Annotated in this window: 98 protein-coding genes and 1 riboswitch (1 of these 99 running past the window's edge); of the genes, 52 read left to right on the top strand and 46 right to left on the bottom strand. The window is 72.3% G+C overall.

All coding sequences use genetic code 11. The features are described from left to right. Window positions 1-150: 150 nt before the first annotated feature. Genes QC385_RS32390 through QC385_RS32380 form a run of 3 tightly spaced genes read right to left on the bottom strand, consistent with a single transcriptional unit; the run spans window position 151 to window position 3,756 of the window. Window positions 151-942: a hypothetical protein gene (locus QC385_RS32390; RefSeq protein WP_279544913.1), complete on the bottom strand. Its 792-nt coding sequence runs from the start codon at window positions 940-942 to the stop codon at window positions 151-153. Continuing rightward, window positions 942-2,216: a VWA domain-containing protein gene (locus QC385_RS32385; RefSeq protein ID WP_279544912.1), complete on the bottom strand. Its 1,275-nt coding sequence runs from the start codon at window positions 2,214-2,216 to the stop codon at window positions 942-944. The genes QC385_RS32390 and QC385_RS32385 overlap by 1 nt, the downstream gene beginning before the upstream one ends. 16 nt (window positions 2,217-2,232) lie before the next feature. Continuing rightward, window positions 2,233-3,756 carry an IucA/IucC family siderophore biosynthesis protein gene (locus QC385_RS32380; RefSeq protein WP_279544911.1) on the bottom strand — a complete coding sequence of 508 codons (1,524 nt, stop codon included), beginning with the start codon at window positions 3,754-3,756 and terminating at the stop codon, window positions 2,233-2,235. A gap of 110 nt (window positions 3,757-3,866) precedes the next feature. Here QC385_RS32380 and QC385_RS32375 point away from each other — a divergent pair, with 110 nt between their 5' ends. Continuing rightward, a complete protein-coding gene (locus QC385_RS32375) occupies window positions 3,867-5,450 on the top strand; it encodes an IucA/IucC family protein (protein ID WP_279544910.1) in 1,584 nt (527 codons plus the stop codon). A gap of 7 nt (window positions 5,451-5,457) precedes the next feature. On the opposite strand, the gene QC385_RS32370 is transcribed toward QC385_RS32375, so the two are convergent. Further along, a complete protein-coding gene (locus QC385_RS32370; RefSeq protein ID WP_279544909.1) occupies window positions 5,458-6,186 on the bottom strand; it encodes a hypothetical protein in 729 nt (242 codons plus the stop codon). 166 nt (window positions 6,187-6,352) lie between these two features. Between QC385_RS32370 and QC385_RS32365 the strand changes: the two genes are divergently transcribed. The 3 genes from QC385_RS32365 (at window position 6,353) to cobM (ending at window position 8,907) form a co-directional block, all read left to right on the top strand. Beyond that, window positions 6,353-6,739: a (2Fe-2S) ferredoxin domain-containing protein gene (locus QC385_RS32365; RefSeq protein WP_279544908.1), complete on the top strand. Its 387-nt coding sequence runs from the start codon at window positions 6,353-6,355 to the stop codon at window positions 6,737-6,739. Between the two features lie 159 nt (window positions 6,740-6,898). Further along, window positions 6,899-8,161, top strand: coding sequence for a precorrin-6y C5,15-methyltransferase (decarboxylating) subunit CbiE (cbiE, locus tag QC385_RS32360; RefSeq protein WP_279544907.1), 1,263 nt, complete (start codon window positions 6,899-6,901; stop codon window positions 8,159-8,161). Further along, entirely contained in the window at window positions 8,158-8,907 is a 750-nt protein-coding gene (gene cobM, locus QC385_RS32355; RefSeq protein WP_086604977.1) for a precorrin-4 C(11)-methyltransferase, read from the top strand. Before cbiE ends, cobM begins: the two co-directional genes overlap by 4 nt. Before the next feature lie 28 nt (window positions 8,908-8,935). Here the strand turns inward: cobM and QC385_RS32350 are convergent, their stop codons facing one another. Further along, a complete protein-coding gene (locus QC385_RS32350; RefSeq protein ID WP_279544906.1) occupies window positions 8,936-10,054 on the bottom strand; it encodes a cobalt-precorrin-5B (C(1))-methyltransferase in 1,119 nt (372 codons plus the stop codon). 18 nt (window positions 10,055-10,072) lie between these two features. Here QC385_RS32350 and QC385_RS32345 point away from each other — a divergent pair, with 18 nt between their 5' ends. Continuing rightward, the gene (locus QC385_RS32345) at window positions 10,073-10,837 is read left to right on the top strand and encodes a cobalt-precorrin-6A reductase (RefSeq protein ID WP_279544905.1); all 765 of its coding nucleotides are present in this window, start codon (window positions 10,073-10,075) and stop codon (window positions 10,835-10,837) included. A gap of 316 nt (window positions 10,838-11,153) precedes the next feature. Here the strand turns inward: QC385_RS32345 and QC385_RS32340 are convergent, their stop codons facing one another. The 3 genes from QC385_RS32340 to cobG are packed head-to-tail and all read right to left on the bottom strand — an operon-like array spanning window position 11,154 to window position 14,613. Next, on the bottom strand, window positions 11,154-12,662 hold the full coding sequence (locus QC385_RS32340) for a precorrin-2 C(20)-methyltransferase (protein WP_279544904.1): 1,509 nt from the start codon (window positions 12,660-12,662) through the stop codon (window positions 11,154-11,156). Continuing rightward, window positions 12,659-13,330 (bottom strand): precorrin-8X methylmutase, encoded by a 672-nt coding sequence (locus tag QC385_RS32335; protein ID WP_279544903.1) that lies wholly within the window; start codon window positions 13,328-13,330, stop codon window positions 12,659-12,661. The genes QC385_RS32340 and QC385_RS32335 overlap by 4 nt, the downstream gene beginning before the upstream one ends. Then, window positions 13,327-14,613 (bottom strand): precorrin-3B synthase, encoded by a 1,287-nt coding sequence (gene cobG, locus QC385_RS32330; RefSeq protein WP_279544902.1) that lies wholly within the window; start codon window positions 14,611-14,613, stop codon window positions 13,327-13,329. Before cobG ends, QC385_RS32335 begins: the two co-directional genes overlap by 4 nt. Window positions 14,614-14,715: 102 nt before the next feature. Next, window positions 14,716-14,790, top strand: a riboswitch (cobalamin riboswitch). Window positions 14,791-14,847: 57 nt separating this feature from the next. On the opposite strand from cobG, the gene cobN reads away from it, so the two are divergent. After that, a complete protein-coding gene (gene cobN / locus QC385_RS32325) occupies window positions 14,848-18,474 on the top strand; it encodes a cobaltochelatase subunit CobN (protein WP_279544901.1) in 3,627 nt (1,208 codons plus the stop codon). Between the two features lie 13 nt (window positions 18,475-18,487). On the opposite strand, the gene QC385_RS32320 is transcribed toward cobN, so the two are convergent. The 3 genes from QC385_RS32320 to QC385_RS32310 are packed head-to-tail and all read right to left on the bottom strand — an operon-like array spanning window position 18,488 to window position 21,568. Further along, window positions 18,488-19,189, bottom strand: a complete 702-nt coding sequence (locus QC385_RS32320; RefSeq protein ID WP_279544900.1) for a 2-phosphosulfolactate phosphatase — start codon at window positions 19,187-19,189, stop codon at window positions 18,488-18,490. A 22-nt stretch (window positions 19,190-19,211) separates the two neighbouring features. Next, window positions 19,212-20,336 carry a tetratricopeptide repeat protein gene (locus QC385_RS32315; protein ID WP_279544899.1) on the bottom strand — a complete coding sequence of 375 codons (1,125 nt, stop codon included), beginning with the start codon at window positions 20,334-20,336 and terminating at the stop codon, window positions 19,212-19,214. After that, window positions 20,333-21,568, bottom strand: a complete 1,236-nt coding sequence (locus QC385_RS32310; RefSeq protein WP_279544898.1) for an ATP-binding protein — start codon at window positions 21,566-21,568, stop codon at window positions 20,333-20,335. The genes QC385_RS32315 and QC385_RS32310 overlap by 4 nt, the downstream gene beginning before the upstream one ends. Window positions 21,569-21,733: 165 nt before the next feature. Between QC385_RS32310 and QC385_RS32305 the strand changes: the two genes are divergently transcribed. After that, window positions 21,734-22,648, top strand: a complete 915-nt coding sequence (locus QC385_RS32305; RefSeq protein WP_279544897.1) for a HipA family kinase — start codon at window positions 21,734-21,736, stop codon at window positions 22,646-22,648. Then, window positions 22,645-22,938, top strand: coding sequence for a SelT/SelW/SelH family protein (locus tag QC385_RS32300; RefSeq protein ID WP_150483888.1), 294 nt, complete (start codon window positions 22,645-22,647; stop codon window positions 22,936-22,938). Before QC385_RS32305 ends, QC385_RS32300 begins: the two co-directional genes overlap by 4 nt. 1 nt (window position 22,939) lies before the next feature. On the opposite strand, the gene aceB is transcribed toward QC385_RS32300, so the two are convergent. Further along, window positions 22,940-24,565, bottom strand: coding sequence for a malate synthase A (gene aceB / locus QC385_RS32295; protein WP_279544896.1), 1,626 nt, complete (start codon window positions 24,563-24,565; stop codon window positions 22,940-22,942). Window positions 24,566-24,772: 207 nt separating this feature from the next. After that, window positions 24,773-25,387 carry a nucleotidyltransferase family protein gene (locus QC385_RS32290; RefSeq protein WP_279544895.1) on the bottom strand — a complete coding sequence of 205 codons (615 nt, stop codon included), beginning with the start codon at window positions 25,385-25,387 and terminating at the stop codon, window positions 24,773-24,775. 219 nt (window positions 25,388-25,606) lie between these two features. On the opposite strand from QC385_RS32290, the gene QC385_RS32285 reads away from it, so the two are divergent. After that, a complete protein-coding gene (locus tag QC385_RS32285; protein ID WP_279544894.1) occupies window positions 25,607-25,900 on the top strand; it encodes a DUF5955 family protein in 294 nt (97 codons plus the stop codon). 40 nt (window positions 25,901-25,940) lie between these two features. On the opposite strand, the gene QC385_RS32280 is transcribed toward QC385_RS32285, so the two are convergent. Beyond that, entirely contained in the window at window positions 25,941-27,098 is a 1,158-nt protein-coding gene (locus tag QC385_RS32280; protein WP_279544893.1) for a nuclear transport factor 2 family protein, read from the bottom strand. 95 nt (window positions 27,099-27,193) lie between these two features. On the opposite strand from QC385_RS32280, the gene QC385_RS32275 reads away from it, so the two are divergent. Beyond that, window positions 27,194-28,096 carry a LysR family transcriptional regulator gene (locus QC385_RS32275; RefSeq protein ID WP_279544892.1) on the top strand — a complete coding sequence of 301 codons (903 nt, stop codon included), beginning with the start codon at window positions 27,194-27,196 and terminating at the stop codon, window positions 28,094-28,096. 19 nt (window positions 28,097-28,115) lie between these two features. Here QC385_RS32275 and QC385_RS32270 read toward each other — a convergent pair whose 3' ends face one another. Continuing rightward, complete coding sequence (locus tag QC385_RS32270) at window positions 28,116-28,913, bottom strand: IclR family transcriptional regulator (RefSeq protein ID WP_279544891.1); 798 nt, start codon at window positions 28,911-28,913, stop codon at window positions 28,116-28,118. 164 nt (window positions 28,914-29,077) lie between these two features. Between QC385_RS32270 and allB the strand changes: the two genes are divergently transcribed. Both allB and alc read left to right on the top strand, forming a co-directional pair. After that, entirely contained in the window at window positions 29,078-30,418 is a 1,341-nt protein-coding gene (allB, locus tag QC385_RS32265) for an allantoinase AllB (protein ID WP_279544890.1), read from the top strand. A gap of 34 nt (window positions 30,419-30,452) precedes the next feature. Continuing rightward, a complete protein-coding gene (alc, locus tag QC385_RS32260; protein ID WP_279544889.1) occupies window positions 30,453-31,568 on the top strand; it encodes an allantoicase in 1,116 nt (371 codons plus the stop codon). A 78-nt stretch (window positions 31,569-31,646) separates the two neighbouring features. Here alc and QC385_RS32255 read toward each other — a convergent pair whose 3' ends face one another. Further along, window positions 31,647-32,408 carry an SDR family oxidoreductase gene (locus QC385_RS32255; RefSeq protein WP_279544888.1) on the bottom strand — a complete coding sequence of 254 codons (762 nt, stop codon included), beginning with the start codon at window positions 32,406-32,408 and terminating at the stop codon, window positions 31,647-31,649. A gap of 350 nt (window positions 32,409-32,758) precedes the next feature. On the opposite strand from QC385_RS32255, the gene QC385_RS32250 reads away from it, so the two are divergent. Continuing rightward, entirely contained in the window at window positions 32,759-33,385 is a 627-nt protein-coding gene (locus tag QC385_RS32250) for a dihydrofolate reductase family protein (RefSeq protein WP_279544887.1), read from the top strand. A 152-nt stretch (window positions 33,386-33,537) separates the two neighbouring features. After that, window positions 33,538-33,933, top strand: a complete 396-nt coding sequence (locus tag QC385_RS32245) for a ribonuclease domain-containing protein (protein ID WP_279544886.1) — start codon at window positions 33,538-33,540, stop codon at window positions 33,931-33,933. A gap of 47 nt (window positions 33,934-33,980) precedes the next feature. On the opposite strand, the gene QC385_RS32240 is transcribed toward QC385_RS32245, so the two are convergent. Further along, on the bottom strand, window positions 33,981-34,181 hold the full coding sequence (locus QC385_RS32240; RefSeq protein ID WP_279544885.1) for a hypothetical protein: 201 nt from the start codon (window positions 34,179-34,181) through the stop codon (window positions 33,981-33,983). A gap of 180 nt (window positions 34,182-34,361) precedes the next feature. Between QC385_RS32240 and QC385_RS32235 the strand changes: the two genes are divergently transcribed. From QC385_RS32235 to QC385_RS32225, 3 genes are all read left to right on the top strand, one after another. Further along, complete coding sequence (locus QC385_RS32235) at window positions 34,362-35,639, top strand: sensor histidine kinase (RefSeq protein WP_443033050.1); 1,278 nt, start codon at window positions 34,362-34,364, stop codon at window positions 35,637-35,639. A 131-nt stretch (window positions 35,640-35,770) separates the two neighbouring features. Next, on the top strand, window positions 35,771-36,925 hold the full coding sequence (locus QC385_RS32230) for a hypothetical protein (protein ID WP_279544884.1): 1,155 nt from the start codon (window positions 35,771-35,773) through the stop codon (window positions 36,923-36,925). A gap of 99 nt (window positions 36,926-37,024) precedes the next feature. Continuing rightward, window positions 37,025-37,702, top strand: coding sequence for a response regulator transcription factor (locus tag QC385_RS32225; RefSeq protein ID WP_279544883.1), 678 nt, complete (start codon window positions 37,025-37,027; stop codon window positions 37,700-37,702). Between the two features lie 19 nt (window positions 37,703-37,721). Here the strand turns inward: QC385_RS32225 and QC385_RS32220 are convergent, their stop codons facing one another. Further along, a complete protein-coding gene (locus tag QC385_RS32220) occupies window positions 37,722-38,744 on the bottom strand; it encodes a Gfo/Idh/MocA family protein (protein ID WP_279544882.1) in 1,023 nt (340 codons plus the stop codon). A 128-nt stretch (window positions 38,745-38,872) separates the two neighbouring features. Here QC385_RS32220 and QC385_RS32215 point away from each other — a divergent pair, with 128 nt between their 5' ends. From QC385_RS32215 to QC385_RS32195, 5 genes are all read left to right on the top strand, one after another. Next, complete coding sequence (locus QC385_RS32215) at window positions 38,873-39,610, top strand: GntR family transcriptional regulator (RefSeq protein ID WP_184993911.1); 738 nt, start codon at window positions 38,873-38,875, stop codon at window positions 39,608-39,610. Between the two features lie 145 nt (window positions 39,611-39,755). Next, the gene (locus QC385_RS32210; RefSeq protein ID WP_279544881.1) at window positions 39,756-40,904 is read left to right on the top strand and encodes an ROK family glucokinase; all 1,149 of its coding nucleotides are present in this window, start codon (window positions 39,756-39,758) and stop codon (window positions 40,902-40,904) included. After that, entirely contained in the window at window positions 40,901-41,482 is a 582-nt protein-coding gene (locus QC385_RS32205; RefSeq protein WP_279544880.1) for a sugar kinase, read from the top strand. The genes QC385_RS32210 and QC385_RS32205 overlap by 4 nt, the downstream gene beginning before the upstream one ends. A 106-nt stretch (window positions 41,483-41,588) precedes the next feature. Further along, window positions 41,589-44,435 carry a DEAD/DEAH box helicase gene (locus QC385_RS32200; protein WP_279544879.1) on the top strand — a complete coding sequence of 949 codons (2,847 nt, stop codon included), beginning with the start codon at window positions 41,589-41,591 and terminating at the stop codon, window positions 44,433-44,435. Then, entirely contained in the window at window positions 44,432-46,549 is a 2,118-nt protein-coding gene (locus tag QC385_RS32195) for an SWIM zinc finger family protein (protein WP_279544878.1), read from the top strand. The genes QC385_RS32200 and QC385_RS32195 overlap by 4 nt, the downstream gene beginning before the upstream one ends. 22 nt (window positions 46,550-46,571) lie before the next feature. Here the strand turns inward: QC385_RS32195 and QC385_RS32190 are convergent, their stop codons facing one another. Both QC385_RS32190 and QC385_RS32185 read right to left on the bottom strand, forming a co-directional pair. Then, the gene (locus QC385_RS32190) at window positions 46,572-47,297 is read right to left on the bottom strand and encodes an SDR family NAD(P)-dependent oxidoreductase (protein WP_279544877.1); all 726 of its coding nucleotides are present in this window, start codon (window positions 47,295-47,297) and stop codon (window positions 46,572-46,574) included. 50 nt (window positions 47,298-47,347) lie between these two features. Then, the gene (locus tag QC385_RS32185) at window positions 47,348-47,527 is read right to left on the bottom strand and encodes a carboxymuconolactone decarboxylase family protein (protein WP_443033048.1); all 180 of its coding nucleotides are present in this window, start codon (window positions 47,525-47,527) and stop codon (window positions 47,348-47,350) included. A gap of 47 nt (window positions 47,528-47,574) precedes the next feature. Between QC385_RS32185 and QC385_RS32180 the strand changes: the two genes are divergently transcribed. Further along, complete coding sequence (locus QC385_RS32180; protein ID WP_443033047.1) at window positions 47,575-47,736, top strand: hypothetical protein; 162 nt, start codon at window positions 47,575-47,577, stop codon at window positions 47,734-47,736. 12 nt (window positions 47,737-47,748) lie between these two features. Here the strand turns inward: QC385_RS32180 and QC385_RS32175 are convergent, their stop codons facing one another. Then, window positions 47,749-49,695, bottom strand: coding sequence for an SMI1/KNR4 family protein (locus QC385_RS32175; protein WP_279544876.1), 1,947 nt, complete (start codon window positions 49,693-49,695; stop codon window positions 47,749-47,751). 280 nt (window positions 49,696-49,975) lie between these two features. Here QC385_RS32175 and QC385_RS32170 point away from each other — a divergent pair, with 280 nt between their 5' ends. Then, window positions 49,976-51,160: a type III polyketide synthase gene (locus QC385_RS32170; RefSeq protein WP_279544875.1), complete on the top strand. Its 1,185-nt coding sequence runs from the start codon at window positions 49,976-49,978 to the stop codon at window positions 51,158-51,160. 276 nt (window positions 51,161-51,436) lie between these two features. Here the strand turns inward: QC385_RS32170 and QC385_RS32165 are convergent, their stop codons facing one another. Continuing rightward, complete coding sequence (locus QC385_RS32165; protein ID WP_279544874.1) at window positions 51,437-53,599, bottom strand: ATP-binding SpoIIE family protein phosphatase; 2,163 nt, start codon at window positions 53,597-53,599, stop codon at window positions 51,437-51,439. Between the two features lie 355 nt (window positions 53,600-53,954). On the opposite strand from QC385_RS32165, the gene pcaDC reads away from it, so the two are divergent. From pcaDC to QC385_RS32150, 3 genes are read left to right on the top strand one after another with little or no spacing between them, the layout of a single operon-like run. Beyond that, complete coding sequence (pcaDC, locus tag QC385_RS32160) at window positions 53,955-55,259, top strand: bifunctional 3-oxoadipate enol-lactonase/4-carboxymuconolactone decarboxylase PcaDC (protein ID WP_279544873.1); 1,305 nt, start codon at window positions 53,955-53,957, stop codon at window positions 55,257-55,259. 33 nt (window positions 55,260-55,292) lie between these two features. Then, complete coding sequence (locus QC385_RS32155) at window positions 55,293-55,928, top strand: MBL fold metallo-hydrolase (protein ID WP_279544872.1); 636 nt, start codon at window positions 55,293-55,295, stop codon at window positions 55,926-55,928. A 52-nt stretch (window positions 55,929-55,980) separates the two neighbouring features. After that, on the top strand, window positions 55,981-56,760 hold the full coding sequence (locus QC385_RS32150; RefSeq protein WP_279544871.1) for an exodeoxyribonuclease III: 780 nt from the start codon (window positions 55,981-55,983) through the stop codon (window positions 56,758-56,760). A 30-nt stretch (window positions 56,761-56,790) separates the two neighbouring features. Here QC385_RS32150 and QC385_RS32145 read toward each other — a convergent pair whose 3' ends face one another. Beyond that, window positions 56,791-58,551: an SGNH/GDSL hydrolase family protein gene (locus QC385_RS32145; protein ID WP_279544870.1), complete on the bottom strand. Its 1,761-nt coding sequence runs from the start codon at window positions 58,549-58,551 to the stop codon at window positions 56,791-56,793. A 220-nt stretch (window positions 58,552-58,771) separates the two neighbouring features. On the opposite strand from QC385_RS32145, the gene QC385_RS32140 reads away from it, so the two are divergent. Beyond that, on the top strand, window positions 58,772-59,179 hold the full coding sequence (locus tag QC385_RS32140) for a DUF6278 family protein (protein WP_279544869.1): 408 nt from the start codon (window positions 58,772-58,774) through the stop codon (window positions 59,177-59,179). Between the two features lie 190 nt (window positions 59,180-59,369). Then, window positions 59,370-60,113: an amino acid ABC transporter ATP-binding protein gene (locus QC385_RS32135; RefSeq protein WP_279544868.1), complete on the top strand. Its 744-nt coding sequence runs from the start codon at window positions 59,370-59,372 to the stop codon at window positions 60,111-60,113. Between the two features lie 223 nt (window positions 60,114-60,336). On the opposite strand, the gene QC385_RS32130 is transcribed toward QC385_RS32135, so the two are convergent. Both QC385_RS32130 and QC385_RS32125 read right to left on the bottom strand, forming a co-directional pair. Beyond that, on the bottom strand, window positions 60,337-61,905 hold the full coding sequence (locus QC385_RS32130) for a CocE/NonD family hydrolase (RefSeq protein WP_279544867.1): 1,569 nt from the start codon (window positions 61,903-61,905) through the stop codon (window positions 60,337-60,339). 116 nt (window positions 61,906-62,021) lie between these two features. Next, window positions 62,022-62,786, bottom strand: a complete 765-nt coding sequence (locus tag QC385_RS32125; protein ID WP_279544866.1) for a hypothetical protein — start codon at window positions 62,784-62,786, stop codon at window positions 62,022-62,024. A gap of 104 nt (window positions 62,787-62,890) precedes the next feature. Between QC385_RS32125 and ggt the strand changes: the two genes are divergently transcribed. Next, window positions 62,891-64,690: a gamma-glutamyltransferase gene (ggt, locus tag QC385_RS32120; protein WP_279544865.1), complete on the top strand. Its 1,800-nt coding sequence runs from the start codon at window positions 62,891-62,893 to the stop codon at window positions 64,688-64,690. A gap of 76 nt (window positions 64,691-64,766) precedes the next feature. Here ggt and QC385_RS32115 read toward each other — a convergent pair whose 3' ends face one another. Together QC385_RS32115 and map are read right to left on the bottom strand one after the other, a co-directional pair. Continuing rightward, the gene (locus tag QC385_RS32115; protein ID WP_279544864.1) at window positions 64,767-67,298 is read right to left on the bottom strand and encodes an ATP-dependent Clp protease ATP-binding subunit; all 2,532 of its coding nucleotides are present in this window, start codon (window positions 67,296-67,298) and stop codon (window positions 64,767-64,769) included. A gap of 198 nt (window positions 67,299-67,496) precedes the next feature. Next, window positions 67,497-68,264 carry a type I methionyl aminopeptidase gene (gene map / locus QC385_RS32110; protein WP_279544863.1) on the bottom strand — a complete coding sequence of 256 codons (768 nt, stop codon included), beginning with the start codon at window positions 68,262-68,264 and terminating at the stop codon, window positions 67,497-67,499. Between the two features lie 32 nt (window positions 68,265-68,296). Here map and QC385_RS32105 point away from each other — a divergent pair, with 32 nt between their 5' ends. The 9 genes from QC385_RS32105 (at window position 68,297) to QC385_RS32065 (ending at window position 80,028) form a co-directional block, all read left to right on the top strand. After that, entirely contained in the window at window positions 68,297-68,548 is a 252-nt protein-coding gene (locus QC385_RS32105) for a helix-turn-helix domain-containing protein (protein ID WP_279544862.1), read from the top strand. 112 nt (window positions 68,549-68,660) lie between these two features. Beyond that, entirely contained in the window at window positions 68,661-70,943 is a 2,283-nt protein-coding gene (locus QC385_RS32100; RefSeq protein ID WP_279544861.1) for a hypothetical protein, read from the top strand. Window positions 70,944-71,113: 170 nt separating this feature from the next. Continuing rightward, window positions 71,114-71,956 carry a nitrilase-related carbon-nitrogen hydrolase gene (locus QC385_RS32095; RefSeq protein ID WP_150483930.1) on the top strand — a complete coding sequence of 281 codons (843 nt, stop codon included), beginning with the start codon at window positions 71,114-71,116 and terminating at the stop codon, window positions 71,954-71,956. Beyond that, window positions 71,953-73,239: an aspartate aminotransferase family protein gene (locus tag QC385_RS32090; protein WP_279544860.1), complete on the top strand. Its 1,287-nt coding sequence runs from the start codon at window positions 71,953-71,955 to the stop codon at window positions 73,237-73,239. Before QC385_RS32095 ends, QC385_RS32090 begins: the two co-directional genes overlap by 4 nt. A 28-nt stretch (window positions 73,240-73,267) precedes the next feature. After that, window positions 73,268-74,842, top strand: a complete 1,575-nt coding sequence (locus QC385_RS32085; protein WP_279544859.1) for a PucR family transcriptional regulator — start codon at window positions 73,268-73,270, stop codon at window positions 74,840-74,842. A gap of 156 nt (window positions 74,843-74,998) precedes the next feature. Beyond that, window positions 74,999-75,841, top strand: a complete 843-nt coding sequence (locus tag QC385_RS32080; protein ID WP_279544858.1) for a nitrilase-related carbon-nitrogen hydrolase — start codon at window positions 74,999-75,001, stop codon at window positions 75,839-75,841. A 91-nt stretch (window positions 75,842-75,932) separates the two neighbouring features. Further along, window positions 75,933-77,333 (top strand): dihydropyrimidinase, encoded by a 1,401-nt coding sequence (gene hydA / locus QC385_RS32075; RefSeq protein WP_279544857.1) that lies wholly within the window; start codon window positions 75,933-75,935, stop codon window positions 77,331-77,333. A gap of 11 nt (window positions 77,334-77,344) precedes the next feature. Then, on the top strand, window positions 77,345-78,367 hold the full coding sequence (locus QC385_RS32070) for a TIGR03842 family LLM class F420-dependent oxidoreductase (protein WP_279544856.1): 1,023 nt from the start codon (window positions 77,345-77,347) through the stop codon (window positions 78,365-78,367). A gap of 134 nt (window positions 78,368-78,501) precedes the next feature. Next, window positions 78,502-80,028 (top strand): NCS1 family nucleobase:cation symporter-1, encoded by a 1,527-nt coding sequence (locus QC385_RS32065; RefSeq protein WP_279544855.1) that lies wholly within the window; start codon window positions 78,502-78,504, stop codon window positions 80,026-80,028. Between the two features lie 26 nt (window positions 80,029-80,054). On the opposite strand, the gene QC385_RS32060 is transcribed toward QC385_RS32065, so the two are convergent. Then, window positions 80,055-80,723: a hypothetical protein gene (locus tag QC385_RS32060; RefSeq protein WP_279544854.1), complete on the bottom strand. Its 669-nt coding sequence runs from the start codon at window positions 80,721-80,723 to the stop codon at window positions 80,055-80,057. Window positions 80,724-80,947: 224 nt separating this feature from the next. On the opposite strand from QC385_RS32060, the gene QC385_RS32055 reads away from it, so the two are divergent. Beyond that, complete coding sequence (locus QC385_RS32055; RefSeq protein WP_279544853.1) at window positions 80,948-81,457, top strand: DinB family protein; 510 nt, start codon at window positions 80,948-80,950, stop codon at window positions 81,455-81,457. 10 nt (window positions 81,458-81,467) lie between these two features. Here QC385_RS32055 and QC385_RS32050 read toward each other — a convergent pair whose 3' ends face one another. Continuing rightward, complete coding sequence (locus tag QC385_RS32050) at window positions 81,468-82,160, bottom strand: CPBP family intramembrane glutamic endopeptidase (protein WP_279544852.1); 693 nt, start codon at window positions 82,158-82,160, stop codon at window positions 81,468-81,470. An 88-nt stretch (window positions 82,161-82,248) separates the two neighbouring features. Between QC385_RS32050 and QC385_RS32045 the strand changes: the two genes are divergently transcribed. From QC385_RS32045 to QC385_RS32030, 4 genes are all read left to right on the top strand, one after another. Continuing rightward, window positions 82,249-84,075: a gamma-glutamyltransferase family protein gene (locus QC385_RS32045; RefSeq protein ID WP_279544851.1), complete on the top strand. Its 1,827-nt coding sequence runs from the start codon at window positions 82,249-82,251 to the stop codon at window positions 84,073-84,075. Between the two features lie 135 nt (window positions 84,076-84,210). After that, window positions 84,211-85,056 (top strand): inositol monophosphatase family protein, encoded by an 846-nt coding sequence (locus tag QC385_RS32040; protein WP_279544850.1) that lies wholly within the window; start codon window positions 84,211-84,213, stop codon window positions 85,054-85,056. Between the two features lie 150 nt (window positions 85,057-85,206). After that, window positions 85,207-86,616, top strand: coding sequence for a phytoene desaturase family protein (locus QC385_RS32035; protein WP_279544849.1), 1,410 nt, complete (start codon window positions 85,207-85,209; stop codon window positions 86,614-86,616). Continuing rightward, window positions 86,613-87,122, top strand: a complete 510-nt coding sequence (locus QC385_RS32030) for an O-acetyl-ADP-ribose deacetylase (protein WP_279544848.1) — start codon at window positions 86,613-86,615, stop codon at window positions 87,120-87,122. Before QC385_RS32035 ends, QC385_RS32030 begins: the two co-directional genes overlap by 4 nt. A gap of 11 nt (window positions 87,123-87,133) precedes the next feature. Here QC385_RS32030 and QC385_RS32025 read toward each other — a convergent pair whose 3' ends face one another. The 4 genes from QC385_RS32025 to QC385_RS32010 form a co-directional block, all read right to left on the bottom strand. Next, window positions 87,134-88,156, bottom strand: coding sequence for a LacI family DNA-binding transcriptional regulator (locus tag QC385_RS32025; protein ID WP_279544847.1), 1,023 nt, complete (start codon window positions 88,154-88,156; stop codon window positions 87,134-87,136). Between the two features lie 77 nt (window positions 88,157-88,233). Further along, complete coding sequence (locus QC385_RS32020) at window positions 88,234-89,067, bottom strand: ATP-binding cassette domain-containing protein (RefSeq protein ID WP_279544846.1); 834 nt, start codon at window positions 89,065-89,067, stop codon at window positions 88,234-88,236. Beyond that, entirely contained in the window at window positions 89,064-90,089 is a 1,026-nt protein-coding gene (locus tag QC385_RS32015; RefSeq protein WP_193503441.1) for an ABC transporter permease, read from the bottom strand. Before QC385_RS32015 ends, QC385_RS32020 begins: the two co-directional genes overlap by 4 nt. 157 nt (window positions 90,090-90,246) lie before the next feature. Next, on the bottom strand, window positions 90,247-91,263 hold the full coding sequence (locus QC385_RS32010) for a sugar ABC transporter substrate-binding protein (protein WP_279544845.1): 1,017 nt from the start codon (window positions 91,261-91,263) through the stop codon (window positions 90,247-90,249). 135 nt (window positions 91,264-91,398) lie between these two features. Here QC385_RS32010 and QC385_RS32005 point away from each other — a divergent pair, with 135 nt between their 5' ends. Further along, window positions 91,399-91,578, top strand: coding sequence for a hypothetical protein (locus QC385_RS32005; protein ID WP_279544844.1), 180 nt, complete (start codon window positions 91,399-91,401; stop codon window positions 91,576-91,578). Between the two features lie 14 nt (window positions 91,579-91,592). Then, a complete protein-coding gene (locus QC385_RS32000; protein ID WP_279544843.1) occupies window positions 91,593-91,901 on the top strand; it encodes a putative quinol monooxygenase in 309 nt (102 codons plus the stop codon). Between the two features lie 214 nt (window positions 91,902-92,115). On the opposite strand, the gene QC385_RS31995 is transcribed toward QC385_RS32000, so the two are convergent. Then, window positions 92,116-94,161, bottom strand: coding sequence for a SpoIIE family protein phosphatase (locus tag QC385_RS31995; protein WP_279544842.1), 2,046 nt, complete (start codon window positions 94,159-94,161; stop codon window positions 92,116-92,118). A gap of 152 nt (window positions 94,162-94,313) precedes the next feature. Here QC385_RS31995 and QC385_RS31990 point away from each other — a divergent pair, with 152 nt between their 5' ends. After that, window positions 94,314-95,144: an alpha/beta fold hydrolase gene (locus QC385_RS31990; protein ID WP_279544841.1), complete on the top strand. Its 831-nt coding sequence runs from the start codon at window positions 94,314-94,316 to the stop codon at window positions 95,142-95,144. A gap of 237 nt (window positions 95,145-95,381) precedes the next feature. Next, entirely contained in the window at window positions 95,382-99,272 is a 3,891-nt protein-coding gene (locus tag QC385_RS31985; protein ID WP_279544840.1) for a glycoside hydrolase family 2 TIM barrel-domain containing protein, read from the top strand. Between the two features lie 25 nt (window positions 99,273-99,297). Here the strand turns inward: QC385_RS31985 and QC385_RS31980 are convergent, their stop codons facing one another. Beyond that, complete coding sequence (locus QC385_RS31980) at window positions 99,298-99,660, bottom strand: ArsR/SmtB family transcription factor (protein WP_086851380.1); 363 nt, start codon at window positions 99,658-99,660, stop codon at window positions 99,298-99,300. A 155-nt stretch (window positions 99,661-99,815) separates the two neighbouring features. Between QC385_RS31980 and QC385_RS31975 the strand changes: the two genes are divergently transcribed. From QC385_RS31975 to QC385_RS31965, 3 genes are read left to right on the top strand one after another with little or no spacing between them, the layout of a single operon-like run. Then, the gene (locus tag QC385_RS31975) at window positions 99,816-101,285 is read left to right on the top strand and encodes an AlkA N-terminal domain-containing protein (RefSeq protein ID WP_279544941.1); all 1,470 of its coding nucleotides are present in this window, start codon (window positions 99,816-99,818) and stop codon (window positions 101,283-101,285) included. A gap of 9 nt (window positions 101,286-101,294) precedes the next feature. Further along, complete coding sequence (locus QC385_RS31970) at window positions 101,295-101,777, top strand: methylated-DNA--[protein]-cysteine S-methyltransferase (RefSeq protein WP_279544839.1); 483 nt, start codon at window positions 101,295-101,297, stop codon at window positions 101,775-101,777. Between the two features lie 35 nt (window positions 101,778-101,812). Beyond that, window positions 101,813-102,526: a bleomycin resistance protein gene (locus tag QC385_RS31965; protein ID WP_279544838.1), complete on the top strand. Its 714-nt coding sequence runs from the start codon at window positions 101,813-101,815 to the stop codon at window positions 102,524-102,526. Here the strand turns inward: QC385_RS31965 and QC385_RS31960 are convergent. The 3 genes from QC385_RS31960 to QC385_RS31950 all read right to left on the bottom strand — a co-directional run bounded on the left by QC385_RS31960 (window position 102,486) and on the right by QC385_RS31950 (window position 104,947). Further along, window positions 102,486-103,241: an SIR2 family NAD-dependent protein deacylase gene (locus QC385_RS31960; protein ID WP_279544837.1), complete on the bottom strand. Its 756-nt coding sequence runs from the start codon at window positions 103,239-103,241 to the stop codon at window positions 102,486-102,488. The two genes, QC385_RS31965 and QC385_RS31960, sit on opposite strands and share 41 nt — an antisense overlap. A gap of 81 nt (window positions 103,242-103,322) precedes the next feature. Beyond that, window positions 103,323-103,817 carry an NUDIX hydrolase gene (locus QC385_RS31955; protein WP_279544836.1) on the bottom strand — a complete coding sequence of 165 codons (495 nt, stop codon included), beginning with the start codon at window positions 103,815-103,817 and terminating at the stop codon, window positions 103,323-103,325. A 56-nt stretch (window positions 103,818-103,873) separates the two neighbouring features. Continuing rightward, window positions 103,874-104,947 (bottom strand): ADP-ribosylglycohydrolase family protein, encoded by a 1,074-nt coding sequence (locus tag QC385_RS31950; protein WP_279544835.1) that lies wholly within the window; start codon window positions 104,945-104,947, stop codon window positions 103,874-103,876. Between the two features lie 296 nt (window positions 104,948-105,243). Between QC385_RS31950 and QC385_RS31945 the strand changes: the two genes are divergently transcribed. Then, entirely contained in the window at window positions 105,244-106,362 is a 1,119-nt protein-coding gene (locus QC385_RS31945; RefSeq protein WP_279544940.1) for a glycerate kinase family protein, read from the top strand. 4 nt (window positions 106,363-106,366) lie between these two features. Here QC385_RS31945 and QC385_RS31940 read toward each other — a convergent pair whose 3' ends face one another. From QC385_RS31940 to ccrA, 8 genes are all read right to left on the bottom strand, one after another. Then, on the bottom strand, window positions 106,367-107,569 hold the full coding sequence (locus tag QC385_RS31940) for an alpha/beta fold hydrolase (RefSeq protein WP_279544834.1): 1,203 nt from the start codon (window positions 107,567-107,569) through the stop codon (window positions 106,367-106,369). A 210-nt stretch (window positions 107,570-107,779) separates the two neighbouring features. After that, complete coding sequence (gene pssA / locus QC385_RS31935; protein ID WP_279544833.1) at window positions 107,780-108,631, bottom strand: CDP-diacylglycerol--serine O-phosphatidyltransferase; 852 nt, start codon at window positions 108,629-108,631, stop codon at window positions 107,780-107,782. Then, window positions 108,618-109,274 (bottom strand): phosphatidylserine decarboxylase, encoded by a 657-nt coding sequence (locus tag QC385_RS31930; protein ID WP_279544939.1) that lies wholly within the window; start codon window positions 109,272-109,274, stop codon window positions 108,618-108,620. The genes pssA and QC385_RS31930 overlap by 14 nt, the downstream gene beginning before the upstream one ends. A 170-nt stretch (window positions 109,275-109,444) precedes the next feature. Next, complete coding sequence (locus QC385_RS31925; RefSeq protein ID WP_279544832.1) at window positions 109,445-110,650, bottom strand: acyl-CoA dehydrogenase family protein; 1,206 nt, start codon at window positions 110,648-110,650, stop codon at window positions 109,445-109,447. 2 nt (window positions 110,651-110,652) lie between these two features. After that, a complete protein-coding gene (locus tag QC385_RS31920; protein ID WP_279544831.1) occupies window positions 110,653-111,165 on the bottom strand; it encodes a MaoC family dehydratase in 513 nt (170 codons plus the stop codon). Window positions 111,166-111,170: 5 nt separating this feature from the next. Continuing rightward, window positions 111,171-112,133 carry an HpcH/HpaI aldolase/citrate lyase family protein gene (locus tag QC385_RS31915; protein ID WP_010038783.1) on the bottom strand — a complete coding sequence of 321 codons (963 nt, stop codon included), beginning with the start codon at window positions 112,131-112,133 and terminating at the stop codon, window positions 111,171-111,173. Continuing rightward, on the bottom strand, window positions 112,130-114,157 hold the full coding sequence (locus QC385_RS31910; protein WP_279544830.1) for a protein meaA: 2,028 nt from the start codon (window positions 114,155-114,157) through the stop codon (window positions 112,130-112,132). Before QC385_RS31910 ends, QC385_RS31915 begins: the two co-directional genes overlap by 4 nt. 10 nt (window positions 114,158-114,167) lie before the next feature. Then, window positions 114,168-114,381, bottom strand: the final stretch of a protein-coding gene (gene ccrA / locus QC385_RS31905; protein ID WP_279544829.1) for a crotonyl-CoA carboxylase/reductase. Its footprint extends 1,130 nt past the window's final position; the window shows 214 of its 1,344 coding nt (coding positions 1,131-1,344); the start codon falls outside the window, past its right edge; it ends in the stop codon at window positions 114,168-114,170.

The following is a 114,381-nucleotide window of genomic DNA, read 5'->3' as shown; positions in this document are numbered from 1 at the left end:
CGCGGAGGCACTCCGCGAGGCGTGACGTCGTCGAGGCACTCCGCGAAGCATGAGCTCGCGAAGGCACTCCGCGAGGCGTGATCTCGCCGAGGCGCTCCGTGAAGCCGGGCATGAAGAAGGCCCGTGCGACACGGGCCTTCTGACTGCTTGTCAGGTGCTCGGTGGCACCCGCGCGGGCCGTCCCGCGCCGCGCGTCAGCGCGTACCCGGCGATCCCCGCCAGCGCGGCCAGCACACCACCCGCCGCCGTCCACACCCACCGGTCCGACCACCAGCCGGACGCCCAGCCGTCCTGGGGCTGGAGTCCGGCCAGTACCGCCGCGTCCTCCCGCTGATCCTCGGACTTCGTCGCGATGCCCGGCACCAGCGGCTCGGCCAGTGAGCCGTCCACCGCCGCCGAGCCGCCGATGTCCTTGGAGCCGGCCCGTACTTCGGCGTCGACCGGAAGGCCGAGGTCGGAGGTGGGCACGCCGGTCGCCGTCAGCCGGATGTAATAGGTGCCGGGCAGCGGGTCGTTCGCCCACGGCTCCGACCAGGCACGGACCGTGCGCAGCACACAGGCCAGCTCCACGGAGGACGCGTCCTTCGCCGCGGTGCGCGTCTGCGCCCCGTACTGGCAGGCCTGGCGGCGGCGCAGGCCGTCGTACACGTCGATCTGCCAGGTCTGCGCGGCGTGGGTGTCCGGCAGCCTCACCGTCGCCCTGACCGTGGGGCGCTGTCCGGTGTCGGCGGGGAACGACCAGTACAGATAGTCGCCCGTGGAGCCGCTCGCCCTGGCCCGCTGCCCCTGCTCGATCTCCGTGGCCGTACGGAAGGACGTGCCCGCCTGCCTGGCCGCCGCCCCGCCGTCCCGCGACGCGCTCGGCCACGGGTCGGCCGCCGCCGGGGCGGCCGCCAGTCCGAGGGTCAGCAGCGTGGCGCTCAACATGCGTACCGTTCGCATCAGTTGGTCCTCCAGACCGCGACCCGCCAGCGCGACAGCCAGCCCCAGACGAGACCGGCGAGGAAGCCGGCGAGAATCAGCGCGCCGAGCAGCCACCAGCCGCGCCCGAGGCCGAAGGAGGCCACGTCGCCCGCCCGGCTCGGGCCGTCCACGACGTCGACCGTCAGCTCCAGCGGCAGACCGGGCGTGGCCTTCACCCCGGAGGCCGCCGAGAAGGAGTGGGTGACCGCCAGGCACACGGTCTCCGCGGCTGGCTTGCCGCCGTCGGCGTCGTCACGCTCGGGCTCGGGGTACCTCAGCCCCGTCGAGATCACATCCGTACGGCCGTCGCCCGCCGCCTCGCCGCGCACGATCTCCCGGCCGTGCGCCGTGACCGCCCGCAGCAGCACCCCGTAGGCGGGGTTCACGGCCCGGTCGGCCGCCACGCTCACCGAGGCCCGCAGCTCCTGGCCCGGCAGCACGTCCACCCGGTACCAGCGCTGCTGCCCGAACTCCTCCCGGTCCGTGAACAGCCCGGACTTCAGCACCGGCGCCCCGGCGCACTCGGCGGCGCCCTCCACCGGCACCGGCGTCACCACCGGATCGGCCGCCCGGTCCACCAACTGATTGACACGGTCGGTGAGTTCGTCCTGGTGCTGCACCGAGGTGTACGAACCGCCGGTGGCCTCGGCGATGCAGCTCAGCTGCCTGCTCAGCTTGGCCGTCGGCACCAGGCCCAGCGTGTCGATGGTCAGGCCGATGCCCTTGGCGGCGATCTCGCGGGCCACCTCGCACGGGTCGAGCGGGGCGCAGGTGTCCTCGCCGTCACTGATGAGCACGATGCGCTTGGCGCCGTCGCCGCCGTCCAGGTCGTCGGCCGCCTTCAGCAGGGCCGGGCCGATCGGCGTCCAGCCGGTCGGGGCGAGCGTGGCGACGGCCGCCTTGGCCTCGGTGCGGTCCAGCGGGCCGACCGGGTAGAGCTGTGCGGTGTCCTTGCAGCCCGTCTTGCGGTCGTCTCCGGGATAGTCGGCGCCCAGGGTGCGGATGCCGAGTTCGACCTCCTCGGGTGTCGCGTCGAGCACCTCGTTGAACGCCTGCTTCGCGGCGGCCATCCGCGACTGTCCGTCGATGTCCCGCGCCCGCATCGAACCGCTCACATCGAGGACGAGGTCGACCTTGGGGGCGTCTCGGCCCGTGGGTTCCCCGGCGGCCGCTCCGGCCGGGAAGGCGAGCCCGGCCGTCAACGCGGCGAGCAGGGCGCACACCGCTGCCACCGGCCGTTTTCTTGTGATCATCGGCGGATCTTATTGATCACCGGTGCGGTGTTCCAAAACGGGCTCGGGAAAGGGGGTTGGGAAGTTCCGCCCACTGGTCCCCGGCCGTCTGCGGCGAGAGCCGCATCAGCGTCAGCGCCTTGGTGGGCAGCGGGTCCCCGCGCAGCGCCGCCAGGTCCGGGGTGCGGGGCAGCTCCCGTACGGCCGTCTCCAGCGCCTCCGTGAGCGCCGCCCCCGACCCCGCCGCGCCGGCCAGCGCTCCCGCCACCAGCGAGCCGAACAGCTTGCGCCGGAGCGTGCGTTCGTCGTCCGTGACCATACGGGCGGGCAGGTCGGGCACCGCGATGCCGTGCCGGGCGAGACGGGCCGGGCTGACACGGATGTCGGCCAGGTCGCGGTAGACCAGCCGCAGCGGATCACCCGCCGGCGAAAGGACCACCAGGAGGTTCTGGCCGTGCGCCTCCAAGGCCACGCCCAGCTCCAGCAGCCGCAGACCCACGGTGAGGGCGAGGCGCGCGAAGCCGGCCAGCCAGGCGGGGGAGCGGGGGAGGTCGGTGGTGGCGAGCGCCGCCACCGGCAGGACCCGTTCGCCGCCCCGCGCGTAGGCCTCCGGCGGCTCCCGCAGAACGGCCGCGAAGTCGGGGGAGCCGGCCGCAGCCGCGCCCAGGGTGCGGGTCACGTGCAGCAGTCCGTCGGTGTGCGCCGCCGGCGTCTCCGCGAACTCGGACAGCACCGCGGACGCCGCGACCGAGGGCAGCGAGATGTCCCGCACCGACGAGGTCAGCCGGGCACTGAGCGAGGTCTTGACATGCGGTCCGCCGGGCAGCGCCAGCGTCCGCAGCGCCATCAGGGGATGCCCGGCGCGCCACTCCTCGCACACCCGCTTCAACACGTGCGCCGCCTGCCACGGGTGTACCGGCAGCACCACCCGCTCCCCGTCCCGGAGATCCCGCGGCCACTCGCCCGTCACCAGGCACTCCTCCGCCCGCACCGGCACCAGCCCCAGCTCCACCAGCGGACGGTGCTCGGGCCCGTAGGCGAGCTGCTCGGCCACCGAGAAGCCGGGCCGGGACCGGCAGGTGGGATGGAACGGATGCCCGTCGACGATCCGCTGCTCCCACTCCCAGTCACGTTCCGGCCACCCGTCCGTGGCGCGCCCCTCCTGTCCCGCTCTCGACAGTGCCAACGAGGCGACGCTGTGCGCGAGTTCGCCGGCGAAGGACGCGGAGTGCGGTACGCCGAGGTCCGTCACCAGCCGGGCCGGATCGTCGTACTCCGCCTCGTCGAGCCGCAGGACGGTGACGTACGCGCCGGTCGCGTACGGATCCGGCCGCGGGCCGTGCAGCCGGCGGCCGTCGGACAGGTACAGGGCCAGCCCGTCCCCGCCCTGCTCACGGCGGGTGACCCAGGGCAGCGGATCGTGGGCGAGACCGCGCCACAGACGGGACAGTACGGCCGCCCGGGCACCGGGCAGTTCGGCCTCGTACCGCGGCAGCAGACCGGGGCGTACGACGGCCAGTTCGTCGGCGACCTCGGCCTCGGCGGTGGGGGTACGGTGCACGGGCGGGCTCCTCGGGTACGAATAGGGCGTCACGGCGGGATGACGACGGCACGCATACTGATCATCTCCGCCCGGAAGTCCGGAAATCCTTCAAGGACCGCAGGGAACGAGTGGAACGCGTGGACCTCATGCCCCCGCCCGACGGCGACGACTCCGCCCCCGGAGCATCCGCCTCCGGCGACTTCGCCTTGGACGACCCGGTCGCCGGAGGTTCCGTCGCCGACGGGTTCGCCGAACGGGCCGACGCGTACGCCGCCGTGCCGCTGCTGAACTGCCTGCTGCGAGAGGTGGCGCGGCCGGTGAGCGAGACGGGCGAGCACCGCGTCCACCACCTGCCCGGTGGGGACCGTCTGCTGCGTGTGCGCGGCACGCGGCGGCCCGCCGAGCCGGAGGTCCGCGTGGCGGGTGGCTGGCACCGGGTCGGCCACACGGAACTGGTCAAACTCGTCGCCGAGGAACTGCGCCGGCACACGGGGCTGTCCAACCACGAACTGCCCGCCGAGATGATCGACAGCCGGGACGCCGTGGCCGCGCTGCTGGCCGCCCGCGCCCGGGCCGCCCCGCCCGACGACCCCTATCTGCGCTCCGAGCAGTGCCTCCTCACCGGCCACACCCACCACCCGGCCCCCAAGGCGCGCGGCGGAGGCCCCGCCGCCGGCTGGCTGCCGTACGCGCCCGAGGCGTACGCCCGTTTCCCGCTGACCCTGCTCGGACTGCGCGAGGACACCGTCGTCGAGGAGGGCGACACCTCGGCCCTCGACGCCCTCGGCACGGCCCCGCCCGGCTACCGGCTGCTGCCCGCCCACCCCTGGCAGCTCGACCTGGCCGGTCCGGAGCTCGCCGACGCCTTCGCGGACGGCAGACTCGTCCGGCTCGGCACGACCGCCTTCGACACCTGGCCGACGGCCGCCATCCGCACGCTCTACGCGCCCGGGCCCGACCTCTTCCTGAAGTTCAGCCTGGACGTGCGCATCACCAACGACATCCGCCGACTGTGGCGTCACGACCTGCTCGCCCTGTGCCGGACCGACGCGGCCGTGCGCGCCGCCCTCGAGACGTTCGAAGGCCCCCCGGCCTGGCTCGGCGACCGCGGGTACCGCACCGCCGACTTCGCCTTCGAGGCCCTGGCCGTCCTCGTCCGCGACGGCTTCGCAGGCCGTCTCCTGCCCGGCGCGACCCCGCTGCTCGCCGCCGGTCTCGTCGAGGGCTTCGACGGCAGCCCGCTCGACCGGGCCGCCGACCCCGAGGCGTGGTGGGCCGCGTACCTGGCGCAGGTGGTGCCCCCGGCCCTGACGGCCTTCGCCCGGCACGGTGTCGTCATCGAGGCGCACCTCCAGAACACCCTGGTCGCCGTGGACGCCGAAGGCACACCCGTGCAGGCGCTGTACCGGGACGCCGAGGGCGTGAAACTGCTGCCGGACGTGGAGCGGGAAGCCGGCTGGGAGCGGCTCGTGTACTGCCTGGTCGTCAACCACCTCGCCGAGATCGCCGGCGCTCTCGCGGAACGCCACCCCGGCCTCGACCCCTGGCCCGCCGCCCGCCGCGAACTCGCCCGCCACGACGTACCCGAGATCCCCGCCCTGCTCGCCTCACCCACCCTGCCCGGCAAGACGAACCTGCTGCTGCGCTGGACGGGTGCGGACGGCGCGGACGCGCGCTACCTGCCGCTGCCCAACCCGCTGCGCGGCGCCTGAGGGCAGTTCACCCCGTCACTGCCGGGTCCGGCTCATGCGCGGACGGGGCCTCGTCGTCCATGTCCCCGCGCAGGGCGGCGATGACGAAGGCCGTCATGGAGGCCAGGCCGAGCAGCGCGAGCGGTCCCCAGATCGCCGGGACCACCCAGAACGGCCAGCCGTTGGCGGACTGCGCCCACAGCGTGAAGAGGGCCGCGACGCCCATGCAGACGCCGTGCCACCGCACCACGCGTCCCGCCGCCGCGTGCCGCCGGTCGCCCCGGGCGAACAGCGGCCACGCGCCGCCGACCAAGGCGGGCAGACCGAACGCGAAACAGGCGAGCGCACCGCCGAGGCGGTCCTCGGACCAGCCCACGGGGCCGTGGGACGTCTGCTGCCGCCGCCCGTCGGCGTCCCGTACCTCGACGACCTGCCCGTGCCAGACCAGACCGACGACCTTCTCGCCCGGCGCCAGTTCCGACACGACCGGATCGGTCTGCCGGAACGTCACGTGCCAGGGCTTGCCGGAGGGCAGCAGCAGCTCCGCCTCCGGCGAGCCGTTCCGCCTGCCGCGGTTCAGGTCGGCCTTCCGGACGGTGAACTCCTGCTCCCACCTGCACCCCGACGCCTTCACCGGGACGGAGGCACAGGCCGGCGCGGCACGGAACTCCCGCTCCCGGTCCAGCGCCCCGCGGACCTGAAGCGTCATGGCCACTCCGACGATGAGCGTCGCGACACCCATGAGCAGCCACGTCACGTTCCCCGGCCCTTGCCATCCGTCCGACCCCATCGTGCCTCCCCACGTCAACGCCGGATCCGCCCGAACGGTATCCGAACCCGTCGGGGCCGAGCCTCTGGCGCCTGACGGCCTCATGGAATGATGACCGGCGGCAATGTGAGGGCGGAACGACGAGGAAGCCGGTGTGACCGACGATCCCCTGGACGCAGCGGCGACCGGTCCGGTGCCCTGTCGCGTCGTCGTGTGCCGGGACTGCTGCTGTGGCAGTGGCAAGGTGACCGGGGTCGATCACGCGGCCCAGACCGAGCGGCTGCGTGCGGCGGGGCCGGTGCGGATCTCCGATTGCCTCGACGTCTGCGACCAGGCCAACGTCATCGTCGTCCAGCCGTCCGCCGAAGGCCGGGCCGCCGGGGCCCGGCCGGTGTGGCTCGGGCTGGTCAACGACCCGGCCGCGACCGAGGACGTCGTCTCCTGGGTGCGGGAGGGCGGCCCGGGCGTCGCCCCCCTGCCCGAGATCCTCGGCCTGTACGTGTTCAGCCCCCTCGGGAGGCGGCGCCCGGACGGGTCATGACCGGTCCGGCACACGAGCACGGGGAGCCGGGGTGTTCATGCCGCGGGAGCCGAGCGGGCAGCCGGGGACCGGGCGCGATGGCGTACCCGAGCACAGGCCTGCTGGTCAGCGCCCAGTAGAGTGCGCCTCTGTTGCCCCCGAACCCCGAGGTACCGCGCAGTGACCCCCGCACCTGACGCACCGACCGCCGCCGTGACCGTCGTCGGGCTCGGGGCCGACGGCTGGGCCGGACTGCCCGACGCCTCCCGCACCGCGCTGCGAGACGCCGAAGTCGTCATCGGCGGGCCCCGGCAGCTGGATCTGCTGCCCCCGGAGTGCACCGGGCAGCGCGTCGCCTGGCCCTCGCCGCTGCGCCCCGCCGTCGCTGGCCTGCTCGCCGCGCACGCCGGACGCCGGATCGCCGTACTGGCCAGCGGGGACCCCATGTTCTACGGCATCGGCCGCGCCCTCGCCGAGGAGACCGGCACCCTGCGCGTCCTGCCGCACCCCTCCTCCGTCTCCTACGCCGCCGCCCGGCTCGGCTGGCCGCTGGAGGACGTGGAGGTCGTCACGCTCGTCGGCCGGCCCGCCGCCCGGCTGGCCGCCGCCCTGCACGACGGCCGGCGGCTCCTCGTCCTCAGCGCGGACGCCACCACCCCCGGCGAGGTCGCCGCCCTCCTGCGCGACCGGGGCTTCGGGCCCAGCCGGATGCGCGTCCTCGAACAGCTCGGCGGCGACAGGGAACGCACGACCGGCGAGGCCACCGCCGACGACTGGCCCGCTGAGCGGCCGCCCGGCGATCCGCTCAACATCGTCGCCGTGGAGTGCCGCCGCGCCCCGGACGCCCTGCGGCTCGGCGCCGTGCCCGGCCTCCCGGACGAGGCCTATGAGCACGACGGGCAGCTCACCAAGCGGCACATCCGCGCCGCCACGCTCGGCGTGCTCGCCCCCGCACCCGGCGAACTGCTGTGGGACATCGGCGGCGGCTCCGGCTCGATCGCCGTCGAGTGGATGCGCACCCACCCCTCGTGCCGCGCGGTCACCGTGGAGCGGGACCCGGCGCGCGCCGAACGGATCAGCCGCAACGCCGACCGGCTCGGCGTGCCCGGACTGCGGGTCGTCACCGGCGCCGCGCCCGCCGTCCTCGCCGAACTCCCGCCCCCCGACGCCGTGTTCGTCGGCGGCGGTCTCACCGCGCCCGGCCTCCTCGACGCCTGCTGGGAGGCGCTGCCCGGCGGCGGGCGGCTGGTCGCCAACACCGTGACGCTGGAGTCCGAGGCGCTGCTCGCCGACGCCCACCGGCGCCACGGCGGCGAACTGGTGCGGCTCGCCGTGGCACACGCCGTGCCGGTGGGAGGGTTCACCGGATGGCGGCAGGCGATGCCGGTGACCCAGTGGGCCGTACGGAAAACGCCCGACACCTCTTCAGGAGCAGACAGATGACCGTGTACTTCATCGGTGCCGGCCCCGGCGCCGCCGACCTGATCACGGTGCGCGGCGCCCGCACGCTCGCCGCCTGCCGGGTCTGTCTGTACGCGGGCAGTCTGGTCCCGCGCGAACTGCTCGCCGAATGCCCGCCGGACGCCCGGCTGGTGGACACCGCGCAGCTCGACCTGGACCAGATCACCGCCGAGTTGCTGCGCGCCCACGAGGAGGGGCACGACGTGGCCCGGCTGCACTCCGGGGACCCCGCCGTGTTCAGCGCGGTCGCCGAGCAGATGCGGCGGCTGGACGCGGCCGGGGTGCCCTACGAGGTCGTCCCGGGCGTTCCCGCCTTCGCCGCCGCGGCCGCTGCCCTGAAGCGGGAGCTGACCGTACCGACCGTCGGCCAGACCGTGATCCTCACCCGCGTCGCCAACCGGGCCACCGCCATGCCCGAGGGAGAGGACCTGGCCACCCTCGGCCGCAGCGGCGCGCTGATCGTGCTGCACCTGGCCGCCAAGTACGTGGACCGCGTGGTCGGCGAACTCCTCCCGCACTACGGCGCCGACTGCCCCGCCGCGGTCGTCGCCTACGCCTCCCGCCCGGACGAGCTGATCATCCGCGGCACCCTCGACGAGATCGCGGGGAAGACGAAGGAGGCCGGTGTGCTGCGCACGGCCGTGATCATGGTGGGGCGGACGCTCGGGGCGGAACAGTTCCGGGACAGCCACCTGTACTCGCCGGAGCGGGAACGCCACGTGTGCTGACAGCGGTGAACGTCCACGGCGCCCGCCGTCAGGCCGGCGCGCTGCGCCCGACCACCGTCCCCGCCCGGTCGATGCAGATCACGTCGACCACGACCGGCGCCCCGCGCAGCACGGCCAGGGCCTCGTCGCGGGCGGTCGTGGCGACCAGGTCGCCGAGCGGCACCCCGGCGGCCAGGCACGACTGGAGCGCGGCGAGCCCGGTGTTGGCGTCCGCCACCTGTGCGGCCAGCGCCTCGTCCGCGCCGCCGCGCCGGGCCAGCTCGGCGAGGAAGCCCTTGTCGACCTGGGAACGGGCCGAGTGCAGGTCGAGGTGCCCGGCGGCGAGCTTGGAGAGCTTGGCGAAGCCGCCGCAGATCGTCAGGCGGTCGACGGGGTGGCGGCGGATGTACTTCAGCACGGCGCCCGCGAAGTCGCCCATGTCGAGCAGGGCGTCCTCGGGCAGCCCGTACTCGGCCACGACCGTCTTCTCCGACGTCGACCCGGTGCACCCGGCGACATGCGTACGCCCCGCCGCCCGCGCGACGTCCACGCCCCGCCGGATCGAGTCGATCCACGCCGAGCAGGAGTACGGGACGACGATGCCCGTCGTGCCCAGGATGGACAGGCCGCCCAGGATGCCGAGCCGGGGGTTCCAGGTGGAGCGGGCGATCTCCTCGCCGTGGTCGACGGAGACGGTGATCTCGACGTCGCCCGAGCCGCCGTGCCGGGCGGCGACCTCGGCGACGTGGTCGCGCATCATCTGCCGGGGGACCGGGTTGACGGCCGGTTCGCCGACGGGCAGGGGCAGGCCGGGGCGGGTGACGGTGCCGACCCCCGGGCCCGCCTTGAACACGACCCCGGACCCGGCGGGCAGCCGCCGTACCGTGACCCGGACCAGCGCGCCGTGCGTGACGTCCGGGTCGTCTCCGGCGTCCTTCACGACCCCCGCCGTCGCGTGCCCGTCGCCCAGCTCCTCGACGGCCAGCGCGAACGACGGCGTCTGCCCCTTGGGCAGGGTGATCGTCACGGGGTCGGGAAACTCGCCGGTCAGCAGGGCGGTGTACGCCGCTGTCGTGGCCGCCGTCGCACAGGCGCCGGTGGTCCAGCCGGGCCGCAGGCCGGTGTGCTCCAGCTGGGCCCTGCGGCCGCCCTTCACTTCGCTGCTCATGAACGGACCTGGACTTCCATGCACGTACTGATTCTCGGCGGCACCACGGAAGCCCGCCGTCTCGCCGAACTGCTCCACGAAACGCCCGGCCTGACCCTGACCAGTTCCCTCGCCGGGCGGGTGGCCAGCCCCCGCCTGCCGCCGGGCGAGGTCCGGATCGGCGGCTTCGGCGGGGCGGAGGGGCTGGCCGCATGGCTGCGCGAGCACCGGGTGGACGTGCTCATCGACGCCACCCACCCTTTCGCCGGGACGATCAGTTTCCACGCGGCGCGGGCCGCCGCCACCGCCCATGTTCCCCTGCTCGCCCTGCGACGCCCCGGCTGGGTCCCCGTCGCGGGCGACGACTGGCACGACGCCGGCTCCCTGGAGGAGGCCGCGAGGCTGCTGCCGGCGCTCGGCCGGCGCGTGTTCCTCACGACCGGACGCATGGGCCTGGCCGCGTTCGCCGGTCTGGACGACCTGTGGTTCCTGGTCCGTTCCGTCGACGCGCCCGAGGCCCCGCACCCCGCCCGCATGGAGGTGCTGCTCGACCGCGGCCCCTTCACCCTCGACGGGGAGCGTGAACTGCTGCGCCGGCACCGTATCGACGTCGTGGTGACCAAGGACAGCGGGGGAGCGGCCACCGCACCGAAACTCACGGCAGCGCGTGAGGCCGGCCTCCCGGTCCTCGTGATCCGCCGCCCCCCGGTCCCCGAGAGCGTCCCGGTAGTGCCCGGGCCGGAGGAGGCGGCCCGGTGGCTCGGGGAGTGGTCCCACGGACGCGGGGTGCCGGCGACCGACTGAATCCGGCCTGACCGGAAGCCGATCCGGCGGGGAGGCGCCCCGGCCCGACCGAGGCCGCCCGGTGCGCGGCCCCGCCTCGTGTCCGGGCGGGCCTGTTCTCCGGGCGCCCGGGCAGTCGGACGCCTGCCCGGGAGCGGTTCCGCGAGCGCAGGTCCCGGCCACGTATTGGGAACCGGCCTGGCCCCGGGGCGCCCCGGCCCGGCCGCGGTTGCCCGGTGCGCGGCCTCGCCGCCGTCCGTGTCCGCGGCTGCTCCCCGGTCTCCGGGCGGGCGGCGAGGGAACTCCCGGCACGGCGCGAGCCCGGCCCCGTGCCCCCTCACGCCTCCGGATACCGGCGCGGCGTCCACACGATCTCCTCGCCGTCCCCGCGCCGTACGGCCCGGGTCTGGGAGGAGCCGACCAGCAGGATCGTGCGCATGTCGACCTCGGCCGGATCGAGGTCGGCGAGCCGGACGATCCGGACGCGTTCGCCGGTGCCGCCCACGTCCCGCGCCACCACGACCGGGGTGTCCGGCGCCCGGTGCTCCAGCAGCAGCTCGCGTGCCTTGCCCACCTGCCAGGTGCGGCTGCGCGAGCCGGGGTTGTACAGGGCGAGGACCAGGTCCGCCGAGGCCGCCGCGTGCAGCCGTTCGGCGATGACCTCCCAGGGCTTGAGCCGGTCGGAGAGCGAGATGGTGGCGTAGTCGTGGCCGAGCGGGGCGCCCGCGCGGGCCGCTGCCGCGTTGGCGGCGGTCACGCCCGGCAGCACCCGCACCGGGACGTCCGCGTACGCCTCGTGGGACGCGGCCTCCAGGACGGCCGTCGCCATGGCGAAGACGCCCGGGTCGCCGCCGGAGACGACCGCGACCCGCCGCCCTCGCCGGGCCAGGTCGAGGGCGAACTCGGCGCGCTCCGACTCGACCCGGTTGTCCGAGCCGTGCCGGACCTGCCCGGGCCGCCGCGGCACCCGGTCGAGGTAGGTCGTGTAACCGACCAGGTCGTCGGCGGCGGCCAGCGCACCCCGGGTCTCGGGCGTCAGCCACAGCGGACCGGCCGGCCCGGTGCCGACCACGACGACCTCGCCCCGCTCCCGGGCCTCGGGCCGCTCGGTGTCCACCTGGCTCGGCAGCACGGCCACCGAGAAGTACGGCACCGACTCCGCGTCCACGTCGGCCAGTTCGGCGAGCCGCTCCCCGGCCATGGTGGCCCGCTCGACGTACCGGGCGTCGCCCAGCCGCCCCGAGGCCTCCAGCGCACCGCGCACCTTGGTGAAGGTCCGCCCCAGCTTCATCACCACGGCCGCGTCGGTCGAGGCGAGCCGTGCGGTCAGCTCCTCCTCGGGCAGGGTGCCCGGCAGGATCGTCAGCACCTCCTCGCCCTCGGCGAGCGGCGTGCCCAGCCGCGCGGCGGCGGCGGACACCGACGTGACGCCGGGGATCACCTCGGTGTCGTAGCGGTCGGCGAGCCGCTTGTGCATGTGCATGTAGGAGCCGTAGAAGAGCGGATCTCCCTCGGCGAGGACCGCGACCGTCCGCCCCGCGTCCAGGTGCGCGGCGAGCCGGGCCGACGCCTCGGCGTAGAACTCCTCCATGGCGCCCTTGTAGCCGCCCGGATGGTCGGTGGTCTCGGTCGTGACCGGGTAGACCAGCCGCTCCTCGATGTGGTCGGCGCGGATGTGCTTCGCCGCGATCGAGCGGGCGATGGAACGGCCGTGCCGGGCGCTGTGGTACGCGATCACGTCCGCCTCGGCGATGACCTCCACGGCCCGTACGGTCATCAGGGACGGGTCACCGGGGCCGAGCCCGACCCCGTACAGCCGCCCCGCTGTGGACTGCTCGCCGCTCACTCTTCCTCACTCGCGATCGCGTTGAGCGCGGCGGCGGCGATGGCGCTGCCCCCGCGACGGCCGCGCACGACCAGGTGCTCCAGACCGGACGGATGCGCGGCCAGGGCGTCCTTGGACTCGGCGGCCCCGACGAAGCCGACCGGCACGCCGATCACGGCGGCCGGACGCGGAGCCCCCTCCTCGATCATCTCCAGCAGCCGGAACAGCGCGGTCGGCGCGTTGCCGACGGCGACCACCGAGCCCTCCAGCCGGTCCCGCCACAGCTCCATCGCGGCGGCGCTGCGCGTGGTGCCCAGCTTCGCGGCCAGCTCCGGCACGGACGGGTCGGAGAGCGTGCAGAGCACGTCGTTGCCGGCGGGCAGCCGCTTGCGCGTCACCCCGCTGGCCACCATCTGCACGTCGGTGAAGATCGGCGCGCCCGCGCGCAGGGCCGCACGGGCCCGGGCGACCACGGCCGGCGTGTAGGCCAGGTCCCGTACGAGGTCGACCATCCCGCAGGCGTGGATCATCCGGACCGCGACCTGGCTGACGTCGGCGGGCAGGGCCGCGAGGTCCGCCTCCGCGCGGATGGTGGCGAAGGACTGGCGGTAGATGGCCGCGCCGTCCTTCTCGTAGTCGTACGTGGTCACGGTGGTCTTCTCGCTGCTCTCGGTCGTCGTACGGGTCATGAGGTGATCTCCGCCAGGGCGGCGGCGAGTCGGGCGGGGTCGTGCATCGAGGTGGTCCGGGGTTCCTCGCCGCGTACGGCGGTGGAGAGCCGGTAGCCGCCTCCCGGTTCGGCGACCACGTCCACACGGTCGCCCCGGGGGTGCCCGCAGCGGCGTTCGCAGCCGGACCAGTACAGGGGCAGGCCGTGCGGGGCGATCGCGCCGAGGGTTCCGGCCGCGTCGGTCCGTACGTCTGCCTGCGACTTGGCGCATCCGGGCCTGCCGACGCAGGCGCCGACGCGCAGCCAGGGGGAGTGGGGGTCGGTGACGAGGCCGGTGGCGGCGAGGCGGGCGAGGGACTCGTCGGCGCGGGGCCCCGGTGTGGGAAGAACCACACCGCGCCACGGCGTCAGACGCAGCTCACCGGCGGCGGCGCGCGTCAGCTCCCGCCATTGGCGCACCGAGAGCCGGCCCAGCGGCACGTGCACGGAGAGGCCGTCACCGACGATGCCCGGGGGCGGTCCGTCCGTGCGGCCGGTCTCCCGGCCCCGTCGCTCGTGGCGGATGCCCTCGGCGGTCAGACGCCGGCCGGCCGCAGCGAGCAACTCGCCCTCGGGAAGGGTGAGTTCCTCCACGCGCCAGACCTGTGCCCCGCTCGTCCGGGCCGCCTCCAGGAAGGTCTCCGCGGCCAGCAGCGCGGCCCGCGCCGCCTCCTCGGCGGGGACAGCCAGCGCCTCTCCGGCCGCTCCGATGGCGAGGTGCGCACCGCCGTCCGCCGTCGCCCGTACCGTCACATCGGCACCGAGACCGGCCACGTCTCCGCGCCCGTCGTCGAGGGCGAACAGGAAACGCCCCGACAGGGCCTGTGCCGCCTCGCTCGCGCACAGCGCCGCGTCGAGGGCCGTCAGCCAGGGCCGTACGTCCAGCGCGCCCCGCCCGTCGAGACCGGACAGCGGCGACGCCACGATGTTGCGCACCCGCTCGTGCCCGTGCGAGGGCAGCAGCCCGGCGGCGTCCAGCAGCCCGGCCAATTCCCCGCCGCAGCCGTCGTCCAGGCCCCGCAGCTGCACGTTGCCGCGCGAGGTCAGATGCAGATCCCCGTCGCCCAGCCGCTCCGCCGCGTCGGCGAGCGCATCCGCCTGACGCACGCTCAGGACCCCGCCGGGGACCCGGACACGGGCCAGCGCGCCGTCGTCCGCCGCGTGCAGCCGCAGCGTCCCCGGGCAGGCGTCACCGCGGTCCCGGGAGACCGCTGTGGCCTGGGGCGATGAACGGAGGGCAGGCGTGGACATGGCGGCGAGCATACCTACCATCACACCCGGTGTATGCCCCGCCCTTTTCCCCCGCCCCTTACTATGCTCCTCGGTGGATCATCCGGTCCGCCGACGCCACGACGGCGACAGGGGAGGAAGCCCGGTGCGAGTCCGGCGCGGTCCCGCCACTGTGAGCCCGGCCCCCACGGGCCGGGCGAGCCAGGAACTCCCGCCGTCCCACCACCCGCCCGGGGCGCGGACACCCCGAGGAAGGCCAGCCGCCGCATGCTGCACTCAGCCGGGGAACGACTCCCGAACCCCCGCATCCTGCTCCTGTCGACCTCCGACACCGACCTGCTCAGCGCCCGCGCGGCCGCCGGCCCGGTCCCGTACCGCTTCGCCAACCCCTCCCGCCTCGCCCTCGACGACCTCCCCGCCCTCCTCGACGGTGTCGGCCTGGTCGTCGTCCGCCTCCTCGGCGGCATCCGGGCCTGGCAGGACGGACTCGACCTGCTCCTCGCCGACGGCCGCCCGGTCGTCGTCCTCACCGGCGAACAGGCCCCCGACGCCCAGCTGATGGCGTCCTCCACGGTCCCCATCGGCATCGCCGCCGAGGCCCACGCCTACCTCGCCCACGGCGGCCCGGCCAACCTGGAGCAGCTCGCCCGCTTCCTCTCCGACACGGTCCTGCTCACCGGCCACGGCTTCGAGGCACCGGCGGCCGCCCCCACCTGGGGCCCGCTGCCCCGGGAGGGCCGGGACACCGACGGCCCGACCGTCGCCGTGCTCTACTACCGGGCCCACCACATGAGCGGCAACACCGCCTTCGTCGCCGCCCTGTGCGACGCGATCGAGGACGTCGGCGGCCGGTCCCTGCCCCTGTACGTCGCCTCCCTGCGCGCCCCCGAGCCCGAGCTGATCGAGGAACTGCGCGCCGCCGACGCCATCGTCACCACCGTCCTCGCCGCCGGCGGCACCAGGCCCGCCGAGGCATCGGCCGGCGGCGACGACGAGTCCTGGGACGCGGGCGCGCTCACCGCCCTCGACGTGCCGATCCTCCAGGCCCTGTGCCTCACCGGCTCACGGACCGACTGGGCGGACAACGACGAGGGCGTCTCCCCGCTCGACGCGGCCAGCCAGATCGCCGTCCCCGAGTTCGACGGCCGCCTCATCACCGTCCCGTTCTCCTTCAAGGAGATCGACGCCGACGGCCTCCCGGCCTACGTCGCCGACCCCGAGCGCGCCGCCCGCGTCGCCGGAATCGCCGTACGCCACGCCCGGCTGAGCCACATCCGGCCCGCCGACAAGCGCCTCGCGCTGGTCCTCTCCGCCTACCCGACCAAGCACTCCCGCATCGGCAACGCGGTCGGCCTGGACACCCCCGCCAGCGCCGTCGCCCTGCTGCGCCGGCTCCGCGACGAGGGCTACGACTTCGGCACGGACGCGGAGGTACCGGGCCTGGCCTCCGGTGACGGGGACGAGCTGATCCGCGCGCTGATCGAGGCGGGCGGGCACGACCAGGACTGGCTCACCGAGGAGCAGCTGGCCCGCAACCCGGTGCGGATCCCGGCGGCCGACTACCGCCGCTGGTTCGCCACGCTCCCCGGGGAACTGCGCACGGCGGTGGAGGAGCACTGGGGCCCGGCCCCCGGCGAGATGTTCGTCGACCGCAGCCGCAACCCCGAGGGCGACATCGTCCTCGCGGCCCTGCGCTTCGGCAACCTGCTGATCCTCATCCAGCCCCCGCGCGGCTTCGGCGAGAACCCGATCGCGATCTACCACGACCCGGACCTGCCGCCCTCCCACCACTACCTGGCCGCCTACCGCTGGATCGCGGCCCGGGCCGAGGACGGCGGGTTCGGCGCCGACGCGATGATCCACCTGGGCAAGCACGGCAACCTGGAGTGGCTGCCCGGCAAGAACGCCGGCCTGTCCGCCGCCTGCGGCCCCGACGCCGCCCTCGGCGACCTCCCGCTGATCTACCCGTTCCTGGTCAACGACCCCGGAGAGGGCACCCAGGCCAAGCGCCGCGTCCACGCCACGCTCGTCGACCACCTCGTCCCGCCCATGGCCCGCGCCGACTCCTACGGCGACATCGCGCGTCTGGAGCAACTCCTCGACGAGTACGCCCAGATCTCCTCCATGGACCCCGCCAAGCTCCCGGCGATCCGCGCCCAGATCTGGACCCTCATCCAGGCCGCCCGGCTCGACCACGACCTCGGCCTGGAGGATCGCCCGGACGACGACGGCTTCGACGACTTCCTCCTGCACGTCGACGGCTGGCTCTGCGAGGTCAAGGACGCCCAGATCCGCGACGGCCTGCACGTCCTCGGCAACCCGCCGCAGGGCGCGGACCGCGTCAACCTCGTCCTCGCCATCCTCCGGGCCCGCCAGATCTGGGGCGGCGCTACGGCCCTGCCCGGCCTGCGCGAGGCCCTCGGCCTGGACGAGTCCGCCGCGACCCGCACGACCGCCGACGAGGCCGAGGAGAAGGCCCGCGCCCTGGTCCAGGCCATGGAGGACGCGGGCTGGGACCCGGCCGCGGTCCCCGCCGAACACGGCGAACAGGTCGCCGCCATCCTTCGGTTCGCGGCCCGAGAGGTCGTGCCGCGCCTCGCCGCGACCACCGCCGAGGTCGACCACACCGTGCACGCGCTGGCGGGCGGCTTCGTCCCGGCGGGCCCCTCCGGATCACCCCTGCGGGGCCTGGTCAACGTCCTCCCGACGGGCCGCAACTTCTACTCCGTCGACCCCAAGGCGGTCCCCTCCCGCCTCGCCTGGGAGACCGGCCAGGCCCTCGCCGACTCCCTCCTGGAGCGCTACCGCACCGACAACGGCGACTGGCCCACCTCCGTCGGCCTCTCCCTGTGGGGCACCAGCGCGATGCGCACCGCCGGCGACGACGTGGCGGAAGCCCTCGCCCTGCTCGGCATCCGCCCCGTCTGGGACGACGCCTCCCGCCGGGTGACGGGCCTGGAGCCCGTGCCCTACGAGGAGCTGGGCCGCCCCCGTATCGACGTCACCCTCCGCATCTCGGGCTTCTTCCGGGACGCCTTCCCGCACACCATCGGCCTGCTGGACGACGCCGTACGCCTGGCCGCCTCGCTGGACGAGCCGGCCGAGGCCAACCACGTACGGGCCCACGTCCAGGCGGACGTGGCGTCCCACGGCGACGAACGCCGCGCCACCACCCGCATCTTCGGCTCCCGCCCCGGCACGTACGGCGCGGGCCTGCTCCAGCTCATCGACTCCCGCGACTGGCGCACCGACGCCGACCTCGCCGAGGTCTACACCGTCTGGGGCGGTTACGCCTACGGCCGCGAACTCGACGGCCGCCCGGCCCGCGAGGAGATGGAGACCGCCTACAAGCGCATCGAGGTCGCCGCGAAGAACACGGACACGCGCGAGCACGACATCGCCGACTCGGACGACTACTTCCAGTACCACGGCGGCATGGTGGCGACGGTCCGGGCGCTGCGCGGCACGGCTCCCGAGGCGTACATCGGCGACTCCACCCGCCCCGAGACGGTCCGCACCCGCACCCTCGTCGAGGAGACCTCCCGGGTGTTCCGCGCCCGCGTGGTCAACCCCAAGTGGATCGAGGCGATGCGCCGCCACGGCTACAAGGGCGCCTTCGAACTCGCCGCCACCGTCGACTACCTCTTCGGCTACGACGCCACCACCGGCGTGATCGCCGACTGGATGTACGACAAGCTCACCGAGACCTACGTCCTGGACCCGGTGAACCGCGAGTTCCTCCAGGAGGCCAATCCCTGGGCCCTGCACGGCATCGCCGAACGCCTGCTGGAGGCGGAGTCCCGCGGCATGTGGGAGAAGCCCGATCCGGCCGTGCTGGAGGGTCTGCGGCAGGTGTACCTGGAGACGGAGGGAGACCTCGAGGGCGACGGGTGATCGTCCGGCGACTTCACCCGGCGGGGTGGGCGGGCAGGCCGGGCACCACGTGCGGACGCAGGACCATGAGGGAGTCCTCCAAGGTCGCCACCATGGCGAAGGGGAACCGGTCGACCTCGAGACAGAGTGCGATGTCATCGGCATGGACTCCTCGGCGCACCCCCTTCGCCAACTCGGCGGCGGCACGCGACCGGGCAGCGCGGCGGACGAACCCGGCAGCGTCCGTCTCGGCCTCCGTGGCCCTGCGGGCGATGTACTGGGCACACGCCAGATCTTCGTCGGCCCGCCCGTCCTCACCCGTGACCACGAAGGTGACGCCGTCGCTCTCGCGCGTCCGCAGGAACCGGGCCGTCGCCTCCGCCACGACGAAGCCGGCGCACAGCACCAGCGACGCCCTCTTGACCGCGAGGGCGCCGACCGTCCCTGCCGTGGTCTTCTGCACGACGGTCCGTCCGCCGAGGTCGGCAGACCGCAGCAGGCCCGGCGAGTTGACCATGTCGAACCCGGGCGCGGGCGGGCCGTCCTTGAGCGCCATCCAGTCCGGGTGGCGAGCCTTGAGCGCCAGGGCTTCGTCGAGCGACTCAGCGAGGACGATCTTCTCCGCTCCCTGGCCGAAGGCCCAGGCAGCCACGGTGTAGGCGCGCATCACGTCGACCACGACCGCCACCGAAGGGACGTCGACGAGCTCTGGTATGCCGAGGAAACGAGTGTCCATACATCCCCCTCCGGATGCCCGTTCAGCCTTCCTTGCCCCGGTCGAACCACATCGTCGCCACCGTCGGCAGCAGACCGGCCCAGAACAGCATCTGCGGGACCGTGCGTTCCGTCCACGGGATCTGGGTGATCAGCAGGGCACAGACCATGGCCCACGCCGCCTGGGCCAGGGCGACACGGGGCCAGGTGCGACGGCGGAGCAGCGAGCGCAGATTGACCCGGACGCCGGCGCGCAGCCTCCGGTACCTCAGCAGGGCGCCCAGGGCCCAGACCACGGCCATGGGGACGAGGTCCCAGAGCCGCTGGCCCAGCGGCAGCGGCAGCGCCCGCTGGGTCTCGCCCTCGGTCGCGAACAGGTCGATGCCCACACCGGCGAGAGCCAGGCAGAGCAGGGCCGGCCAGCGGACGCCGCGCAGCAGACGGTAGGAGGCGTCGTCCAGGCCGCTGCGCATCGGGGCGGAGTCCGGGGCGGTGGCCAGCGCGTCGGCGTACAGGGTGGCGGCCTCCGCCGCCTTGACGCCGGGAGCGGTCGCCGCCTTCTTCGTCCGCCGGGCCAGGGCCTGCTCGTGCTGCGGATCGACCCGCAGGATGGCCTCGTCGAGCTGACCGGCGACGGTCCGGTTGCCCGCCATGTCGGCGATCAGCCACGCCACCTCGTAGGCGAACACCTCCTCCGGCCCCAGCCGGATGGCCTCCTGGGCGAGTTCGCCCGCCTCCCGCAGGGCGGCGTCCTGGTCCTCGCGCCTGACCTGGCCGCCGTTGGCCCGCCCGGAGCGGATCGCCCTGATGCGCCAGAGCCAGTTGGCGAGCAGCGCGTAGCCGTACCAGTTCTCGGGGGCGAGGCGGATCACCTCGCGCAGCACGCCCTCGGTCTCCAGGAAGCGGCCAGCGGCGCGCAGGGCGTGCGCGTGCATGACGAGCGCCCCGATGTCCTCGGAGTCCAGCGCCAGCGCCCGCTCCGTCGCCTCCAGGGCCTTCGGCCCGTCCTCCTCGTCCATGAGATGACTGCGGGCGAGCTTGACCCAGGCCCGGACGTCGTCGGGGTCCTCCGCGAGCCGCCGCGCCAGCAGCTCGCGGGCCTCCTCGTACCGCTTGAGGTCGATGAGCAGATCGGCCCGCTCCACGGCCGGGTGCACCGTCGCGGTCACAGCTTGCGCCTCTTCTTCAGGTAGGCCACCAGGTCGTCGTACATCCCGCCCTCGTTGGCGAACATCGCCACGTTCCGCGCGGAGGCGAACCACGGCTCGGCCGACGGGACGACTTCCTTCGCGGCGGCCAGCAAGTCCTTCATGCCGATCATCCGGACCGTCCCGGTGCGCGCCGAGTCCAGCAGCGCCCGCTCGGCCGCCGCCTCGCAGACATGGGCCAGGTCCGCGCCCGACAGGCCGTCCGTGGCCTTGACCAGCTTGCCCAGGTCGACGTTCTCGATGGGCCTCTCCCGCAGGTGGTAGCGGAGGATCGCCTCCCGGGCCGGACCGTCGGGCGGCAGGACCAGGATCGTCCGGTCCAGCCGGCCGGGACGGCGCAGGGCGTTGTCCACGTCCCAGGGCACGTTGGTGGCGGCCAGCACGAACACGCCCTCGTTGGCCGCCGAGTCGATGCCGTCCAGCTCGGTGAGCAGCTGGTTCACCGTGTTGCGCATACCGCTGTGCGCGGTGCGGCTGCGCTTGGCGCCGAGCGCGTCCAGCTCGTCCAGGAAGACCACGCAGGGCGCCTGGCGGCGGGCGGTCTCGAAGACCTCGTGCATGTTGCGCTCGGAGTTGCCGATCCACATGTCGAGCACGTCGTTGACCGACACCGACAGGAACGCGGCGCCGAGTTCCCCGGCGACCGCGCGGGCGATGAACGTCTTCCCGCAGCCGGGCGGCCCGTACAGCAACAGCCCGCCGCGCAGGCTCTTGCCGTACAGCTTGCGCAGCTCGGGGTTGCGCAGCGGCGCCAGGAACGCCGCCTCCAGGCGGTCCTTGACGTCCTGCATGCCGCCGACGTCGGCCAGCCGCACCCCGCCGGGCGTCTCCACGTCCCACGCCTCGGCACCGCCGGGATCGTCCTGTCCGTCCGCGCGGACCGGCGCCTCGACGAACCGCGGCGGCACCACGTCCCCGACCTGCTCCTCGGCGGCCCGCCAGTCGAACCCCGGCCGCCGGTCCGGGGGTTGCGCCGGCGCCGGGGCCGGCGCGCCCATCGCCCGGACCATCAGGTCACGGGCCTGGGCGTCGCCCGGCGCGTGCTGAAGGGCCACGGCCGCCTCGGCGACGGCGGCCTCCGAACGGCCCGCCTCCAGCAGGAGCTGGGCCAGGTGCAACCGCAGGGGTACGTCCGCGGGAGCGGCGGCGACGGCGGTGCGCAGACTCTGTATGAGAGGGGAGTCGTCCGGCATGATCCACAGCCTAACGCCCGCCCGGCGGCACCTCGGGAGGCGCCCGGCGTCCAGCCGCGCACCGGCGATTACCCTCGCTTACTATGCTCGCTTCATGCCGGCGGAGGCCGGCGGCAAGGAGCGGACGGCCATGGACGGACTGCCGGGGAGGCAAGGCCCGAGGACATGCTGAGAGAGGTCACCGCGACCCGCTACGTCGCACCCCTGACGTCCGGCGGCTCCGTACCGGGCGTCGTCGAGGCCGACGACCTGGGCACTTACGTCGTGAAGTTCACCGGCTCCGCGCAGGGCCGCAAGGCACTCGTCGCCGAAGTGATCGTGGGGGAGCTGGCCCGCGCCCTCGGACTGCGCTTCCCCGAGCTGGTGCTGGTGCACTTCGACCCGGTGATCGCGCGGGAGGAGCCGCACCAGGAGGTGCGGGGCCTGCACGCGGCCAGCGCGGGAGTGAACCTCGGCATGGACTACCTGCCGGGCGCCCGGGACTTCACGCCGGAGATCGCGCGGGTCTTCCCCGTCGATCCCCTGGAGGCGGGGCGGATCGTCTGGCTCGACGCCCTGACCGTGAACGTCGACCGCACGGTCCACAGCTCCAACCTGATGGTCTGGCCCACGCTGGGCGTCGCACCCCCGCGGCTGTGGCTGATCGACCACGGTGCCGCGCTCGTCTTCCACCACCGCTGGGACGGCAGCGACCCCGCCAAGGCCTACGACTTCCGGCACCACGCCCTCGGCCACTACGGCCCCGACGTCCGGGCCGCCGACGCCGAGCTCGCTCCCAGGGTGACCGAGGACCTGCTGCGCGGGATCCTCGCGGAGGTCCCGGACGCCTGGCTCGCGGACGAGCCGGGCTTCGCCACCGCGCGGGAGGCACGCGAGGCGTACGTGTCGTACCTCCACGCGCGCGTGCGGGCCTCAGAGGCCTGGCTGCCCACCGACTTCCCCGGCCGGGAGGAGCTCGCCGCCGAGGAGGCCCGCCGGGCGGCGCGCAGCCGGCAAGGACGCCCCGCGTGGCTCCGGCAGGTCCCCGACCTGCACGGCAAGCCCGCGGCCGAACAGGATTGGTCGGTGCACCTCGGATGAGTGGCCGTGTCGAGATCGAGTACTGCACCCAGTGCCGCTGGCTGCCCCGCGCGGCCTGGCTGGCGCAGGAACTGCTCACGACCTTCGAGTCCGAGCTGACGGAACTGGCGCTGAAGCCCGGCAAGGGCGGTGTGTTCGTCGTCCGCGTCGGCGACGAGGTCGTCTGGGACCGGCGCGAGCAGGGCTTCCCCGAGCCGACGGCCGTCAAGCGGGCGGTACGCGACCGAGTGGCCCCGGGGAAGCCCCTGGGCCACTCGGACAAGCCGTCCGCCGAGCCGTCCGCGGACTGAGTCAGCCCTTGAGCTGCTCGTACGCCGGCAGCGTCAGGAAGTCGGCGTAGTCCTCGTCGAGGGAGACCGTCAGCAGCAGGTCGTGCGCCTGCTGCCAGTTGCCGGCCGCGAAGGCCTCCTCGCCGATCTCGGCCCTGATGTTCGCGAGTTCCCCGGCGGCGACCTTGCGGGCCAGGCCGGCGGTGACCTGCTCGCCGTTGTCGAGGACGACCCCGGCGTTGATCCACTGCCAGATCTGGGAGCGGGAGATCTCGGCGGTGGCGGCGTCCTCCATCAGGTTGAAGATCGCGACCGCGCCGAGGCCGCGCAGCCAGGCCTCGATGTAGCGGATGCCGACCTGCACGGCGTTCACCAGACCGGCATACGTCGGCTTGGCGTCCAGCGAGTCGATCGCGATCAGGTCGGCCGCCTTGACGTCGACGTCCTCGCGCAGCCGGTCCTTCTGGTTCGGCTTGTCGCCGAGGACCTTGTCGAAGGACTCCATGGCGATCGGCACCAGGTCGGGGTGGGCGACCCAGGAGCCGTCGAAACCGTCGTTCGCCTCGCGGTCCTTGTCGGCGCGGACCTTCTCGAAGGCGACCTTGTTGACCTCCGCGTCCCGGCGGGAGGGGATGAACGCCGCCATGCCGCCGATCGCGTGCGCACCGCGCTTGTGGCAGGTACGGACGAGGAGTTCGGTGTACGCGCGCATGAACGGGGCCGTCATCGTCACCGCGTTGCGGTCCGGCAGGACGAACCTGGCGCCGCCGTCCCGGAAGTTCTTGACGATGGAGAACAGGTAGTCCCAGCGGCCCGCGTTCAGCCCGGAGGCGTGGTCGCGCAGCTCGTAGAGGATCTCCTCCATCTCGTACGCGGCCGTGATCGTCTCGATCAGCACGGTCGCGCGCACGGTGCCCTGCGGGATGCCGAGGTAGTCCTGCGCGAAGACGAAGACCTCGTTCCAGAGGCGTGCCTCCAGGTGCGACTCCGTCTTGGGCAGGTAGAAGTACGGGCCCTTGCCCAGACCCAGCAGGCGCTTGGCGTTGTGGAAGAAGTACAGGCCGAAGTCGACGAGCGCGCCGGGCACGGGGGTGCCGTCCGCGTCGACGAGATGACGCTCGTTCAGGTGCCAGCCGCGCGGGCGCATGACGACCGTGGCGAGTTCCTCGTTCGCCTTCAGGGCGTACGACTTGCCCGACTTCGGGTCCGTGAAGTCGATGTTCCGGGTGTAGGCGTCGATCATGTTGAGCTGGCCGAGGACCACGTTCTCCCAGGTCGGCGCGGAGGCGTCCTCGAAGTCCGCGAGCCACACCTTCGCGCCCGAGTTCAGGGCGTTGATGGTCATCTTGCGGTCGGTGGGGCCGGTGATCTCGACCCGCCGGTCGTTCAGGGCGTCAGGGGCCGGGGCGACCTTCCAGGAGTCGTCGGCGCGGATCGCGGCGGTCTCCGGGAGGAAGTCGAGGGTGCAGGTGCGGGCGATCTCGGCGCGGCGCTCGGCGCGGCGGACGAGGAGTTCGTCACGGCGGGGAGTGAACCGCCGGTGCAGCTCGGCCACGAAGGCGAGCGCCGCTTCGGTCAGGACCTCCTCCTGCCGCGGCAGGGGCTCGGCGTCGACGACGGCCAGCGGGGACGGCGCTGGTGCGGACATGAACTGTCACTTCCTTCAGCGAGCTACGAAGACGAACCGGCGGTTCGGCACCGGGTGCCAGTCTTCCCGGATACGGCGTTCGGCGCCCGCGGGTACCTCGGGCGCTTCTGAACAGTGGATACTAGTTTCCTCATGGTGGAAGTTCAATCATCTGTTGATGTCGAGATTCTCCGAGTCGAGGCAAGGTGGCTCTCCGTGCCACTGCCTTCACTCAAGGTGGGCCAGATCGGCCTCCGTGTCGATGTCGAAGGGCCGGGCCACGTCCCCGCATTCGACGAGCCTGATCCCCCGCTCGTGCTCCTTCAGGTAGGCGCGTGCCCCACGGTCCCCGGTCGCAGTCGCGGCGATGCCCGCCCAGTGAGCCGCACCGAACAGGACCGGGTGGCCGCGCACTCCGTCGTACGCGGCCGACACCAGCGACTCCTCGTCCCCGTACGCCCCGAGGACCCGGGCCACCGCCTCCGGGCCGATACCGGGCTGGTCGACGAGCGAGACCAGGGCGGCCGCCGCGCCCGTACCGGCGAGCGAGTCCAGTCCGGCCCGCAGGGACGTGCCCATGCCCTCTTCCCAGTCGGGGTTGCCGACCAGGACGCACCCCGGCAGCGCGGCTCGTGCCCGGACCTCGTCCGCCCGCGCGCCCAGCACCACATGGACCCGCTCGCAGCCGCCCTCGCGCAACACCCGCACCGCGTGCTCCACGAGCGGCCGTCCCCGGTGGGTGAGCAGTGCCTTGGGGCGCCCGCCGAGCCGCCGCCCGCCCCCGGCGGCGAGCAGTACCCCCGCAACCGCAGGCGTCCTTTTCGTCGTCTTACGTGTCGTCATGGATCCTGCATACCGCACGACCCCGGACCGGAAAGTCACGCAGCGGAGCAAGTCGATGACGCAATGGACTGGCGCCTGGTGGCCCGCGTCGTTTACTGTCGCCCGCACCGACCGGCCGGCGCCCGGTGTGGGGGACTTCGCGTCGGAAGGGCACGCGCACGACGGAGTGCGAGGGGGAGGACTGCGTTGCGGAGCGTTGAGCAGAGGCGGCAGGGGCCTGTGACCGGCGGCGACGATGATCCGCGCGTGACGGAGCTGCGCTCCGCCGTCGCCCGGATGCGCCGTCGGCTCGCCGCCCATCCCGGCGAGTTCGCCGACCGGACCATCGCCGATGAGGAACTCGCCGCCCTGGACGCCATGGCGGCCGACGGCACCCCCGAGATCCCACGGCTGCGCCGCTCCCTGCTGCTGATCGCGGGTGCGATCGGTTCGGTGAGCGCGCTGGCCCCGGACTTGGCGGAGGTCCGCCGGGCCGTGGACCTCTTCGGCGGGCCGGTGCGCGGGCAGGGCTGAGGCTCTCTTCGGATCAGGCGGAAGGGTACGCCGGAGCCGGTCAACCATGCCGGTGGTAGGCCTTGTTGGCGATCCGCCACCTGTCGCCGACGCGGACCAGCAGGAAGACGTCGGTGAAGGTGTCCGCTCCGTGCAGGAGCGTCATGGTCGCGGTCGCGACGGTGCCGTGGACGTCGACGGTGTCGATGCGGCGGGAGCGGGCCGGCTCGTCCGTGGCCGGCCGGCCCTTGAAGAGAGCGCAGTACTCCTCCAGGGGCCACGAGACGAACGCGCCGTCCCGGATCCCCTCGACGTGGGCGGTGGGCAGGAACGCGTCACGGAAGTGCGCGGAGTCGCCGGTGGCGTGCCCGCGGATGTAGGCGCGCAGCGGTTCGAGCACCGCGTCATCGACGGCGGGGACGGTGGCGGCAGTCGCGATGTCGGCCTCGGGGTCGGCGGGCATGTCCGCCAGGCCGGCGGCGCTGCGCAACGGCGTGTTCGACGCGGCGGCCAGCAGGGCCATGTCCTTGGCCAGCGCACCGATCGTGAACTCGGCGGCCGCGGTGACGGGCTCGCCGGTGAGAAAAGCCCGTTTGTGCGCCACGAGCCCGCCGAGCCGCCCGAGTTCGAGCACGTCCAGCACCTGGGCGCGGGGCAGGCCGAGGGCGTCGCCCTGCCGCAGTGAGTCGCGCAGCGCGAGGACCGCGCCGGCGAGGCCGTTGTTGGCGATCAGCTTGAGCGCGGCGGCGGTCGAGGCATCACCGACGGTCAGCACGGAGCCCAGCGTTTCCAGCACCGGCCGGGCCCGGTCCAGGGCGTCTCCCTCGGCGGCGGCGAGAATGCGCAGGGCGCCGGCGGAGGCGGCCGGAACCGAGCCGAGCACGGGCGCGTGGACGTAGGACGGGCCCAGCCGCCGGGACAGTTCCGACGCTTCGGCGGGGGAGATGGTGCTGGTGTTCACCACGATCGTGTCCGCTCGCAGCGCGCCACGGACGTCGTCGAGGACCTGCCGGCAGGCCGGACCGTCGAACAGCGCCAGGAGTACCAGGCCGGCCTGTGCCACGGCGTCGCGCGGGTCGCCGGTCGTCCTGACGGCGCCCGACGCGCGTCCGGAACGGGTCCAGCCGATGACGGTGCGGCCCTGAGCGGCCAGTCGGGTCGCGATCGCGTCGCCCATGCGCCCCAGGCCGAGGACGGCGATCGTGTGCGGTGTGGTCATGGGCGTCAGATTGGTGCAACGCGGCGGCTGCGAGAAGCGCAGATTTCGCAAGCCGGCCCTGCGGCACGCGCATACCGCTTGGTCATACTGGGGTCATGGATCTGACGGTGTGGCGAACCTTCGTGACGGTCTGCCGGCTCGGGTCGCTGTCCGCCGCGGCCGCCGAGCTCCACCACACACAGTCGGCGGTCTCCCGGCAGATCGCCGGGCTGGAGCACCGGCTCGGCGTGTCCCTGATCGAGCGGCATGCGCGCGGTGTGCGTCCGACAGCGGCCGGCGAGGTCTTCCGGCGCCACGCCCTGGCCACCCTCAACGAGGCCGACCGCGCCGTCCGCGCCGTGCGCGACGCCCGTGACGGGGCGGTCAGCCGGCCCCTGGCCGTCGGTGCGACACCCTCACTGGCCGCGGGGATCGTGCCCGAGGCGATCCGGGCCCTGCTGGAGCGCGCCGCGGCGGTCCGCTGGAGCCTGCTCCCAGCTCTGAGTCCCGACTTGCACCAGCGCGTGATCGCCGGCGGCCTCGACCTCGCCGTCGTCACGGACGCACCGCCGGGACTGCCCCACGACCCGAGGGTCGAGCGCCGCTTCCTCGGGCTGGACGAGATGGTCGTCGCGCTGCCCCTCGGCCATCCGCAGGCCGGGCGCGGCCCGGTGCACCTGCGGGCACTGGCCGAACAGACCTGGGTCGAGGACAACGACGGCTCGGCGGCCCTCCTGCGCCAGCACGCCGCCCGCGCCGGAGTCAGCGCCCGCATCGACCTCGCCGCGGCCGATCTGCTCGGCAAGCTGGCCCTGGTCGCGACCGGTCACGCCATCGCGCTGATACCCGGCGTCCTGACGTGCGCACTGCGCACCGACGTCACCACGGTGAGCCTGCTGGATCCCCCGACCCGGGGCGTCTACGCGATCACGCCTCGCCGCGACCCGCATCCCGCCGCGGCACTCCTGCTCGACCGGCTCGCCACGGCCTTCACCCCGGCCCGTTCCACCGACTCGTGACCGGGTCGTCGTGAATCCGTCAGGCGGGGTTCTGGGTCGCCAGGGCCTCGGACAGTTCACCGGCGACCTGCTGGAGGACCGGCACGATCTTCTCCGTCGCCGCCTCCGTGACCCGGCCCGCCGGGCCGGAGATGGAGATGGCCGCGGCGGTGGGGGAGTCGGGCACCGAGACCGCCAGGCAGCGGACGCCGATCTCCTGCTCGTTGTCGTCGATCGCGTAACCCTGGCGGCGCACGTCCTCCAGCGCCGCGAGGAACCCGTCGGGCGTCGTGATGGTCTTCTCCGTCGCCGCGGGCATGCCCGTACGGTTCAGCAGGGCGCGCACCTCCTCCGGCGGGAAACCGGCGAGCAGGGCCTTGCCCACGCCCGTGGAGTGCGGCAGCACGCGCCGGCCGACCTCCGTGAACATGCGCATCGAGTGCTTCGACGGCACCTGCGCCACGTAGACGATCTCGTCCCCGTCCAGCAGCGCCATATTCGCCGTCTCGCCGGTCTCCTCGACCAGCCGGGCGAGATACGGCCGCGCCCAGGTGCCCAGCAGCCGGGAGGCGGACTCGCCGAGGCGGATCAGGCGCGGGCCGAGTGCGTACCGGCGGTTGGGCTGCTGCCGTACGTATCCGCAGGCCACCAGCGTGCGCATCAGGCGGTGGATGGTCGGCAGGGGCAGCCCGCTGCTCGCGGACAGCTCGCTCAGACCGACCTCGCCGCCCGCGTCCGCCATCCGTTCGAGCAGGTCGAAGGCGCGCTCCAGGGACTGGACCCCGCCGTTGGAGGAGGACCGGGCTGAGTCGGTGGTGCTGGCGCTGGACGTCGGCACGGCGCGTTCCTTTCGGGTAGCATTTCGCTTCCCGGGATGTTAATTCCGCTTCGTGGAAAAGTCCAGGGGAGGGGGTGCTGGTGTGTCCTGTAGCAGTGTGCCCTTGACGGGGCCGGAACGGGAGTGAAGACTCCTTCAACAGAACGTTGAAGAAAGGGGTTCGGGTGTCCGACGCTGAACTGGTGCTTCGCTCGACGCGTGTCATCACTCCCGAGGGGACGCGCGCCGCATCGGTCGCGGTCGCCGCCGGCAAGATCACCGCCGTCCTCCCGTACGACGCACCCGTACCGGAGTCCTCCCGCCTGGAGGACCTGGGCGACCACGTCCTGCTGCCCGGCCTGGTCGACACCCACGTGCACGTCAACGACCCCGGCCGCACCGAGTGGGAGGGCTTCTGGACCGCCACCCGCGCCGCCGCGGCCGGCGGCATCACGACCCTCGTCGACATGCCCCTCAACTCCCTCCCGCCGACCACGACCGTCGCGCACCTGCGGACCAAGCGGCAGGTCGCCGCCGACAAGGCGCACATCGACGTCGGCTTCTGGGGCGGCGCCCTGCCCGACAACGTCAAGGACCTGCGCCCGCTGCACGAGGCCGGCGTCTTCGGCTTCAAGGCGTTCCTGTCGCCGTCCGGCGTCGAGGAGTTCCCGCACCTCGAACGGGACCCGCTCGCCCGCACCATGGCCGAGATCGCCGCCTTCGACGGCCTGCTCATCGTGCACGCCGAGGACCCCCACCTCCTCGCCTCCGCCCCGCAGCGGCCCGGCCCCAGGTACGCCGACTTCCTCGCCTCCCGCCCCCGGGACGCCGAGGACACCGCCATCGCCCAGCTCATCCGCGAGGCGAAGGCCCTCAACGCGCGCGTGCACGTGCTCCACCTGTCCTCCAGCGACGCTCTGCCGATGATCGCCGAGGCGCGGGCGGAGGGCGTCCGCGTCACCGTGGAGACCTGCCCCCACTACCTGACCCTCACCGCCGAGGAAGTCCCCGACGGCGCCAGCGAGTTCAAGTGCTGCCCGCCGATCCGCGAGGCCGCCAACCAGGACCTGCTCTGGCAGGCGCTGGCCGACGGCACCATCGACTGCGTCGTCACCGACCACTCCCCGTCCACCGCCGACCTGAAGACCGACGACTTCGCGACGGCCTGGGGCGGCATCTCCGGGCTCCAGCTGAGCCTGGCGGCGGTGTGGACCGAGGCCCGCAGGCGCGGGCACGGCCTGGAGGACGTGGTCCGCTGGATGTCCGCGCGGACGTCCGAACTCGTCGGGCTCGACGACCGCAAGGGCGCCATCGCGGCGGGCCGCGACGCCGACTTCGCCGTCCTCGCCCCCGACGAGACCTTCACCGTCGACCCCGTGGCCCTCCAGCACCGCAACCACGTCACGGCCTACGCGGGCAGGACCCTGTACGGCGTCGTGAAGTCCACCTGGCTGCGCGGGCAGCGCATCGTCGCGGACGGCGAGTTCACCGAACCGAAGGGGCGACTCCTCACCCGAACCGACTGATCCCCATACCGGACGAGAAAGGCACCTGATCACCGTGACGGCGATTCCCAGCTTCACCGGCGACGCGAACCCCTACGGAGGCGGCGACCCCTACGCGGACTACCGCACCGCCGACTTCCCCTTCACCCAGTACGCCGACCTCGCCGACCGGCGCCTCGGCGCCGGTGTCATCGCCGCCAACGACGAGTTCTTCGCCCAGCGCGAGAACCTGCTGGTGCCCGGGCGCGCCGAGTTCGACCCCGAGCACTTCGGGCACAAGGGCAAGATCATGGACGGCTGGGAGACGCGCCGCCGCCGGAGCGCCTCCGCCGAGCACCCCTGGCCGACCGCGGAGGACCACGACTGGGCGCTGGTCCGCCTCGGCGCCCCGGGCGTGATCCGGGGGATCGTCGTCGACACGGCGCACTTCCGCGGCAACTACCCGCAGGCCGTGTCCGTCGAAGGCACCTGCGTGCCGGGCTCCCCGTCGCCGGAGGAACTCCTCGCGGGTGACGTGAAGTGGACGACCCTCGTTCCGCGCACCCCGGTCGGCGGCCACGCGGCCAACGGCTTCCCCGTCGCGGTCGAGCAGCGCTTCACCCACCTGCGGGTCAACCAGCACCCCGACGGCGGCATCGCCCGCCTGCGCGTGCACGGCGAGGTCGTCCCGGACCCCGCCTGGCTGGAGGCGCTGGGCACCTTCGACGTCGTAGCCCTGGAGAACGGCGGCCAGGTCGAGGACGCCTCCGACCTCTTCTACTCGCCCGCCACCAACACCATCCAGCCGGGGCGCTCCCGCAAGATGGACGACGGCTGGGAGACCCGGCGCCGCCGCGACCGGGGCCACGACTGGATCCGCTACCGGCTGGCCGCCCAGTCCCGGATCCGCGCCCTGGAGATCGACACCGCGTACCTCAAGGGCAACAGCGCCGGCTGGGCCTCGGTGTCCGTGCGCGACGGCGAGGACGGCCAGTGGCGGGAGGTCCTGCCCCGCACGCGCCTTCAGCCCGACACCGCCCACCGCTTCGTACTCCCGGTCCCGGCCGTCGGCACGCACGCGCGCGTGGACATCTTCCCGGACGGCGGCATCTCCCGGCTGCGACTGTTCGGCTCCCTGACGGAGGACGGTGCGCGGCGCCTCGCGGCGCGTCACCAGGAACTGGGCGGCTGAGCCGGCCCCACGCCAGGGGGTGCACCGGCCCGACAGCACCGGTGCACCCCCTGCCTCAGTACCGGTACGCCCCCTGCCTCACGCCGCGTGCCCGCCGTCCACGGCGAACTCCGCACCGGTGACGTACGCCGCCCCGGCCAGATACGCCACCATCGACGCCACCTCGTCCGCCGTCCCGAACCGCCCCAGCGCCGTCATCGCCGCCTGGCCGGCCGCGTACGGCCCGTCCGCCGGATTCATGTCGGTGTCGATCGGCCCCGGGTGGACGAGGTTCGCCGTGATCCCGCGCCCGCCCAGCTCCCTGGCCAGGGCCTTGGTCATACCCGCCAGGGCCGCCTTGCTCGTGGCGTAGAGCGTGCCGCCGGGCCCCGGAACGCGCTGGGCCATGCAACTGCCGATCGTGATGATCCGCCCGCCCTCGGGCATGCGCGCGGCGGCGGCCTGGGAGGTCAGGAAGACGCCGCGCACGTTGACGGCGAGGACGCGGTCCACGTCGGCGAGCGACAGGGTCTCCAGCGGCCCGAGCACCCCCACGCCCGCGTTGTTCACCAGGATGTCCAGGCCGCCCAGCGCCTCGACCGCGGCGGTCACCGCACCGGCCGCCTCGGCGGCGTCCGCCGCGTCCGCACGCACCGCCACCGCCCGGCGCCCCAGCGCCTCCACCGCCCGTACGACGTCCTCGGCCGCCTCCTTGCCGTTCACGTAGCCGACCGCCACGTCCGCGCCCTCCCGGGCCAGCCGCAGGGCCGTCGCCGCGCCGATGCCACGGCTCGCGCCGGTCACGAGCGCCGCCTTGCCGTTGAGAGTTCCGAGATTTCCGAGAGTTCCTTGAGAAGTCATGGGTCCATCCCACCGGCCGGCCGGCAGCGGTGCTGGCGGTGAACGGACGTCGAGGTGGGCCCCTAGGGCGTGTCCGCAAAGTCTCGCCTGCCCCGCGACGCCCGGCACGCACTCTCGCCGCACCGTGCGAACACCCGCGTACAACCAGTACGCGGGCGTCCGCCCGGCACGCCGAGAGCACGCACCGGACGCCGCGAGGCCCGCCCTCCGGGCGGACGACGGGACTTTGCGGACACCCCCTAGGTTCCCGCACCGCGGGAGCCGTACGGCCCAGCGATGAGTTGCGGGCGCCCACGGGGTCTGAACCGATGACAGCAGACCCGACCGTTCCGAGAAGAAGGGCACCCGCCATGGGCAAGCTCGTCTCCACCCTCTTCGTCACCCTCGACGGCGTCTACCAGGCCCCCGGCGGCCCTCACGAGGACACCCGCGGCGGCTTCACCCACGGCGGCTGGAGCTTCCCGTACGCCGACGAGGACTTCGGCCGCTTCATCGACGAGGTCTTCGCACGGCCCCACGCCTTCCTGCTCGGGCGCCGGACGTACGACATCTTCAGCACGTTCTGGCCGAAGGTGACCGACCCCGCCGATCCGGTCGCCTCGAAACTCAACGCACTGCCGAAGTACGTCCCGTCCTCCACCCTCAAGGACCCCGGGTGGGCGGGCACCACCGTGCTCACCGGCGATCTCGCCAAGGAGGTCACGGCCCTGAAGGAGCGCACCGACGGCGAGATCCAGGTGCACGGCAGCGGCGCCCTCGTCCGGTCCCTGCTGGCGCACGGCCTCGTCGACTCACTGCATCTGCTGACCTTCCCGGTCGTTCTCGGCGCCGGGTTCCGGCTGTTCCCGGAGGGCGCCGTACCGACCGCCTTCCGGCACGCCGGAGGGAGCGTCACCAGCACGGGCGTCTCGATCCAGACGTACGAGGTGGCGGGCAGCCCGCAGTACGGCGAGTACACGCTGCCGGAGAACGCGTAGACGGCCCGCCCCGACGCCCTCACCGGCCCGGTGGAACAGGCGTGTGAGGGCGCCGGGGGAAGGTTAACTTCCCGCTAACTCATCGGACTTGACGGGAAAATCTCCGGGCTTGTCATTGACATGCCACTGTCTACGCGCGTCATCATGTGCGCATGAATTTCCCCCCACGCGCCTCGCGGCTCGGCGCAGCAGCCGCCCTCCTGTCCGCCCTCCTCGTCGGCGGTACCGTCTCCGCCACCACGGCCACCGCGGCCCCCACCGCCGTCGGCACCATCTGCTACGGCGACCTGCCGTCCCAGGCCCACGACACGCTCGACCTGATCGAGCGGGGCGGCCCCTTCCCGTTCGAGCAGGACGGCACCGTCTTCCAGAACCGGGAGGGCATCCTGCCGAGCCAGTCGTCCGGCTACTACCACGAGTACACGGTCATCACCCCCGGCTCCTCCACGCGCGGTGCGCGGCGCATCGTCACCGGTGAGGAAAACCGGGAGGACTACTACACGGCCGACCACTACGAGTCGTTCGACCTGGTCGACTACGGCTGCTGAGCGGGCGGCCACCTCCGTGAACGCCGGCCGGAAGTCCGCCCGCGCACTCAGACGGACTTCCGGCTCCCGGCCGCCGCGAACAGGGCGACGCCCAGCACGAGCAGGGTGACGCTCGCGTAGATCTCGTAGCCGTCGAGGAACCCCAGTCGTTGCACGACGCCCCAGTTCCAGGCGGTGAACTCGTGTACCAGGCCCGCCACGCCCTGTATGAGGGCGAGGAAGCCGAGAATCTCCAGCACCTGCTTCATGGCACGAGCCTCGCCCCGCGGACCCCCCACGCACATCGGCCGCGGGGCGAGCGTCCGTTGGACGGAAGTCCCTGTCCGGACGCAGTCGGCCGCGCCGAAAGTCTGCGACGCGGTGACTTTGGTCGACGATTCCGGCCAGAGTGCGGTGAACGGGCCCGGACCTGCGTAGATTTGCCGACCGTGAGTGGTGACAACGCGGGGCAGGCCTCCCCGGTGCTGACGGGCGAGACACCTGCGCTGTTCACCGGGCGCAGATGGTTCGTCCCGTCCGCCCTGCTGCACGAGCTCGACCCCGACGCCGCACGGACCGGGCGACGGCCACGGCGCACCGCCCGCGACTGGGTCGTCGACTTCTCCTGCTTCCTGCTGGCCGTGCTGGTGGGCGCGGCCGCCATCGAGGCGCTCAACGACAACCCCCATGTCCCGGAATGGCTGGCCGTCGTCGACCAGCTGACCGGGGCGCTGGCCTGCGCGGCCGTCTGGCTGCGCCGCCGCTGGCCGCTGGGGCTGGCCGTGGCGATGGTTCCCATCACCTTCATCTCGGAGACGGCGGGCGGGTCGGGGCTGATCGCCCTGTTCACCCTCGCCGTGCACCGCCCCTTCCGGTACGTCGCCTGGGTGGGCGGCATCAACGCGGCCCTGGCCCCGCTGTACTACTGGGCGCGCCCCGACGCGGACGTCCCCTACCTGGTGAGCGTGCCCTTCGCCATGGTGCTCACCGTGGCGATCGTCGGCTGGGGCATGTTCGTACGGTCCAAGCGGCAGCTCATGGTGAGCCTCAGGGACCGGGCCCGGCGGGCCGAGACGGAGGCGCGGCTGCGGGCCGAGCAGGCGCAGCGGCTCGCCCGTGAGGCCATCGCGCGGGAGATGCACGACGTGCTCGCCCACCGGCTGACCCTGCTCAGCGTGCACGCGGGCGCCCTGGAGTTCCGGCCCGACGCACCCCCGGCGGAGACGGCGCGGGCGGCAGGGGTGATCCGGGAGAGCGCGCACGAGGCCCTCCAGGACCTGCGCGAGATCATCGGCGTCCTGCGGGCGGGGGAGCCCGACGACACGGGCCGGCCCCAGCCGACGCTCGCGGGGCTGGACACGCTCGTCGCCGAGTCGCGTGAGGCCGGCATGAAGGTGACCCTCGACCACCGCGTCGACGACACCGGCACCGTCCCGTCCTCCGTCGGCCGCACCGCGTACCGGATCGTCCAGGAGGGCCTGACCAACGCCCGCAAGCACGCCCCCGGCACGGAGGTCACGGTGTCCGTCACCGGGGCACCGGGCGACGGCCTCACCGTCTCCGTCCACAACCCGCCCCCCGAGGGCGAGGTGCCGCCCGTCCCCGGCTCGGGCCAGGGACTGATCGGCCTGACGGAACGAGCGACCCTCGCGGGCGGCCGCCTGGAGCACGGCCACACCCCGCGGGGCGGGTTCGAGGTACGGGCGTGGCTGCCGTGGGGCTGCTGACTCCTCGGCAGTTCGGGGTCGCGTGCGTGCCGACCCCATGACCTTTAGCTCCAAAGCGAGTTGACTTGGCTGGGGCGGTGGCTGATTGTTGTGCCGCCTTCAGCGCCGTGAGTAACGGAAGGGACTTGCACGTGAGTTTCGGGGGACCCGCCAATCCGTACCAGCCGCCCGGGCCGCCGAACGGCGGACCGTATCCGCCGCCACCGCCCAACGGCCCCTACGTGCCGCCGCATTACGGACCGCCGCAGCCGGGCCCGGCACCGTACGGCTACCCGCACCCCCAGCCGGGCCCGGCACCGTACGGCTACCCGCACCCCCAGCCGTACCCCCCGCACCCGCACCCGCATCCCCAGCCGTACCCGCAGCCGCAGCCGTACCCGTACGTCCCCCAGCCGCGGCCGGGTACCTGGGGCCCGGCCCGGGGCGGTCTGCGCGGTGGCGAATGGCCGTCCGTTCGCCAGCTGTTGCGGCAGGGGCAGCCGCGGGTCTCCGGCTGCATGTGGCTGGTCCTGCTCGCTCCGTGCACCTGGTTCGCGTTCCTGCCGCTCGTGCTGAGCTACTCGTTCGCGCGCTCGGCCCGCAACCTCGCCCACCGGCTGTTCCCGCACACGCACCGGGCCGTCGACGACCGGCACGTGACGCGAGTGCAGAAGGTGCGGGCCTGGACCGCGGCCGCCATGTCCCTGCTGCTGCTCGCCGTGTACGGCAAGCCGGAGGACGTCGCCGAGGTCCAGGAGCAGTACATGATGCGGCTGGCGGTCACCCCGCCCCTGCTGCTGCTGAGCGCGCCCGTCGTGATCGCGGTGCTGTTCCGGTGGGCGTCGGCGGAGACCAGGTCGGCCATGCGGGTGCGGGTGCGGGCCGCCCTGCGGTCGGCCGGCTGGTACATCGGCGCGGTGACGGCAGTCCCGCTGCTCGGCGGGGCGATCATCCTGCTCGACCGGAACGAGACGCCCTCCTCCGGTTCGGAGGGCGCCGCCCCCTGGCTGACCCTCGCGGCCGCCCTGCCCCTGGCTTGGCTGCTGTTCTTCGTGGGGTTCGCCACCGGTCCGGCCATCCGCACCGGCTTCAACACCGCGGCCGTGCACGCCGCGCTTCCCGCCCTGCTGACCGGCACGCTGGTCTGGGAGTTCGCCGCCATCAGCCTGCTCGCGGGCGGCCTGCCGCCCGGACCGCCGATGATCCAGGCCCTCGCCGTCATCGGCGGTCCCGCCTCGGTGACGGCCGTGGTCTGGTGGGAGATCAGCCGCCTGCGCGCCCTGTTCGGGGTGACACTGCGGGCCTGAGCACGCGGCCGGTCAACACCGCGCCCCGGACGAGGCGTTGGCGCGGCCCGGCGCCCGTCCGGGCCCCGCGTCCGCCCCGGCCGTGATTACGTATGGCCCATGACTGCGATCAGACTCCTCCTCGTCGACGACGATCCGCTGGTGCGGGCCGGACTGTCCTTCATGATGGGCGGAGCCGACGACATCGAGATCGTCGGCGAGGCGGCCGACGGCGGCGAGGTGGAGGCGCTCGTCGACCGCACCCGCCCGGACGTCGTGCTCATGGACATCCGGATGCCGACCGTGGACGGTCTCACCGCCACCGAGCGGCTGCGCTCCCGCAAGGACGCCCCGCAGGTGGTGGTCCTCACCACCTTCCACGCCGACGAACAGGTCCTGCGGGCCCTGCGCGCGGGCGCCGCCGGATTCGTCCTCAAGGACACCCCGCCCACCGAGATCCTCGCGGCGGTACGCCGGGTCGCGGCCGGCGACCCGGTCCTGTCGCCCACCGTCACCCGCCAGCTGATGCGGCACGCGGTGGGCACCGCCGCCGACACCCGCCGCACTCGCGCGCGTGCGCGCATGGCCGCCCTCAACGACCGCGAGCGCGAGGTAGCCGTCGCGGTCGGCCGGGGCCTGTCCAACGCCGAGATCGCCACCGGCCTGTTCATGAGTGTCGCCACGGTCAAGACGCACGTCTCCCGCATCCTGGCCAAGCTCGACCTCAACAACCGGGTGCAGATCGCGCTGCTGGCGTACGACGCGGGACTGCTGGAGGAGGAGCAGGAGGGCCACTGACCGACTCGCGGGCCCGTCGTCACACGAAGGGGGAGGCGGCCCCGCCGGGGATCTCCGCGAGGTGCACCGGCCTGCGCTCCCGGCGCGACAGCTCGCACGCCTCGGCGACGCGCAGCGCCTGAAGGGCCTCGCGGCCGTCGCAGGGGTTGGCCCGCTCGCCCCGCACGACCTCGACGAACGCGTTCAGCTCCGCCTCGTAGGCGGGGCCGAAGCGCTCCAGGAAGCCCGTCCACGGCTTGTCCGCGGCCGGTGGCCCGGTCGGCTCCGTGGAGGCGATCGGCGTACGGTCGTCCAGGCCGACCACGACCTGGTCGAGCTCCCCGGCCAGCTCCATGCGCACGTCGTAGCCGGCCCCGTTCAGACGGGCGCCGGTGACCGTGGCGAGCGTGCCGTCGTCGAGGGTGAGGAGCGCGGCACCGGTGTCGACGTCGCCCGCCGCGCGGAACATCGCGGGCCCGGCGTCGGACCCGGCCGCGTACACGTCCGCCACCTCCCGGCCCGTCACCCAGCGCAGCACGTCGAAGTCGTGGATCAGCGTGTCCCGGTACAGCCCGCCGGACAGCGGCAGCCACGCCGCGGGCGGCGGCGTCTGGTCACTGGTCAGCGCCCGCACGGTGTGCAGCCGCCCCAGCCTGCCGGAGCGCACCGCCTCGCGGGCGCCCCGGTATCCGGCGTCGAAGCGGCGCTGGAAGCCCATCTGGAGCACCGTCCCGGCCGTCTCGACCTCGGTGATCGCGCTCAGGGTCCCCGGCAGATCCAGCGCGATGGGCTTCTCGCAGAACACCGGCAGGCCCGAGCGTGCTGCCCGACCGATCAGTTCGGCGTGCGCCGACGTCGCCGTCGTGATCACCACGGCGTCGACCCCCCACCGGAAGATCTCCTCGACGCCGGGCGCGGCCGTCTCACCCAGCCGGTGTGCCAGGTCCTGGGCCCGCGAGGCGTCCGCGTCCGTGAGGATCAGGGAGCCGACGTCGCGGTGCCGGCTGAGGGTGTTCGCGTGGATTGTGCCGATACGGCCCGTTCCGATGACGCCGATGCGCATGGAAACAAAGTGCGTGCCCAGCCCGCCCCTGTCAATCTGAATGTCCGGACAATCTGACTACACAACTTCCCGTCAACAACGCACGGAGCTACGCTCGGCCCGTGCCGAAACCAGAAGTGGACCCGACCGTGCAGCTCGAGCTGAGCGTGGACCGCAGCTCTCCCGTGCCGTTGTACTTCCAGCTGTCCCAGCAGCTGGAGGCCGCGATCGAGCACGGCACGCTGACCCCCGGCAGCCTGCTGGGCAACGAGATCGAGCTCGCCGCCCGGCTCGGCCTGTCCCGGCCGACCGTCCGCCAGGCCATCCAGTCGCTCGTCGACAAGGGCCTCCTCGTACGCCGCCGCGGTGTGGGCACCCAGGTCGTGCACAGCCAGGTCAAGCGCCCGCTGGAGCTCAGCAGCCTCTACGACGACCTGGAGGCGGCGGGCCAGCGCCCGGCCACCAAGGTCCTCGTCAACACGCTCGTACCCGCCTCCGCCGAGGTCGCCGCAGCACTCGGCGTCGCCGAGGACAGCGACGTCCACCGCGTGGAACGCCTCCGCCTCGCCCACGGCGAGCCCATGGCCTACCTCTGCAACTTCCTGCCCCCCGGCCTCATCGACCTCGACACCGGCCAACTGGAGACCACGGGCCTGTACCGCCTGATGCGGGCGGCCGGCATCACCCTGCACAGCGCCCGCCAGTCGATCGGCGCCCGCGCGGCGACGACGGTGGAGGCGGAACGGCTGGCGGAGGAGACGGGGGCCCCGCTGCTCACCATGCAACGCGTCACGTTCGACGACACGGGCCGCGCAGTGGAATACGGCACACACACCTACCGGCCGACGCGCTATTCCTTCGAGTTCCAGCTGCTTGTGAGGACTTGAGGGGGCGGGTTTCCCGGGGGCGGAGCCGTATCGATGTGCGGCTCCGCCGCGCGGGCGCGATCAGCCCCCACGCACCCGCACACGGCAACGGTGGGTTGTTCCCCTGCTCCGCACCCTGCCTCCCCGTGAGGCAGAATCGGCGGCGATGAGCACCTACCGCGACTTCACCGCCCCCATCGGCTCCCGCCGTGCCACGGCGCTCCGCACCGTCGGCACCCGGGAGCGCCGCTCACACCTGACGGCACCCCGCGTGCCGACGGTCGGCATCGACATCGGCGGTACGAAGGTGATGGCGGGCGTCGTGGACGCCGACGGCAACATCCTGGAGAAGGTCCGCACGGAGACGCCGGACAAGTCCAAGAGCCCCAAGGTCGTCGAGGACACGATCGCCGAGCTGGTCCTGGACCTCTCGGACCGGCACGACGTGCACGCCGTCGGCATCGGCGCGGCCGGGTGGGTCGACGCCGACCGCAACCGCGTGCTGTTCGCCCCCCACCTGTCCTGGCGCAACGAACCGCTCCGCGACCGCCTCTCGGGCCGGCTCTCCGTACCGGTCCTCGTCGACAACGACGCCAACACCGCCGCCTGGGCGGAATGGCGCTTCGGCGCCGGCCGCGGCGAGGACCACCTCGTGATGATCACGCTCGGCACCGGCATCGGCGGCGCGATCCTGGAGGACGGCCAGGTCAAGCGCGGAAAGTACGGCGTCGCCGGCGAGTTCGGCCACATGCAGGTCGTGCCCGGCGGCCACCGCTGCCCGTGCGGCAACCGCGGCTGCTGGGAGCAGTACAGCTCCGGAAACGCCCTGGTCCGCGAGGCGCGTGAGCTGGCCGTGGCGGACTCGCCGGTGGCGTACGGGATCATCGAGCACGTCAAGGGCAACATCGGCGACATCACCGGCCCGATGATCACCGAGTTGGCGCGCGAGGGTGACGCCATGTGCATCGAGCTGCTCCAGGACATCGGCCAATGGCTCGGCGTCGGCATCGCCAACCTCGCGGCCGCCCTGGACCCCTCCTGCTTCGTCATCGGCGGCGGTGTCTCGGCCGCCGACGACCTGCTGATCGGCCCCGCGAGGGACGCGTTCCGCAGGCATCTGACCGGCCGCGGCTACCGCCCCGAGGCCCGTATCGCCCGGGCCCAGCTCGGCCCCGAGGCGGGCATGGTCGGCGCCGCGGACCTCGCCCGGCTGGTCGCCCGCCGCTTCCGGCGCGCCAAGCGCCGCCGGGTGGAGCGGTACGAACGCTTCGAGCGGTACACGCAGTCGCTCCGCGGTACCCAGGAGACGCTGTGACCGCATCCCTGCCGCACCAGGGCTCCTGGCCGGACGGCGAGGAACGCCCGGCCGAGGACCGCCGCCACATGATCCGCCGCAGGGCCCTCACCCTGCTGATCATCGTGCTGCTCATCGGCATCCCGGCCGGCTACCTGGTGATCTCCGCGAACCAGAGCCGGGACAGCGGCAAGGACAAGGAGGCGAAGTACTCGGCGACCGGCCTCACCGAGGGCTGGCCCTCCAAGCTCCAGCGCCGGATCTACCAGGTGCCCGTCCCGCACCCCGCCTGGCACGTGGCGTACTACGAGACCAACAACTGGAAGACCAGCCGCCTGTACGCCCAGTTCGAGACCAACGCGGCCGGCCTGGACGCCTATCTGACGGGCCTGGGCGTGACCCGGAAGGACCTGAAGAAGGACCACATCACCATCGGCGCCCGCGACCGCAAGGTCACCGGCTGGAAGTTCCCCGAGGGCGACTCGTGGTACGGCTTCGTCCACCGGCAGAAGAACCCCGCGCCCACGCACGACGTGGTGGTGGACATGTCCAACCCGGCCTATCCCTGGGTGTACGTGGTGTCCCGGACGGTGCCCTGACCCGAAGCCCGGCTCGGCCGACCGGGCCGCCGGGGCCGATTGTCAGACCCCGCCCGTAGAGTCGGAGACAGCTGATCCGAAACGCGGGCGGGAGGTGGCAGGACGTATGGGCGACACGGCTGTGACGGCCGAGCGGGCGGGGGAGCGGACGGTCCCCCTCCGGCTTCCGGCCGTCTTCCTGCCCGCGCCTCTCCCGCGCGACGGGCGCATCGCCTTCTGGGACCCCGAAGGGGAGCCCCTGCCCGCAGAGGTCACAGAGCTCACCGAGAACAGCGAGCTCACCGTCGTACGACGGCACGGCGCCGGGGTCCGGCGGCGGACCGCCCCGGCGCTGACCCTCCCGCTGGACGAGGCCCTGCCGCTCCTGGTGCGCGCCCGGCACGACCCGGCGGCCCACCCCGCCACCGCCTGCTGGGGCGCGGCCGCCCTGCACGCCCTGCGGCTGACCGCGCGCGGCCGGCTGCTGCCCGGCCTGACCCCCACGGGCCACGACGCCTGGCGCGCCGGCCCGCTGGACCCGGACGACATCGCGCACCTGCGCGCGGTGGCCGCCGCCCTGCCCCACGAGGGGCACGCCGTCCCGCTGTCCGGCCCGGGCCCCATCCGCCTGCCCGAACCGGAAGCGCTGGTGCGCGCCTTCCTCGACGCGGTCGCCGACACCCTGCCGCGCACCCCGGCCGCACCCCACGCCACCGGCAGACCCTTCGCGGCCCGCGGCCCCCAGTACCTGCCCGACGCCCACGACTGGGCCGCCGAGGTCGCCGCCGGCATGGACGCCGGCGTGCGGATCTCGCTCCGGCTGGACCTCTCGGCGTACGACCTGTTCGACAACGCCTTCGACGGCGGCGCACGCGGTGCCGGCGCCGCCATCGTCCAGGTGCACAGCCTCGCCGACCCCACCCTCGTCGCCGACGCGGCGGCGCTGTGGGCGGGCGAGGCGGACGACGCCTTCGGCCCGCGCGCCCGGGTGGACGCGGCCCTCGCCGTCCGCCGCGCGGCCCGGGTCTGGCCTCCGCTCGACCGGCTCTCCGACCAGGACGTGCCCGACGTGCTGGCGCTGACCGAGGAGGAGCTGAGCGACCTGCTCGGCGTCGCGGCCACCCGGCTCGCCGCGGCCGGCGTCGCCGTGCACTGGCCCAGGGACCTGGCCCAGGACCTCTCGGCCGCGGCGGTGGTCCGGCCGGCCCCCGGCTCGGCGACCGACGGCACCGGCTTCTTCGAGAGCGAGGATCTCCTCCAGTTCCGCTGGCAGCTGGCGCTCGGCGGCGATCCGCTCACCGAGAGCGAGATGGACGCCCTCGCCGAGGCCCACCGCCCGGTCGTCCGGCTGCGCGACCAGTGGGTCCTGGTCGACCCGGCCCTCGTCCGCAAGGCCCGCAAGCGGGACCTGGGGCTGCTCGACCCGGTCGACGCGCTGTCCGTCGCCCTCACCGGCACCGCCGACGTGGACGGCGAGACCGTCGAGGCCGTACCCGCCGGCGCGCTGGCCGCCCTGCGCGACCGCCTCACCGCGGGAGTACGCCCGGCCGCGCCGCCGCCCGGCCTGCACGCCACCCTCCGGGACTACCAGCTCCGGGGCCTGGCCTGGCTCGACCTGATGACCTCCCTCGGCCTCGGCGGCTGCCTCGCCGACGACATGGGCCTCGGCAAGACCGTCACCCTCATCGCCCTGCACGTGAAGCGGGCCCGCCGCGAGCCGACGCTGGTGGTCTGCCCGGCCTCGCTGCTGGGCAACTGGCAGCGGGAGATCACCCGCTTCGCACCCGGCGTCCCCGTCCGCCGCTTCCACGGCCCCGACCGCAGCCTGGACGACCTGGACGGCGGCTTCGTCCTCACCACGTACGGCACGATGCGTTCCGCGGCCCCCGCCCTGGCCGGGCAGGCGTGGGGCATGGTCGTCGCCGACGAGGCGCAGCACGTCAAGAACCCCTACTCGGCCACGGCCAAGGCGCTGCGCACGATCCCGTCCCCCGCGCGTGTGGCCCTGACCGGCACGCCCGTCGAGAACAACCTGTCGGAGCTGTGGGCACTGCTCGACTGGACCACCCCGGGCCTCCTCGGCCCGCTGAAGTCCTTCCGCGCCCGGCACGCCCGTGCCGTCGAGAACGGCGAGGACGAGGAGGCGGTGGAGCGCCTGGCCCGCCTGGTCCGGCCCTTCCTGCTGCGCCGGAAGAAGTCCGACCCGGGCATCGTCCCCGAGCTGCCGCCCAAGACGGAGACCGACCACCCGGTGCCGCTCACCCGCGAACAGGGCGCGCTGTACGAGGCGGTGGTCCGCGAGTCGATGCTCGCCATCGAGACCGCCGAGGGCATGGCACGCCGGGGCATGGTGCTGAAGCTCCTGACGTCGCTGAAGCAGATCTGCAACCACCCGGCGCTGTACCTGAAGGAGGAGCCCCGGTCCGGCGGTGACCGGCTCGCCGCCCGTTCCGGCAAACTCGCGCTGCTGGACGAGTTGCTGGACACCCTGCTCGCCGAGGACGGATCCGCGCTGGTCTTCACCCAGTACGTCGGGATGGCCCGCCTGATCACCTCCCACCTGGCCACCCGGGCGGTCCCGGTCGACCTTCTCCACGGCGGCACGCCGGTACCGGAGCGGGAGCGCATGGTGGACCGCTTCCAGGCCGGCTCGACGCCGGTCCTGGTGCTGTCCCTCAAGGCGGCGGGCACCGGCCTCAACCTCACCCGCGCGGGCCACGTCGTCCACTTCGACCGCTGGTGGAACCCTGCCGTCGAGGAACAGGCCACCGACCGTGCCTACCGCATCGGCCAGACGCAGCCCGTGCAGGTCCACCGCCTCATCACCGAGGGCACGATCGAGGACCGCATCGCCGAGATGCTCGAGGCCAAGCGCGCCCTCGCCGACGCGATCCTCGGCTCCGGCGAGTCGGCCCTGACCGAACTGACGGACCGTGAGCTGTCCGACCTGGTCTCCCTGCGGAGCACGCCATGACGCCCAGCCCGGCCGACGAGGCCCGCCGGGCCCTGCGGGCGGCCCGCGAGCGGGCGGCGTCCGACCCGCACCCGGCACCGGCTGCCCGTCCCGCGCCCCCTTCGGCTCCGTCACCCGTCGGGCAGGAGGCCCCCCAGCCGGCGGACGTCGCCCGTGAGGCACTGCGAAGGGCGGTGTCCGAGCACCAAGGCGCAGGCCCTGCGAGGGACATGGGCGCGCTGGGGGACGCGGATGCCGAAGTGCTCGCCGATCAGCCGGGAGACACCCCGCGGGACGCGTCGGGACCCACGGAGCCGGACGGCTCCGACGACCGGGGAGAGACCGGGAAGGCCCCGGCCCAGACGGACCAGGCCGGCACTCCCACCGGCGAGGAGGACCGGCCTTCCGCCCCAACCGAGAGCACGGTGACCGCTCCCTCCGGGGGCACCGATCGGCCGGCCTCCCGCGCGGCGGACATCGCACGCGAGGCGCTGCGCGCCGCTCGCCAGGACGCGCGGCGGGCACGGCAGGAGACGGAGAGAGAAGGGGCCCGGCGCAGGCGCGGGACACGGCAGAGCCGTGTGGACGAGCGGGCGGCGGCCCTCCGGCGGGCGCGCGGAAACACCGGCGGCGGGGAAGCGCGTGACGTAGGGCAGATGCTGTCCGACGCCTTCCGGATGCCCGCGACGGACCCCGGCGGGACGCCCGAGGCCCCGGGCGAGACCGGCCATGAGGACTCGCCCTCACCCGGCCCCGGCATCCCCGACGCCGCCCCGGCCCCCGCGCCGCCCCCTGCCTCCGCCCCCTCCACCACCCCGTCCCCGACCCCCCGGACTCCTGGCAACCTCCACAGCCCCCTGGGCCCCCACTCCATGGCCGCTCCCAACCGCGACAACGAACTCCGCCGCACCTTCCCGGCCTTCCCGCCCCGGGGGCCGGACGACACGGGCTTCGCCGAGAGCTGGTGGGGAAACGCGTGGGTCGCCGCGCTGGAGCAGGGCGCGCTGGACGTCAAGCGGCTGGAGCGCGGGCGGGGTTACGCCGGCCAGGGGCATGTCGATGCCATCACCGTGACGCCCGGCCTGGTGCTGGCGTACGTGCGGGGCAGCCGCCCGCGCCCGTACCGCGTGCAGGTGCGGCTGCGCACGCTCGACGACCAGGACTGGGAGCGGTTCCTGGACGCCGCCGCCGACCGGCCCGGGCACATCGCGGCACTCCTCGACAAGGAGATGCCCCAGTCCCTCGCGGACTGCGGTGTGCCCCTGCTGCCGGGACCGGGAGATCTGGAGCCGCGGTGCAGCTGCCCCGACCGGGGCCACCCCTGCAAGCACGCCGCCGCCCTCTGCTACCAGACCGCGCGGCTGCTCGACGCCGATCCCTTCGTCCTGCTCCTGCTGCGCGGCCGGGGCGAACGCGAGCTGCTCGACGCGCTGTCCCGGCTGAGCGCCACCCGCGCGGCGCGCGCCGCCCAGGACAAGGGGCCGGCGCCCCTGCCCGGAGTGCGGGCCAGTGACGTTCTCACGCCGCGCGCCCTCCCGCCCCTGCCGGCACCGCTGCCGCCGCCCCCGCACCCCGAACAGCCCCCGGCCTACCCGGCGTCCCCCGGCGGCCCGGACCCGTTCGCGCTGGACCAGCTGGCCACGGACGCCGCCGCGCGGGCCCACGCCCTGCTCACCACGGGCCGCGACCCGGTCGGGCAGCTGACGCTCTGGGAGGACGCGGTCCGCCTGGCCGCGGCCCGCCCCGGCTCGGGACTCACCGCGGGCACCCGGGCGCTCTACTCCTCCCTGGCCTCCGCGGCGGGCCGCACGCCGTCCGAGCTGGCCCGTGCGGTCGCCGCCTGGCGTCAGGGCGGACCGGAGGGCCTCGCCGTACTGGAGGAGCCGTGGGACCCGCCGGCCGGCCGGTTCGACCGGGCCCGGCCGCTGCTCCTCGCCGCCGACCTGCCCGCCTTCCGCCCCTGGCGCAACCACCTCACCCACCCGCACGGCCACGTCCAGCTCCGCCTGGGCCGCGACGGCGTGTGGTACGCCTACGAGTCCGAGCCGGGCCAGGAGGACTGGTGGCCCCGGGGCACCCCCGACCTGGACCCGGTCGGGGCTCTGACGGGGCTGGGCATGGCGAGCGACCTCTGAGGCGGCCACTGCTCCTGACCGCTCAGAGCGCGGTGCCCGTTTCCTCGGCCAGCGTCCGCAGGAGGCGGTCCTGGAACGCCTCGTCGTGGACGGCGCGGTGCGGTTGCAGCCGCTCGCGGTGGTACCAGTAGCCGCCGGTGGTCAGGGCCTGGGGTTCGTCGCTGGAGGCGAGCCACTCCTGTGTCCGGTGGCCGAGCTCCAGATCGTCCGGTGCGCCCGGTCCGCCCATCTTCGTAGGGACCCAGCCAGGATCGACCGCATGGCTCAACACCTCCGGGCGCAGGCGAGCCACCGCGGCGGCGAGCGTCGTGACGAACAGTTTGCTGTCGGAGTACGAGCCCGCGCTCCTGCCCCGCCAGTCGACCCCGTCGAGCGAGGGACGCCCGCCGAAATGCGAGCCGCTGCTGAGGTACACCAGTCGGCGCGGGCCGCGCAGCAGGGCCGTGAGCAGGTAGGGCGCGATGATGTTGACCGGCATGACCGCCGGTCCGCTCCACACACCGGCGTTGTGGATGACGGCGTCGAGCGGCTTCGCGTCGTTCAGTTCCGCGGCGATACGCCGGACGGCGTCGCGTTCCGTGAAGTCGCCCACCACGAGGCGGGCCCCACGGGCGACCAGCGTGTCGAGGCCTGCCGCGCGCTGCTGGTTCCGTGCGTGCACCACCACGTCGTGTCCGGCGGACAGCAGCGCATCGGCTGCGGCACGTCCCAGGCCGTCCGCGGAACCGGTCACCAGGATCCGGCTCACGAGCGCACCATTCCTTCGTCTCGCATGGTGACAGTGTCCCTTCCGTTCGCTCAGTCCGAGAAGACCTGCTTCGCGACCGTGATCGCCGTCATGGCCTTGGGCCAGCCGGCGTAGAAGGCGAGGTGGGTGACGGCCTCGACGAGCTCGGTCTCGGTGACGCCGTTCTCCTTGGCTCGTCCCACGTGGAAGCGCAGCTGGTCGGCATCGCCGCCCGCGACGAGGACGGCCACGGTGATCAGGCTGCGGTCGCGGGCGGCCAGTATTCGACTTCGACGCCATGGAACTGCCCGCCCAGCCCGGCCTGACCCTCACCGCTTACAGCGCCGCCCCCGGCACACCCGAGCACGACGCCCTGCGACTCCTGGCCTCCTGGGCCGTCAGCGAGAACGCCGAGTCCACCGGTCATCCGTCAGGTCCCGGAGCCCGTTCACGACCGTGACAGCCGACGGCGTCAGTGCGGCCCGTCGTCTCCCGACACCTCACCGCCGGCCGGATGTGAGGCTCCACGGTGCATGCGGATCACCGCGTACGTCTCTCCGTCCCCGGGCGGCCGCGTCCATGAACGGGTGACGAACGTGTGCAGCCGCCCGTCGACGAGAGCGTGACGCGGCAGACAGGCGCGGAACTCCCCGGCCACCGCTTCCAGCAACGCCCGTTCCGTCCCGGCGCCGTCCTCCACGGCACCGAAGAACCGGCTCGGATCCAGCGCCCGCGGTATCTCCCCGCTGGACCGGACCTCGCCGTCCGCGTACGTGAACGCGTACTGCTCGGTGCCGTCTCGCGCCACCGAAAGGTGGAAGCACGGCTCCCCGTGCCATGCCCTCAGGCCGCTCCACACCACCACCGCGCGGGTGCCCGTGCTGGCAGCCCCGGCCGGCGAGACGAACCGCTGCCGGTGGAAGGGGGCGGGGTCGCCGTCGAAGGCGAAGCTCCAGCCGGTGCCGGCCCGGCCGACCGCCATGAGAGCCCTGTCGTCGTAGGACGAGAACTCGCTTCGGTCGCGCAGTAATCTGTCGCGCGCCTCCCACGAGGTCATGGGTTCACTCAGCACGGCGCCGTCCCCGTCCACGAGACGTCCGGGCAGCTCCTCCGGCTCCACCCCTTCCACCAGGACGAACCGGTACGCCGTGCGGTTGCCGCCCGGGTCCGGCTCCGCGAGCCACGCCAGGCCGCCCGGGTCGAGCCCGGCCGTCGGACTCGGAGCCTCACCCGCCTGCCCGCCCCTGGGCGTGGACAGCAACTCGCGGCCCCGCTCCGGGGTCAGCAGCGGCCCGAGCACGGGGTCGGCGACCCACCCGAGCGGCGCCAGGTGGTCCGGTCCCAGCGGCTCCCACAGGGGGACAGCGTTCCTCAGTGTCCGCCACGCCCCGTCGGTGTCTCCCCACCGCGCCAACTCCCGCGCCTGCTCGACCGCCTCCCCGAACGGTCCCGCCGCCGTGTACCGGTACGTGCCGTTCCGCACCTGATCCAGCGTCGTGTGGGCCAGCGACACCACGTCATCGCCGGCGCCCCGCAGAAGGAACGTCAGCGCGGAGTCGTCCCGGTACGAGTGCGCCGCGTGCTCGGCGACCAGCGGCGGCAGCAGATCGGGCGCGTACCGCGGGTCCGTCACCAAGTCCTCGAAGTGCACCATGTAGTTCTGTTCGAGCAGGCGGCGTATCTGGTCGCCCAGCCCCGCGGCCCGCGGTCTGCCGTACTCCTTGGCCTCGTCCAGCGCCTTCCCGGCCCGCTCCCAGCCGCCGCGCAGCGCTTCCAACCGGGCCTCCTCCACGAGGGAGTCCAGCCTTTCCGTCGTGTCGTTGACGAACACCGGCTCCTCGTCGCTGCCGTGCGCGCTCAGGCCGTGGAACTCCCGGTACATCTCCCGCATGAACTCGACGAAATTCGCATGCCGCTCGGGTGGCTCCGCCCGCCAGCTCGCCCACGTGTAGACAGCCCACTCCCCGTCCTCGTCCACGTCCCCGGGATCCATGAGGACGTGGGTGACGTCGGACTCGACGTCGAGTTGCAGCCCGCGCCGCCAGATGTCCGCCTCCAGCCGCTCCTCGGGCCCGGCGTCCTCGTCCAGGTACTCCTCGAACAGGTCCGCGAGCTCCGACTCGTTGTTGTGCCAGTGCGCGTCCTCGGTCCCCGCCAGCAGCCACACGAATGCGCCCGCGTGCCGCCACCCGTCGCTGACCTTGAGGAACTCCCGGTACGACGGGGGCATTCGCCGGCCGAGGCGCTCTTCCATGGCTGCGATGCGCTCTTCGGACGCGGGCGGGAAGCCCAGCCACCGCGCCCGCCGGGCGGTCTCGTCGTCCTCGCCCCGCGTTTCGTCCTCCGGCAGGGAATCCGCCCACTCCCCGCTCCACCTGAGCAGGAAGGACCGCCAGTCGAATGCCGTGGTGTCCGTCATACGCCCGATGCTGCCACCTGCCACTGACAGCGCTCCGCCGTTTGTCGCGGCCGGCGGAACCTCCACGGAGTGTGGGTCAGGTCACGCACTCCGGCGACTGTCTAAGTTGCGTGCATCACAGCGGAAATGTCCCTTTGGCGTCCATGCTCGACGCGGATGCCGCGCCCGAAGTGGAGTAAACGGGCATCGACTTGGATGCGAAGTGCCGAAGTGACCCATGACACAGCATTCGTGACGTTTTCCCTCAGTACCCCCCAATCCCCTTAGGAAGGTGCCGACTATGGCCGCTTACCTCTGCCCTCCCGCCGTGATACACGGCGAGCACGCCGTGGAAACCCGCCAGATCGTGGCGGAAGTGAGCGGCCGGCACCCCGACGCTGCGTGGGCGCCGCGGATCGAAGGCATCGCGGCCGGCACGGGCATCGAGACCCGCGGGTGGATGCTGCCGCTGGAGACCGCCGTCGCGCCTGGCGACGGGAGCGGCCTGCGGACCGCCGGCATCGGGCCGGCCCGAGAGGCGCTGGCCCGCGACGGGTTCACCGAGCAGGACGTGGACCGCGTGATCGCCGCACTCGAGGCGATACCCGCGCCGCAGACCGTCCAGGAGCGCACCGCGCCGGCCTGGGCGGCCGTGCAGTCCTACGGGGAGCGCGCCGCACGCGGGGCTCTCCAGATCGCCGGGCTGGACGCCGCAGACGTCGACTGCCTGATCACCAGCCACTCCACCACTCCGGCGCTGCCGGGGCTGGACATCGCCCTGGCCAACCAACTCCCGCTTCGCAGCGACGTGATGCTGCTGCCGGCCACGCAGTGGGCCTGCATCGCCGGGACCCGCTCACTGGCGCTGGCGGCGGATCTCGTGGCCGCGGACCCCGACCGGGTGGTCCTGGTCGTGATCGCGGAGGCGCTGAGCACGACCTACCAGCCCTCGGACGACACCCTGGAGTCCCTGATCGTCCGGTTGTTGTTCGCGGACACCGCGGTCGCCGCCGTGGTCACGGGCCGTCCGAGGCCCGAGTCGGTGCTGCGGCTGGACGCCGCCTGGCACCACACGCTGCCCGGCACCCAGGACCTGCACCGCCTGGAGACACGGGCGGACGGCACCCACTTCGTGATGGACCGGCGCGGGCCGCGTGCCGTACAGGAGACGGTCACCGCGATGTGGGAGTGGCTGCATCTCCGCTACCAGGACGACCCCGACTCCTGGCATCCCGACGTTCTGCTCGCGCACCCCGGCGGGACGCGGGTGCTGGAGTACATGGAGCAGACGATGCCCGACGGGTGGCCGTCCGGGCTGCTGGACTACAGCCGGGACAGCTACACCAGCGGCAACCGCGGAGGCGCCGCCGTGTTCGACATCCTGCGCAGGGCGCACGACGCCGGGCAGAAACCGGGCGATCGCGCCGTCCTCTACGCGGCGGCCCCGGGCCTCACGGCCACCGCCCTTCAGGGGGAGTGGCTGTAGCGCTAGCCCGTACGACCGGCTGTGCGGCCCGTACGACCGGCTCTCCCGCCCATACCACCGGCTGTTCCGCCCGAACGACTGGCTGTGCCGCCCGAACGACTGGCTGTGCCGCCTGTACGAGTGGCTGTCCCGCCCGTCCCACCGGCTGTGCGGCCCGTACGACCGGCTGTGCGGCCTGTACCACCGTTCGTGCGGTCCGTACCACCGTTCGTGCCGCCCGTACGCCCGGTGGCGCCGCCTGACGAGCGCACGCCGCACGACCCGTCCGCGGCAGCGTCACGGCCCGAATGCCGCCCAGACCACTTTGCCGGTCTCCGTCCACCGCACCCCCCACCGGGTGGTGAGTCTGTGCACGACCTGCAAGCCACGGCCACTGTCGTCCAGGAGCTCGCCCTGGCCCAGCCGCGGCCTGCCGTTGCCGGTGTCGCCCACTTCGCACAGCAGCCCGTGACCGGTCCTGATCAGCCGTACTGTGAGGGGGCCGCCGGCGAAGCGGACCGCGTTGGCGACCAGTTCGTCGACCACCAGCACCACCTTGTCCCGGGTGTCGGCTCTGGTGTGCCATCGCCGCAGCAGCGCGGAGACCAGTGAGCGGGCCTGGGCGGCCGCGTCGTCGCGGGCGGGCAGCCGCCAGGTCGCCGTGTCCCCCTTGCGGTAGCCGATCATGCGCGCGAGCAGCAGGGTCACGTCGTCGCGCCGGCGCACCGGCGCGAGCTCGGAGACCAGGCCCCGCGCGGCCTGCGGCAGGGCGTCCCAGGGGTGCACCGCGGACACGGCGTCCGCCAGCCTGCCGATGCCCTCGTCGATCGATACGGCGGGATCCTCCACCAGGCCGTCGGTGTAGAGGGCGAGCAGCGAGCCCGGCGGCGCGGCGAACGCCTGCACGTCGAACGGCTCCCGCAGCGCGAACTCGGTGCCCAGGCCGGGGTGGGGCCGGACCGCGAGCGGACCTGCGGGCCCGCCCGGGGGTATCAGGACCGGGGGGAGGTGGCCGGCGCTGGACAGCGCCACGCGGTGGCTGACCGGGTCGTAAACGGCGATGCAGCACGTCGACCCGAGGGCGCTGTAGCCGGCCGCCAGCCCGGAATCCGCGTCGTCCAGCAGCGTCACGGTCTCGTCCAGGTGCTCCAGCACCTCGTCGGGCGCCAGCCCCGCGGACAGCAGCGCGCGGGCCTCCATGCTCAGCTGTCCCATGGTCGCGGCGGCCCCCAGGCCGTGCCCGACGACGTCACCGACCACCAGCGCGGTACGGCCGTCCGGCAGCGGAAAGCTGTTCACCCAGTCACCCCCGACGCCCGCACTGTCGGGGGTGGCGGGCTGGTAGACACTGGCGGTCTCGATGGTGTCGCCGCCGGTCCGTGGCAGCAGCCGGCGCTGCAACGCCAGCACCTGCGTGTGCTCGCGCTGGTGCTGACGGGCCAGGTCGACGTGATGAGAGGTCCGGGCCACCAGTTCCTGAAGGTCGAGCAGCTCGCTGTCGCCGAAGGGGCGGTCCGGCCTCCGCCAGACCTCCGCCACCCCCAGAACGACGGGCGGCGTGCAGTCCAGGACCAGCGGTATGCACGCCACAGCCGCCGCCTGGTCGCCGGGCACCAGGGCGCGAACCAGCCGCGGACTGCCGAGTACCCGCTCGATCGCCGCCCGGTCGGGTATGACGATGGCCTGAGCCGCGTCGTCACGCCGTATCGCCAGCGACAGCAGGCGACTCGCATCGCCGGGAAGATCGTCGCCCGGAGTCACATAGCCGTCCGGCCACACCCGGTCCGGCACCAGGGCCGCCCGCCGCAGCCGGACGCGCCCGTGCCGCTGCCCGGTGACCCCCTCGCCCGTCCACACGGCGAAGTCGAGGTCGATGGCGGCCACGTCTCCCCAGGCCAGCAGGGACTCCGCCAGCGACTGCGCGGTCTCGCCGATGTCCAGCGAGGTGCCGATCGCGGTCTCGGCGGCGTACAGGTGCAGCCTCCTGGCCATGGCGATCAGGGTGACGGTCAGGCCCTCTTGGGGCGCCGCGGCGGCCAGGATGCTCATCGAGACCACCAGCTCCGACCCGTCGCCGCGCCGAAGGCGCTGCACCCGGGCGACGTGCGGCTCACCGGTCTCGAGGACCTGCCCCAACCGCCGTGTGACCGTCGGTACGTCCCCGGGAGGCAGAAGATCGACGAAAGAGCTCCCGGCCACGGCGTCCAGCCCCGCGAAGACGGGGGCGTCCAGATTGCAGCGGGTGATCCTCAGATCCCGGTCCAGGTTGACCGCGCCGAGAATCTGCTCCTGACGGCCGGGCGGCGGGTTGGCGGGTACGCGCTGGCGGGTGGCGCGGTCGCCCTGCGAGAGGGCAGAACCGGCGGCCTCCGCCGCCGCGCCGCGTGGGATGTACTGCCCCAAGGCGCTGCTGACCATGTCGAACGGCGACGAAGACGAGGATGAGGGTGTGGCGTCCATGCGACTCTCTCGGCTCGCTCGCCAACCCCGGCACGGCGCCGGGGCCCGGCCAGAACCCGTGCGACAGGGTCCTCGGATTCCTGACCGCACACCTCATTCAATAACACCCGGGGCACCTTCGCCCGCGTCGGCGGACCTGGGGCCGTCAGGCCACGGCACCGTCGCCTGCCACAGAAGGACGGATCTCGTTCACCGTGTGGTGTTCAGGGTGCTGATTGGGGAGATCCCGGAAGGTTTTCGGACGCGTCACACGGAGCCACGAGGCTCCCACCACACTCGATGCCGCACCCCCGCGAGAGCCGTTAGGTTGGGACCGGCCGTGTGAGATCCCGTGAGAGATGAGAGGGTCTGACGGGTGAGCGAGACACCACCGAACACCCTGCAATACCGCTTCGACGGGCCGGAAGAGGCTCCCGTCCTGATCCTGGGTCCCTCACTGGGTACCACATGGCACATGTGGGACCGCCAGATCCCCGAGCTGATCAAGCAGTGGCGCGTCTTCCGGTTCGACATGCCGGGACACGGCGGCGCCCCCGCGTACCCGGCGGGCTCGGTCACGGACCTCACCACACGGCTGCTGACCACCCTCGAAGCGCTCGGCGTGCAGCGCTTCGGCTACGCGGGCTGCGCGCTCGGCGGCGCGGTCGGCATCGAGCTGGCCCTGCGCCACCCCGAGCGGCTCGCCTCCCTCGCGCTGATCGCCGCCTCGCCCCGCTTCGGCACGGCCGACGAGTTCCGGCAGAGAGGGGTGATCGTCCGGACGAACGGGCTCGACCCCATCGCCCGCACGGCCCCCGACCGCTGGTTCACCGGCGGGTTCGCCGCCGCGCAGCCCGCGATCACCGAGTGGGCCGTGCAGATGGTGCGCACCACCGACCCCGGCTGCTACATCGCCGCCTGCGAGGCGCTCGCCTCGTTCGACGTCCGGGCCGAGCTCGGACGCGTGGGCGTGCCGACCCTGGTCCTCGTCGGATCGGACGACCAGGTCACCGGCCCCGCCGAGGCCCGCACCCTGGTCGCCGGCATCCCGGACGCCCGCCTCGCCGTCGTGCCCGGCGCCTCCCACCTGGTTCCGGTGGAGCAGCCCGCGGCCGTCACCGACCTGCTGGTGCGGCACTTCTCCACCGCCTGGCAGCCCGCCTTCGAGACCTCCACCGGCCAGACCGCCCTGCCCGCGGCCGCCGTCAAGCCGGTCCTGTCCGCCGCCCCCTCCCAGCCACTCCAGACCGGGCCCGTCGCCGAGATCGCCCCGGTCGTACCGCAGCAGCCCCAGGGACGGCCCGACCCCTACGACGCCGGGCTCAAGGTCCGCCGCGAAGTGCTGGGCGACGCACACGTCGACCGGGCGCTGGCACAGGCCGACGAGTTCTCCGGGGACTTCCAGGAGTTCATCACCCGCTACGCCTGGGGCGAGATCTGGGACCGCCCCGGCCTCGACCGGCGCACCCGCAGCTGCGTCACCCTCACCGCCCTGGTCGCCGGCGGCCACCTGGACGAGCTGGCCTTCCACACCAGAGCGGCGCTGCGCAACGGACTCACGCCGGGCGAGATCAAGGAAGTGCTGCTCCAGGCGGCCGTCTACTGCGGCGTCCCGGCGGCGAACAGCGCGTTCAAGGTCGCCCAGCAGGTCATCCGCGAGGAGACCACGCCCCAGGAGTGAACCCACGGGGGAGCGCGGAGGCAGGATGGAATCATGAAGCTCACGAAGAAGTCGCACTCCTGCGTCCGCCTCGAGAAGGACGGTCAGACCCTCGTTCTCGACCCCGGCGGGTTCTCCGAGGAGGACGCCGCGCTCGGCGCGGACGCGATCCTCGTCACCCACGAGCACCCCGACCACTTCGACGAGTTCCGGCTGCGCGCCGCGATGGAGGACAACCCGGCCGCGCGGATCTGGACCCTGAAGTCCGTCGCCGAGAAGATCTCCTCGGCGTTCCCCGGCCGCGTGCACACCGTCGGCCACGGCGACACCTTCACCGCCGCCGGCTTCGAGGTCCAGGTCCACGGCGAGCTCCACGCGGTGATCCACCCGGACCTCCCGCAGATCACCAACGTCGGCTTCCTCGTCGACGGCGGCAAGGTCTTCCACCCCGGCGACGCCCTGACCGTTCCCGGCCACCGGGTCGAGACGCTGATGCTCCCGGTGATGGCCCCCTGGAGCAAGATCTCGGAGGTGATCGACTACGTCCGTGAGGTCAGGCCGCAGCGCGCCTACGACATCCACGACGCCTACCTCACCGATCTCGCCCGCCCGATCTACGACCGCCAGATCGGGCAGCTCGGCGGCTCGGAGCACCTGCGGCTGACATCTGGGGACTCCGCCGAGGTCTGAGGCTCCAGGGCACCGGGCCGCGTTGTCAGACCCGCCGGGTAGGTTGTGGGACATGCGCATCGCGACCTGGAACGTGAACTCGATCACCGCCCGCCTGCCGAGGCTCCTGGCCTGGCTGGAGAGCAGCGGCACGGACGTGCTGTGCCTCCAGGAGGCCAAGGTCGCCGAGGACCAGTTCCCGACGGAGCAGCTGCGCGAGCTGGGCTACGAGGCGGCGGTCCACGCGACCGGCCGGTGGAACGGCGTGGCGGTGCTCTCCCGCGTCGGCATCGAGGACGTCGTCAAGGGCCTGCCCGGCGACCCCGGGTTCGACGGCTCGGTGGAGCCCCGCGCCATCTCGGCGACGTGCGGCCCGCTGCGCGTCTGGTCGGTCTACGTGCCGAACGGCCGCGAGGTGGACCACCCGCACTACGCCTACAAGCTCCAGTGGTTCGAGGCCCTCAAGGCGGCCGTCGCCTCAGACGCGTCCGGCAGCCGCCCGTTCGCGGTGATGGGCGACTACAACGTGGCGCCGACGGACGACGACGTCCACGACCGCGCGGCCTTCGAGGGCTCCACCCACGTCACCCCGGCCGAGCGCGCCGCCCTCGCCTCCCTGCGCGAGGCGGGCCTGTCCGATGTGGTCCCGCGGCCCCTGAAGTACGAGCACCCGTTCACGTACTGGGACTACCGCCAGCTCTGCTTCCCGAAGAACCGCGGCATGCGCATCGACCTGGTGTACGCCAACCAGCCGTTCACGAAGGCGGTCAAGGACGCGTACGTGGACCGCGAGGAGCGCAAGGGCAAGGGCGCGTCGGACCACGCGCCGGTCGTGGTGGACCTCGACGTCTAGGAACCGCCTGAGACGACCTGCACGACAGGCCTAGAGCAACCGCAGGTCGACCGAGTCCGCCAGGGCCGCCAGCCCCGCGTCGCCCGGATGAAGATGGTCCCCGCTGTCGTACGCGGGCAGCATCCGGGACGGCCGCTGCGGATCCCGGACCACCGCGTCGAAGTCGAGCACGCCGTCGAAGACCTGGCCGTCCCGGATCCACTCGTTCACCGCGACCCTCTCGGCGTCCACGGCGGCCGTGCAGCGCGCCTCGCCCTCGCACGGCAGGATCGTCGCCGCGAGCATCCTGACGCCCCGGGCGTGCCCGCGTGCCGCCAGCTCCCGCAGTCCCGCGATCACCTGCTCCGCCGAGGTGTCCCACCGCAGGTCGTTGACGCCCTCGAAGACGACCGCCGTCCGGGCCGACGGCTGGGCGAGGACGTCCCGGTCGAACCGGTGCAGGGCGCTCACTCCGGCCGCGTCCGTGGACACCCCGTCACCGGGATACCGGTCGGTGACCACGCGGTTGCCCGAGATGCCCTGGTTCAGTACGCCGTAGCGCGGAACCGTGGTCTGCTTCAGCAGCCGGCCGGCCAGCACGTCCGGCCACCGCCGGTTCGCGTCCACCGTGGACTTGTCGCCGTCGGTGATGGAGTCCCCGAGCAGCACGACGGACCCGGGGCCGCCGCTCACGTCGACCCCGGCGAGCAGCGGCCAGCTGGTGATCACCGATGTGTACGCGTCGGCGGAGCCGTCCGCCGCGTGGTCGCCCGGCCCGCTGACGTACGACCGCTGCTGCGCGAGCCGGTGCACGGGCGCCGCCGTCACCGTGCCGGGCAGGTGGAAACTCACCAGCAGGTTGGCGCCCGCCGGGACGGCGAAGCCCAGGGGATCGCTGTACGCCTGCGCCCCGGCCGGGATCTCCACGTCCCCCGCGCCGCCGAAGGACAGCGGCACCGGCGTCCCGCGTGCCGCCGCGCCCGACGCCTGCACGGCGACCGTCGCGCTGCCGATCCGTACCGGCGCCGCCGCGAACGTGTTGTCGAACCGCACCCGCACCCGGGGCCCGCCGGCCGACGTGTGCACCACGAGCCGCAGGGTCCGGTCCGTCCAGGGCCCGGCGGGGGTGTAGCCGGAGGTGGACGTCGTCCAGCTGCCCGTCCAGCCCCGCGTCGCGGTCCGGACCGACACCGCGAAGACGTGCAGCCCGGCCGCGCGCGGCAGCCGGACCGAGGCGACCGGGCGCCCCGGTGCCAGCGGCACCGTCACGACGTACAGGCGGGCTCGCTCGGCGAGTTGCCCGCCGGGCGTGTTGATGTGCGGCAGGGCCACCGCCTTCGTGGCGAGCGGCCCGGTGCGCCAGTCGGGCGTGGTCAGCCGGTACCCGGAACGGGTGCCGTTCGCGTACGTGATCACGCCCGGGCCGCCCACCTCGGTGCCGGAGGTGCCCGCCACCAGGAAGGCGAGGGCGTCCCCACGCCCCGTGACGCGAACGTCCTGGCCGGCCGCGCGGACGTTGTCCGGCTCGCCGGGCTGCCGCCGCGGCCAGGTCAGCCGGGCTCCCTGGACGGTGAGGCCGCGGCCGGGCGTCCAGCCCGCGGCCGCGAGGTCCCGCGCCGACAGGGAGGCACCGGCACCGTCGAAGTCGGCCTGCTCGGGCCGTCCGTCGTCGCTGACGGCGACGTTGTCGAACAGCCGCTCAAGCGGAACCGGCGCGGCCCCCCGCTCCTCGGCGGCCTGCGCCGGCACCGCCGGCACCAGGGACCCGCACAGGGCCAGGACGATCAGGATCCCCCGGACACATCGGCGCACGGCCGACTCCTCCCGCTCATCGACACACGACGCAACAAGACGAAACGCAGGGACGGAACAGAAGACACGGCGAAAGCCGAGACGGACGACGCACGGTGAAACTAGGGAGACGGCGGAGGCACGTCAACGAGCCCTGCACGAAATCGGCGTGAACTTGTCAGGTACCGGAGAGCCCGCGCGCCTGTGGTGCGTACGGCGGTACGAATGACACGCTGGACGTATGAACATCCCTTTCCTGGGCAACCGGCGCCGGAAGCTCGGGGTTCCCGATCCGGCAGGCATCGCGGAACTCCTTGCCGAGTGTGAACTGCTCCGCTCCCAGGCGTCCCGGGTGGGTGTCCGGCTGGACGACTCGGCGGCCTCGCTGGAGGCGCTGGACCAGCTCGTGCCACTCTGGCGGGACGACGAGGAGACCCTGACCTGGCTCGGCAACGACGCCGGGCTCTACCTGGGCACCGTCATCGTGCGCACCGTGCCCGGAGCGGCCTGGGAGATCCGGTCCGACGGGCAGCCCGTCGTGCGGCTCGCCTCCGGCCGGGAGTTCGACGTCGTGGACTCCGGTCACGAATGGGCCGCGAACGGCGTGCCCGAGCTGTCCCAGCTGTACGCGGAAGTCGCGGAGGCGTGAGACTGGTCTTCAGAAGAACCCTTGATCTCAGAACCCTTGGTCCTCAGAACCGCTGAGCCTCGAAACCTTTGGCCCAAAATGCGCCGTAAATACGGCTAATGATCGAAAAGTGCGTGTCGCCCGACAAGTACGATCTTGCCTGGATACGTTGCGGCAACCACCACACAGCTGAGAGTGAGTAGGGCTGAGCATGGCCATCGATCCGCTGATCGAGCTGCGTGACGTCAACAAGCACTTCGGGGAGCTGCATGTCCTCCAGGACATCAACCTCACCGTCGGCAGGGGGGAGGTGGTCGTGGTCATCGGCCCGTCGGGGTCGGGAAAGTCCACCCTGTGCCGGGCGATCAACCGTCTGGAGACCATCGAGTCCGGACAGATCATCCTCGACGGGCAGTCACTGCCCGAGGAGGGCAAGCCCCTCGCGCGGCTGCGCGCCGACGTCGGGATGGTGTTCCAGGCGTTCAACCTCTTCGCCCACAAGACCGTCCTTCAGAACCTCTCCCTGGGGCAGGTCAAGGTGCGCGGGCGCAAGAAGGAGGACGCCGACAAGCGCTCCCGTGAACTGCTCGACCGGGTCGGCGTCGCCGACCAGGCGGACAAGTACCCGGCGCAGCTCTCCGGCGGCCAGCAGCAGCGCGTGGCCATCGCCCGCGCCCTGGCCATGGAGCCCAAGGCGATGCTCTTCGACGAGCCGACCTCGGCCCTCGACCCGGAGATGATCAACGAGGTGCTGGAGGTCATGAAGCAGCTGGCCCGCGACGGCATGACCATGATCGTCGTCACGCACGAGATGGGCTTCGCCCGCTCGGCCGCCAACCGCGTCGTCTTCATGGCCGACGGCCGGATCGTCGAGGACCGCACCCCCGACGAGTTCTTCACCAACCCCACCAGCGACCGCGCCAAGGACTTCCTCTCCAAGATCCTCAAGCACTGAACGGAGGGGCTCCGGACGGCTCGTCGCTTCGGGCCTCGACTACCATGTGCCCTTCATCCCTGTCGGAGAGGGGGACTTCGCCGAATTCCGCCGATCCCGCCCGGGGTGAGCAGACCGCCCGCCCGCTTCGCGGGCCACTCCCGCCGGGTGCGGCCCCCACGGCCCTGTCGGCCACGGGGGCGGCGGTTCACATCGGCCAGGCCCGTCCGGCAGCAGCCGGAGATCACTGCTCGCGCAGCGGAACCGACACGTACGACGGGTCGTTCACCGGCGAGGAGAAGGTCAGCTGCGCGCCGGACGGGTTGTGCTCGATGTAGAGCGGGTCGACCGTGTCGACGACCAGGGCGAGGCGGTGCCCGGCCGGGACGTCGTAGGCCGTGGAGTACAGCTCCAGGTCGACGCCGAACGGCTTTCCGGGGGTGCGCCCGTGGAAGGTGTACGGCGCGTGGGAGACCAGCTTGCCGAGGCCGAGCGGCCCCACGTCGTACAGGTGGGCGACGAGGGTGCCGCTCTCCTTGGTCGGAGTGAGGGTCGTGTGCAACTTCGCCGTTCCGCGGACCTGTTGCGCCGTGGCGTACTTCTCCGACTGCCACACGGCGGCCCAGCGGCGGGGGAGCAGCGGGATCGAGGCGACCGGGGGCAGCTGGGCCACTTGGTCGAGGATGCTGGACAGGAAGACGACTCCGCCGTCGGCCCCCGAGTTCACGTTCGTACGGATCGTGGTCGTGCCCGCGAGGTCGATCTTGCGGTTCGTCGCGGCCACCGACTTCCAGTCGGGGTAGCCCTCGTAGCCGCCCGCGGAGCGGGACTTGAGCTGGACGGGCTGTTCCCGGTCGATGCCGTTGTCCTCGCCCCTGAGGTGGTGGTCGAACCAGCGCTCGGTGTCCTTCCACACGTCGTTGGGCAGTCCGAACAGGCCGGTCAGCTCGGCGGTCGCGTGGTCCCCGGGGCGCATCTCCAGCCGCTTCGGGCCGGTCAGCTTCTCGTAGAAGTCGGCGTACTGGTTGGGCGGGAAGACCGTGTCGCCCCAGGCGTTGGCGAGCATGACCGCCGTGCCGTTGCTGTTGATCCGGTCGACGTAAGTCGCGGCGGAACGTTTCTTCCCCCAAGCGATGAGCTCCGGTTCCTTCGCCAGGTTGGAGGCGTAGAAGTCGTCGAAGACCCGCCGGAGTTCGGCGCCCTGCCGGCCCGTGACCAGGCTCGCGCCGTCCAGCAGGGCGGCGGCCTGGACGTGCTGGGTGCGCCCGGAGTAGATCGAGCCGATCAGATCGGCCCAGCCGCTCAGCGAGGCGACCGCGCGGACCCGCTTGTCGTGCGCGGCGGTGAGCAGGCTGATGCCGGCGCCGTAGGAGACGCCCGCCATGCCGATGTGCCCGGCGTCCGAGGGGGTGTTGGCGAGCGCCCAGTCGATGACCTTCGAGGCGTCGGCCACGTCGGGCGGACCCGCGACTTCTATCTCGCCGCCCGACTGCCAGAAGCCGCGCACGTTGTAGGTGACGACGACGTACCCGGAGTCGGCGAGTTTCTGGGCCTGGGCCAGATACTCGACCTGGGGCAGACCCCAGCTCGTGGGCATGACGAGCAGCGGGTAGCGGTGCTTCCCGTCGGCGCCGGCCGGGGTGACGACGTTGGCCTTCAGGACGGTGCCGCCGTCGCCGGCGATGTCGACGAACCGGATCGGGTTCGGCGCCGCCTGGGCGGTGGGGGAGAGTCCGAGGGCTGTGCCGGCGACCAGGGTCGCCGAGACGGCGCCTACGGCGGTGGTGCGCAGGGCCTTGCGGTGGTGTCCCACGGGTCACTCCTCACTCGTGTCAGTGCAAAGTGACCAGACGGTAACCTCGGCCCCTTACCAGCGGTAACCCGTCGGTAAGTTACGTGCCAGTAACGATTGTTGAGAAGTGAAGGACTTCAGGAGGCCCGGTGGCTGTTGCGTGGAGCCGGCGTCGCCGCTGCGGGCAGCGGGGTCTGGGCCGCGCGCGTCACGTCCGCCACCAACTCGACGACATCCGGGCCGTACGCCTGCGAATTGATCACCTTCAGCAGCAGCACGAACGAGTTGTTGCCGTACTTGCGGGACAGCCGCTCGTGGTTGCGGGCGAGGTAGCGGGTGGCGGCCTGGTTGGTGATGGCCCGCTGACCGCAGAAGAGGAACACCGGACGCGCCTCGCGGCGGTCACCGGCGGTGAGCCTGGCCAGCAGGACGTACTCGGTGATGCCCGGATCCATGCGGTAGCGCTCGCCGCCTATCTGGAAGGCGCCCCGGTCCGGCCCCGGTTCGGCGTCGATGTTGACGCGCACGCCTGGCAGCATGGCCGCCATGTGCGCCACCATGCGCCGGTTGGACCCCGGGCCGCCCACACAGAACTCGGTGCGCTCGCCGAAGCCCTGATGGGCCGTGTCCTGGGTGACCACATGGAGGTGCGCTCCGCAGCCCTTGATGAGCGCCGAGAGTTCCAGGAGCGCGTACACGTCGAAGCGGTGCACCGCCGGCTCGGTGGCGGCCGGATCACGGTTGACGACGAGCAGGGACTCGGAGTTCTCCGGCAGCCCGAAGAAGGCCTGCCTGCGCCGGAGTTTCCGCTTCCACAGGAACGTACGGGCGAGCCAGCCCAGCGCCGCGCTGATACCCGCCGCGACCACGCCCAGGACGATGTTGCGCACGTCGTCATTCATGGGCGCGCATGGTAGCGGGCTCGACGCACCGGCGTTCGAGGCATTCCTGACGCGGCCATGGCGATGAATTAAGCTGCGCGGACGGCCTTTGACTGGAGGTGCGGATGCGTCGCCCTGTCGCACGGAATCTGACGGTCCTGGCGGTTTCTGCCGCCGCGGTGGTGTCGGTGGGAGGGGCGGCGCCGCCCACCGCGCAGAGCAGCGGCGGTGAGAAGACGCCCCTGGCCGTCGGCTATGGCGGCGCCGTCTCCAGCGTCGACCGGGACGCCTCCGCGGCGGGGATCGAGGTCCTGCGCAAGGGCGGCAACGCCGTCGACGCGGCCGTCGCCACGGCCGCCGCGCTCGGCGTCACCGAGCCCTACTCGGCAGGCATCGGCGGAGGCGGCTACTTCGTCTACTACGACGCCGAGTCCCGTACGGTCCGCACCATCGACGGCCGGGAGACCGCCCCGCTGACGGCCGGCAAGAACCTGTTCGTCGAGAACGGCAAGCCCGTCCCCTTCGCCCAGGCCGTCAGCAGCGGCCTGAGCGTCGGCACGCCGGGCACGCCCGCCACCTGGCAGACGGCGCTGGACCGGTGGGGCAGCAAGCGGCTCGCGAGCGTCCTGAAGCCGGCCGAGCGGCTCGCCCGGGACGGTTTCACGGTCGACGAGACCTTCCGCGCGCAGACGGCGTCCAACGAGACCCGCTTCCGCTACTTCCCGGACACCGCCGAGCTGTTCCTGCCCGGCGGACGGCTCCCCGTCGTCGGCTCCACCTTCAAGAACCCCGATCTCGCCCGCACCTACGCGGAGCTGGCCCGCAAGGACGTAGGGGCCCTCTACCGCGGGGACATCGGCCGGGACGTCGTCGACACGGTCAACAAGCCGCCCGTGGACCCGTCCTCCGGCTGGAACGCCCGCCCCGGCGACCTGTCCGAGAGGGACCTGGCCGCGTACCGCACCAGGCTCCAGGCACCCACCGAGTCCTCGTACCGCGGCCTCGGCGTCTACTCCATGGCGCCGTCCTCCTCCGGCGGTACGACGGTCGGCGAGGCGCTCAACATCCTGGAGCGGACCGACCTGTCGAAGGCGAGCCGGGCGAAGTACCTGCACCGCTACATCGAGGCCAGCCGGATCGCCTTCGCGGACCGGGGCCGCTGGGTGGGCGACCCGGCCTTCGAGGACGTGCCGACGAAGGGACTGCTGTCCCAGCGGTTCGCCGACTCGCGCGAATGCCTGATCAAGGACGACGCGGTGCTCACGAGCCCTGTGGCGCCGGGTGATCCGCGCGACCCGAAGGCGTGCGGCTCCGGCGGTACGGCCGCTCCGACGACGTACGAGGGCGACAGCACGACCCACCTGACGGTGGCCGACAAGTGGGGGAACGTCGTCGCCTACACCCTCACGATCGAGCAGACGGGCGGCAGCGGGATCACCGTGCCGGGGCGGGGGTTCATCCTCAACAACGAGTTGACGGACTTCTCCTTCACCCCGGCGAATCCCGCCGTGCACGACCCGAACCTGCCGGGGCCGGGGAAGCGGCCGCGGTCGTCCATGTCGCCGACGATCGTTCTCGACCGGCATGACAGGCCCGTGGTGGCGCTGGGGTCGCCGGGTGGGGCGACCATCATCACGACGGTTCTTCAGACGCTCACCGGGTTCCTCGACCGGGGGTTGCCGCTCGTCGACGCGATCGCGGCGCCGCGGGCCAGTCAGCGGAATGCTGCGCAGACCGAGCTGGAACCCGGTCTCGACAGCGGCGTGCGGAAGCAGCTCGAAGCGATCGGGCACTCCTTCAAGGCCAACCCGGAGATCGGGGCGGCCACAGGGGTGCAGCGGTTGCCGGGTGGGAAGTGGCTCGCCGCGGCTGAGACTGTGCGGCGGGGTGGGGGGTCGGCGATGGTGGTGCGGCCTGAGCGTTGAGTCCCGTCTGAGGGTGCGTGGGGGCTGGTCGCGCCCACGCGGCGGAGCCGCAAATCGGCACAGTCCCGCGCCCCTGTCAGGGCGTTGCACTTACCTGCGTTTGAAACGTCAGGCGGCCGTCTTCCACGTCCACCGTCACCCGGCCGCCCTCCGCGACCCTGCCGTCCAGCAAGAGCCGGGACAGCTCGTTGTCCACCTCGCGCTGGATCGTGCGGCGCAGCGGGCGGGCGCCGTACTCCGGCTCGTAGCCGTGGTCGGCCAGCCATTCCACCGCCCGGTCGGTGAACGTCACCGAGATGCCCTTGCTCTGGACGAGGGACCTGGTGCGGTCCAGCAGGAGGTTGGTGATCCGGCGGAGCTGTTCCGTGCTGAGCTGGCGGAAGACGACGATCTCGTCGATGCGGTTGAGGAACTCGGGGCGGAAGTGCTCGCGCAGGGGGCGCAGGATCTGTTCGCGCCGGGCCTCCTCGTCCGCGTCCGCGCCGCCCGACGCGAAGCCCACGGAGGCGCCGCGGCGGGTGATCACCTCGGAGCCGAGGTTGCTGGTCATCACGATGACGGTGTTGGTGAAGTCGACCGTGCGGCCCTGTGAGTCGGTGAGGCGGCCGTCGTCGAGGACCTGGAGCAGGATGTTGAAGACGTCCGGATGGGCCTTCTCCACCTCGTCCAGCAGGAGCAGCGAGTACGGGTGCCGCCGGACGACCTCGGTGAGCTGGCCGGCCTCCTCGTGGCCGACGTAGCCGGGCGGGGCGCCGACCAGGCGGCTGACCGTGTGCCGCTCCTGGTACTCGCTCATGTCGAGGCGGACCATGCGGTCCTCGCTGCCGAACAGGGCCTCGGCGAGCGCCCGGGCCAGCTCGGTCTTGCCGACGCCGGTCGGGCCGAGGAACAGGAAGCTGCCGATCGGCCGGTCGGGGCTGGCGAGTCCGGCGCGTGAGCGCAGCACCGCGTCCGAGACGACCCGCACGGCCTCGTCCTGGCCGACCACCCGCTCGTGCAGGTGCTCCTCCAGACGCAGCAGGCGGTCCTTCTCCTCCTGGGTGAGGCTGCTGACCGGGATGCCGGTCTGCCGGGACACCACCTCGGCGATCGCCTCGGCCTCGACCACCAGGTCCTGGCCCTCGTCGATCTCGTGGTCGCCGCCCGCCTGGGTGATCCGCTGCTTCAGGTCCATGATCCGGTCGCGCAACTGGGTGGCCTGCTCGTAACTCTCGTCCGCGACCGCCTGGTCCTTGTCCCGGATCAGCTGCTCCAGCTCACGCTCCATGGCCCGCACGTCGGTGCCCTTGGTGCGGGCGCGCAGCCGGACCCGGGCGCCGGCCTGGTCGATCAGGTCGATCGCCTTGTCCGGCAGCCGGCGGTCGGTGAGGTAGCGGTCGGACAGCTCCACGGCGGCGACGAGCGCCTCGTCCGTGTAGCGGACCTGGTGGTGGGCCTCGTAGCGGTCCTGGAGGCCGCGCAGGATCTCGATCGCGTCCGCCGCGGTCGGTTCCGGCACCATGATCGGCTGGAAGCGGCGGGCCAGCGCCGCGTCCTTCTCGATCCGGCGGTACTCCTCCAGCGTGGTGGCGCCCACGATGTGCAGTTCGCCGCGGGCGAGGGCCGGCTTGAGGATGTTCCCGGCGTCCATGGAGCTGCCGTCGCCGCCACCGGCACCGGCGCCCACGACCGTGTGCAGCTCGTCGATGAAGATGATCAACTGGTCGGAGTGGGCGCGGATCTCGCCGACGATGTTGTTCATCCGCTCCTCGAAGTCACCCCGGTAGCGGGTGCCCGCGACCACGCCCGTCAGGTCCAGGGCGACCACGCGGCGCCCCGTCAGCACGTCGGGCACGTCCGCCTCGGAGATGCGCTGCGCCAGCCCCTCCACGATGGCCGTCTTGCCGACGCCCGCGTCACCGATCAGCACCGGGTTGTTCTTGCCGCGGCGGGAGAGCACCTCGACGGTCTGCTCGATCTCCTCGTCCCGGCCGATCACCGGGTCGATACGGCCCTGCCGGGCCAGTTCGGTGAGGTCACGGCCGTACTTGTCGAGGGTCGGCGTGTTCGTCGGGCGCGGCCGCTCGGCCTGCGGGGCCTCCGGCGCCTCGGGCGGGTTGGAGGGGGCGAAGCGGGCCGCGTTCAGGATGTGCCCGGCGGCCGAGTCCGGGTTCGAGGCCAGGGCGCTGAGCACGTGCTCCGGCCCGATGTAGCCGTAGCCGCGGGCCCGAGCCATGTCGTGCGCGTCCAGCAGGGCGCGCTTGGCGGCCGGGGTGAGGGAGAGCGCGGTCGGAGGCGGTGCGTCATCGGGGGAGTGCTGGGCCGGGCCGGACCGCTCGTCGATCTGCGACGCCAGCGAGTCGGGGTTCGCGCCGGCCTTGGTCAGCAGGGTCCGGGTGGGCTCGGTGGCCAGCGCCGCCCGCAGCAGGTGTTCCGTGTCGAGGTCCCGGCTGCCGTGCTCGGCGGCGTACTGGGCGGCACCGCGGACGAGCTCCCGGGCCGGCTGGCTGAGCAGCCGGCCGATGTCGATCTGCCGGGGACCCGGACGCGGTCCGCCGAAGAAGCGTGCGAGGAATTCTCCGAAGGGATCCGAGCCGTAGCCCTCCGGGCTGCTGAAGCCGCTGCTCATGGGCCTTCCGTTCCCGGCGTCCCCGGCGCGCGGGCGGGGGACGCCCTCGCTGGTCGACGTGCCGGGGTCGGGTAACCCGGGTGGCAGCCCGTTACACCTGGGGCGCGCTCGTAGAACACCTTCGCACGATCGCGGGCAAGAGGCACCTTCGGTGTGTATCGGGCAAATGCCGGCAGATCTCGGCGTGCCCGGCGGATCTCAGCGTGCGGTCAGGATCCTCGGCCCCGCGTCCGTGATCGCGACCGTGTGCTCCGCGTGGGCCGCGCGGGAGCCGTCGTCCGTCATCAGGGTCCAGCCGTCGGGGGCCGCGTGGAAGGTGTCCGTGCCGCCCGCGACGACCATGGGTTCGATCGCCAGCGCCATGCCGTGCCTCAGGCGCATCCCGCGCCCCGGGCGGCCCTCGTTCGGCACCCCGGGGTCCTCGTGCATCCGGCGGCCGATGCCGTGGCCGCCGAAGCCGTCGGGGATGCCGTAGCCCGCGGCGCGGCAGACCGTGCCGATCGCGTGGGCGATGTCGCCGATGCGGTTGCCGACGACGGCGGCCTCGATGCCGGCCGCGAGGGCCCGCTCGGCGGTCTCGATCAGGCGCAGGTCGGCCTCGCGCGGGGTGCCCACGACGAAGCTGAGCGCGGAGTCGCCGACCCAGCCGCCCAGTTCCGCGCCGAAGTCGATGGAGACCAGGTCGCCGTCGCGCAGTCGGTAGCGGGTCGGGATGCCGTGCACGATCGCGTCGTTGACCGAGACGCAGAGGACGGCGGGGAAGGGGGTCGGTGCGAAGGACGGCCGGTAGCCGAGGAAGGGGGAGGTCGCTCCCGCCTCGCGCAGCACGTCATGCGCCACCTCGTCCAGCTCCAGCAGGGAGACGCCCACGTCAGCGGCCTTCTGTGCGGCCGTCAGGGCGCGGGCTACGACTTGGCCCGCCTCGTACATCGCGTCGATGGAGGAATCGGTCTTCAGCTCAACCATGCCAATTACTATACCGGTATTAGAATGGGGTCATGGTGCGCACCCCTCTCACCCCCGAAGAGCGCGAACGCGGCGAGCGGCTCGGCCGGCTCCTGCGTGCGGCGCGTGGCGACCGGAGCATGACGGAGGTCGCCGCGAGCGCGGGCATCTCCCCGGAGACGCTCCGCAAGATCGAGACCGGGCGGGCTCCGACCCCGGCCTTCTTCACGGTGGCCGCGCTGGCGGGCGCGCTCGGGCTGTCGATGGACGAACTGGCCGGGCAGTGCGTGCTGGTGCCGCTCTGACGACACGTCGATGAGGCTCCTGCGCCCCGTGTGAAAACTCCCCGTAGCACCGCTGTAACACGACTGGTGTTGCCTACTGACCGGAGTGCTCCGGTCTAGCGGGAGTTGAGCGATGGCGGCGGATCGGCTCCCGGATGAAGTACGGGAGTTCGCGCATTACCTGGACGGTCTGCTGGCACGCCTGGACCCGTCCGGGGGCTGGTGTGCGGTGTTCTGGCAGCGTGACCCCGAGGGCATGCGGGCCTGTCTCGACGGGCGCGAGATGCCGCCCTGGGACGTGGTCGAGGCGCTGTTGCAGGATCTCGCCGGGCAGTACGGCCCGGGGGGCGCCGGCCCGGAGACGGAACGCGCCCGGTCCCTGCACGCCGCCGCGCTCGCCGCGTACGACGCCGGGCCCGGCGGCCGCGACGCCCTCCGGGACCGGCTCGACGTCATGCTCCGTGAGCAGAAGTACGCCGCCGAACGCCAGGCGGACCTGATCCGCCTCCTCGCCACCGCCGCCACCCGCGAAGAGGCCGACGCCCTCCGCGTCGACTTCGCCTGGGCCCATGACGACCACGAGCGCGCGACAGCGCGCTGCGCGGAACTCCGGGCGCGGATGGCCGACTTGGACCGCCGCGATCAGGAGGTGCGCCACTCGGCGTGGGGCACCGGGGACGGACGGGATGCCGGCGTGCCGGGAGCCGCCGCGGGTGTGTCCGGCGGGGCCGGCGCGGCGGAGGGCGCTGCCTCAGGCGGGCGGCACGGCCCGCGCGGCGGCGGGTCCCCGGACGACGACGGCACCTGGTCGGGCGCGTGGCGCAGACCGAACGGCGCAGGCTTCGCAGCGGCGGACGGGGGTTCGCGACCAGAGCCCGGCATGGGGGCGAGTCCTGGTGCGGCGGCGGCGGATGGTGGTCGGTCGGCAGGGGGGCGTGCGTATACGGATGACTGGCCGGTGTCGGGCGGTGGCCGTGGGTATACGGATGACTGGCCGGTGTCGGGCGGTGGTCGTGGGTACGAGGGTGGTGGCTCGGTTTCGGACAGCACCCGCGGCCATCAGGGCGGTGGCCCGGCGTCGGACAGCAGCCGCGGCCGTGAGGGTGGTGGCCCGGTATCGGACCGGGGCCGTATGCGATCAGCCCCGGGCGGCCCGTACGACCGCGGAGCGCCTGCCATGCCCGGGCCCCACGAGGACCAGTCGTCGGCCGTGACGGGTTCCGCCGGTCGTTATGACCCGCGGCAATTGGACGCGGGCGCGGGGGCGGAACGCCGGGCCGATCCCCAGGACCGTGTGTATCCGGCGGGCGGGGCCACGTCCCGGGAAGAGACGTCAGGTGGCACATCCGGTGGCTTCACGGCTCCGGGTGGCCGGGCGGGTGCCCGGGACGGTGAGTATCCGGTGGGTGGGGCGGCCGCCTCCGGGGAAGCCGGGGCCGGTAGGGCGTCCGATGGTTTCGCGGCTCCGGGTGGCCCGGCCGACGCCCAGGACCGCGCGTACCCGGCGGGTGGTGCCGCCTCCCGGCCCGCCGCGGTCGGCCACGCCGCTGACGCCCTCCAGGGCGGCCCTGCCCAAAGCGACCGCACCTCATGGGAAGCCGCCACTGAAGGCTCGCCCGCCGCCCAGCCCCCAGCCGCCCCCGAGCCCACGGCCCCCCAGCCCGTCGCCCCCAAGCAACGCAAGCGCCGCCGCGGCGGTGCCCGTTTCGCCGGGATGGTCGAGGAGGACGCCGTACCCGTCGTCGTGCCGCCCGCCGCCGTGCCGCTGCTCCCCGAACCCGCCCCCGTGACCGGTCGCCGTAAGCCGCGTGGGGCGCGGTTCGCCGGGGCCGCCGAAGAGGTGGGGGAGGAGCGGCCGGAGCCGCGGGTCGCGGCGGCCGACGGCGGCGCGGAGCGGAGGGACGTCGTGCAGGCCGTCGAGGCGCTCGCGCGGCTGCGGAAGGAGGGGCGCAGCGGCGAGGCGCACGCCCTGCTGGTCGAGGCCGCGACCTGGGCCCCGGCCCGGTTTCCGCTGCTCGGGCACGAGCTGGAGCGGGCCGGACTGGGTGCGGACTGGCAGACCCTGCTCTGGGAGGCCGCCTCGCTGCCCGCCGGACGGCTGGTCGCCGCGGCGGACGCGCTGGGCGCGGCCGGGCGCACGGAAGACGGGCAGCAGATCCTGCGGCAGGGCGTCGCCCGGCCGCCGGGCGAGATCGGACAGGCCGTCCTCGGACTCGTCGCCGAGGGGCGTCACCGCGAGGTGCGGGCGCTGCTCGACGCGTACGTCAGAGCCCGCACCCCCGAGGAGGCGGCCCGCAGCGCCGAGCCCGGCCCGCAGACCCTCGTACCGCTCCTGCTGGAGGCCGCGCAGGGCGTGTCGGACGAGCGCCGCTGGGACCTCCTCCACGCCCTCCGGGTCGCCGGATTCCCCGCCTGACCGGGGAGGCCGTGCCCTCGGCGACTCACCCACAGGAGTGCGAATCGCGCCCGGCACCGCGGGTTGGCGACGATGGTCTTGGCAAGCCCGTGCCGGAGGCTTACGTTCGTGGCTCTACGGCCCGCTTCTACGGGCGTAGAGGCGCTGACGTCGCGTCGAAGGAGCAGCTCATGGCCAACGTCGTACGTGCCGCCCTGGTCCAGGCCACCTGGACCGGCGACACCGAGTCCATGGTGGCGAAACACGAGGAGCACGCCCGCGAGGCGGCTCGCCGGGGCGCGAAGATCATCGGTTTCCAGGAAGTCTTCAACAGCCCCTACTTCTGTCAGGTCGAGGAGCCGGAACACTACCGCTGGGCCGAGCCCGTGCCCGACGGGCCGACCGTGCGGCGCATGCGGGCACTCGCGCGCGAGACCGGCATGGTGATCGTCGCGCCGGTCTTCGAGGCGGAGCAGCCCGGCTTCTACTACAACACCGCGGCCGTGATCGACGCCGACGGCACCTACCTCGGCAAGTACCGCAAGCACCACATCCCGCAGCTCAAGGGCTTCCGCGAGAAGTTCTACTTCAAGCCGGGCAACCTCGGCTGGCCCGTCTTCGACACGGCGGCCGGCAAGGTCGGCGTCTACATCTGCTACGACCGCCACTTCCCGGAGGGCTGGCGGGAGCTCGGACTGGCCGGCGCCCAGCTGGTCTACAACCCCTCCGCCACCCACCGGAGCCTGTCGTCCCACCTGTGGCGGCTGGAGCAGCCCGCGGCCGCCGTCGCCAACGCGTACTACATCGCCGCGATCAACCGCGTCGGGCAGGAGGAGTACGGCGAGAACGACTTCTACGGGACGAGCTACTTCGTCGACCCCCGCGGGCAGTTCGTGGGGGACCTCGCCAGCGACGGCCAGGAGGAGCTCGTGATCCGGGACCTGGACCTGGACCTCATCGAAGAAGTGCGGCAGACGTGGGCCTTCTACCGCGACCGCCGCCCCGACGCCTACGAAGGACTGGTGCAGCCGTGACCGACGACCTGCTGGGCCGCCACCGGGCCGTGCTCCCCGACTGGCTCGCCCTCTACTACGAGGACCCGCTCGAGATCACCCACGGCGAGGGCCGCCACGTCTGGGACGCCCATGGCAACCGGTACCTCGACTTCTTCGGCGGCATCCTCACCACGATGACCGCGCACGCCCTGCCCGAGGTGACCAAGGCGGTGAGCGAGCAGGCCGGGCGGATCGTCCATTCCTCGACCCTCTACCTCAACCGGCCGATGGTCGAACTCGCCGAGCGGGTGGCCAAGTTGAGCGGCATCCCGGACGCCCGCGTCTTCTTCACCACCTCCGGGACCGAGGCCAACGACACCGCCCTGCTGCTGGCCACGGCCTACCGGCGCAGCAACACGATCCTGGCGATGCGCAACAGCTACCACGGCCGCTCCTTCAGCTCGGTCGGCATCACCGGCAACCGCGGCTGGTCCCCGACCTCGCTGTCCCCGCTCCAGACGCTCTACGTCCACGGCGGGGTGCGCACCCGCGGCCCGTACGCCCATCTCAGCGACGACGACTTCATCGCGGCCTGCGTCGACGACCTCGTCGACCTGCTCGGGCACACCCGCGCGCCGGCCGCGCTGATCGCCGAACCCATCCAGGGCGTCGGCGGCTTCACCTCACCGCCGGACGGGCTGTACGCCGCTTTCCGCGAGGTGCTGCACGAGCGCGGCATCCTGTGGATCGCCGACGAGGTGCAGACCGGCTGGGGTCGCACCGGCGAACACTTCTGGGGCTGGCAGGCCCACGGGCGGAACGGGCCGCCCGACATCATGACCTTCGCCAAGGGCATCGGCAACGGCATGTCCATCGGCGGTGTCGTCGCCCGCTCCGAGATCATGAACTGCCTGGACTCCAACAGCATCTCCACCTTCGGTGGTACCCAGATCACCATGGCGGCGGGCCTCGCCAACCTCAACTACCTGCTGGAACACGACCTCCAGGGCAACTCCCGGCGCGTCGGCGGGCTGCTCATCGAGCGGCTGCGGGCCGCCGCCGCGCAGGTGCCGGCCGTACGGGAGGTGCGCGGCCGCGGGCTGATGATCGGCATCGAGATCACCAAACCGGGGACAGACGAGGCCGACCCGCAGACCGCGGCGGCCGTCCTGGAGGCGGCCCGCGAGGGCGGTCTGCTGATCGGCAAGGGCGGTGGCCACAACACCAGCTCGCTGCGCGTCGCACCGCCGCTGTCCCTCAACGTCGCGGAGGCCGAGGAGGGCGCCGCGATCCTCGAGAACGCTCTGAGGAGCATCCAGTAGCAGTGAACTGAGGCAAGGGAAGTCCGCCATGACCACCACCCCGGACATCTGGGAGCCCCTGGAACCGGCCCTGTCGGTCCGCCAGGTCCTCACCCTTGAGCGGGTGCTCGCCGGGGAGCCCGAGGTGGTGGCCGGCGCGAGCCATCTCGACCGGCCGGTGCGCTGGGTGCACGTCGCCGAGGCCGCCGACGTCGGTGTGATGCTCAGCGGCGGCGAGATGGTCCTCACCACCGGGGTGCTGCTCGCCGGCGACGAGGAGAAACAGGCCGAGTACGTCCGGTCGCTGCACCGCGCGGACGCCTCCGCCGTCGTCCTCGGACTCGGCCGCGCCTTTCCCGCCGCCCCGGCCGTGATGCGCCGGGCGGCCGAGCGGTGCGGGCTGCCGATGGTCGTCCTGCACCGGCCCTTCCCCTTCGCCGAACTGACCGAGGAGGTCCAGTCACGGCTCGTTCGGCGCAAGTTCGCCGCCGTCAGCCTCTCCGAGGCCGTCCGCACCGAACTCACTGCCCTCATCACCGCGGGCGCCCCGCTGCAACGCCTGCTCGACGAGGTCGCCCGGCACAGCGCCTGCCCGGTCGTCGTCACCAACCTCGCCCACCGCGTCCTCGGCACGGCGGGGGAGCGGCCGGCGGTGGACGACGTGCTGCGTGACTGGGAGCGCATAGCGCGACAGGCCGGCGGCACCGAGGGCGACGGCTGGATCAGGGCCGAGCTGGGCGGGCGCGGGGAGCGCTGGGGCCGGATCGTGCTGTGCGGCTACCGCGGGGACACCACCACCGGACGGCTGCTGGCCGACCGCGCCGCCGAGGCCCTCGTCCTGCACCGCATGCTCGGCGGCGGCGCCGCGTGCTCCTGGGAGGAGCAGTCCGCGCAGAGCCTGCTCACCGACCTGGTCAGCGGCGTCGTACCGGCACGGCAACTGCTGCCCCGGGCGCGCGCGGCCGGGCTGCCGGTCAACCGGCGGACGTTCGTGCCGCTGGTCGTCCGCGACGGCGACACCCCCCGGCTCGACCGGCTGCTGCGCCTACTGGGTCTGCCCGGGCTGGTCGCCGAACTGGCCGACGGAGCCACCGCCGTGCTGCTCAGCCTCCCCCGCGACCAGGACGCGGACGCCCTCGCCGCGCACTTCGCGGCCCGGTTGCGCACCGAGTCAGGACCGGCCCGCACGGTCGTCGCCGCTGCCGACCCCCGGGCCGCCTGGGACGACGTCCCCGCCGGACTGCGCGAGGCCCGGCACGTGGCGGACGCCGTCGCCGACTCCGCCGCCGCCCTGGAGCTCCCGCCGGTCGTCCGCCTGCGGGACGTCCACCTGCGCGGCCTGATCCGCCTGCTGCGCGACGACCCGCACGTGCAGTCCTTCGCCGAGCGGGAGCTGGACGGGCTGCTGTGCGAGACCGAGGAGGACCTGCTGTCCGTGCTGCGCACCTACCTCGCCACCGGCCGCAACAAGTCCCGGACCGCCCAGCTCCACCACGTCTCGCGGCCCGCCCTCTACCGCCGCCTGGAAGCCATACAGGTCCGCCTCGGAGTGGACCTCGACGACTTCGAGCAGGCCGCCTCGGTGCACATCGCACTCCTCGCGCACGACGCGCAACAACGGTGAAACAACCCGACCACCTGGGAAAACGGCGGTGAAACATGGGCTCACGGCAGAGTGACACGGTGACACGCCGCACGCCCGCAGACGTGACACGGTGCAACTCAAAGAGGACCTCCCGGCTTCCTAGGCTCACGGCACACCGAGCGACCGGAGGTCCCGATGAGCCGAGTGATCCGCGCCGCCGTCTTCCAGACCGCCTGGACCGGCGACAAGGAGTCGATGATCCAGGTCCACGAGCAGGCGGCCCGCGACGCGGCCGCGCAGGGTGCCCAAGTCCTGTGCTTCCAGGAGCTGTTCTACGGACCGTACTTCTGCCAGGTCCAGGACCCGGCCTTCTACGAGTACGCCGAGCAGATCCCCGAGGGCCCGATCGTCCGCCGCTTCCAGGCCCTCGCCGAGGAACTGGGCATCGTCCTGGTCCTGCCGATGTACGAGGAGGAACAGCCCGGCGTCCTCTACAACACCGCCGCCGTGATCGACGCGGACGGCTCCTACCTCGGCAAGTACCGCAAGACGCACATCCCGCAGGTCAGGGGCTTCTGGGAGAAGTTCTACTTCCGCCCGGGCAACAGCGGCTGGCCGATCTTCGAGACCGCCGTCGGCAAGATCGGCGTCTACATCTGCTACGACCGCCACTTCCCCGAGGGCTGGCGGGCTCTCGGCCTCGCGGGCGCCGAGATCGTCTTCAACCCCTCGGCCACCTCGCGCGGCCTGTCCGGCTACCTCTGGCAGCTGGAACAGCCGGCGGCGGCCGTCGCCAACGAGTACTTCGTGGGCGCGATCAACCGGGTCGGCGTCGAGGAGTACGGCGACAACGACTTCTACGGAACCTCGTACTTCGTCGACCCGGAGGCCCAGTTCGTCGGCGAGGTGGCGAGCGACAAGGAGCCCGAACTGGTCGTCCGCGACCTGGACATGGCCAAACTCCGAGAGGTCCGCGACCGCTGGCAGTTCTACAGGGACAGGGCGCCCGGGGCGTACGGCCCGCTGACAGACCTCTAGGGGCGCGGGCCCGTGCTCGATGTGCGGCTACCGCCGCGTGGGCGCGACCAGCCACGAACAACCGTCACGTGCACACCGTGAGGAGCGACCGATGAGCCGTACAGTCATTCGCGGCGGCCTGGTGATCACCGCATCCGACGAGATCCACGCCGACGTCCTGATCGAGGACGGCCGAATCGCCGCCCTCGCAGCCTCCGGCACCCCCGCCGCCGAGGCCTTCACCGCCGAGCGGACCATCGACGCCACCGGAAAGTACGTCATCCCCGGCGGCGTCGACGCCCACACCCACATGGAGCTGCCCTTCGGCGGCACCTTCGCCTCCGACACCTTCGAGACCGGCACCCGCGCCGCCGCCTGGGGCGGCACGACCACGATCATCGACTTCGCCGTGCAGAGCGTCGGGCACAGCCTGCGCGAAGGCCTCGACGCGTGGCACGCCAAGGCCGAGGGCAACTGCGCCATCGACTACGGCTTCCACATGATCGTCTCCGACGTGAACCAGGAGACACTCAAGGAGATGGACCTGCTGATCGAGGAGGGCGTCACCTCCTTCAAGCAGTTCATGGCCTACCCGGGCGTCTTCTACAGCGACGACGGCCAGATCCTGCGCGCCATGCAGCGCTCCGCCGAGAACGGCGGACTGATCATGATGCACGCCGAGAACGGCATCGCGATCGACGTCCTGGTCGAGCAGGCGCTGGCCCGCGGCGAGACCGACCCGCGCTACCACGGCGAGGTCCGCAAGGCGCTGCTGGAGGCGGAGGCCACTCACCGTGCCATCAAGCTCGCCCAGGTCGCGGGCGCGCCCCTGTACGTCGTGCACGTCTCGGCGACGGAGGCGGTCGCCGAGCTGGCCCGGGCTCGCGACGAGGGCCTGAACGTCTTCGGCGAGACCTGCCCGCAGTACCTGTTCCTGTCCACCGACAACCTCGCCGAGCCGGACTTCGAGGGCGCGAAGTACGTGTGTTCCACCCCGCTCAGGCCGAAGGAGCACCAGGCCGCGCTGTGGCGGGGTCTGCGCACCAACGACCTCCAGGTCGTCTCCACCGACCACTGCCCCTTCTGCTTCGTCGGCCAGAAGGAACTCGGCCGCGGCGACTTCTCCAAGATCCCCAACGGCCTCCCGGGCGTCGAGAACCGTATGGACCTGCTCCACCAGGCGGTCCTCGACGGGCACATCTCCCGCCGCCGCTGGATCGAGATCGCCTGCGCCACCCCGGCCCGGATGTTCGGCCTCTACCCGAAGAAGGGCACCATCGCGCCGGGCGCCGACGCCGACGTCGTCATCTACGACCCGCACGCCGAGCAGGTCATGTCGGCCGACACTCACCACATGAACGTCGACTACTCGGCGTACGAGGGCAAGCACGTCACCGGCCGGGTCGAGACGGTCCTCTCGCGCGGCGAACCCGTCATCACCGAGCGGGAGTACACCGGGCACGCCGGGCACGGCGTCTACACCCCGCGTTCCACCTGTCAGTACCTCAACTAGGAGTGGTGCGGATGGACTTCGGACTCGTCCTGCAGACCGACCCGCCGGCCTCGCGGGTGATCAGCCTGATGAAACGCGCGGAACGGAACGGATTCTCCTACGGCTGGACCTTCGACTCCGCCGTGCTGTGGCAGGAACCGTTCGTGATCTACAGCCAGATCCTGGCCAACACCACGAAGCTGAAGGTCGGGCCGATGGTGACCAACCCGGGCACCCGCACCTGGGAGGTCACCGCCTCCACCTTCGCCACCCTGAACGACATGTACGGCAACCGCACGGTCTGCGGCATCGGCCGCGGCGACTCGGCGATGCGCGTGGCCGGCCGCAAGCCCAACACGCTGGCCCGGATCAGCGAGGCCATGAAGGTCATCCGGGCCCTCGGCAGCGGCCAGGAGGCCGACCTCGGCGGCGGCACGGTCGTCCGGTTCCCGTGGATCGGGCCGGGCGCCGAACTCCCCGTGTGGATGGCCGCGTACGGCCCCAAGGCCCTGAAGATGGCCGGCGAGGAGGCCGACGGGTTCATCCTCCAGCTGGCCGACCTGTATCTGACCGAGTACATGGTCAAGGCCGTGAAGGACGCGGCCGTCGCCGCCGGCCGGGACCCCTCGGCGGTGACCGTCTGCGTGGCCGCCCCGGCTTACGTCACCGAGGACGACTCGCCCGAGGCGCTCGCGCACGCGCGCGACCAGTGCCGGTGGTTCGGCGGGATGGTCGGCAACCACGTGGCCGACCTGGTGTCCAAGTACGGCGAGCACTCCGCCGCCGTCCCCGACGAACTCACCGACTACATCAAGGCGCGGGAGGGCTACGACTACTCCCATCACGGCCGCGCCGACAACCCCGACACCCAGTTCGTGCCCGACGAGATCGTCGACCGGTTCTGCCTGATCGGCCCGGTCGAGAAGCACGTCGAGAAGCTGACCGCGCTGCGCGCCCTCGGCGTGGACCAGTTCGCCGTCTACGACATGCACGACGCGCAGGAAGCCGTGATCGACACGTACGGATCGCGGGTCATCCCGGCCGTCAACGGCTGACCCCTTCGCGGCACCCCTCGGACCTCCCCCTTCCCCTCGGCCCGGGAAGGGGGGCCAGGACGCTCCCGAGCGCACCCCCCATCGGCATCACCCGCATGGCCTTTCCCGTCCCACCTCCCTGATTGGCCTGGCCCATGACCGATACCGCTCCCACGGCCCCACCGCCGCCCACCCAAGTCACCCTCACCGACGGCCGGGTGGAGATCGCCCCGGGCGCCCCGGCACCGACCGGTCCCTACGCCAACGAGGACCTGCTGCCGGTCCCCGTCGAGAAGCGCACCTGGACCACGTACAACTTCTCCGCGCTGTGGGTCGGCATGGCCCACAACACGGCCTCCTGGACCCTGGCCTCCGGACTCATAGCCGTCGGCATGGACTGGAAGCAGGCGGTGCTCACCATCGCCCTGGCCAATGTGATCGTGCTGATACCGATGCTGCTCACCGGGCACGCCGGACCGAAGTACGGCATACCCTTCCCGGTCTTCGCCCGAGCCTCCTTCGGCATCCGCGGGGCCAACCTGCCCGCCGTCGTACGGGCGCTGGTGGCGTGCGGCTGGTTCGGCATCCAGACCTGGATCGGCGGCGAGGCCATCTACTTCCTGGCCGGCAAGCTCGTCGGCAACGGCTGGACGGACGCGGCGAAGGTCGGCGGCTACGCCTGGACCATGTGGCTGTCGTTCGCGATCTTCTGGGCGCTCCAGGTGGTCATCATCTACCGCGGCATGGAGACCATCCGCCGCTTCGAGAACTGGGCGGCGCCCTTCGTGCTCGTCGGCGCGTTCGTGATGCTGTGGTGGATGAGCGACAAGGCGGGCGGCTTCGGCCCGCTGCTCGACCAGCCGTCGAAGCTCGGCTGGGGCCCGGACTTCTGGAAGCTGTTCGCTCCGGCGCTCATGGGCATGATCGGTTTCTGGTCCACGCTGTCGCTGAACATCCCCGACTTCACCCGCTACGGCAAGAGCCAGAAGGCGCAGACGTGGGGTCAGGCCCTCGGTCTGCCGACGACCATGACGCTGTTCGCGTTCCTCTCCGTGATGGTCACCTCCGGCTCGCAGGCCGTCTACGGCGAGGCGATCTGGGACCCGGTACAGCTCGCGGCCAAGACCGACAACACGGTGGGCCTGCTGTTCGCCCTCGTCACCGTCCTGGTGGCGACGTTGTCCGTCAACGTCGCGGCCAACCTGGTCTCGCCCGCGTTCGACTTCTCCAACATCGCGCCCCGGAAGATCAGTTTCCGCGCCGGAGCCCTCGCCACCTGTGTCCTCGGCGTACTGATCTTCCCGTGGAAGCTGTACTCCGACCCGCAGGGCTACATCTTCACCTGGCTCGGCCTGGTCGGCGGCCTGCTCGGCACCGTCGCGGGCATCCTCATCGCCGACTACTGGATCCTGCGCCGCGCCCGGCTCGACCTGGCCGACCTGTACCGCACGGGCGGCCGCTACTGGTACGAGGGCGGCTGGAACTGGCGGGCCGTCGTCGCCTTCGTGGCCGGAGGCGTCCTCGCCGTCGGCGGCGCCAGCTTCAAGCCGCTGATCGACGGCCGCCCCATCCCGGCCCTGGCCGGCCTCGCCGACTACGGCTGGGCGGTGGGCCTGGGCACGTCGATGCTGCTGTACCTGGTGCTGATGGCGGCACGGGGCCGGGACCGGACCATCGTCTGAGCGCTGACGCGGACGCTGGAGGACGGTCAGTCCTTGCCGCCCTCCAGCGCGGCCACCGCTTCCTTCGCGGCCTTGATGGCGCCCTTGTTGATCGTGTCCGTGCCCGGCGCCTTCTTCGACTCGAAGTCGCTGCCGTTGTACGTGATGACCACCAGCGCGTTCGACGCGCGGACGAACACCTGGCCCTCGCGGGTCTCCTGCCTGTCCTCGGTGGTCAGGTTGACGATGGAGTACGCGGTGTCACCCAGACCGGGGACGGCGCCTCCGCCGCTCTTCTCCTCGGTGCGCCCCGTGTAGGCCTTCTCCGCCGCCTCGTCCGACTCCATCACCTCGAAGGACACGTCGAGCCAGCGGTAGTTGTACCCCTTGAGCGCGTTCCAGGAGCAGGTGCGGCGCAGCTCGGAGTCCGTGGACGGGATCTCCTTCCCCGCCGTCTTGGCACCCGGCACCAGCGACTCGACCGTCTTCTTGGCGACGCTGTCGCAGGGCGCAGGCGCGGCCGAGTAGGTCTTCGGCGCCGTCGACGTCGACGGGGCGGACGCGGACTGGGTCTCGGTCTTCTCGTCGGCCGGCTTGTGCTCGGCGGCCTGCGGCGCGGCGAGCGGGCCGGACGACAGTGCCCAGCCCGCCGCGGCGAGCACGGCCACCGGGGACAGGCGTGCGGTCAGGGCCAGGGGCAGAGGTATGGAACGCACGGCGCCCTTCTCGTGGGGGACGGACGGTGCGGATCAGGTCCGCACGGCGGACGGGACGACAGTTTCACATGACTCTCCGTGGTGCGAAAGTGCGAACTCGCTCCGTGGCTGCGCGGTGACGGTGACTCACTGTGGGCGGCCGGGGTTTCGGTCGGTTCGGCGGTCACTGGGCGGTTTGTCATCGCCCGGGTCGCGCAGGAACTGGGCGGCCTATCGTTGCGGACATGGTCTTCCAGCCGTCGACGGAACCCGCCGTCTTCCACGCAATGCTCCGCGACCAGTTCGAGACGTTCCTCGATGAGCACCGCTCCGCGCTGCACGACAGTCTGAACGGGCTGACCGAGGAGCAGGCACGCCGGTCACTGGTCACGTCCAAGACCACGCTGCTCGGCCTGGTCAAGCACGCCACGTTCGTCGAGAAGGTCTGGTTCGACGAGGGGATCACCTGCCGGTCCCGTGCCGAGATCGGCATTCCCGGCTCGCCCGACGAGTCCTTCGACCTCCACGACGACGACACGGTCGCCTCGGTCCAGCACGCCTACCGGCAGGCATGCGCGGCATCCCGTCGCGCCACGGCGGAGCTGACCCTGGACGACCTCCTCCCGGGCAACCGCCGGGGCCCGCTGCCGCTGCGTTGGGTCTACCTCCACACGCTGCGCGAACTGGCCCAGCACTGCGGCCACGCCGACATCCTCCGCGAGCAGGTACTCGGCGGCACGACATCCCACGGCTGACGCGGGGCTGTCACGGCACGCCCCTCCATCGAGGTAGGGCCCAGGCCAGCACGTAGCCGAAGCCGTTGAGGGCCCAGTGCAGCGACGCGGGCGCCAGCAGACTGCCGGACCGGCGCCGCAGCTCGCACAGGACGACCCCGGCGGCGGTCGTGGCGACCACGGCGGCCGCGACCGACAGCGCGGTGCCCGCCGGTCCGGTGCCGAGGACCGCCACGGCCTCGTTGGCCCGGCTCAGCCCGCGCGAGGGAAGCACATGCCAGAGCCCGAACAGCGATGACGACGCCGCGGTGGCCCAGGCGGTACCGCGCCGACGCCGCACCATGGCCCACAGGACGCCGCGGAAGGCGATCTCCTCCAGCAGCACGGTGCCGACCGGCACCCGGATCAGCACCCGCCACAGCAGTTTCCCCACGGTCAGGCCGACGGCGCGTTCGTCCTCGAAGGCCTCCCTGGTGACCGGCAGGGCGAGCCCGGCCAGGAAAACGGCGATAACCGCGCCCACCAGGACAAATGACCACCGCAGCCCCCGGTGCAGGGCCGCCTTGTCGAGCCCGAGATCGGCGCGGGTGAGACCGTCCCACCGGGCGATCAGCAGCAGCGCGGCAGCCGCGGCCACGCAGGTGGGTACGTAGGCGTCGGGCGCGAGCCAGTTGTTGAGCAGGTTCGCGGCCACCAGGACGGCGAGGACACAGAACATCCGCATGGTGACTCCAGCATCCCGCTATCCGCTCCGTCAGCCCGGGTAGAGAAGGGAGATCACCGGCAAACAGGTGAACGAGATGAGAGGCCCTATGTTCACGACCCGCCCCACCCTCCAGGGCACCTTCGGCATGGTGTCCTCCACCCACTGGCTCGCCTCGCAGTCGGCGATGGCCGTCCTGGAGGACGGCGGCAACGCCTACGACGCGGCCGTGGCGGGCGCGTTCGTGCTGCATGTCGTCGAGCCGCACCTCAACGGCCCGGCCGGCGAGGTGCCGATCCTGCTCGCCCCGTCCGGCGGCGAGGTACGGGTGCTGTGCGGGCAGGGCGTCGCACCGGCCGGGGCGACGGTCGCCCACTACCGGGGCCTCGGTCTCGACCTCGTGCCCGGCACCGGGCCGCTCGCCGCCGCCGTGCCGGGGGCGTTCGACGCCTGGATGGTGCTGCTGCGCGACCACGGCACCAAGTCCCTCGACGACGTCCTGAAGTACGCCATCGGATACGCCGAGCACGGGCACGCGCCCGTGGAGCGCGTCGGCGAGACCGTCGAGACCGTGCGCGAGCTGTTCGAGACGGAATGGATCTCGTCGGCGGAGGTCTACCTGCCCGGCGGAAAGGCCCCGCGCCCCGGCGAACTGCTGCGCAACCCCGTGCTCGCCGTCACCTGGAAGCGCCTGCTCGCCCAGACCGCCGGGGCCGGGGACCGGGAGGCGCGGATCGAGGCCGCGCGGGAGGTGTGGCGCTCCGGCTTCATAGCCGAGGCCCTGGTACGGCAGGCCGGGCAGCCCACCATGGACACCAGCGGCGAACGCCACACCGGCACCCTCACGGCCGCCGACCTCGCCGGCTGGTCCGCGACCTACGAGACACCGGTGTCGTACGACTGGAACGGCTGGACCGTGTGCAAGCCGGGCCCCTGGAGCCAGGGCCCGGTCCTCCTCCAGCAGCTCGCCCTCCTCCCGCCCGAGCTGCCCCGGTACGGCTCGGCCGACTACGTCCACCTGCTGGTCGAGGGCTGCAAACTCGCCATGGCCGACCGGGAGGCCTGGTACGGGGACGCCGCCGGCGTGCCGCTCGACGACCTGCTGTCCGAGGGGTATAACGCGGCCCGCCGCGCCCTCGTCGGTGAGGAGGCGAGCCACGACCTGCGGCCCGGCAGCCCCGGCGGACGCACCCCGCGACTGTGCGCGCACGCGCGCGTGGCGGCCGCGGCCCAGGAGGGCTTCGACGCCCTGGGCATCGGGGAGCCGACGGTCGCCAAGAGTCCCGCGTCCCCCGTGCCGGGCGAACCGGAGGTCACCGCCGACGGGACCACCCGCGGCGACACCTGCCACCTCGACGTCGTCGACCGCTGGGGCAACATGGTCTCGGCCACGCCCAGCGGCGGCTGGCTCCAGTCCAACCCCGTCGTGCCCGAACTCGGCTTCCCGCTCGGCACCCGGCTCCAGATGGCCTGGCTGGAGGAGGGCCTGCCGAACTCCCTCACCCCCGGCCGCCGCCCCCGCACCACGCTGACCCCCTCGATCGCCCTGCGCGAGGGCGTGCCCGTCATGGCGTTCGGCACACCGGGCGGCGACCAGCAGGACCAGTGGCAGCTGCACTTCCTCCTGGCGGTCGCGCTGCGCGCGCGGGTGCGCGGCGGCCTGGACCTCCAGGGCGCGATCGACGCCCCGAACTGGCACAACGACAGCTTCCCCGGCTCCTTCTACCCGCGCGGCATGCGCCCGGGGAGCGTCACCGTGGAGTCCCGCACGGACCCGGCCGTCGTCGAGGAGCTGCGGCGGCGCGGCCACGAGGTGACCGTCGGCGGCCCCTGGTCGGAGGGCCGGCTGTGCGCGGTCGCGCGGGACCCGGAGACGGGCGTCCTGTCGGCGGCGGCGAACCCGCGCGGCATGCAGGGGTATGCGGTCGGGCGGTGATCCCGCCGTATGCCCCTGACCGCGCATCCCGCCGTATCCCCTCGCACCGCAGGGACCCGTCGCTGTTCATCGCCGTGCCACCCGGAGTGCACCGGGCGGGTGGGGATTGTCAGTGCCGCGTGTTGTGATGGAGGGGTGATCGACAGCACCGAAACCATCGAAGAGTTTCTCGCACGGCACGCCTCCGACGTCGAGGAGGAGATCCGCAGGGCGGCCGCCACCGAAATCATGCCCCGCTGGCGCCGGCTCGCCGCACACGAGGTGGACCAGAAGGCCGGCCCGCACGACCTGGTCACGGACGCCGACCGCAAGGCCGAGCTGTACCTGACCGAGGCCCTGGTCGCCCTGCTGCCCGGCTCGGTCGTGGTCGGCGAGGAGGCGGTCCACGCGAATCCGGCGTCCTACGAAGCGCTGCGCGGCGAGGCCCCGGTCTGGATCGTCGACCCGGTCGACGGGACACGGCAGTTCGTGCGCGGCGAGCCGGGTTTTTGCACCCTGGTCGCCCTGGCCCACGGCGGCACCCTGCTCGCGTCCTGGACCTACGCCGCCGCCACTGACCGGCTCGCCACCGCACAGCGGGGCAAGGGCGCCTACCTCGGCGGGGAGCGGCTGTTCGCCGGTGTGCCCGAGCCCGGCCGGGACCTGCGCGTGGCCACCTCCCACCCGGACTACACCACGGACGAGCAGAAGCACGCCCTGCTCGGCCTGCGCGCCGACGGTGTGGCACCGCGCTCGTGCGGCTCGGCCGGGCTGGAGTATCTCGCCATCGCTCAGGGCGAGTCCGACGCCACCGCCTTCTCATGGGAGGCCGCATGGGACCACGCGGCAGGTCTGCTCCTGGTGGAGGAGGCGGGCGGCGCCCACCTGACCCTCGAGGGCGAGCCCTTCCGCATCACGGGCGGCAACGCCCTGCCCTTCACCGCGGCCCGCGACGCGGCCACGGCCCGCCGGGTGGTGGCCCTGCTCGCGGGCGGGGCCTGACCGTCACGGACCGTGCCCGTCCGGTCGCCCAAGTGGCGCTCCGGCCGTCCTTCCCGCACATATCCACCCGCGCCCGGTGACTGTCAGTCCCCGGGCCTATCCTGATCCTCAGTGGCCGTCGGCTGACGAAGGGGTCCGAAGGTGCCGTCGATGCTCGATGCCGTCGTAGTGGGTGCGGGGCCGAACGGACTGACCGCGGCCGTGGAGCTGGCCCGCCGCGGCTTCTCCGTCGCCGTGTTCGAGGCCCAGGGCACGGTGGGCGGCGGCGCCCGCACCGAGGGGCTCACCCTGCCGGGCTTCCGGCACGACCCGTGCGCCGCGGCGCACCCGCTCGCCATCAACTCACCCGCGTTCCGGGCCCTGCCGCTGGAGCGCTACGGCCTGGAATGGCTGCACGCCGAGCTGCCCATGGCGCACCCGTTCCCGGACGGCTCGGCGGCCGTACTGGCCCGGTCGGTGGGCGAGACGGCCGCCTCCTTCGGGCCGCGCGACGCCGGGACGTACCGCAGGCTCGTCGAGCCCTTCCTGCCCAGGTGGGACGCGCTGGTCCGCGACTTCATGTCCCTGCCGCTCACCGCGCTGCCCCGCGACCCGGTCACCCTCGCCCGCTTCGGCCTGGTCGGCCTGCCCCCGTCGACCCTGCTGATGCGCCGCTTCCGCGACGAACCGGCCAGGACGCTGTTCGCCGGGCTCGTCGCGCATGTCATGGCACCGCTCGGCGGCTTGGCCACCAGCGCCATCGGCCTGGTCTTCGCCCTGGCGGCACACGCCCGCGGCTGGCCCGTCGCCCGCGGCGGCTCCCAGGCCATCTCCGACGCCCTCACCGCCTACCTGCGCGACCTCGGCGGCAGCGTCCACACCGACTACGAGGTCAAGCGCCTCGACGACCTGCCGCCGGCCCGCGCGTACGTCTTCGACACCTCGCCCACCGCCCTGGCCCGCATCGCCGGCTTCGGCAACCACTACGCGGACTACCGCTACGGACCGGGCGCCTTCAAGATCGACTACGCGCTCGACGGCCCCGTGCCGTGGACCGCGAAGGAGGCCCGCGTCGCCGGCACGGTGCAGATCGGCGCCAGCAGCGCGGAGATCGGCACCGCACTGCGCGCGGCGTCCCGGGAGGGCCGGGCCCCCGACAAGCCGTTCCTGATCACGGTCCAGCCGAGCGTCGTCGACCCCACCCGGGCCCCGGCCGGCAAACACGTCTTCTGGGCCTACGGCCACGTCCCGCACGGCTGGACCGGCGACCTGACCGACGCCATCGAGCGCCAACTGGAGCGGTTCGCCCCGGGGTTCCGCGACCGCGTCCTGGCCCGCGCCACCGCGGGCCCGCCCCAACTCGCCGCCCGCAACGCCAACTACGTCGGCGGCGACATCGCCTCCGGCGCGGTCTCCGGCCTCCAGATCCTGCTGCGCCCCAAACCGACCCTGTTCCCGTACCACACCCCCCACCCGGCCGTCTTCATCTGCTCGTCGGCGACCCCGCCGGGCCCCGGCGTGCACGGCATGTCGGGGCACAACGCGGCGAAGGCCGTCTGGAAGCGGCTGAGGCAGACATGACCACCATCGAACTGGTCCAGGGCGACATCACACGCGAGAGCGTCGACGCCATCGTCAACGCGGCCAACTCCTCGCTGCTGGGCGGGGGAGGGGTCGACGGAGCGATCCACCGGCGCGGCGGCCCCGCCATCCTGGCGGAGTGCAGGAAGCTGCGCGCCTCCCACTACGGCAAAGGCCTCGCCACCGGCCAGGCGGTCGCCACCACGGCGGGCGACCTGGACGCCCGCTGGGTCATCCACACGGTCGGCCCCGTCTTCAGCGCGACCGAGGACCGCTCCGCCCTCCTGGCTTCCTGCTACCGCGAGTCCCTCCGCATCGCCGACGAACTCGGCGCCCGGACCGTCGCCTTCCCGGCGATCTCCACCGGCGTCTACCGCTATCCGCTGGAGGACGCCGCGCGCATCGCGGTGGACACGGTGCGCGGGGCGCGGACGGACGTCGAGGAGGTCAGGTTCGTCCTCTTCGACGAGCGGGCGTACGAGGCGTTCGCCCGGCAACTGCGCTGACGCCGGCGGCCCTACAGCTTGGGCGCAGGTTGCTCCCCCGAACCCCGGACGATCAGCCGAGTGGGAACGGTGATGGTGCGAGCCCGGGAGCGGTCGCCGTCGAGGCGGGCCAGGGCGGTGGCCGCGGCGTTGCGGCCGAGCTCTTCGGGGTCCTGCGCCACGACGGTCAGGGCCGGTTCGAGTGCCTCGGCGAGTGAGACGTCGTCGAAGGCGACGACTGCCACGTCCTTGCGCTTGCTGCGGGCGAGTTCGGCGACTATGCCGAGCGCCATGATGTTGTTCCCGGCGAACAGGGCAGTGGGGGGATCGGCCAGTTCGAGGAGTTGGGCGGTCGCGGCCTCGGCCCCTGGCTGGTCGTGGGCGTTGGCGACGAGCGAGCGGTCGTGAGGAAGGTCGGCTGCCCGCAGGGCCGCGCGGTATCCGGCGAGGCGTTCGCGGCGGGTGTACAGCTTGACGGGCAGGTCGCCGACGAATCCGATGCGGCGGTGGCCGTGGGCGATGAGGTGGGCGACGCCTTCCTGGGCCCCGGCACGGTTGGAACTGACGACGCTGTCCGTGGGCAGGCCGACTCCTGGGCGGTCGAGGAAGACGATGGGCAGCCCCGCCGTGCGATGGGATTTGAGGTGGGAGTGGTCGGCGCCGACGGACGGCACGACGATGAGGATGCTGACGCGACGGGCGAGGAACTTGTCCGTCAGGGCGCGCTCGCGGTCGGGGTCGTCCGCGGACGACCCCATGAGCAGGGTCAGTCCGCGTTCGCGGACCGTGTCCTCGATGGCGCGGGCCACGGCTCCGAAGAAGGGGTTGGCGAGGTCGGGGGTGACCAGTCCGATGGTGGTGTCCGGGCCGCCGACGCGCATGTTGCGTGCCATGAGGTTCGGCTGGAAGCCCAGCTTGGCAACCGCGGCGAGTACGTGTTCCCGCGTCTGCGCCGAGACGGGACCGTCCTCGTTGAGGACGCGCGAGACTGTCTTGGCGCTGACGCCGACTTCTCGTGCGACATCGGCAAGGGTGGGGCGGCGGCTCGCTGCCATGGAGGAAACCGTCTCCTGAGTGCTCCCGGGCTCCGGCCGCGGCCTCGGCCGGAACGTGCGAGAGCGGGGTTGAGCTGTCAGGTGGCCTGGACTCCGGCGGCTTTCGCCGCCGCGGAATCCGCTACGACAGTATCTCCGGCCTCGTCGACGCTGAGCGCGCCGGTCATGATGGCGACGACCTCCGCCATGGAGTAGTCGGAGGGCTTGATCACGGCGGCGCGCCTGCCCAGCCGGTGGACGTGGATCCGGTCGGCGATCTCGAAGACGTGGGGCATGTTGTGGCTGATCAGGACGACCGGCATGCCCTTGTCACGGACGCGGCGGATGAGGTCGAGGACCTGTCCGGACTCCTTGACGCCGAGGGCGGCGGTGGGTTCGTCCATGACGACGACACTGCGGGCCCAGGCGACGGCGCGGGCGACCGCGACGGCCTGCCGCTGCCCGCCGGAGAGCGTCTCGACCGACTGGGTCAGCGAGCGCAGGCCGATCTTCAGGTCGGCCATGTGTTCGGCGGCCTCCTGGCGCATGCGCTTCTTGTCGAGCATGCGGAAGGCGCTGCCGAGGACGCCGGGACGGCGCAGTTCGCGGCCGAGGAACATGTTGGAGGCGATGTCCATGGAGGCGGCCACGGCCAGGTCCTGATAGACCGTCTCGATGCCGTGGGCGCGTGCGCTCTGCGGGCCGGAGAAGGTGATGGGTTCGCCGTTCAGGCGTATCTCGCCCGCGTCGGGGACCACCGCGCCGGTGAGGGCCTTGATGAGGCTGGTCTTGCCGGCGCCGTTGTCGCCGATGACGGCGAGGACCTCGCCGGGCAGCAGGTCGAAGTCGGCGCCGTCGATCGCGGTGACGTGGCCGTAGCGCTTGACCAGACCGCGGGCCTGCAGAACGGGGGTCTCAGTGGTGGTGGTCATCGGGCCTTCTTCCGGGAGATCTGGTCCACGGTCACCGCGAGGATCACCAGGACTCCGGTGATGAGGGTCTGGTAGATGGAGGCGACGCCCATCAGCTGAAGGCCGTTGCGGAAGACGCCGACGATGAGGACGCCGATGAACGTGCCCAGGACCGAGCCGCGTCCGCCGAAGAGGCTGGTGCCGCCGAGGACCACGGCGGTGATGCTGTCGAGGTTGTCGGTCTGGCCGGCCTGGGGGTCGCCCACGCCGGTGCGGGAGATGAGCAGCAGGGCGGCGATGCCGTAGAGGATGCCGGCCGCGGTGTAGACGCCGATGGTCAGGCGGGAGGTGCGGATGCCGTTCAGCCGGGCCGCTTCCGGGCTGTTGCCCAGGGCGTAGACGTGCCGGCCCCAGCCGGTGCTGCTCAGCGCGTAGGCGAGGAGCAGGAACAGGGCGATGGTGACCAACGAGCCGTACGTGATGTCGGTGTTCCCGAGCGGGAAGGTCTGCCCGAGAGCCGTCAGCGGGCCCGGCAGGTTGGTGACCGTCTGCTCCTCGGAGTAGATGTGGGTCAGCGCGAACGCCACGTTGAGCATGCCGAGGGTGACGATGAACGGCGGCAGCGGGATCTTCTGCACCAGCGCGCCGTTGAGCAGGCCGAAGCCTCCGCAGACGACCAGGCCCAGCGCGATCGCGGCGAGCGGCGGCAGGGAGCCCTCGGCCGCCATCTTGGCGATCACGATGCTGCCGAACGCCATCACGGCTCCGCACGACAGGTCGATGCCCGCCGTGAGGATGATCAGCGTCTGGCCGATGGCCAGGGTGCCGACGACCATGACCTGCTGCACGATCAGCGAGAAGTTCCCGCCGGTGAGGAACTGGTCGGTCGAGACGGAGAAGAAGACACAGGCCAGGAGGAGGGCGGCCAGCGGGCCGGTGGTCGGTTGCGTGAGCAGTCTGCGGACCGTGGTCGGCGCTTTGAGCTCGGCGTACGGCGTTGACGTGGAAGGTGGAGTGGACGGAGGCGTGGACGTGGCGGTCATGCGAGGTCCTTGTCGGAAGACAGAAGTCCTTGTCGGTCCTTGTCGGACGGCAGGAGGACGAGGGGGGCGGCCGTCCCCGGCCGGGGAGGAGGGGCCGGCCGCCCCGCTGAGGGGTCTCGAACGGCGGCAGCTAGGGTGCCTGCCGGGTGCCGGCGGCTCAGCCCCAGCAGTTGTCCAGGCCGTAGGCGGTGTCCTTGGACGTGACCCCGTCCTGCGCCTTGTCGGTGATCAGGGTGACGCCGGTGTCGGTGTAACCCGACGCCTTCTTGCCGTCCTTGGCGTACGTCGCGACTGCCTTGACGCCCTCGGCGGCCATCTTGAGCGGGTACTGCTGCGAGGTCGCGGCGATCTTGCCGTCCTTGACGGCCTGGGTGCCCGTGCAGCCGCCGTCGACAGAGACGATCAGCACGTCCTTCTCCCGGCCCTTGGCCTTCAGCGCGGTGTACGCGCCCAGCGCGGCGGGTTCGTTGATGGTGTAGACGACGTTGATGCCGGGTTCCTTCTGGAGACAGTTCTCCATTGCCGTCTGGCCCTTGGACTGGTCGCCGCCGGTGTCCTGAGCACAGGCGACGTCCTTGTCGGTGGCGCCGAAGCCCTTGAGGAAACCGTTGTGCCGCTGAACGCCGACGGACACACCCGGCGCGAGGTCGAGGGCGGCTATCTTCGCGGTCTTGCCCTTCATCGCGGCCTTGGCGTACTGGCCGATCAGCTCGCCCGCCTTGAGGTTGTCGGTGGCGAAGAGGGCGTCGACCGCGCTTTCCGGGTCGGTCGGGGTGTCCAGGGCGATGACCAGAACACCCTTGGCCTTGGCCTTCTCGATCGCCGGCACGATCGCCTTGGAGTCACTCGGCGTGATCAGGATGCCCTTCACTCCGGCGGCGACCATGTTCTCGATGGCGGTGACCTGACCGGCGTTGTCCCCGTCGAACTTGCCCGCCGCGGTGGACAGTTCGACACCGTTGTCCTTGGCGGCCTTCTCCGCGCCTTCCTTCATCTTCACGAAGAACGGGTTGGTGTCGGTCTTGGTGATCAGACCGACCTTGACGCTGCCCGATCCGGCGTTCGCCGTGCCCGATCCGGATCCGGATCCACAGGCGGTCAGGGTGAGGGCCGCGATGCCCGTGCACGCGGCGGCTCTGAGCAAGGAGGAAGGCAGACGAGAGATACGTGACATGAACGACTCCTGCGGGATTGCGGACGAGCGGCCGGCATCGGGCGCATGCCGCCCGAGGTGTCATCGTTGACTCATGTCAGCGTTGACACTGCTTGGCGAGGATGATGGACTCCGCCTCCAGGCAACGTCAATGCCTTGCACCCGTCACAAATCGGCAACGCCGTGGCCGCCACCCGCCCGAACCGGTCCAGCAACCGCCCGCAACGTGCCCGTTTCACCGGCGCGTCCCAACGCCCGAACCCGCCGTGGCACGACCAGCCGGCGCGGTTCGTGCCGGACGAGGCCCTCGTCCGGCGCCTCGACTCCACCCACTGAAAGGACAGGGAACCATGACGAAAACCCTGCTCGCCGAGTTCACCGCCCGAGAGGGAGCGGAGGACGAGGTCGCCGCCCTGATACGGGACTACGCCGTGAAGGTACGCGAAGAGGAAGGCAACCTGGCCTTCGACGTCTACACCAAGGCGGCCGACCCGCGCGCCTACTGGATCTTCGAGGTCTACCGGGACGAGGACGCTTTCAAGGCACACCTGGACGCCCCCTACGGCGCCCCGTTCAACGCCGCCCTCACCCCGCTGATCGAGGAGGACGCCTCGGTACTGACGTTCCTCGATCCCCTGGCCACGCATCGATCTCGTTAAGGAGGCACACTTCACCCCGCTTCGGCGGGGATGGCAGCGGGCCTTCGGATCCGACGGACGGCCGGCCCGGAAAAGGGGCGGGCCGTGGGCGACGTCGCGGCTCCCTGCGCCTCGGCCCGTGGTCGTCAGGGCATGCGAGGGGCGGAGCCGGTGGCCCGGATCAGATGTAGAAGACGTAACTCACCCAAACATGCTAACAGTTGCCACCGCGCGCTCAGGGGCGAGTACGGACCAGCAGCAGCGCGACGTCGTCGTCGGGCTCCGGGCTCAGCGCGCCGAGGAGGCTGTCACTGGTCCGTTGCAGGCTGGGCCCCGCGTTCCCGAGGAGGCGGGTCAGTGTGGTGAGGCCGGTGTCGATCGGCTCCCCGCGCTTCTCGACCAGCCCGTCGGTGTACAGGGCGAGCAGGGAGCCCGGCGCGAGCTCCACCTCCACGGTGCCGAACTCCACGCCGCCCACCCCCAGCGGCACGCCGCCGGGTACGTCGACGAGTGCCGCGCCGCCGTCCGGCCCGGCGAGCACGGGCGGCAGGTGTCCGGCGCTGGACAGCGAGCAGACACCGGCCCGCAGGTCGCACACCGCGTACACGCACGTGGCGATCGCGTCGCCGAGCGAACCGGCGATGTCGTCGAGGTGCCGCAGCAGCTCGGCGGGCGGCAGGTCCAGCCGGGCCAGCGCCCGCGTCGCCGTGCTCAGCTGCCCCATGATCGCCGCGGCCTGGACGCCCTTGCCCATGACGTCCCCCACCACCAGCCCGGTGCGGCCCGGGCCCAGCGGCAGTACGTCGTACCAGTCGCCGCCGACCTCGCTGAGCGCCGGGCGGTAGCGGGCGGCGATGTCGAGCCCCTCCCGCTCGGCGGGCGTGGTCGGGAGCAGGCTGCGCTGGAGCGTCAGGGCGGTGCCGCGTTCCCGGCCGTAGAGGCGGGCGTTGTCGATGCAGATCGCGGCGCGCGCGGCGAGCTCGGAGGCGAGCACCCGGTCCCGGTCGTCGAAGGCGCGTTCGTCGACCGTGCGGTACAGGGTGAGGGTGCCGAGGACCTTGCCCCGGGCCATCAGCGGCACCGCCATGTAGGAGTGCGCGCCGGCCTCGCGCAGGGTCTGGGCGGCCCGCGCGTCCCGGGCCAGGCGCCGCATCATCCTGGGGTCCACGTGCTCCACCAGGACCGGGCGGGCCCTGCGGACGCACTGCGTGATCATCCGAGAGGAACCGTAGGTGGCCAGTTCGCCGACCGGGTCGGCGGCGTGGATGGCGTCGGTCGGGTAGCCCGCCGCGACGGCCAGTGCCCGGAACTCGGCGGGCGCGCCGCCCAACACCGGCGCGATGGTGCCGTGGGCCACGACCGACTCCAGGACGTCCACGGCGGCCAGGTCCGCGAGGTGCGACACCACCACGTCGGCCAGCTCCCGGGCGGTCTGCTGAAGGTCCAGCGTGGTGCCGATCCGCACCCCGGCGTCGGCGATCACCGACAGGTGCTGGCGTGCCTGCGCGACCTCGGCCGCGGCCTGCTGGCGCTCGGTGACGTCCAGCACGGCCATCGCGAGACCGAGCACCCGGCCGTCGGTGTCCTCGATGCGGTGGTACGACTCCGAGTAGGCGCGATCCTGTTCGTCCCCCGCGGTGCGGCCGATGGTCTGCTGGTCGAGCAGGGGTCTGCCGGTCTTGAGGACGTGCCGCATCCGGGTCTCGATGACCTCGACGTCCAGGCCGGGCAGCACCTCGCCGAGCCGGCGGCCCAGCACCGCCTCCTCGGGCACGCCGTTGATCCGCTCCAGCGCGGGGTTGACCCCGACCCAGCGCAGGTCGTTGTCGAAGACGGCGATGCCGAGCGGGGTCTGGTGGACGAGGCTGTGCGAGAGGGCGAGGTCCCGCTCCACCTTCCGTACCGTCGTCGCGTCCGTGGCGAGTCCCAGCAGGTGGGGCTGTCCCTCGCTGTCGAGGAGCCGCATCGTGCGGAACTCCACGGCGCGTTCCGTACCGTCGCGGTGCCGCAGTGGGAAGACACCGGCCCAGCGGTCGCCCGATCTGACCTGGGCGAACAGCTCCCTGCCCCGGTGGCGGTTCTCGGGCGCGACCAGGAGGGTGTCGGCGCGTTGCCGCAGGGCCTCCTCGGCGGTGTAGCCGAGCAGCTGCTCGATCTCGGGGCTCCACAGCGCGATGTGCCCGCCGCCGTCCAGGACCACGGCCGCGACCTTCAGCAGGTCCAGCAGCCCACCGGGCGCGGCCGTGACGGCGTCGCGATCCGGGGTCGCATACCCGTTCATCCGAGCCGCTCCTTCCGGCGCGGCAAAAGGTCCGGCCAAGATCTGTTGCGCAGGCTGTCCGATGAGGTCACATTACGGTCGGAGAAGCGACACTGTCGCGCCGAAATGACAAATAGTCGTGGGTCGGTACACGGAGAGAGGGAGCGGGGATCTTGGCTGACTGGACGTTGCGGGAGAGCCTGGCCACCACGTCGGGGACCGTGCGCTGGGACCGGCTCGGGGATCCCGGCGGCGAGCCGGTCGTGCTGCTGCACGGGACGCCCTTCTCCTCGTACGTGTGGCACGAGATCGCTCCCGCGTTCGCCGCCGCCGGGCACCACGTGCACGTGTGGGACATGGCGGGCTACGGCACCTCCGACATGCACCCGGACCAGGACGTCTCACTGGCGGCCCAGGGCCGGATCTTCACCGAGCTGCTCGCGCACTGGGGCCTGGAGGAGCCGTCCGTCGTCGCGCATGACTTCGGCGGGTGCGTGGCCCTGCGCGCCCATCTGCTGCACGGGGCCCGCTACCGGCGGCTCGCCCTGGTCGACGCGGTCGCCCTGGAACCCTGGGGCACCTCCTTCTTCCAGCTGGTCGGCGAGCACAGCCACGTCTTCGAACAGCTCCCGGCCGCGCTGCACCAGGCCCTGGTGCGCGAGTACGTCACGTCCGCGAGCCACACCGGCCTGCGGCCCGCCACGCTGGACGCGCTCGTGCGGCCCTGGACGGGGGAGCGGGGCCAGGCCGCCTTCTACCGGCAGATCGCGCAGGCCGACCAGCGCTACACCGACGACATCCAGCCGCTGTATCCCACCCTCGACCTGCCCGTGACGGTCTGCTGGGGCACCGAGGACACCTGGATCCCCTTCGCCAAGGGGCAGGAGCTGGCCGCCCTGATCCCGGGCGCGCGGCTGGTGCCCGTCCCGGAGTCCGGCCACCTCGTCCCCCTGGACGCCCCCGCCCGGCTGACGAGCGAGGTGCTCACCTTCCTCGGAGCCTGAAGCGTCCTGAAGGGGCCCGAAGGCGCCTGACGCGAGAGAACCATCAGGACCGCACAAAGTCCGACGGGGTCATTGCTTCGATTGTGTTCGAGTCCTAGGGTGTGCCTGCTCAGCAGTTGCTCCGTCACCGTCAGTTGCACGTGTCCCAACAGAAACGCCCATCACGGCAGTTGGGGATCGCAGCTGACGTGCCCTCAGTCCGTGCAGCACCCTGTCGAACCGAGGAAGGCCACGGTCATGCCGCACCCGCTCTCGTCCCCCGCCGACCGGCCCGTAGTCAGCCGTCGCCGCCTGCTCGAAGGGGGCGCCGCCGTGCTCGGCGCGCTCGCCCTGTCCGCGTCGCCCGCCGCCGCGCGTGCGGCGGCCCGGCGCCCGGCGGCGGACGGTCCTCCGGAGTGGAACGACGGCCTGGCCGTGTACCGCGTGGGCACCGAGCCGCCGCACACCACGCTCATGCCGTACGCCGACCTCGGGCAGGCCCTGGCCGACGACCGCGAGCGCTCGCCGTACCGGCTGAGCCTCGACGGCAAGTGGAAATTCGCCTACGCCGACCGCCCCGACGACCGGGACACCGACTTCTACCGCACCGACGTCGACGACTCCGGCTGGGACACCATCCCCGTGCCCTCGGCCTGGCAGCTGCACGGCTACGACTTCCCGATCTACGTCAACATCACCTACCCCTGGTGGGGCCCCAACGGCGGCGGCGAGGAAGCCCAGCCGCCGGCCGCCCCGACCCGCTACAACCCCGTCGGCCAGTACCGCCGTACGTTCACCGTCCCCCGCAACTGGTCGGGCCGCCGCACCTTCCTGCACTTCGAGGGCGTCAAGTCCGCCCACTACGTGTGGATCAACGGCGAGCTGGCCGGCTACCACGAGGACTCCTACACCTCCGCCGAGTACGACATCACCCCCCACCTCAAGCCGGGCACCAACCAGATCGCCGTCGAGGTGTACCGCTACTCGGACGCCGAGTGGCTGGAGGACCAGGACATGATCCGGCTGAGCGGCATCTTCCGCTCGGTCCACCTGTACTCCACGCCGAACGTGCACCTGCGCGACTTCAAACTGGACACCCCGCTCGGCGACGACTACACCTCCGCCGAACTCAAGGTCACCGCGCACGTCCGCGACTACGGCGGCAAGGGCGCGGGCCGCTACACGGTCGAGACGCAGCTGTACGACGCGCGCGGCCACGCCGTCTGGTCGCGGCCCCTGAACCAGCCCGTCGACGTCCCGGACGGCGACGAGGCCACCGCCGAGGCGTCCAGAGCCGTCCCCTCGCCGAAGCTCTGGTCGGCCGAGCACCCGAACCTCTACACCGCCGTGCTGCGCCTGCGCGACCCGTCCGGCAAGGTCGTCGAGACGCTCTCGCACCGGGTCGGCTTCCGCGAGTTCGCGCTCAAGGACGGCCTGATGCGCATCAACGGCAAGCCGGTCTCCTTCCGCGGCACCAACCGGCACGAGATGCATCCCGTCACCGGCTCGGCGCTCACCCGGGCGCAGATGATCGAGGACATCGAGGTCATCAAGCGGCTCAACATCAACAGCGTCCGCACCTCGCACTACCCCAACAACCCGCTGTGGCTGGAACTCGCCGACGAGTACGGCCTGTACCTCGTGGACGAGACCAACCTCGAAACCCACGGCATCCGCGACGAGTACCCCGGCAGCGGCCACCCCGAGTGGACCGAGGCGTGCGTCGTCCGCGCCCAGAACATGGTCCACCGCGACAAGAACCACGCCTCGGTGGTCATCTGGTCCCTCGGCAACGAGGCGGGCGGCGGCACGACGTTCAACGCCATGTACGACTGGATCCGCTCCTACGACCCCACCCGCGTCATCCAGTACGAGGGCGACGACCGCCCGGGCATCAGCGACATCCGCTCCGAGATGTACGACAGTCCGCAGCGGGTCGAGCAGCGCGCCAAGGACACGAACGACACCCGCCCGTACGTGATGATCGAGTACTCGCACGGGATGGGGAACTCCAACGGCAACTTCAAGAAGTACTGGGACATCGTCCGCCGCTACGACGTCCTCCAGGGCGGCTGGATCTGGGACTTCGTCGACCAGGCCCTGAGCTGGCCCACTCCGACCCGCAAGCTGCTGACCGAGTCCGGCCCGGGCGCACTGCGCGGCGAGGTCATCGCACCCGCCGCCGGCTTCGACCGCGCGAAGGGCGTCTCCGGCGGCACCGTCTTCCCCCGCGACGCCCGCCTCGACCTCACCGGCTCCCTCACGCTGGAGGCCTGGGTCACCCCGCACGTGACCGGCGGGCACCAGCCCCTGATCGCCAAGGGCGACACCCAGTACGCCCTGAAACAGACCGACAAGAACCTGGAGTTCTTCATCCACGGCGGCGGCCAGTGGGTCACCGCGAGCTGGGCGCTGCCCGAGGGCTGGACGGGCAAGGAGCACCACGTCGCCGGCGTCTTCGACGCGGACGCGGGGACGCTCACCCTGTATGTCGACGGCCAGGCGCGCGGCACCCGGACCACCACGCGGCGCCCCGGCAACAACACCGCGTCCCTCGCGCTCGCCACCGACGTCGACAACCCGACCCGGGAGTTCAGCGGAACCATCCGGCGGGCCCGCGTGTACGCCCGTGCCCTGAGCGCCGCGGAGCTGGCCTCGGACAGCCGCGGCCCCGGCGACGAGGGCGTGCGGTTCTGGTTCGACGCCGCCACCGTCGGCTTCAGCGAGAAGCGCCCGCGCGACAAGACGTTCTACGCCTACGGCGGCGACTGGGGCGACAACCCCAACGACGGCGCCTTCGCCGGTGACGGCATCGTCCTGCCCGACCGCACCCTCACGGGCAAGTCCGCCGAGGTCAAGCAGATCTACCAGGCGATCAACGCCACCCCGGCCTCCGGCGGCCCCGGCGCCGTCACCCTCACCAACGAGTACCTCTTCACCAACCTCCGCGAGTTCGACGGCCGTTGGTCCCTCGTCGCCGACGGCAAGGTCGTCCAGCGCGGCCGACTGACCCGCGACCAGCTGAATCTCGCGCCGCTGACCAGCAAGGACATCAAGGTGCCGGTGCGGCTGCCGGCGAAGCCCGCACCGGGCACGGAGTACTTCCTCCAGCTCTCCTTCACCACCAGGGAGCCCACCAAGTGGGCGAAGGCCGGCTTCGAGGTGGCCAAGCAGCAGCTCGCCCTCGACACGGACAGCCCGGCCGTGACGCCGCTGCCGCTGCGCAGCGTCCCCGCCCTGCGGTACACCGACCGGGACGAGGACGTCACGGTCAGGGGCAGGGGCTTCTCGGTCACCGTCGACAAGAGCACCGGCACCATCACGTCGTACGAGGCGGGCGGCACCCGGCTCATCACCTCCGGCCCCGTCCCGAACTTCTGGCGGGCGCCCACCGACAACGACCGGGGCAACGGCCACCACACCCGCAACCAGACCTGGCGCGACGCCGGGGCCAAGCGGAAGGTGGCGGACGTACGGGTGCGGCCGCTGGACGACCGGGCCGTCGAGGTCACGTTCACCGGCACGCTGCCCACCAGCACGGAGTCCACGTACAGCACGACGTACACGGTCTTCGGCAACGGTGAGATCAAGGTCGACAACACCCTGCACCCGGGAGCGCCGAACCTGCCGTACATCCCCGAGGTCGGCACCCTGCTGTTCCTGCCCCGCCGCCTGGACCGGCTGCACTACTACGGCCGGGGCCCGGAGGAGAACATGTGGGACCGCAACAACGCCACCGACGTGGGCCTGTACTCCGGCACCGTCTCCGGGCAGTGGACCTCCTACCTGCGCCCCCAGGAGAACGGCAACAAGACCGACGTCCGCTGGGCCGCGCTGACCGACGGCAGCGGACGCGGACTGCTCGTGTCCGGTGAGTCGCTGCTGGAGGTCAACGCCTCGCACTTCACCCCCGAGGACCTGTCGGTCGGGGCCCGCCACGACTACCAGCTCAACCCCAGGGACGCTGTGGTCCTCCGGGTCAACCACCGCCAGACGGGCGTGGGCGGCGACAATAGCTGGGGCGCACACCCCCACGACGAGTTCAAGCTCTTCGCCAACCGCGACTACGCGTACACCTACCGGCTACGTCCGCTGACGCGCGTGAGCGAGGCGATGGCGGCCTCGCGACGGCCGACGGCCACGGAGTAGGCGAGCGGGGGACGGCGGCGCCGCCTCAGTCGGCGGCGTCGCTGATGCCCAGACGCAGGTGCTCCACGTGGTAGACGGCCTGGTCGAGCAGCTCGGCGACATGGTGGTCGTGCAGCGCGTAGACGACCGAACGGCCCCGCCGCTCGCCCACCACCAGGCCCAGATTGCGCAGCAGCCGCAACTGGTGCGAGCACGCCGACTGCTCCATGCCCACCTCGGCGGCCAACTCGGTGGCCGGCAGCGGGCCTTCCCGCAGCCGCGCCAGGATCAGCAGGCGGGAGGGCGTGGACAGGGCCTGAAGCGTGGTGGCGACCTTCGTGACGTTGTCCGCGTCCAAGCGTACGCGCTCGGTGGCGTCCTGCGCGGGGATGACGGCTCCATGACCCATGACGTCATCGTACCGGTCGCGCACGAACACATGAATGAATCTTCATCCGTCCCGTCCTCGGCGGTCTCCGCGGGGCGCCGCACCGGCACGTCGATGTCGGATTCTCGCCAGACCCGCCACGCCCGGTGCCCGATGCTGGACGCATGCAGATGGGGATGCACACCGACACCGAGCGCTGCGTACGCGCCGTCCAGTCCAAGGACGCCCGGTTCGACGGATGGTTCTTCACGGCCGTCCTGACGACCCGCATCTACTGCCGTCCCAGTTGCCCGGTCGTGCCGCCCAAGCCGGAGAACATGGTCTTCCACCCGAGTGCGGCGGCCTGCCAGCAGGCCGGCTTCCGGGCCTGCAAGCGCTGCCGGCCCGACACCAGCCCCGGCTCCCCGGAGTGGAACCAGCGCGCCGATGTGGTGGCCCGCGCCATGCGGCTGATCGCCGACGGCGTCGTGGACCGCGAGGGCGTGCCCGGCCTCGCCGCCCGGCTCGGCTACAGCGCCCGGCAGGTCGAGCGCCAGCTGCTCGCCGAACTGGGCGCGGGCCCGCTCGCGCTCGCCCGCGCCCAGCGCGCCCAGACGGCCCGGCTGCTCATCGAGACGACCACCCTGCCGATGGCGCAGACCGCCTTCGCCGCGGGCTTCGCCTCGATCCGCACCTTCAACGACACCGTCCGCGAGGTCTTCGCCCTCTCCCCGAGCGAGCTGCGCGCCCGCGCCCCGAAGCGGCAGGGCGCGAGCACCCCCGGCGCGCTGTCCCTGCGGCTGCCGTTCCGCGCCCCGCTCAACCCCGACAACCTCTTCGGCCACCTCGCCGCCACGGCCGTACCCGGCGTGGAGGAGTGGCGCGACGGCTCCTACCGGCGCACGCTCCGGCTGCCCTACGGCCACGGCATCGTGTCCCTCACTCCTGCTCCCGACCACATCGCCTGCCGCCTCACCCTCAGCGACCTGCGCGATCTGACCGTCGCGATCAGCCGCTGCCGCCGCCTGCTCGACCTGGACGCCGACCCGGTCGCGATCGACGAGCAGCTGCGCACGGACCCGGTGCTGGCGCCGCTGGTCGACAAGGCGCCCGGCCGGAGAGTCCCGCGCACGGTGGACGAGGAGGAGTTCGCCGTCCGGGCCGTGCTCGGCCAGCAGGTCTCCACCGCCGCCGCCCGCACCCACGCGGCCCGCCTGGTCACCGCGCACGGCGACCCGGTCGACGACCCCGAGGGCGGCCTCACGCACCTCTTCCCGGCCCCCGAGGCCCTCGCGGCGCTCGACCCGGAGACCCTGGCGATGCCCCGCACCCGCCGCACGACCTTCACCACCCTCGTCCGCCGGCTCGCCGACGGCGACCTGCGCCTCGGCGTGGAGAGCGACTGGCCGCAGACCCGCGCCCAGCTCCTCGCGCTGCCCGGCTTCGGCCCCTGGACGGCCGACGTCATCGCCATGCGCGCCCTCGGCGACCCCGACGCCTTCCTCCCCACCGACCTCGGCATCCGCCGAGCCGCCGAGGAACTCGGCCTGCCCTCCACCCCCGCCGCGCTCACCGCCCGCGCGGCGGCCTGGCGCCCCTGGCGTGCCTACGCCGTCCAGTACCTCTGGGCGACCGACAGCCACCCGATCAACTTCCTACCGGTATAGGGACGTTCGATGAAGCACCACACCGTGACCGACAGCCCCTACGGCCCCCTCACCCTCGTCGCCGACGACGGCGTCCTGTGCGGCCTCTACATGACCGACCAGCGCCACCGCCCGCCGCAGGAGACCTTCGGCACCCGCGACGACACCCTGTTCGCGCAGACGGAGGAACAGCTGAAGGCCTTCTTCGCGGGCGAGCTCAGGGAGTTCACCGTCGAACTCCGCCTGACCGGCACGCCGTTCCAGCGCCGAGTCTGGGACCAGCTGCGCCGCATCCCGTACGGCGAGACCCGCACCTACGGCGAGCTCGCCGACGCCCTCGGCACCCCGGCCGCCTCGCGCGCCGTCGGCCTCGCCAACGGCCGCAACCCCATCGGCGTCATCGTCCCCTGCCACCGCGTGATCGGCGCGAACGGGAGCCTGACGGGATACGGGGGCGGGCTGGAGCGCAAGCAGCGCCTGCTGGACTTCGAGCGGGGGGCCGCACTCTTCTAGTCCCGCGGTTGGTCAAATTTGACTAGAGTGGGGTCATGCCGGAGAAGACGCTCCCGATCCTGCCGTGCCGGGCCCTCCCGCCGGTCCTCGAGTTCTACACCGCCCTCGGCTTCGAGGTGACGTACCAGCAGCGCAGCCCCAACCCGTACGCGGTCGTCGAACGCGGCGGCATCGAGCTTCAGTTCTTCGCGATGAAGCACTACGAGCCGACCGGCTCGATCAGCACCTGCTACGTCCTGACCGACGACGTCGACGGCCTGTACCAGGCGTTCCGGGCCGGGCTCAAGGCGGCGTACGGCAGGATCCCCACCCGGGGCCTGCCGCGGGTCGGGCCGCTCAAGGACATGTCGTACGGCGTGCGGCAGTTCCTCATGACCGACCCGGGCGGCAACTGCGTCCGGGTGGGGCAGCGCACGGGCGGGGAGCGGCACCACGGGCCCGCCCCCGAGGAGACGTTCGCGCGGGCCCTGCACCACGCGTCCCTCCTGGCGGACTCCAAGGGGGACGCGGCGGGCGCCGCCAAGGTCATCGACCGGGTGCTGCGCCTGACGGACGAGACGCCGACGCGCGTACAGCTGCTTCAGCTCCTCGTCCTGCGCGCGGACATCGCGGGGCGGCTCGGCGACGAGGAGAGGGCGGCGACCGCCCTCGCCCGGGCCGCCGCGCTCGACCTCACGGAAGCCGAACGCGACCAGGCCCGCGACGCGCTCACGCGCCTGGAGGACCTGCTGGCGGCGTCTCGGCCGTGAGGCCGCGCAACAGCTCCGGCAGCGCCGTGCCGATGGGTTCGCGGACGATCTCGTCGGCACGGTCGTCGTACGGCGTCGGCTCGGCGTTGACGATGACGAGCCGGGCGCCGTGGTCGGCGGCGACACCGGCGAGGCCGGCGGCGGGCTGGACCTGGAGGCTCGTACCGACGGCGACGAACACCTCGCAGGCCTTGCTGATGGCGGCCGCCTCGCCGAGGACGACCGGGTCCAGCCGCTCGCCGAACATCACCGTCGCCGGCTTCAGGACGCCGCCGCACTCCAGGCACGGCGGGTCGTCCTCCCCGGCCTCGACCCGTGCGAGCGCGTCCTCCATCGAGCCGCGGGCGTGGCAGCCGGTGCACACGAAACCCCGTGCCGTGCCGTGCAGTTCGAGGACCTTGCGGGCGGGCATCCCGGCGAGCTGGTGTAGCCCGTCCACGTTCTGCGTGATCACCCGGACGGGCACCCCGGACCGCTCCAGTTCGGCCACCGCCCGGTGCGCGGCGTTGGGCTCCGCCTGAAGCGTCCCGATCTCGCGCCGCATCCGCCAGGAACGGCGGCGGATCTCCGGGTCGGCCATGTAGTACTCGTACGTGACGAGCTTCTCGGCCTCCGGATCCCGCCGCCAGAGCCCGTTCGGCCCGCGGTAGTCCGGGATCCCGGAGTCCGTGCTGATACCGGCGCCGGTGAGGAGCGCGACGAGGGGCTTGGCCATGGCACCGAGGGTAGGACGGGCCGTACGACAGCGGCGAGCGGTTATCGAACGGGACGTCGGCGGGTGAACGGCCGGAGCCGGTCAGTACACCCGGTGCCCGTTCTCCAGCTCCGCCGTGCCCGAGCCGTCCGCCAGGACGTCCAGACAGGCCAGGACACGGCGGCCGAGGGCGCCCGGCAGATACTCGGTCAGCTCCTCGCGCGGGACCAGCCGCCAGGACAGCAGTTCCTCCTCCTGGAGGCGGATCGCCTTCAACTCGTCCTCGCCGAGCACCCCGCCGTCGTACAGGTACGACACCAGCGGCGGACGCCCCGTGCCGTGCACCCAGTCCACCGCCAGCAGCCTGCCGAGCTCCCGGTCCAGCCCGATCTCCTCGGCCGTCTCGCGCCGTGCGCCCTGCCGCGGGGTCTCGCCGTCGTCGGACTCGATCGTGCCGCCGGGCAGCGCCCAGCCCTCCCGGTAGTTGGGCTCGACGAGCAGCACCCGGCCCTCGCCGTCCCGGAACAGCGCGGCGGCGCCGGCCAGGACACGGGGCAGGGACGCGATGTAGGCGGCGAAGTCAGAAGAGGTCGTCATCAGGGCAGGGTAACCACCGGATGACGGCTCAGCCGCGGGGGAAGACGCAGCAGACCTCAGGCCTCCTGTTCCGCCAGCCGCAGCGTCCGCTCGGCCAGCTCGCTGATCCGCACCCCGTCGAAGCCGAACACCGCGCTGCGGACCGTGTCCTCCAGCGGGACCGTCCACTGGTCCGGGATGGCCGCGGCCCCGCCGAACACACCCGCCACCGACCCCGCCGTCGCACCGTTGGAGTCGGTGTCCAGGCCACCGCGGACGGTCAGGGTGATGGTGCGGGTGAAGTCGCCGTCGCCGTAGAGCAGGCCCGCGGTGAGGACGGCGGCGTTCGGGACGGTGTGGATCCAGCCCATGCCGGTGGTCTCCTCGGTGACCGTGGTGAGCGTGTCCTCCCAGGACATCCGGGTGTCGTGCAGGGAGACGACCCGGCGCACCGTGCGGGCCAGGCGGCTGCTCGCCGGGATCACGGCCAGGGCCTCGTCGACCGCGTGCCGCACCGTGGGCGCCGTGAACGCCGCCGCGATCAGCGCCGCCGCCCACATCGCCCCGTAGACCCCGTTGCCGGTGTGCGAGAGCACCGCGTCCCGCCGGGCCAGCGAGGCGGCCCGGCGCGGCGCGCCCGGGCAGGTCCAGCCGAAGACGTCGGCCCTGATCAGCGCCCCGATCCACTCCTGGTAGGGGTTGTCGTACGTCGCCGTCAGCGGCGGCTTGAGCCCGTTCGCGAGGTTGCGGTACGCGGCCCGCTCGGCGGTGAACGTCTGGAGATACGGCAGCCGCAGCAGCCACAGGTCTCCGACCTGCTCGGTGCTGAAGCCGAAGCCGTGGGTCTCCAGCAGGTCCAGGCCGAGGATCGCGTAGTCGACGTCGTCGTCACGGCAACTGCCGTGGATGCGGCCGCGCACGCACTGGCGCCACTCGGGCCGCAGCTCGAAGCCGTCACTCTCGCTGATCGGCTCGGGCAGGTAGTCGGTGAGCGGCAGTGCGGCGGCCTGCCGGAGGTAGCGGTCGATGCGGTCGCGCGTCCAGACCTCGCCCTGCTCGACCGGTTTGCCGAGCATGTTGCCCGCGACGCGGCCCTGCCAGCCGCCGAGGATGCGGTGGGTGAGGTCTGTCCGGGTGTGCGCTGGGGGCATGGTTATGGTCTACCCGTTTTCGGCGCGCCGAGGGGCGGGGGACTGCGGTGCGTTCGCGGCTGCCGGTGCGCTGTGGCTGGTCGCGCCCGCGCGGCGGCAGCCGCATGTATGGCACAGCCCCGCGCCCCTGAGTAGGGCACCTCCTGGTCCATGGGATGGGCACAGGCTGACGGCCGGGGCGTCCGCCGGTTAAGGTCGCAGCGGCGCGACTGGCCCTGACGTGCGTGAGGGCCCGGAGAGCAAGGGGAGTGCAAGTGGCGGACGCAGCAGTGAGCGATGCCCGGAAGACACAGCGGGTGCTCGTCGCCGCGGACAAGTTCAAGGGGTCGCTGACGGCCGTGGAGGTCGCCGAACGGGTGACGGCCGGGCTGCGCCGGGCCGTACCGGACGTGGAGGTCGAGGCGCTGCCCGTGGCCGACGGCGGCGACGGAACCGTGGCCGCGGCGGTCGCCGCCGGGTTCGAGCGCCGGGAGGTACGGGTCGCCGGTCCGCTCGGCGACGAGGTGACGGCGGCGTTCGCGCTGCGCGACGGCACCGCGGTCGTGGAGATGGCCGAGGCGAGCGGCCTCCAGCGGCTGCCCGCCGGGGTCTTCGCACCGCTCACGGCGTCCACGTACGGCTCCGGCGAGCTGCTGCGGGCCGCGCTGGACGCGGGTGCCCGCACGATCGTCTTCGGGGTCGGCGGCAGCGCTACCACGGACGGCGGCGCCGGAATGCTGTCCGCGCTGGGCGCGCGCTTCCTGGACCCGGACGGCGAACCGGTACCCCCGGGCGGCGGCGGCCTGGCCGGTCTGGCCACCGCCGACCTGTCCGGCCTCGACCCCCGCCTCGCCGGCATCGAGCTGGTCCTCGCGAGCGACGTCGACAACCCGCTGACCGGCCCGAAGGGCGCGCCCGCGGTCTACGGCCCGCAGAAGGGCGCCTCGCCGGACGACGTGGCGGCCCTGGACGCCGCCCTCGCGCACTTCGCGAAGGTGCTGGAGGAGTCGGCCGGACCGAAGGCCGCCCGGTACGCCGCCTCGCCCGGCGCGGGCGCGGCGGGCGGCATCGGCTACGGCGCGCTGCTCCTCGGCGCCCGTTTCCGCCCCGGCATCGAGGTCATGCTGGACGTCCTGGGCTTCGCGCCCGCCCTGGACCGTGCCGACCTGGTGATCACCGGTGAGGGCTCCCTCGACGAGCAGACCCTCCACGGCAAGGCCCCGGCGGGCGTCGCCGCGGCGGCCAGGGCGGCCGGCAAGGAGGTCGTAGCGGTCTGCGGCCGCCTCGCCCTCCCCCCGGAAGCTCTGGGCCGTGCCGGAATCCGCCGGGCCTACCCCCTGACGGACGCGGAGCCGGACGTGGCGAAGTGCATCGCCGAGGCCGGGCCGATCCTGGAACGGGTGGCGGAGCGGATCGGGCGGGACTTCCTGACCTGACCCGTCAGGGAAGGGGGATCAGGTCACCGTCCGGCTCCCTGAAGTAGCTGCCGCTGCCGAGACCCTCCACCTGGCCGTTCTTGAACCACTGCTTCGACATGCGGTGCACGGTCTTGGCGGTGAGCTCCCACACCAGGGTGTGGCCCGAGCCGGCGAGGCAGAACATCAGCTTCTTGGGTCCCGGGACGGCCGCGTAGAGGGCCGGCACCGAGAAGCGGACAGGGTCGGGGAAGGTTGCGGGGCTGTTGGCGGCCCGGTCGTTCTCCCCGTAGACGATGAGCACGGGAACCCGTTCCCCGAGGACGCGTGTGCCGGCCGGGTTCTGGTGCGGCACCGTCTCCTTGCTCCAGCCCCACCAATAGGTGTTCCGGTACCGCAGGATGCCCTCGTACTCACCCGGTGCCACCTCGGGGCCCCACTTGCTGCCGAGCGGGTCGTTCTCCATGCAGGCCTCCCAGGCGAGGTCCACGATGCCGGGCTCCCGCAGGGCGGGGTTGCCGTCCAGCCCCGTCCTGAACCCTGTCTTGGTGCCGACGTGCATCGGGAAGCCCGACATGGGCAGCGTCTGCGCCTCGGACGGGCGTCCGAAGGGGGCGGCGGGATTGCCCGACCACCGTCCGTTGGGAGGGAAGACGGGGGCGAGCAGGAGCAGGCTCTCGACGTTGCCGGGGTTCTGGAGGGTGTAGGGGCCCATGATGGCCGCGCCCAGGGAATAGCCGATGAAGCGGATCGGCTTGTTCCTGCCGGGCAGGCCCTTGATGAACTTGACGACCGCGTCCAGCTCCGCCCACTCACTCTCCGAATTCCCCAGCTGGTACGGGTACGGGGGCGGGGGAGGGCAGGGCTCCTCGAGCGGATTGGGGACGAGGGCCTCCTGCTGCGTCGGGTTGGCGTTGCACGGATCGTCCATCCTGGGGCGCGGCGACCGGCCGGAGCCCTGCAGGTCCATGAGGAAGACGTCGTAGCCGTCGTCCGCGAGTTCCTGCGCCCAGCTGTACCGGGTGGCGGAGCCGCCGGGCACCGGGGCGAGGTCGAACGCGGCCAGCTCCGGCACGCTTCTGCCGTGCAGCATCAGCACCGGCTTGGGCGTGTGGCTCGGCTTGGTGCCGTTGTACTCCCGGACGGGCAGTTTCACCGTGTCGTCGAAGTTCGCGGGGATCTGGGACTTGAGCGTGACCTGATGCTCTATGAGGGTGGGTGAGGACATGACCGTCTCCCGGTCTCGAAGGGGGAGGAACTCGCTGAAACCCCCCTGTTCCACCCTCCTCTTCCTGCGTTTCTCCCGCAAATCGTCCTGAATCAGAGGTAGTTGACCAGTCAAGGGCAATGAAGGGGAGGCCGGGAGGCCCTTGAACGCGAAACGGATGTGGCCCGAGCCTCCGAGGCTCGGGCCACACCCGTCGGTGTCGGGAGGAGATCAGGGCAGCTGCGCTGCCCGCGCTTCCCTGCGGTTGTCGCGGAAGGTGTTCACCCGGCGCGCCGTGGCGAACAGCGGGATCGTCGCCGCCATCACGATCTGCAGTGCGCAGCCCATCTGGAGCATTACCTGGCCGCCGGGCGCGTCGAACGCCCACGCCGCCAGCAGGCCCATGGCCGACACGATCCAGGCGAGCACCGCCACCGCGAGGATGCCCCGCGGCTTCGGGTACTCGACCCGGCTCACCATCAGCCAAGCGGTACCGACGACCGCCAGCAGCGTCGCCTCGAACGGCAGCTCGAGCAGCACGATCGAGACGACCGTGAGCGCACCGAACGGTGAGGGCATGCCCTGGAACGTGCCGTCCTTCACGGTGACGCACGAGAACCTGGCAAGCCGCAGCACCACCGCCAACAGCACAACGATCGCGCCCACCGCCGCGACCCGCTCATGCGCGTCACTCGCGACCATGCCGTACACGAGCACGAAGTACGCGGGCGCCAGACCGAAGCTGATCAGGTCGGACAGATTGTCCAGCTCCGCACCCATCGGCGACGACCGCAGCTTGCGGGCGACGAGGCCGTCGAACAGGTCGAAGACGGCGGCGCACAGCATCAGTATCACGGCCGTGGCCGCGCTGTTGCGGGCCATGCCCGAGTTGTCGCCCGACAGGTGCGGGATGAGGATGCCGGTGGTGGTGAAGTACACCGCCATGAAGCCGCACGTCGCGTTACCGAGCGTGAGCGTGTCCGCTATCGACAGCCGGAGAGACAGCGGCAGCTCTTCCGCGTCGTCGTCCTCGTCCTCGGCGACCCAGTTCGTGGCCTGTGTGTCGGGATCAATCACGGTCAATTCGAGTCACCCCCGCAGTCGTGGTCTGACCAACCTCGACAGCGACGTCGACACCTTCCGGAAGGTAAATGTCAACGCGCGATCCGAAGCGGATCAGGCCGATGCGGTCGCCCTGCTCGACCTTGGTGCCCTGCGGGACGTACGGGACGATCCGCCGCGCGACCGCGCCGGCGATCTGCACCATCTCGATGTCACCGAGCTCGGTGTCGAAGTGCCACACCACGCGCTCGTTGTTCTCGCTCTCCTTGTTGAAGGCGGGAACGAAGCCACCGGGCACGTGCTCGACGGACGTCACCGTGCCGGACAGCGGCGCGCGGTTGACGTGTACGTTGAGCGGGCTCATGAAGATGGCGACGCGAGTGCGGCCGTCCTTCCACGGCATGATGCTCTGCACCACACCGTCGGCGGGCGAGATGACCCGGCCCTGGCCGATCTCGCGCTCGGGGTCGCGGAAGAACCACAGCATTCCCGCCGCGAGCGCGGTGGCGGGAACGGCGACGGCCCTGGCCGCGCCGGAGCGGCGGGCACGGGCCAGGCTGAGGGCTGCGGTGGCGACGGTCGGAAGGAGCCACGGCGATGCTCCGCGCGCGAGGCGTACGCCGGCCCGGCTGTCGCGAGATGCAGAGGTTTGGCTGTGGGGCATGGATGACCTTCGTAGCGGATGATGCCGCACTCTGACGGGGGACGGCGGCTTTCCGGCGATCGTAGCGGCTCGGGGCCCTAACTGGGTAAGCCAGGAAGCCGAGTCGGCGTCCCAAGAGTGCTGACGGGGTGTGATCTTCTTCTCCAAGAAAACACCCCGTATCCGGACATCTAGCCCTGGAATCGATACTCTTCGAGCAGTCGCCGACCGATGATCATTTTCTGGATCTCGGCGGTACCTTCACCGATCAGCAGCATCGGCGCCTCACGATAGAGGCGCTCGATCTCGTACTCCTTGGAGAAGCCGTAGCCGCCGTGGATCCGGAAGGCGTCCTCCACGACCTCCTTGCAGTACTCGGAGGCGAGGTACTTCGCCATCCCAGCCTCAAGGTCGTTTCGTTCTCCGGAATCCTTTTTGCGTGCCGCGTTCACCATCATCGCATGCGCGGCCTCGACCTTGGTAGCCATCTCGGCCAGCTTGAACTGGATCGCCTGGTGCTGGGCGATCGGCTTGCCGAAGGTGTGACGCTGCTGCGCGTACTGGACGCCCAGTTCGAACGCACGCTGAGCGACGCCGCAGCCACGCGCCGCCACGTTGACACGGCCGACCTCCACGCCGTCCATCATCTGGTAGAAGCCCCGGCCGGTGACCCCGCCGAGCACGCGATCGGCGGGAATCCGCAGGCCATCCATGATGAGCTCGGTGGTGTCGACCCCCTTGTAGCCCATCTTGTCGATCTTGCCCGGGATGGTGAGGCCGGGACGGACCTCGCCGAAACCGGGCTCCTTCTCGACCAGGAAGGTCGTCATCGACTTGTGGGGCGCGGTGCCCTCGGGGTGACCTTCGTCACTTCGCACCAGAACGGCCACTAGGGACGACGTCCCGCCGTTGGTCAGCCACATCTTCTGGCCGTTCAGGACGTACTCGTCGCCGTCCTTCACCGCCTTCGACGTGATCGCCGACACGTCCGAGCCGAGAGCCGGCTCCGACATCGAGAAGGCACCGCGGATGTCACCGGCCGCCATCCTCGGCAGGAAGTGGTCCTTCTGCTCCTGCGTGCCGTGCTGCTTGAGCATGTACGCCACGATGAAGTGCGTGTTGATGATGCCGGACACCGACATCCACCCGCGGGCGATCTCCTCCACGCACAGCGCGTACGTCAGGAGCGACTCGCCCAGACCCCCGTACTCCTCGGGGATCATCAGGCCGAACAGGCCCAACTCCTTCAGCCCGTCGACGATCGCTTGCGGGTACTCGTCGCGGTGCTCCAGCTCGGTCGCGACCGGGATGATCTCCTTGTCCACGAAGTCCCGGACGGTGGACAGGATCTCCTGCTGGATGTCCGTCAGACCGGCGGTCTGGGCGAGTCGCGCCATGGCTACTTCTCCTGCTCCTTGAGCTCGGGGCGGCCCGGCTGCTCGCCGCCGCGCTCCTTGATGTACGTCTCGGTCGGCACCATGACCTTGCGGCGGAACACGCAGACCAGCGTGCCGTCCTGCTTGTAGCCCTTGGTCTCGACGTAGACGATGCCGCGGTCGTTCTTCGACTTCGACGGCCACTTGTCGAGCACGGTCGTCTGGCCGTAGATCGTGTCGCCGTGGAAGGTCGGCGCCACGTGCTTCAGCGACTCGATCTCCAGGTTGGCGATCGCCTTGCCGGAGATGTCCGGCACGGACATGCCGAGCAGCAGCGAGTAGATGTAGTTGCCCACGACGACGTTCTTGCCGAAGTCCGTCGTCTTCTCCGCATAGTTCGCGTCCATGTGGAGCGGGTGGTGGTTCATGGTGAGGAGACAGAACAGGTGGTCGTCGTACTCCGTGACCGTCTTGCCCGGCCAGTGCTTGTACGTCGCCCCGACCTCGAACTCCTCGTAGGTGCGTCCGAACTGCATCGCGCTCAGGCCTCCGGGATCTCGAACTTGCTGGTGCGCCGCATCCCGGCGGCGCGTCCCTTGCCCGCGATGACCAGGGCCATCTTGCGGCTGGCCTCGTCGATCATCTCGTCGCCGAGCATCGCGGAGCCCTTCTTGCCGCCCGCCTCGGACGTGTAGTAGTCGTACGCGTCCAGGATCAGCTCGGCGTGGTCGTAGTCCTCCTGGGACGGCGAGAAGATCTCGTTGGACGCCTCGACCTGGCCCGGGTGCAGCACCCACTTGCCGTCGAAGCCGAGCGCGGCGGCGCGCTGGGCGACCTCGCGGTAGCCGTCGATGTTGCGGATCTGGAGGTAGGGGCCGTCGATCGCCTGGAGGTTGTTGGCGCGGGCGGCCATCAGGATCTTCATGAGGATGTAGTGGTAGGCGTCCGCCGGGTAGCCGGGCGGCTGCTCGCCCACGACCAGCGACTTCATGTTGATGGACGCCATGAAGTCGGCCGGGCCGAAGATGATCGTCTCGACGCGCTGGGAGGCCTGCGCGATCTCGTTGACGTTGTTCAGGCCCTGGGCGTTCTCGATCTGCGCCTCGATGCCGATCTTGCCGACCTCGAAGCCCATGGTCTTCTCGATCTGCGTCAGCAGCAGGTCGAGGGCGACGATCTGCTGGGCGTCCTGGACCTTCGGCAGCATGATGCAGTCGAGGTTCTGGCCGGCGCCCTCGACCACCGTCACGACGTCGCGGTACGTCCACTCCGTCGTCCAGTCGTTGACGCGCACGACCCGCGTCTTGCCCGTCCAGTCACCCTCGTTGAGGAACTTGACGATGGTGTGCCGCGCCTCCGGCTTCGCGAGAGGGGCGCACGCGTCCTCCAGGTCGAGGAAGACCTGGTCGGCGGGGAGGCCCTGCGCCTTCTCCAGGAAACGGGGGTTCGAGCCCGGTACCGCCAGGCAGGAACGCCGGGGGCGAAGGCGGTTGACCGTGGTCATGCGGAGACCTCCAGGGGGTCGAGCTTGTTCGCTTTCCGGATCTCGTCGACGATGCGGCCGATGATTCCGGTGATGTCGAAGTCCTTCGGGGTGAAGACCGCTGCCACTCCGGCTGCCCTGAGCTGCTCGGCATCCCCGTTCGGGATGATGCCACCGGCGATCACCGGGATGTCTGTGGCACCGGCCACACGCAGCCGTTCGAGCACGTCCGGCACCAGCTGGGCGTGCGAGCCGGACAGGATGGACAGGCCGACCGCGTGCACGTCCTCCGCGAGGGCCGCGTCCACGATCTGCTCGGGCGTCAGCCTGATGCCCTGGTAGACCACCTCGAAGCCGGCGTCACGCGCGCGTACGGCGATCTGCTCCGCGCCGTTGGAGTGTCCGTCCAGGCCCGGCTTGCCGACCAGGAAGCGCAGCTTGCCCACGCCCAGGTCCTTGGCCGTGAGATCCACCCTGCGGCGCACCAGGGCCAGCGTGCTGCCCTCCTCGGCGGGGACGGCCACCGGCGCCGAGGAGACACCCGTGGGCGCCCTGAACTCGCCGAACACCTCGCGCAGGGCCCCGGCCCACTCGCCGGTCGTGACTCCGGCGCGGGCGCACTCCAGGGTGGCCTCCATGAGGTTCTCGGTGCCCCGGGCGGCCTCCTTCAGCTTCTCCAGCGCCTTGCAGGGCCGCGGGTGGTTGAAGGGCGGCTGGTAGCGGCTGTCGCGCCACTGCTGGAGCGCGGTGATGACGCGGGCCTCGACCTCCGGGTCGACCGTCTGGATCGCGGTGTCCAGGTCGGCGGTCAGCGGGTTCGGCTCGGTGCCCTCGAAGGCGTTGACCCCGATGATCTTCTCTTGGCCGGACTCGATCCGGCCCCGGCGTTCCGCGTGCGAGGCGACCAGCTGCGACTTGAGATAGCCGGACTCGACGGCCGCCATCGCGCCGCCCATCTCCTGGATGCGGTCGATCTCCGCGAGCGAGGCCTCGACCAGTTCGTCCACCTTCGCCTCGATGACCTTCGAACCCTCGAAGATGTCCTCGTACTCCAGCAGATCGCTCTCGTACGCCAGCACCTGCTGAATGCGCAGCGACCACTGCTGGTCCCAGGGACGGGGCAGACCGAGCGCCTCGTTCCAGGCGGGGAGCTGCACGGCACGCGCGCGTGCGTCCTTGGAGAGTGTCACGGCCAGCATCTCGAGCACGATCCGCTGGACGTTGTTCTCCGGCTGCGCCTCCGTCAGGCCCAGGGAGTTGACCTGGACGCCGTACCGGAAGCGGCGGTGCTTGGGGTTCTCGATGCCGTACCGCTCGCGGGTGATCCTGTCCCAGATGCGGCCGAAGGCGCGCATCTTGCACATCTCCTCGATGAAGCGGACGCCCGCGTTCACGAAGAAGGAGATCCGGCCGACGACGTCACCCATGCGCTCCTGGGGCACCTGTCCCGAGTCGCGCACGGCGTCGAGGACGGCGATCGCGGTGGACATCGCGTACGCGATCTCCTGGACCGGTGTGGCGCCCGCCTCCTGCAAGTGGTAGCTGCAGATGTTGATCGGGTTCCACTTCGGCATGTGGGAGACCGTGTACGCGATCATGTCCGTCGTCAGCCGGAGCGACGGCACCGGCGGGAACACGTGCGTACCGCGGGAGAGGTACTCCTTGACGATGTCGTTCTGGGTCGTGCCCTGGAGCTTGGTGATGTCCGCACCCTGCTCCTCGGCGACGACCTGGTAGAGCGCCAGCAGCCACATGGCCGTGGCGTTGATGGTCATCGAGGTGTTCATCTGCTCCAGGGGGATGTCCTGGAACAGCCGGCGCATGTCACCGACGTGCGCGATCGGCACGCCGACCCGGCCGACCTCGCCGCGGGCGAGGATGTGGTCGGAGTCGTAGCCGGTCTGCGTCGGCAGGTCGAACGCCACCGACAGACCCGTCTGGCCCTTGGCGAGGTTGCGCCGGTACAGCTCGTTGGACGCCTCGGCCGTGGAGTGACCGGCGTAGGTCCGCATGAGCCACGGACGGTCCTTCTGACGCTCTGTCATCCAGCAGCCCTCAGATGTTCCGGAAGCGGTTGATGGCGTCGATGTGCTTGGCGCGCTTGGCGTCGTCGCGCACGCCCAGGCCCTCCTCGGGGGCCATGCACAGCACGCCGACCTTGCCCTGGTGCAGGTTGCGGTGCACGTCGAAGGCGGCCTGGCCGGTGTCCTCCAGGGAGTACACCTTCGACAGGGTCGGGTGGATCTTGCCCTTCGCGATGAGCCGGTTG

The sequence above is a fragment of the Streptomyces sp. DH10 genome, from assembly GCF_029813805.1.
GTDB classification, from domain to species: domain Bacteria; phylum Actinomycetota; class Actinomycetes; order Streptomycetales; family Streptomycetaceae; genus Streptomyces; species Streptomyces coeruleofuscus.
Note: the sequence above shows the minus strand (reverse complement) of the source record. Positions and strands in the feature narration are given on the sequence as shown.

Bases quoted from the DNA above. Each gene is read 5' to 3' on its own strand.
- QC385_RS31955 (WP_279544836.1), bottom strand. From the start codon at position 103,817: ATGACGACCTCTTCTGACTTCGCCGCCTACATCGCGTCCCTGCCCCGT.
- QC385_RS32140 (WP_279544869.1), top strand. From the start codon at position 58,772: ATGAACATCCCTTTCCTGGGCAACCGGCGCCGGAAGCTCGGGGTTCCC.
- QC385_RS32175 (WP_279544876.1), bottom strand. From the start codon at position 49,695: ATGACGGACACCACGGCATTCGACTGGCGGTCCTTCCTGCTCAGGTGG.
- QC385_RS31950 (WP_279544835.1), bottom strand. From the start codon at position 104,947: ATGCCCCCAGCGCACACCCGGACAGACCTCACCCACCGCATCCTCGGC.
- QC385_RS32275 (WP_279544892.1), top strand. From the start codon at position 27,194: ATGGATCTGACGGTGTGGCGAACCTTCGTGACGGTCTGCCGGCTCGGG.
- QC385_RS32020 (WP_279544846.1), bottom strand. From the start codon at position 89,067: ATGACCACCACCACTGAGACCCCCGTTCTGCAGGCCCGCGGTCTGGTC.
- QC385_RS32095 (WP_150483930.1), top strand. From the start codon at position 71,114: ATGGCCAACGTCGTACGTGCCGCCCTGGTCCAGGCCACCTGGACCGGC.
- QC385_RS31965 (WP_279544838.1), top strand. From the start codon at position 101,813: ATGCCGGAGAAGACGCTCCCGATCCTGCCGTGCCGGGCCCTCCCGCCG.
- QC385_RS32320 (WP_279544900.1), bottom strand. From the start codon at position 19,189: ATGGACACTCGTTTCCTCGGCATACCAGAGCTCGTCGACGTCCCTTCG.
- QC385_RS32255 (WP_279544888.1), bottom strand. From the start codon at position 32,408: ATGACTTCTCAAGGAACTCTCGGAAATCTCGGAACTCTCAACGGCAAG.
- hydA (WP_279544857.1), top strand. From the start codon at position 75,933: ATGAGCCGTACAGTCATTCGCGGCGGCCTGGTGATCACCGCATCCGAC.
- QC385_RS32195 (WP_279544878.1), top strand. From the start codon at position 44,432: ATGACGCCCAGCCCGGCCGACGAGGCCCGCCGGGCCCTGCGGGCGGCC.
- QC385_RS32240 (WP_279544885.1), bottom strand. From the start codon at position 34,181: ATGAAGCAGGTGCTGGAGATTCTCGGCTTCCTCGCCCTCATACAGGGC.
- QC385_RS32165 (WP_279544874.1), bottom strand. From the start codon at position 53,599: ATGGACGCCACACCCTCATCCTCGTCTTCGTCGCCGTTCGACATGGTC.
- QC385_RS32335 (WP_279544903.1), bottom strand. From the start codon at position 13,330: ATGACCCGTACGACGACCGAGAGCAGCGAGAAGACCACCGTGACCACG.
- QC385_RS31940 (WP_279544834.1), bottom strand. From the start codon at position 107,569: ATGTCCTCACCCACCCTCATAGAGCATCAGGTCACGCTCAAGTCCCAG.
- QC385_RS32045 (WP_279544851.1), top strand. From the start codon at position 82,249: ATGTTCACGACCCGCCCCACCCTCCAGGGCACCTTCGGCATGGTGTCC.
- QC385_RS32170 (WP_279544875.1), top strand. From the start codon at position 49,976: ATGGCCGCTTACCTCTGCCCTCCCGCCGTGATACACGGCGAGCACGCC.
- aceB (WP_279544896.1), bottom strand. From the start codon at position 24,565: ATGTCCGCACCAGCGCCGTCCCCGCTGGCCGTCGTCGACGCCGAGCCC.
- QC385_RS31925 (WP_279544832.1), bottom strand. From the start codon at position 110,650: ATGGCGCGACTCGCCCAGACCGCCGGTCTGACGGACATCCAGCAGGAG.
- QC385_RS31985 (WP_279544840.1), top strand. From the start codon at position 95,382: ATGCCGCACCCGCTCTCGTCCCCCGCCGACCGGCCCGTAGTCAGCCGT.
- QC385_RS31970 (WP_279544839.1), top strand. From the start codon at position 101,295: ATGAAGCACCACACCGTGACCGACAGCCCCTACGGCCCCCTCACCCTC.
- QC385_RS32010 (WP_279544845.1), bottom strand. From the start codon at position 91,263: ATGTCACGTATCTCTCGTCTGCCTTCCTCCTTGCTCAGAGCCGCCGCG.
- map (WP_279544863.1), bottom strand. From the start codon at position 68,264: ATGGTTGAGCTGAAGACCGATTCCTCCATCGACGCGATGTACGAGGCG.
- QC385_RS32210 (WP_279544881.1), top strand. From the start codon at position 39,756: ATGAGCACCTACCGCGACTTCACCGCCCCCATCGGCTCCCGCCGTGCC.
- QC385_RS32200 (WP_279544879.1), top strand. From the start codon at position 41,589: ATGGGCGACACGGCTGTGACGGCCGAGCGGGCGGGGGAGCGGACGGTC.
- QC385_RS32290 (WP_279544895.1), bottom strand. From the start codon at position 25,387: ATGACGACACGTAAGACGACGAAAAGGACGCCTGCGGTTGCGGGGGTA.
- QC385_RS32305 (WP_279544897.1), top strand. From the start codon at position 21,734: ATGCTGAGAGAGGTCACCGCGACCCGCTACGTCGCACCCCTGACGTCC.
- QC385_RS32105 (WP_279544862.1), top strand. From the start codon at position 68,297: ATGGTGCGCACCCCTCTCACCCCCGAAGAGCGCGAACGCGGCGAGCGG.
- ggt (WP_279544865.1), top strand. From the start codon at position 62,891: ATGCGTCGCCCTGTCGCACGGAATCTGACGGTCCTGGCGGTTTCTGCC.
- QC385_RS31930 (WP_279544939.1), bottom strand. From the start codon at position 109,274: ATGCCCCACAGCCAAACCTCTGCATCTCGCGACAGCCGGGCCGGCGTA.
- QC385_RS32345 (WP_279544905.1), top strand. From the start codon at position 10,073: ATGCACGTACTGATTCTCGGCGGCACCACGGAAGCCCGCCGTCTCGCC.
- QC385_RS32150 (WP_279544871.1), top strand. From the start codon at position 55,981: ATGCGCATCGCGACCTGGAACGTGAACTCGATCACCGCCCGCCTGCCG.
- QC385_RS32080 (WP_279544858.1), top strand. From the start codon at position 74,999: ATGAGCCGAGTGATCCGCGCCGCCGTCTTCCAGACCGCCTGGACCGGC.
- QC385_RS32135 (WP_279544868.1), top strand. From the start codon at position 59,370: ATGGCCATCGATCCGCTGATCGAGCTGCGTGACGTCAACAAGCACTTC.
- QC385_RS31995 (WP_279544842.1), bottom strand. From the start codon at position 94,161: ATGAACGGGTATGCGACCCCGGATCGCGACGCCGTCACGGCCGCGCCC.
- QC385_RS31920 (WP_279544831.1), bottom strand. From the start codon at position 111,165: ATGCAGTTCGGACGCACCTACGAGGAGTTCGAGGTCGGGGCGACGTAC.
- QC385_RS32225 (WP_279544883.1), top strand. From the start codon at position 37,025: ATGACTGCGATCAGACTCCTCCTCGTCGACGACGATCCGCTGGTGCGG.
- QC385_RS32030 (WP_279544848.1), top strand. From the start codon at position 86,613: ATGACCACCATCGAACTGGTCCAGGGCGACATCACACGCGAGAGCGTC.
- QC385_RS32280 (WP_279544893.1), bottom strand. From the start codon at position 27,098: ATGACCACACCGCACACGATCGCCGTCCTCGGCCTGGGGCGCATGGGC.
- QC385_RS32245 (WP_279544886.1), top strand. From the start codon at position 33,538: ATGAATTTCCCCCCACGCGCCTCGCGGCTCGGCGCAGCAGCCGCCCTC.
- QC385_RS32385 (WP_279544912.1), bottom strand. From the start codon at position 2,216: ATGATCACAAGAAAACGGCCGGTGGCAGCGGTGTGCGCCCTGCTCGCC.
- QC385_RS32065 (WP_279544855.1), top strand. From the start codon at position 78,502: ATGACCGATACCGCTCCCACGGCCCCACCGCCGCCCACCCAAGTCACC.
- QC385_RS32155 (WP_279544872.1), top strand. From the start codon at position 55,293: ATGAAGCTCACGAAGAAGTCGCACTCCTGCGTCCGCCTCGAGAAGGAC.
- QC385_RS31915 (WP_010038783.1), bottom strand. From the start codon at position 112,133: ATGACCACGGTCAACCGCCTTCGCCCCCGGCGTTCCTGCCTGGCGGTA.
- QC385_RS32085 (WP_279544859.1), top strand. From the start codon at position 73,268: ATGACCACCACCCCGGACATCTGGGAGCCCCTGGAACCGGCCCTGTCG.
- cobG (WP_279544902.1), bottom strand. From the start codon at position 14,613: ATGCTCGCCGCCATGTCCACGCCTGCCCTCCGTTCATCGCCCCAGGCC.
- QC385_RS32035 (WP_279544849.1), top strand. From the start codon at position 85,207: ATGCTCGATGCCGTCGTAGTGGGTGCGGGGCCGAACGGACTGACCGCG.
- QC385_RS32250 (WP_279544887.1), top strand. From the start codon at position 32,759: ATGGGCAAGCTCGTCTCCACCCTCTTCGTCACCCTCGACGGCGTCTAC.
- QC385_RS32055 (WP_279544853.1), top strand. From the start codon at position 80,948: ATGGTCTTCCAGCCGTCGACGGAACCCGCCGTCTTCCACGCAATGCTC.
- cobM (WP_086604977.1), top strand. From the start codon at position 8,158: ATGACCGTGTACTTCATCGGTGCCGGCCCCGGCGCCGCCGACCTGATC.
- QC385_RS32025 (WP_279544847.1), bottom strand. From the start codon at position 88,156: ATGGCAGCGAGCCGCCGCCCCACCCTTGCCGATGTCGCACGAGAAGTC.
- QC385_RS31960 (WP_279544837.1), bottom strand. From the start codon at position 103,241: ATGGCCAAGCCCCTCGTCGCGCTCCTCACCGGCGCCGGTATCAGCACG.
- QC385_RS31975 (WP_279544941.1), top strand. From the start codon at position 99,816: ATGCACACCGACACCGAGCGCTGCGTACGCGCCGTCCAGTCCAAGGAC.
- QC385_RS32050 (WP_279544852.1), bottom strand. From the start codon at position 82,160: ATGCGGATGTTCTGTGTCCTCGCCGTCCTGGTGGCCGCGAACCTGCTC.
- cobN (WP_279544901.1), top strand. From the start codon at position 14,848: ATGCTGCACTCAGCCGGGGAACGACTCCCGAACCCCCGCATCCTGCTC.
- QC385_RS31910 (WP_279544830.1), bottom strand. From the start codon at position 114,157: ATGACAGAGCGTCAGAAGGACCGTCCGTGGCTCATGCGGACCTACGCC.
- QC385_RS32100 (WP_279544861.1), top strand. From the start codon at position 68,661: ATGGCGGCGGATCGGCTCCCGGATGAAGTACGGGAGTTCGCGCATTAC.
- QC385_RS32350 (WP_279544906.1), bottom strand. From the start codon at position 10,054: ATGAGCAGCGAAGTGAAGGGCGGCCGCAGGGCCCAGCTGGAGCACACC.
- QC385_RS32115 (WP_279544864.1), bottom strand. From the start codon at position 67,298: ATGAGCAGCGGCTTCAGCAGCCCGGAGGGCTACGGCTCGGATCCCTTC.
- QC385_RS32390 (WP_279544913.1), bottom strand. From the start codon at position 942: ATGCGAACGGTACGCATGTTGAGCGCCACGCTGCTGACCCTCGGACTG.
- QC385_RS32310 (WP_279544898.1), bottom strand. From the start codon at position 21,568: ATGCCGGACGACTCCCCTCTCATACAGAGTCTGCGCACCGCCGTCGCC.
- QC385_RS32000 (WP_279544843.1), top strand. From the start codon at position 91,593: ATGACGAAAACCCTGCTCGCCGAGTTCACCGCCCGAGAGGGAGCGGAG.
- QC385_RS32300 (WP_150483888.1), top strand. From the start codon at position 22,645: ATGAGTGGCCGTGTCGAGATCGAGTACTGCACCCAGTGCCGCTGGCTG.
- QC385_RS32015 (WP_193503441.1), bottom strand. From the start codon at position 90,089: ATGACCGCCACGTCCACGCCTCCGTCCACTCCACCTTCCACGTCAACG.
- QC385_RS32125 (WP_279544866.1), bottom strand. From the start codon at position 62,786: ATGAATGACGACGTGCGCAACATCGTCCTGGGCGTGGTCGCGGCGGGT.
- QC385_RS32070 (WP_279544856.1), top strand. From the start codon at position 77,345: ATGGACTTCGGACTCGTCCTGCAGACCGACCCGCCGGCCTCGCGGGTG.
- QC385_RS32220 (WP_279544882.1), bottom strand. From the start codon at position 38,744: ATGCGCATCGGCGTCATCGGAACGGGCCGTATCGGCACAATCCACGCG.
- QC385_RS31980 (WP_086851380.1), bottom strand. From the start codon at position 99,660: ATGGGTCATGGAGCCGTCATCCCCGCGCAGGACGCCACCGAGCGCGTA.
- QC385_RS32180 (WP_443033047.1), top strand. From the start codon at position 47,575: ATGGAACTGCCCGCCCAGCCCGGCCTGACCCTCACCGCTTACAGCGCC.